Consider the following 115,343-nt stretch of genomic DNA (forward strand, 5'->3'; position numbering starts at 1 on the left):
GCAGCACTAGTGGCCGGCCCGTTTGCTGCCGGATTTCCAGGGCCGCCAGCCAGGTTGGCCAATCGGCAGCGTAAATCACGGCAAAATCTTCCAGTAAGGCCCGACGAGTGGCAAAGCGGGCGTATTGAATCACCTGAAAATTAAGGTCGGCATCCGGGGCCAGATCGACACCCAGCGCGGCCAACGCCTCCACCAGGTTGGTGCGGGCCGGAGCCGGCTGATCGGCGGGTGTCAGCTCTGCAACGGTCTGCCCGGGTGCTTCTGCCACTTCTCTTTCTTCCGGTATAAACCCGCTCACTGGCTGCTCCTGCAGCGTTTCTTCTTCTAACTCTCCGGCTGTGGCGATGGATGCTTCCACCGCCCGGCGCGTGGCCCGTTGGTCAACTACTGCGGGGCGCTCCTCCAGGTGGGACAGGTTCAGGGCATTGGGCAGGGCCACGTTGGGGGCGGCTCCGGCCAGATCCGGTGTAGCGCCCTGATACGGCGCGGCCGGTACGCCCCAACCGCCGCTGGCTCCGTTGGCCGTTTGCTCGTTGCCGGACCCGACGTAGGGCGCGGCGGGCTGCTGCCAGGCTGCTGGCCCGTCGGGGCGGGTGGTGCGGGCTTCGGCCGGGGTGAGGTCGGTGAGGGAGGTAACGCGCGTGGTGGCGGTACTACTGATGGCAGGCTGGGGCTGGTGCGGCACCATCACCGAGAGGGCCGCGTGAGGGGCCAGGATATCAACCAACGGACGGATGGCGGGTACGGGCTGTTCCCCGGCGCGGGGCGCATCGTTCCAGCCGAGCAGGAGCACGTGAAGAGGAGCGGGGGTCATACTAGAGGATAATCAGACAGCAGAAGCGTATACCGGCGTACGGCAAGGTAGAGAAAAAAGGTGCCCGTAGTGCGAAATGCGCGTTCAGTCGAAAACCCAGCCGCCAGGGGCTGCGCCGTACCCGGTTGCTTTTTTACCTTTGCTGTTCGCCGTAGCCGCCGCCTGGCCGCGCCGCGCCTTTTATCCCCAGTTTCTCCCTGACGCACCTGTTCGCATGGCCGAAAATTTCGATAGTAACTACATGGTCAATGACCTGGCCGCGCAGGCGCGCCAGGAGCTCCGCCCCGGGCGGGTAGTGGCGGGCGAGCGACAGGGCACAGACTTCATCTTCCGCTGCGACAACGGCGTGCAGCTCAGTCTGCAGGTAATCACCGACAAGGTGCTACGCTTCCGGTATAGCCCGGAGGGGCCTTTTCCGAAGGATTTCAGCTATGCCTTTGCCGAGGGCGTGCCCGTGCGCCAGGAGCTGGAGTTTCTGGAGTTTCGGGAGAAGCCCGACCACTACCGCATCACCACCGACCGCCTGATTTGTGTGGTGGACAAGGAAAGCCTGCGCACCCGCGTGCTCAACCGCTCCGGCCTGGTGCTCACCGAAGACGAGAAAGGCTTCCACTGGGAGTACGACTATGACTCGGGCAACGACCTGGTGAAGATGAGCAAGCAGGTGCAGAGCGGGGCCCACTACTACGGCCTCGGCGACAAGCCCGACAACATGAACCTGCGTGGCAAGCAGTTCACCAACTGGGGCACCGATACCTACGGCTATCAGAAAGGCTCCGACCCGCTCTACAAAAACATTCCTTTCTTTCTGGGCCTGCACCAGAAGGTGGCCCACGGTATCTTCTTCGACAACACGTTCAAGGCCTCCTTCGACTTCGCGGCCGAGCGCGCCGATGTGGCCTCGTTCTGGGCCCAGGGCGGCGAGATGAACTACTACTTCATCTACGGCCCTTCGCTCGTGGAAGTCACCCAGGAGTATACCCGCCTCACCAGCCCGCCCGAGCTGCCGCCGCTGTGGGCGCTGGGCTACCACCAGTGCAAGTGGAGCTACTTCCCCGAGAGCAACGTGAAGGCCATTGCCCAGGGCTTCCGCGACCGGAAAATCCCCTGCGACGCGCTGTACCTGGATATTGACTATATGGATGGCTACCGGTGCTTTACCTGGAGCCCCACGCACTTCCCCGAGCCCCAGCGCATGGTGCGGGAGTTGGCCGAGGACGGCTTCAAAACCATCGTCATCATCGACCCCGGCATCAAGATTGACCCCGACTACGCGGTGCACCGGGAGGCACTCAAGAATGACTACTTCTGCCGCCGCGCCGACGGCCCCCTGATGAAGGGCTCAGTGTGGCCCGGCCTCTGCCACTTCCCCGACTACACCCGCCCCGAGGTGCGCGAGTGGTGGGCTGGCCTGTTCAAGGGCCTGATTCAGGAAACCGGCGTGAAGGGCGTCTGGAACGACATGAACGAGCCCGCCGTGTTCGAGAAAGGCACTTTCCCCGACGATGTGCGCTTTGGCTACGACGGCCTGGGCGCTTCGCACCGCAAGGCCCACAATATCTACGGCATGCAGATGGCCCGCGCCACCAACGAAGGCGTGAAGCAGTTCAGCTACCCCAACCGGCCCTTTACCATCACGCGCAGCACCTACGCCGGCGGCCAGCGCTACTCCTCCGGCTGGACCGGCGACAATATTGCTTCCTGGGAGCACCTGTGGCTGGCTAACATCCAGTGCCAGCGGCTGAGCATCTCGGGCTTCTCGTTCGTAGGCTCCGATATCGGAGGCTTTATTGACACGCCAGACGGCGAACTGTACGCCCGCTGGGTGGCGCTGGGCGCGTTCCACCCGTTCTTCCGCACCCACAGCTCCGGTGACCACGGCGACCAGGAGCCCTGGTCGTTCGGGGAGTACTACATGGAAGTGGCCCGCAGCTTCATTGAGCTGCGCTACCGTTTGCTGCCCTACATGTACACCGCCTTCTGGCAGTACGCCACGGCCGGCACGCCCATCCTGCGCCCCCTGGCTTTCCTTGATCAGGCCGATACCGATACCTACCTGCGCATGGCCGAGTTCAGCCTCGGCGACCACCTGCTGGTGTGCCCCATCACCACGGCCGGTGCCGACGGCCGCTGGATGTACCTGCCCCGCGGCGACTGGTTCTACTACTACACCGACGAGGCCAAGGCCGGCGGCCAGGAAGTGTGGGCCGCCGCCGACCTCACCCGCATTCCGATCTTCATCAAGGCCGGGGCCGTGGTGCCTATGTACCCGCTCATGCAGTACGTGGGCGAGAAAGTGGTGGAAGAAGTGACCCTGCACGTGTATTTCAAGCAGGGGGAAGAAACCAGCGTGCTCTACGAAGACGGCGGCGAAGGCTACGGCTACGAGCAGGGCCAGCGCACCACCCGCCGCTTCCGTGTGACGGGCACCACCCAGGGCCTGTTGCTCCAGCAGGAAACCGAAGGCGACTACCAGCCCACCTGGGCCACCTACCGCGTGGTGCTGCACGGCCTGCCGTTCCAGCCCACCGCCTTCAGCACCGACGGCCAGCCCGCCACCGCCACCGAAGCCACCCTCGAAACCGGCCTCACCCTGCCCGCCGTGGTAGTTGGAGCTGGTTTCACGGAGCTGGTGATTGGGTAGTTTGGGGGTGGGAGGGTAGGAGTTGTCATTGCAAGCAGCGCGAAGCACCCGAAAGACAGCGCAGCTAAGCCTTCCTTCACACGGAGCAAAACCCTGAAATGTAGAAAGCCCCTGACGTCCGTGCTGGCGTCAGGGGCTTTCTGCGTATCTACGGTCAGCTCTTCGGAAAGTAAGGATTGGCACTACTTGATGCGCGGAACGTTGTGCCTCCTTGCAACGACAACTCCTACCCTCAAGCCCTCTTACCCTCACGCCCCAAAAGCCTCACTCCCCAATCCGCTCCCGCAGGTACTGGTATACTTCGGGGCTGCTGAGCAGGGTTCCGTGGTGGAGCTTGGAGTAGATGTGGGTGCTGATGAGCAGCTCGGGCGGGGCAGCCGGGTCCTGGAAGATGCGGCCACGGGCACTGCCCGCGCCCACCAGCCCGTCGCCGAAGTAGTCGTGCAGGGCGGAATTGGCCGATTTCAGCAACGAGCCCACCAGAATGTGGTAGCGCACCCCGGGCAGCGGCGGCACCACCGTACGGGGCGGAAACAGGTCGTCGGCGTGCTCATTCTGCCAGTCCTCGTCGGTGAGGCGGGCGTGGCGCAGGTCCTTGATACCGTTGCTGCGCTGGTCAATGAGCCCGCTGATAGCCCGGGTGGGCCACAGGTTGATTTTGCGCAGAATCAGGCTGGTCAGGTGGCTGTTCTGCTCCAGAAACGAGCCGTCATTCGGCACGCCCAGCAGAAACACGTCCCGCAGGTGCTCCAGCCAGGATGGAGGCTCGTTTTTGGTCGTTGGTTTTTGGTTTTTGGTCGTTGGATGGGCAGTACCCTCGTCGGTAGAATGAGCCGAATCTGTCCCGTTTTTACTTTTTACTCCTTCATTCTTAATTCCTCCGTAATGTCCGGCCGAGCGAATGATCAGGCCGCCCATGCTGTGGCCCACGAGCACCAGCTCGCCCACCGCACCAGGGTAGGTGGTGACCAGCTCCGTGAGCAGGGCATGCAGCTGGCGGCCGTTGTCGGAAATGTGCAGGCCGGAGTTGTAGCGTAGATAGAGGCAGCACACGTCCAGCTCCCGCTGCAGGCGTGGCCCGAAGCGCAGGTCATCGGGGCCATTGCCAGTCTGCCAGATCACCTCGTCGCCCATCAGCCCATGCAGAAACACCACCGTTTTGCGCGGCCGGCCGCTGTCCGTGGGCAGTAAACCTAGATCCGCTACCGGCACATCGGCCCCGTAGCGGCGGAAGCTCATGTGAATAGCGCGCCGGTCCTGGCGGGCCGCCAGCTGGTCACCAAAGGCACCATTGAGCACCGGCAGCGTGAAATGCAGGTTGTCCTGGCCCACGCGGTAGAGCACGCCGGCCCCGTTGAACGGGGCCTGGGCCGCCCGGCCCACGGCCGCTACGGCTCGTCGCCACCGCGAGGGACGGGGCGGGTCGGCATCGGATGGAAAATCGGGAATGGTAGGGTCTTCGGGTTCGGTCACGGAATGAGGAGTTTGCGCGTCAGCGGCCCTTCCGGCGTGCTGAGTCGCAAAAGATACACTCCGGCCGGTTGTCCGTGCAACTCTACGCGCCGGCCGCTGGCCTGGTTGAGTGGGGCTGCCGCCTGCCGGGCTACGAGCCGGCCGGCCGCGTCGGTTACCTCGTAGGGGGCCGTGGCCACAGCAGGCTCGCTCAGGGAAGCCAGTTGAAACCAGCCGTCGGCACTTGGGTTGGGGTAGATACTCAGGGCCTGTTGCAGGCGGGGCGGGGCCGTGGCGGTAGCCGTGCCCTGCAATGATATTTCATCGACGTAGAGCGTGGAAACGCCGATGCTCTGACCGTTTCCGGCCACAAAAAACAGCCGCAGCGTATCCGGAGTCAGGCCCGATACGTAGCCTAACGGCACCGAAATCCGGCCGTACGTGGTGCGGGCGGGGAGTACATCGGCGTAGCCCGCCACCGCCTGAATGGCATTACCGCCGCCGCGCGTCAGCACGATGTACACGCCGGCCGTGTCGTTGGTGGCCGTGCTCAGCTTGTACCAGAACTGCAGGCTGCCCGGCCGGCCCGTGTAGGGCACTCCGCTAATGCCAAACCCGGACGGCCGAAACCGGTCACCCAGCATCAGGAGGCCCGGAAATGGTGCCCCGAAAAAAGCCTTACTCTCGATTTTGGCCGCGAAGCTGCCCGCCTGCCGGTCCGTAGATTTCGTGACGGTGCCTAGGGCCAGCGGAATGCCTTGGCCGCTGTACAACTCATCGGAGGAATACCAGCCCTGCGGGCTTTCGGTTGCGCCGCGCGCAGCCCAGGTTTCCAGGCCGCCATTCACAATTCCCTGCGCCTGCACTGGCAGCAAGCCACTGCCCATCCAACTCATTACCAGTAAGTAAAACAGCTTTTTCATTGCCTTCCGCACGTAAAATGACTGCCGGACTCCGCCTGAGTCTGCTATACTGTAAATATACTATATATTGTAATTTGCTTTATATCACATCATTGGGTGATGAAGCGGTGAAGCTAGGATGGAGATGGGGTAGGCGGGGGTAGCGCAGCTCCCAGCACGGCCCCGGTCAGCAGGCCACCGACGTGGGCGGCGTTGTCGGTGGTATGAGCCTGCAGGCCGCCCGTGAGGCTGCTGATCATCAGATAAAACACGAACAGCAGCACGGTGTACCGCTCCGAGCGGGAAAAGGCTGCCGGCCGCCGCACCAGCGTAGCCAGCAGTAGCCCGTACAGCCCGAAAATGGCCCCCGAAGCCCCCACCGAATTTACGCCCGCCGTGTGCCACCACAGACTGGCCAGACTTCCACCCACCCCGCATAGAAGATACACCAGCAACATTCGGCGGGAACCCGTCAGCCGCTCCGTCAGCAGCCCCAGCAGCACCAACGACGACATGTTCAGCAGCAAATGGGCCACGCCGCCGTGCAGAAACGTACTGCTCAACAGTCGCCACGGCTCGGCGGGCAGCGTAAGAAGCGAAAAGTTGGAGCCCCACCGAATCAGGTCGGCACCGGTGGGCTGCCAGAAGCTGCTGCCGCTCAGGCCCAGTGCCGCGTAGGCCAGCAGGTTCAGCCACAGCAGCAACGGCGTGACGCGGTAGCCTGCCCGGAACCCGAAAATGCCCCGGATGGCTCCCCAGGTCACGCCCCCAGCCGTGGGCTCAGGAGCGGAAGGCGGGGGCGGTACTGCCGCCGTCGGCTGTACGTCCGGCACGAGGCCGCGCCGCTGCAGCTCCCGCACGGCCGCCTGACCGACGGCCGCCGGGTACTGCTGCGCGTGCTGGGCCAGATATAGCAGCTCGGCGTCGGTTTTCCGGGCAAACAGCTCGGCGGGAGTGGGGGAATCGGACATAAGCAACAAGAAGCCGCCCCCAAAACAACCGGCGCGGTGTAGTGGGGGCGGCGTCATAAATCCTGCCAGGGCTGACTACCTGACAGGATTACCATTGCTGCTTACAGGGAGGTGCCGGTACTGCGGTTAGCGGCGGCTTTCGTCACCACGAGTACGGCCCCGTCGTGGGCGCGGGGGCCGAAGGCTTTGACTGCCGTCTGCCGCTTCACCACCACAATGCGGGCAAAGGCCGACGCGGGCAGATTGCGGATACCGGCCGGCGCTTCACCGGTCGAAGGGTCGCTGGGCAGAGCTTCGCCGTCGATGATATAAAGCGGATTCTGGTTCTGACGCGGGGCAGGCAGGGTTTTTACTTCGGTGTAGCCTTCTTTCGCCGGCGCGGTTTTGGGTGCCCTACCCAACGTAGCTAAGTTGCCGGCAATGGGAGCTTTCTGTGAAGGCAGGCCCTGCACTACCCGGCTGATATCGGCGGCTTCGGCGGCCTCAGTGAAAGCAGCTTCGGCATTGGTTAGTTCAGCTCCCAATTCATACTGGGATTTGATGGTTTGGAGCGAGGAACGGCGCAGCGTGAGGCCCTGCTGCATTTCATTGAGGCGTTCCTCCATAATTGGGTGCAGATGCTGGTCGTAGGCGCGCGCCTTCATAAACCACGTAATGCGCTCCAGCGTCAGGTCAATCTGGCCCGTAAAGACGGAGGAAGCCGAGTCGCCCTGGGCTTGGGCCGTGAGGTAGGTGGCGGCGTTTTCGGCCAGCCAATAGCGCCGGGCCGTGCGGGCAAAACGGCCGGTGGCAGTAGTATCAGCACGGTCGGCAGCCGGCAGCTGGCGACGGGTAGCGGCCACCTGGCGGGCCGCTTCGACCTCGAAGGCAGGCAGTTGCTTTGCCTGCACGGCTTCCAGCACAATGGGTTTCGCCTCGGCAGGCTTGGCTTTGGTTGCCGCCCCCCCCGACGAATCGCGCAGACCCCACCAGCCCAGTCCCAGCACGGCTGCGCCAATAGCCGCTGCCGGCCACCAGCGCATCACGGAGGAAGCCGCTGGCTGCTCATACTCATTGAGTTCGGGGGCGGCTTCCGTGTGGGCCGGCCGTGGCACTGTTGCTCCGCGCCGACGCAGTTCCCGGCCGGCTTCGGCAAGCAGCTCGGGGTGATATAGCTCCGGGTGTTGCACCAGATAAAGCAGCTCTTCGGTGGTTTTTTGCAGAAAGGAATCAGAGGGAACAGACATAATGGATAGCGAAGAAAAAAAGCAGAGAAAAGCGGCTCTAAATTCGGCAGAAACCCTCGTATTTCCAGTACTGATTTACCAACAACGTCCACCAAAGCGCGTATAGCCTGGCTACGTGCCGCATAACGGTTACCGGCTCCAACAGCACCAGCCGTGGCACCCGCCTATCGGGCAACACAGGTGGCCCGGTAGCCTTCTACTCATTCCTCATTCCCCCACTTTAGCATCATGGCTCAGAAAACCCAACAGCCCGAAAACGACCCGCAAGCCCCAAAAACGCCCGAAACCACCCAGAAGGACCTTGCTCAGGATAGCGGCGACGGTATCCGGGGTGGCTATGGCAACAGTGACCAGACCAACGGCCTTGAGGGCGGCGGCCAGACTGATGAGTCAGAAGAAAAGACAACGCCCGAAGAGCCGGCCAAGTAGGTTGCCAGCTGTTTGCCTCGTGTTTCCCCGCTTCGGGCTGGTTGTACCCGGCTCGGAGCGGGGTGTTTTTTTGTAGGAAAAAGAACGTTGTGCAGAAGCGCAGCCGAAGTAACTGGCGGGCTGCAGTTGCAAGGGTAATTAAATTGCAAATTATCAATTTATAAGAATGACATTTCAAGCTTGCCGAGGAATCTCGCGTGCTGATGTTGTGGTGGTAATCATACGTCAGCACGCGAGATTCCTCGCCTTCGCTCGGCATGACGTTCTCGCGGCATGATGAACTTCTCTTTTACCACCTGCCCGGTATCTTGCGGGGTATGAAGAAACTTGTTTGCGCGGGCCTGTTGGTGTGGGCTGGGCTGGGGGCTCAGCCGGGTGCAGGCCAGCCTTCCTTGCGCCACCTGCTCCGCACCGATTCGGTGCTGGCTCCGGTGGCACGGCAGGGCCGACGCTACCGCTTGCAGATTCTCTACACCCGCATCCGGCGCGACAGGCAGGGAGGGGTGCATTTTCGCCACTATGCCTACCGGCTGCGGCCCCGGGAGTACTTCTATCCGGCCAGCGCCATTAAGCTGCCCGCGGCCGTGCTGGCCCTGGAAAAGCTGCACGACCTGCGCCGCCAGATTCCGGACCTCAGCAGCCACTCGCCCCTGCGCATCGACTCGGCAGGCTGGGGCCAGAGGGCCGTTTGGCGCGATACCAGCAGCCAGAACGGCCGGGCCAGCTTGGCTCAGTACGTGCGCAAAATTCTGCTGGTGAGTGATAATGATGCCTACAACCGCCTGTATGAGTTTGTGGGCCCGGCCGGTTTGCAACGGGGCCTGCGGAGCCACGGCCTGTACGCCACCGTGCTGCGGCACCGTCTCTCGGTAGGCGACGAGGACTCGACCGCGCGGCGCACCAATCCGCTGGCGTTGTTTGCCGATTCCAGCCTTACCCGGCCGCTATACGTGCAGCCGGCGGCCACTTTTGCCGGCGCCTGGCCCCGGCGGCGGCAACGGCGGCAGTCCGTTGGCGAAGCCTACCTGCGAGGCAGCCAGCGTATTGATCAGCCGCTCGATTTTAGCTTTAAAAACACTACCACCCTACATGACTTGCAGCGCACCCTACGGGCCGTGCTGTTTCCGGCGGCGGTGCCGGCGCGGCATCAGTTCCGGCTCGATTCCCTGGACCGGCGTCTGGTGCTCGATAACCTGCATCAGCTGCCGCGCCAGAGCCGCTGGCCCCGCTACGACGCCGTTCATTTCTCCGATAACTACGCCAAGTTTCTGCTGGCTGGCGGCGCGCCAGGGCCGTTACCTGAGGGCGTGCGCATCTACAATAAAATCGGACAAGCCTACGGCTTTCTCATTGATAACGCCTACATCACCAACCCGGCTCAGGGCGTGGAGTTTCTGCTGAGCGTGGTGGTGTACGTGAATCAGGACGAGGTACTCAACGACGATCAATATGAGTACGATACGGTGGGGCTGCCTTTTTTGCGTCAACTAGGCAACGTGCTGTACCAGAGTGAGCTGCGTCGGTGCGGCCGGTAGCTGCGTAGCCTGCCGATAACAGTATGGAAATAACGGGCGTATGCGGTTCTGACTTTCTTCCGCGTTCTATGTCCTCCAACCCCTTTGGCCTCACGGTAATTTCTTCGATTCGGGACTACCGCCGCCGAGTGGCGGCCCGGCCGGAGCGCCGCTTGGTGGATCTGGCGGCCCTGATTCCGGGGCTGGTGCTGGATATTCGGTATGCCACCGCCCGCAACCTGCTGGGCCGGCCGGTGTACTCGCAGGCACGGGCGCTGCTGCGGCAGCCAGTAGCCGAGGCCCTGGCCCGGGTACAGGCCGCTCTGAGCCGCCTGGGCCTGGGCCTGTGCGTGTACGATGCCTACCGGCCCTACAGTGTAACGGTGAGCTTCTACGAGCACGTCCGCGACGAGAATTTTGCAGCCCCGCCCTGGCGCGGCTCCCGCCACAACCGGGGCTGCTCCGTAGATGTGGGCCTAGTGGAGCACGCTAGCGGCCGGCCCCTGCCATTGCCCACCGATTTCGACGAGCTGACGCCAGCCGCGCACTCCCGGTATGGCAATCTGTCCCCGCACGTACTCTTCAACCGCAGTATTCTGCTGGCCGCCATGAAGCGGCAGGGCTTCGTGAATTACCCCGGCGAGTGGTGGCACTTCGACCACCAGTGCTGGACCGAATTCGATCTGCTGGATTTGCCGTTTGAGGAATTAGGGAGAGAGTGAGGGAATGCCATATCATGGCGAGCAGCGCGAAGCACCCGAAGGACAGCGCAGCTACTCCTTATATGAACTCGGAACGCAGGCATTTTCCAAAGCCTCTGCCGCCGGAAACAGCGTCAGAGGCTTTCTGCCTCATAAGTACTCAGAACTTGGAAAAGGACGGATTACGTTGTTGTGCCTCCTCGCCATGACAAATCCTCCGTCAGTTCACCGGCGCACTCCCTAACTTTACGAGGATGTTTCAATTAATTGCCGCCGGCCGCTTCCTGCTTTTTCTGTTCCTGAGTTTTTTCCTGTTGCTGCCCACCCCGGGCCGGGCGGCCGATGTGCCGCCCAAACGGGAGCTGCGCGGAGTCTGGATTGCTACCGTCGAGAATATCGACTGGCCCAGTAGCCGGGGCCTCACGCCCGAGCAGCAGCGCCGCGAGTACCGCCGCATGCTCGATGAGCACCAGCAGAACGGCATCAACGCTGTATTTGTGCAGGTGCGGCCCGCTTCCGATGCTTTCTACCAGAGCAGCCTGGAACCCTGGAGCAAGTGGCTGACCGGCACGCAAGGCAAGGCTCCGGCCCCCTTCTACGACCCGCTGCCCTTTCTCATCGAAGAGGCCCACAACCGAGGCATGGAGTTTCACGCATGGTTCAACCCCTACCGGGCTACCATGGACACCGTGACGCGCCGCCTAGCCGCCAACCACCCCTACCGCAAGCACCCCGAGTGGTTTATCCGCTTCGCGGGCAAGTTGCTCTACAACCCCGGCCTGCCGGAAGTGCGCGCCTACATCAACCAGGTAATTCTGGATGTGGTGCGCCGCTACGACATCGACGGGGTGCATTTCGACGACTACTTCTACCCGTATCCGGAGGCCAACCAGGTTATTCACGATGAGGACGCCTTTGCCCGCTTCAACCCCGATAACCTGCCGGTGGCGGCGTGGCGGCGGCAGAATGTGAACCTGCTCATCCGGGATTTGCACGACTCCATCCAGCACACCAAGCGGTGGGTGAAGTTTGGGATTTCGCCCTTTGGTGTGTGGCGCAATCAGACCTCCGACCCCAACGGCTCGGCCACTAAAGCCTTCCAGGGCTATGATGGCTTGTACGCCGACGCGCTGGAATGGACACGCCAGGGCTGGGTAGATTACCTGTTGCCGCAGCTGTATTGGAGTACTGGTTTTCGAGTGGCGCAGTACCCGGTGCTGGTGGAGTGGTGGGCGCGCAATGCCAACGGCCGCCACATGTACATCGGGCACGGCGCGTACCGCATGCTGGAAAGTACCCGCGCCGACACCGTGTGGCGCAACCCGCGCGAGTTACCCCGGCAGGTGCGCTTCAACCGTACGTTCCCGGCCGAAGTCAATGGCAGCGTGTTTTTCAGCTCCCGCTCTCTGATGGCAAATGCTCTGCACACCACCGATTCGTTGCGGCTACACGAGTTCCGCTACCCAGCTTTGGTGCCCACCATGCCCTGGCTTGATGCCGTGCCGCCTCGCCCGGCCCAGCAGCTCACCGTGGCTACCCAACTCACCGTAAACACGCTCACGTGGCAGTCCGGTCCCGCCGCTGCCGACGGCGACGAGGCCCGTTACTATGCCCTCTACCGCTTCGAAGAGGACCAGACGCCCAGCCCCGACGACCCGCGTAATCTGCTGGCTATTGTGCGGCCCCAGGCCGGCCGCAAACTGCAGTTTCAGGATACCACGGCCCGTTTCGGCCGAAGCTACGCCTACTACCTCACCGCCTTTGACCGCCTGCACAATGAGAGCCGGCCCATTTCGGTGCGCACCAACGGCCGCCCCGCCGAAGTAATTGTGGCGCAGCAGGCCCCACCAGAGCCAACTCCCGCGCCGGTACCGGTGCCACAGCCCGCGCCAACTCCGGTGCCGCCAGTTGCCACCGCACCGGTGCCGTCAGCCCCGTCTCGCCCGGTGATTACGCGGCCGGCTGGTACGCCTACCAAAGTGAAGGTAAAAACCAAAACCAAGCGGCGCGGCGGCTTCTTCGAGCGGCTGTTTGGCGGCCGGTAGTTGTCGGGTTGGGGCCTGAACTCCCAACAAAAAAGGCCGCTCCATGAGCGGCCTTTTTTGTTGGGACGAAGAGGTGAGCTACAACGTGCGGTATTCGAACTTAACGCGGCCGGTGGAACCGGCAGTGCTGGGTTTCACGCCGGTGATGCGCAGGAGCATCATCTCGCCGGTACCGCGTACCCGCACGGCGTACACGTCGTTCAGGGCCACGGCGCCTAGGTCGGCAGAGGTAGTGTTCTGGAACAGCAGGGTGCCTACCGCGTTGGCCGTGGCCGTGTTATAGTAGCCGGTAGCCACGGTGGCGGCCGGCAACTTGTAGTAGCGGGTGGTATTGGCCGCGCTCAGCGAAACCGCTCCGCCCGAAATATTACTTATCAGCAAATCCTTGGCCGTGACTGGGTTGGCGGCGGGCTCGTTGAGGCCGGTTTTTAGGTTGAAGGCCAGCGAATCGGGGGAGGAGTTGGGGCCGAAGCTGACGCGGCCGGTTTTCAGGCCCGTGAAGCTGGTGGGGGCAGCTACGGCCAGTGGGGCGGAAGTTAGGGCCGTTACCTGCGTCTGGGAGTAGGCATAAAATACGAAGCGGATGGTTTTACCGGCCTGTCCGGCTGGCACGCGTACATCAACGGTGCGGTTAGTAGCAATGCCGTTAGACGGGGCCGCTACCACGCCCAACCGGAACGATTTGCCCGCGTCATCCACGTAGCCGTAGGCCAGGCTGTCCACGTTTTTGTACAGCGTAGAAGTGGTAGTGGCCGGCGGCGTAGGCAACACACCTACGCCGCCCTCGTTGATAACCAGTGCGTAGCCGATAATATCTCCGGCGGCCTGGGCAGTGGCGCTGAGGCCGTTGCGGTAGGTAGCCGGCGTAGCGCCGAATTTGAGTGTAACCGGCGCGGCCACGTTGTAGGTGAAGCGGCGCAGGCTACGGCTGCCGTTGGCGAAGGTGAGCGTCACATCCACCCGCACCGGGGTTTTATTGGCCAGATTCGCCGGGACGGTGTACGCCAGCTGCTGCACCAGCGTCTGGGAAGGCGCATTGTACACGCCCGCTGCCGGGAAGGTACCCACTACGGCCGAGTCCTGCCGGTTAATTACCTGAAAAATGCTGATCTCCTGCAGGTTGTCGTTGGCGTTGTAGGGCACCGCCAGCAGTACCCGCTCCCCGGCGGCGTACTTGGTGGCGCCGGTGGTAACAATGGTGGTGAAACCGGTTTCACCTACCACGTTGTAAGTGTCATCGAAGGGTTCTTTCTCGCAGCCGGTGGAAACTAGGCCCACCAGGGCCAGCAGAACTGCCGGCAGCACACGCTGCCAGCGGGATAAAGCAGAAATTATCGTCATGGGTCAGAAGAGCTAAAGCAGAGAGGATACAATCAGGGCCGGTCCCACCACAGGGGCTTGCCCACGTAGTCATCATTGGACGTGGCCCCGGCTTCGCTGAACAGCTTGGCAATGGCCTGCGGGTTGTAGAGCACTTCTGTTGCGCCGGGCAACATGCGGCGCGGCCACCGGTCTTTCAGGTCGGGCTTGGCGGCCAGGGTGCTGTTGGCGTTGTTCGGGTACTTCAGGTTGGGATAAATGGTCTGGTCGAAATCGAAGCGGCGCAGGTCCGACCACGACTCCGGATTGAGGAACATGGCAATGTATTTCTGCTCCATAATGCGCTTGAGCGACAGTTCGCCCTCGTTCTGGGCCACTGCCGCGCTGGCCAGGTAGCTGTCAATCTGGGCCTGCGAAATGAGCGGAAACGTAACCGGCGGCAGCGCATTGGAGCCGCCCCCGCCTATCTTCTGCATGTGGGCCCGAATGCCGGCCCGATAGGCCGTAAGGGCACGCCCCAGGTTGCCGGCCCGGAAGGCCGCCTCCGCCTCAATGAACTTCAGCTCGTGGAAGGTGAGTACCTCAAAATAGCCCAGGTCGCGGGCGTACCAGGAGCTGTAGAAGTCGGTGTAGCCGTTCACGATGTTGGCAGTGCTGGCCTGCGCTACACCGGGGTCGTTGCCGGTGCTGGTGGCCGTGGCCATTACCGTCAGGCGCGGGTCAGCCACGCCGGGGTAGGCGGCACTGCCCACGTTGCCATTCAGGTACCGGATGATGTTGCCGGAAAAGGTAGCCGTGGCGTAGTTGTTGCGCGTGGTCCCGAAGATGTTGGTGGTACTGGCCAGTGGGGCTACCGCCGTCTGGTACTGCAACTGTGCGTCGTCGGCCGAGCCGGTCATGCTCTGGTCGATAAGCGTCAGAATCTGCTGCGGATTGTAGGTGCTTTTTTTGGTGAGGTGGTTGAGTTGCCGGGCCTTGAGGCCGTTGGCAAACCGGATCCACTTCTGCACATCCCCCCGGAACAGAATGTCGCCCGAAATACTGGGCGAGGTAATATACAGCGGCCGGAAGTTTTCGGCGGCCGGCTTCTGCATCAGCGCAATACCTTCGTCACACAGCGTCAGAATAGTCTGGTAAATGCTTTCCTGCGAGTCATACTGCGGGGTGTAGTTCTGCGCGCCCTTAAAGGCATCGGTGTACGGAATGTCGCCCAGCATATCCGTGGCATGCGCCAGGTCCATGGCCATCAGAATTTTACCGGCCCCCACGTAATGCGGCGAGCCTTCCTGCTCCGCTGCCGCCGACATGGTGGGAATATTGCCGGCGGAGTAGAAGTAGGTATAGTTGAAGGTATTGGTGCTGTTTCCGTTGGTCAGGTTGTACTGGTCGGTGCTGCTGGCCGGGGTTTTGCGCACCGTGTACTGGCTCAGGTAGGTGGTAGTAAGGGCCGTAAACATCTGCGTCTGGATGCCCTGCGAAATAATGCCGGGCAGCAGGAAGTTCGGGGTGGAGGTAATGGGGTTGTTGGGGTCGGTATTCACGTCCAGGAAACTTTCACAGGAGCTGAGTACCGCCCCTCCTCCCAGCGTAAGACCCAGTAGGAGAAGGTATTTTTTCATTGATTGAAATGCTTGACTATTAATTTATTGGATGGTACAATGGCTGTTCGGCAGGGCGCGAAACAGTGTTCCTGTCCGCCCCGCTGTTGAAGCAGAGCAGCCATCCAATTAGAAATTCACGCGCAGGCTCATATCCATGCCCCGGGTGCCGGGGATGCTGCCGTAATCGAAGCCGCCGGAGCCACCGCCGCGTACCCCCGCGCCGGCCGCGGCCGTTTCGGGGTCTACGCCGCTGTATTTGGTGAACAGCAGCAGGTTACGGCCCGTTACCGCTACCTCCACTCCGCGCACGGAAGTGGAGTTCACAAACAGCTTGCCGGGCAGGCGGTAGGTGAGGGTAGCATAGCGCAGGCGCGACCAGGACCCATCCTCAATGTAGGGCGTGCCAATCACGCCCAGAATGTTCTGGTAGTAGGTCTGGTTGAGTTCTACCTGCCGGGTGTTGGGCACAAAGGAGCCATCGGCCTGCCGTACTACCCCCTCAAACACTACCTGCTTGTAGCGGTCCAGCGTCCGTTCGCTCAGGCCGGTGCGGGTAGCCAGCCAGTCGTTGCCATTGACCACCATTCCACCTTTGCGGAAGTCCCAGAGGAAATTCAGCGAAAGGCCTTTATAAGTGAGGGTATTGGTTACCTGCACCGTGTAGTCGGGGGCGCGGTTGCCGGCGTAGATAAAGGTGCTGGTGTTCACTAGCGGGTAGCCGGTGGTGGGGCTGATAAGAATCTGGCCATCAGGGCTGCGCTGGTAGTCCAGGGCACTGATGGAGGAAATCGGCTTACCGGGAAATGCGCCGCCCCGGGCCACGTCAATCACCCAGGCATCCGACTGATACACTTCCGTCAGGAACCCGGGGAGCTTGGTGGCCTTGTTGCGGTTGGCGTAGAAGTTGGCCACCACATCCCAGGTAAACCCGTTGCTGTTTTGCACCGGAGTGCCGCGCAGCGCTATTTCCAGCCCTTTGTTCTCTACCGAGCCGCCGTTGATGTACTGCAGAATAAAGCCGGTTGCCTGGCTCACGCGGGGCGCAATCAGCTGGTCGCGGGTAACCTGCTGGTACACGTTGGCCTCGAGTCCCAGGCGGTTGCGCAGAAACTGCAGATCAACGCCCACCTCATAGGCGCGGGTGCGCTCAGGCACCAGCAAACGGTTCGAGCCGAAGAAGCCGTTGCGGAAGCCGCCCCCGATGTACGTGGCCTGGGCCAGCGGCGAATCGACGCGGTACGGGCCGGTATCCTTGCCCACTTCGGAAATCGAGCCCCGGATTTTCCCGTAGTTCAGCCACGGGTTCTGGTCGAGGCCCAGCAGTTTGGTAAACTGCCAGCCCGCCGAGGCGGAGCCGTAGGCAAAGGCCTTTCCGAAGTTCTTGTTTTCATCGGGCCGGGGCAGGGTAGAGGACTGGTCGAGGCGGCCGTTCAGCTCCAGGTTCACCTGGCCCAGCAGGTTCACCCCAATCCGGGCAAAGTTGCCAATCAGCCGCCGCTCAGTATTGGTGATGAGTGTGTTACGGTTGACGGTGTTGTTGATGGATGGTACGGCCGGGTTGGGATTCTGAAAAATCAGTCCGATGTTATCGGTTACCTCGCTGCGACTCATTTCAATGGTGTTGCCCAGCACCACAAAGCCGCCCAGATTCTCGTTGAAATCGTGCTTGAGCGTCAGCAGGAAGTTGGAATTGAGCAGACGGTTGAGGCTGACGGTTTCGGCTAGGCCGCCATCCTGGTTGGCCGTGAGCGAAGTGCCGACTGCTCGTACGGAGCGGTCCTTCTGCACGTAGAAATCGGTGCCCAGGTTGTAGCTGACCGCCAGCCACTTGTAGAGGTCCAGCGTCGTCTGCACGTTGCCGATGAAGCGGTTGGTACGCGTCGTCTGGGGGTTGCGGTACACCGTGAAGTACGGGTTGTCGGCGTCGGTGGCGGCGGTGGCAGCCCCCAGCAGGCGGCGGCGGGTGCCATCGGGGTTCAGGTACACGCGAGCGTCATCGTTCTGGGGCCAGCTCAGCAGGCTCACCAAATAGCCGCCGCTGCCCCCAAACAGGCCGGGGCCCTGCAGTGGGTTGCGGCCGCCGGTATTCATGTACTGCGCCGAACCCGTTACCGAGAGCTTCTCCGTCATTCTGGAAGTGCCGGCCAGCCGCAGCGTGGTCTTGTCATACAGGCTGGTAGGAGCCACGCCGCTCACATCATTGCGCGAGCCGGTAAACAGGAAGGTATTGCGCTCAGAACCACCCGAAATGGTGAGGTAATGCTGCCAGGCGCTGCCCGCCTGAAAGAAATTGCCCAGGTTGTCGTACACCGTTTCGCCATCCTGAAAGCGCGGCCCCCAGGAGTTGCGCGTGCCCGCATCAAACAGGCCCAGGTTGCCCTGCTTGTACTGGTCCTGCACTTTGGGCAGGCGGCTCACCTCATCCACCGAAAACTGCGTGCGGTAGTTGATGGTAGCCCGGCCGGCCGCGCCTTTTTTCGTGGTGATGATAACGGCACCATTGGCAGCCTGCAGACCGTAAATAGCTGCTGCTGCGGGGCCTTTCAGCACCGTCATGCTTTCAATATCCTCGGGGTTCAGGTCGCCGGCGCGGTTCTGGTTGGCGGTGGAGCGCCCCAGCAACCCGTTGAAGCCGGAGCCGCCGCCGGGCGCCGTACTCTCCACAAAGGAGTTGTTGCTCATGATGATACCATCAATCACAAACAGCGGCTGGTTGTTGCCATCGAGCGAGTTGCCGCCCCGGATTACGATGGACGCGCCCTCGCCGGGAGCCCCACCCGAAGACGTAATGCTGACCCCCGCAACTTTGCCCTGCAAGGCATTCACAATATTGGTCTGGCGAGTTTCGACCAGTTCCGAGCCCTTCACTTGGGGGGCGCTATAGTTCAGCTCCTGTCGCTCCTGCTTAATGCCATAGCCGGTTACAACTACTTCATTCAGGCTTTTGGCATCGGGCGCCAGACTGATGTTGGCCGTAGTGGCGCTGCCCACGCGGTACTCCTGCGTGTTATAGCCAATGAAGCTGAATACCAGGGTGCTGCCGAAAGGCACGTTGGGCAGGGTGTAGCTGCCATCCACGCCGGTTTGGGTACCGATAGTGGTACCTTTCACCAGCACGTTCACGCCGGGTATCGGCTGCTGGTCGTTAGTGCCGGTTACCACGCCCTGCATGGTACTGGCAGTTTGCTGGGCCCACACGGAGGGCGTAGCCAGCATCAGCCCCAGAGCCAATGGGGATGACCATAAACGTTTTTTCATACGCAATAGAGAGTGAGAGAGGAAGAAAGGAAAACGAGGGCCGGGCGACAGCTGAGAGAGTGCGCACCAGTTGGACTATGGCAGGATATCGGGAACCGGGCGGGAGCTGGCCGGACAAGAAGGCTACCCGGCCAGGTAGCAGCCGGGGGAGCAGGGCAGGAGGTGGGAACGGGTAAGGGAAGAGCGGAACGGGCGGAAAAGAGAGGCGAATCGGGACAATTCAGCTAAAACTACCATTTCAAACCTAGCGAAACAACTATATATGGTATTTTTTGAAGGTAAGATTAGGTTTTGTATCTGATGCTCCACTGGTTGTTTTCGGTGGCTCCGCGCCAGTGCGTAGTGAAATGCGAGGAGTAATGCATCTTGCCAATTGCATCTATCCACTTTGCCCCGCTCTGTATGCAAACCACTATCCAGGCCGCCCAGAACACCACCGGAGCCACGCCGCTGGCCGAAGCCTCGCAGCCCGGCCGCCTTCAGTCACTCGACGTATTTCGGGGCCTTACCGTCATGGCCATGATTCTGGTGAACAACCCCGGCGACTGGGGCCACATCTACGCGCCGCTGGAGCACGCGCACTGGCACGGCTGTACGCCCACCGACCTGATCTTTCCCTTCTTCCTGTTCATTGTAGGCGTGAGCATCACGTATGCGCTGGATGGCACCCGGCAGCAGCCCGCTACGCACAGGCGTACCATGCTGCGGGTGCTGAAACGGGCGGCCATTCTGTTCGGGTTGGGGTTATTCTCGGCCCTGTTTCCGAAGTTTGATTTCAGCACGGTACGGATTCCGGGCGTGCTGGCGCGTATTGCGGTGGTGTTTCTGGTGTGCGGCATTGTATTCCTGAAAACCAGCCGCCGCCAGCAGGTGGGGCTGCTGGCCTTCGTGCTGATTTTCTACAACGTGCTGCTGCAGCTGGTACCGGTGCCCGGCTACGGCCCCGCCAACTTGGAAGCCGGCACCAACCTCGGGGCTTGGCTCGACCGCACGGTGCTCGGCGAAGCCCACCTCTGGAAGCAAAGCCGCACCTGGGACCCCGAGGGCCTGCTCAGCACGCTACCGGCCATTGGTACCGGGCTGCTGGGGCTGCTGGCGGGCCAGTGGCTGCGTCGCCGGGAAGTGGAGCCGGCCACGCGGGTGGCCTGGCTGTTTGTAGGCGCCGTGGGCTGCGTGCTGGCGGGCCTGGTCTGGAACGGGTGGTTTTCCATCAATAAGGCTCTTTGGACCAGTTCCTACGTGCTGTATACCGGCGGCCTGGCCCTGGCCACGCTGGCGGGGCTATACTGGCTGGTAGATGTGCAGCACTACCGGCGCTGGACGCTGGTCCCGCTGGTGTTCGGGGTGAATGCCATTACCGCCTTTTTCCTCTCCGGGCTCATTCCGCGCTTGCTGAACATGGTGCAGGTGCCTGGGATTACCGGTGAGAAAGTGGGCCTGCGCACCTGGCTCTATGACACGCTGTTTGTGCCGTATTTCAGCCCGGTAAACGCTTCCCTGGCCGGGGCTGTTACGTGCGTCCTCATCTGGCTGGCAGTGCTCTGGCTAATGTACCGCCGTAACATCATCATCAAGGTCTGACCGTTCCCGTGGCGCTGTATTGTCCATCGATTACTCTGCCTTGTGGCTGCACTTCCGGCTGAAAAGCCCGTCCGTCTTCTGTCCCTGGATATTTTTCGGGGGCTTACCGTGGTCCTGATGTTGCTGGTAAACAACGCCGGCGACTACCGGCAATACTACTGGCCCCTGTCGCACGCACCCTGGCACGGCTGCACCCCCGCCGACCTGGTTTTTCCCTCATTTGTGTTCATTATGGGCGTGGCGCTAGTGTACGGGCTGGCTGCGGCGCACGAGCAGCCGGCTCTGCACCGCGCTACGCTGTGGCGGGTAGCCCGCCGCGTGCTGGTACTGCTGGTGTTGGGCCTGCTCATTGGGCTGGTTCCGTACTTCTACTTCACTTCCTTCCGGATTCCAGGAGTGCTGCAGCGCATTGCGCTGGTGTATGGGGCATGTGGCGTACTCTTCCTGAAAACTACCTGGCGGCAACAGTTGTGGCTACTTGTGGGGCTGCTGGTGTTGTACAGCGTGCTACTGCAGCTGGTGCCGGTGCCCGACTACGGCCCGGCCAACCTGGAACCCGCCACCAACCTCGGGGCTTGGCTCGATAAGCGGCTGTTTACCGTGAACCACATCTACCTGAAAGACAAAGGCTGGGACCCGGAATCATTGCTGGGGACGCTGCCCGCCATTGCCACCGGGCTACTGGGGCTACTGGCGGGCCAGTGGCTACGCCGCCCGGAGCCCGGGCACGCCACCAAGGCCACGTGGCTGTTTGTGGCCGGGGCCGGGCTGCTACTGCTGGGGCTCGTCTGGAACGGGTGGTTCCCCATCAACAAGGCTCTCTGGACCAGCTCCTACGTGCTGTACGCCGGCGGCATCAGTGTGCTGACCTTGGCTACGTTGTATTTCCTGGTGGATGTGCAGGGCTGGCGCGGGGCCTGGACCCGGCCGCTGGTGGCCTGCGGAAGCAACGCGCTGCTGGTGTTTTTTCTGCCCGAGGTGCTGGAACGACTCCTTACCCGCCTGAAGCTGCACCACGCTGACGGCAGCCTGTTCTACGCCCGCGACTGGCTGTACCACACCTTGTTTACGGCGCACATTACCAATCCCTACCATGCCTCCCTGGCGTATGCGCTGGCATATACAAGCGGGTGGATAGCTATTCTGTGGCTGCTGTACCGCCGCCGGCTCTTCTTTACGGTGTGAGCAGGTGCCGCTTTACGCAAACAATTTTCCGTACTTCGTAGCATGAAATATTTCTGGATTCTGACCGTAGGTCTGGCACTAACGGCTCCGTTGGCGCAAGCGCAATCAACAACGCCCGCTACCGGCGGTGCCCCGGCCCCGGCCGTTCCTATTTCGGCCGGCCAGCGCAAAGCGGCTGAGGAACTGCTAACGGCTGCCAACTCGGAGCAAAACCTGGCGGTTACCATTGACCGGATGCTGGCTTCTCAGATTGAGCAAAACCCGGGTATGAAGGCCGTAGAGCCTGAAATGCGCGCTTACATCACCAAATACATGAGCTGGAGCGCTATGAAAGAAGACATGGTGCAGCTCTACGCCCGCGAGTTCACCGAGAAGGAGCTCAAGGAGTTGGCCAAATTCTACCAGACGCCCATCGGCCGCAAAACCATCGAAAAAATGCCTCAGCTGATGGGCGCCAGCATGGAAATCGGGCAGCGGCGCATGCAGGAACACCTGCCCGAGCTGCAGCAGGCCATTGCTGAAAAGATGAAAACTCAGGCTCCGACGGATGTGAAGTAACCCGTCATTGCGAGGCGGAGCCGAACCACCCGAAGGACAGCACAGCTAATCCGTCCTTTCAGGGGGATAAGCCTTCTAACGTGAAAAGCCCCTGATGTCCGTGCTGGCGTCAGGGGCTTTCTGCATTTCAGGGCTTGGCGCTGCATCAAGTACGGATTAGCTGTGCTGTCCTTCGGGTGCTTCGTCCTCGCAACGATAGTTACCACTGGTACCCGTCGAAATCCTTACGAATCTGGGTTTTGAGCAGCTTGCCAGTGGCCGTGTGCGGGAGCTGGGTCACAAACTCCACGGCTTCGGGCACCCACCAGCGGGCCACTTTGCCGTCGTAGAACGCCAGTAATTCCTCGGGGGTGAGGTCGTGGTCGGGCTTGCATACAACAACCAGTAGCGGCCTTTCGCTCCATTTGGGGTGGGGCACCCCGATGACGGCGGCTTCGGCCACGCTGGGGTGGCCGATGGCCAAGTTTTCCAGCTCGATGCTCGAAATCCACTCCCCGCCTGATTTGATGACGTCCTTGCTGCGGTCGGTTATCTGCATGAAGCCGGCCGGGTCGATGGTGGCCACGTCGCCGGTGCGGAACCAGCCGCTGGGGGTGAGCTGGCCGGGCTCGGTGCCGAAGTAGTCGGCCACGATGAAGGGGCCGCGCACCAGCAGGTCGCCGAAGGCCACGCCGTCGTGGGGCAGCTCCCGACCTTCGTCGTCCACAATCTGCATATCCACCCCAAAAATTACGCGGCCCTGCTTGGTCTGGATGGCAAACTGCTCGTCGGGGCTGAGGCTGAGCTGCTGAGGCTTGAGGGTGCACACAGTGCCCAGGGGCGAGGTTTCCGTCATGCCCCAGGCGTGACGGATGGTCACGCCCAGCTCCTCGTCGAAGGCCCGCAGCAGCGCCGGCGGGCAGGAAGCCCCGCCCACAATCATCTGGCGTAGCGTGGAAAACCGCAGCTGCTTTTCCCGCATAAACGTGAGCAGCCCAAACCAGATGGTGGGCACCCCGGCCGTGAACGTGACGCCCTCCGTCTCGAACAGTTCATAGAGGCTGGCCGCATCTAGGCCCGGGCCGGGCAGCACCAGCTTGCAGCCCACCATGGGTGCCAGGTACGGAATGCCCCAGGCGTTGACGTGAAACATGGGCACCACCGGCAGAATCACGTCGCGGGCCGAGCAGTTGAAGCAGTCGGGCAGAGCGGCGGCGTAGCTGTGCAGCAACGTGGAGCGGTGGGAGTAAAGCACGCCCTTGGGCTGGTCGGTGGTGCCGGAGGTATAGCACAGGGAAGAGGCGGTATTCTCGTCGAACACCGGCCACTCGAACTCGTCGCTTTCGGCGGCCAACAGGTCCTCGTAGCAGCGCAGGTTGGGTAGGGTAGTGGTTTCGGGCATGTGGGCCCGGTCAGTCATCAGCACCCAGGCCTCCACGGTAGGGCAGCTGGGGGCCAGCTTTTCTACCAGCGGCAGAAACGTGAGGTCGAAGAACAGCAGCCGGTCCTCGGCGTGGTTGATGATGTACACCAGCTGCTCCGGAAACAGACGCGGGTTGCTGGTGTGGCACACCGCCCCCGAGCCCGACACGGCGTAGTACAGCTCCAGGTGGCGATGCGTATTCCAGGCCAGCGTGCCCACCCGGTCGCCGCTCCGGATGCCCAGCCGTTGCAGGGCGTTGGCCAGCTGGCGGCTGCGGCGGCCCAGGCCGGCGTAGGTGGTGCGGTGCAGGCCACCTTCGGGCAGGCGGCTCACAATTTCCGTGTCGGCGTGCCATTTCTCGGCGTGTTCCAGCAGCCCCGCAATGCGCAGGGGCGTGTTCATCATGAGGCCTTGTAGCATGGTCTGGTGGGGTTTCGCGCAGTGGCTTGGGGGGGGGAGAAGCAGGGTTTTGCAGGGCAAGTAAGCTAGTTAGAAAATCAGTAGGTTTGGCCCATTACTCCGCTATTCCTTCTGTTATTCTGATGCGTATCTCTTCCTTGTTTGGGTCGGCTCTGCTGATGGCCGCGCCCCTAGTTACCCTGCAGGCTCAGGGGCTGCACGAAGGCGACCAGGTGCCCGCGTTTACGCTGGCTACACTCAACAGCCCGCGGCCCACGTTTACTTCCTCGGAAGCAGCCGGCAAGCTGCTGCTAGTGGAATTCTGGGGGACGTGGTGCGGGCCCTGCATTCCGGCACTGTTGCATCTTGATTCCCTGCAGCAGGCGTTTCCCACGCAGCTGCTGGTGGTGGGCGTGGCGGCCGATTCGGAAGCGCGGGTGCGCACGTTTCTGCAGCGCCGGTCGGTGCATATTCCATTGGCCCCGCTTCCCGACGAACAGGCGCCGCTGTACCGGTACTTCCCGCACCGGACGGTGCCGCACACGGTCGTTATCGGACCCACCGGGAAAGTGCTGGCCATCACCGAGCCCAGACAGATTACGCCGGCCGTGGTGCGGCAGTGGCTGGCGGGCCAACGCGCGGCAGTGGTGGTCAAGCACGACGAGCTGCGCAACCCGTTGAGCTTCTTCCCGGCCGATACCAGTACCCGCGCTGCCCTGCATGTGCTGCCTTACCTGACGGGTGTAGGCTCCCAAATGCGCCGCGACCAGACGCCGGGCCTGCGGGGGCGCCGGGTAACATTCATCAATACCACGCTGCAAAATCTGGTGCAGCAGGCGTATCACGTGTCGCATCTGCGGGTGCAAAACCAGCTGCCCGCCAGCCGGAATAAATTCGAGCCCGCCAACCTGTTTTGTGTGGATGTAATTGTGCCCCGCGCGCAGGCTGGGCAGCTGTTGGAGCGGTTGCGGCCGGAGTTGGGGCCGCGGTTTGGGGTGCGGGTGTCGGTGCGGCCCGAAAGCCGGCCGGTGTACGTGCTGCGCCGCCTGCCCAACGCCGCTGCGTGGTCCCCATCCAGCAAAGCCGAACAGGCTTCATGGTCGGGTAGAGGATTCGAGGCGGAAGGGGGACGCGTGGAAATGCTGCGGGAGTTTCTGGAAAATATGGCGAGCAAGCCCGTAGTGGACGAAACGGGGCTGACGGGGCGCTACGACATCCGGCTGGAACTGCAGCCGGAAGACAAAATGCCCGAGGTGAAACAGCACCTGCAAAAGCTGGGACTTACTTTGGAAGAAGCCACCCGACCAATTGACGTGGTGTACATGGCCGAGGCGAAAACGCCATAAACCAACAGCGCCCCGACCATCTGGCCGGGGCGCGGTGCTTAGTCCTCCTTCGGAACGGTGCTTTCGACTTCCTGCTTCTGTGGTTGCCGGACGCTTTGCAGGGCAATCTGTAGAATGCCGCTGCGCACACTCAGCTCCGTAATTTTGTTGTTGCGGCGGGTGGGATTTACGCGGTTGGTGAGCACCACGCAGGTAATTTCCTCCTTGGGGTCGACCCAGAAATAGGTGCCCGTGAAGCCGGTGTGGCCGTAGCTCTGGGGCGAGGCCAGCGGGGCCGAATTCACGGCCGGATTGGCGGCGGGCCGATCAAAGCCCAGGGCGCGGCGGTTGTCGGGGCAGAACTGGCAGCGGGTGTACTCCTGCACGGTTTCGGCTTTGAGAAGTTGCTGCCCACCGTAGCGGCCGTTCCAGGCGTAGAGCTGCACCAGCTTGGCAAGGTCATTGGCCGAGCCGAACAGGCCGGCGTGGCCGGAGAGGCCGCCCAGCAGGGCCGCGCCTTCGTCGTGGACCGTGCCGTGCAGCTGGCCGTGGCGGAACAGCGAGTCGTACTCGGTGGGGGCAATGCGGCTGAGCGGGAAGCGGCGGGTGGGGTTGTAGCCCAGCGTGGTGGCCCCCAGCGGCCGGTAGACCTCATCTGTCACAAACTGGCCCAGCGGCTTGCCCGATATCCGCTGCACAAAGCGCGGATACAGGATAAACGACAAATCGGAATACACATAGCCCGGCTTCTCATTCAGCGGCGACTCGCCAATGGCCTTTACAATGCGCTCCGGGAAGTCCTTCCTGGCCCACAGGCGCGGCCCGGCCGGCAGCGGAAACCTCGCCGATGAGTCGGGGCGGAAGTAGCGGCGGTTCAACTCCGCAGGTTTGGTGCTGGATACATCCTTGGCCGCGGGGCTCTTGCCCAGCAGGCCGTTGAAGAAACCGCGCGGTTTGGTGTAATCCTTCCAGAAGGGAATCCAGGCTTTCAGGCGGGCCTGGTGGGTGAGCACGTCGCGCAGCTTCAGATCCTGCTTGTTGGTGCCCACCAGTTCCGGAAACAGCTGGCCCATCGTCATATCCGGGTTGAACTTGCCCTCGTCCTGCAGCTTCATCAGGGCCGGCAGGGCGGCCGATACTTTGGTGAGCGAGGCCAGGTCGTAGAGGTCGGTGCTGCGCACGGGGCGGGCAGCTTGGCCGGCGGTGGGGTAGGTGTGGGTGCCGTAGCTTTTCTGCAGCACCACCGTGCCGCGCCGGGCAATGACCACCTGCGCCCCCGGGAAGGCCCGGGCCGCAATGGCTACGTTCATCAATGAATCGACGCGGCTTTCGAGGTTGTTGTTCAGGCCCACGGCCTCGGGCTGGCTGTAGCGCAGCCGGATGCCGCCCTGGGTAGCCAGGCCAAATCCGTAGGGGTATCGGTCGGAGATGGTAACGGGCAGCTTGCCGCTGGCCGAGATGCCGCCGAAAATTACCTCGGCAGTTACGTCCTGGGCGTTTTTGCTTTCTTGGTAGGCCAGCACCACGGCGTCGGCGCGGTCCAGGTCCCGGACTTTCGCCACGGCGTAGGCATTGCCGAACACCGCCACCACCAGCCGCTGTTGTGGCCTGCCCAACTCGCGCAGTAGCACGTTGGTTTCGGGCGTCACGCCGAAGTTGGTGGCCGGCAGCCGGCCCAGGTTGTTGAGGCCCACCAGCACCAGGTTGTAGGGTTTCAGCGTTTCGCGCATGCGGGCCAGCTCATTCAGCGAAGCCGTAGCCGACAGCCAGAAATGGCGCACCGGGGCGTAATCGGCCACCATGCGCTGGAAATCGGTGGTGTCTCGGGTGCCGATGGTGAGGGTGGCCAGGCGCAAGGTATCGAGGTGCTGCAACGGTAGCAGGCTGCGCTGGTTGCGCAGCACCGTCACGCTCAGTTCCGAGAGCTGGCGGCTCAGGTACTGGGAGTGGGGCGTGTTCAGGTCGACGGTGATGTTGCGCAGCTCAATCGGGCGGTACTTATCGAGGCCCGACCATTGTTTCAGGGCCAGCACCTTGCGGCAGCGGCGGTCAATTTCTTCCTGCGAAATCTCGCCCCGGTTGATAGCCTCCCGGATCATGCGCAGGGCCAGCGGAATGTTCTTCGAGAACTCCAGCACATCGTTGCCGGCCAGCAAAGCCCGCAGGTCGGCGTCGCCGGGCGGGTATTTGCTGATGACGCCCTTCATGTTCATGGCATCCGTAAACACCACACCCTCAAACCCCAGCTTGCGCCGCAGCAACCCCTGAATAATGGGTTTGGATAGCGTGGACGGCATGCCCGTGGTATCGAGGGCCGGGATATTGAGGTGGGCCACCATCACACCCCCGATGCCGCGCTGAATCAGGCTTTTGAACGGAAACAGCTCCAGCGTATCAATCCGCTTTTTATCAATACGCAGCAGGGGCAAGGCCAAGTGGGAGTCAGTGTCGGTGTCGCCGTGGCCGGGGAAGTGCTTGGCCACGGCCAGCACGCCCGCGTCCTGCATACCCTTCATGTAGAGGTAGCTCTTTTCGGTGACGTCCTCGCGGTTTTCGCCCCAGCTCCGGAAGCCGATGACGGGGTTGGCGGCGTTGTTGTTTACATCAATCACTGGGGCGAAGTTGACGTGCATGCCCAGGCGCTTGAACTGGGCGGCTACCTCTGTGCCCATGTCGTACACCAGCTGCGTCTGGCGGACGCCGCCCATGCTCATCTGGTACGGGAAGCGCACCACACTGTCGAGGCGCATGCCCACGCCCCACTCAGCGTCCATGGCCACCAGCAGCGGCACTTTGGCTTGGCTCTGGTAGCGGTTTAGCAGCCGGCTCTGGCGCACGGGGCCCCCTTGGAAGAAAATCAGCCCTCCAATGCCGTACTGCTGAATCAGGGTTGAAACCGAGTCCTCATCAATGCGCTTCCGGTTGGAGTAGGCTGCCACCATGAACAGCTGCGCCACCCGCTGGTCGGGCGTGAGTGTCTTCATCACCGAATCAACCCAGCGCGACTGACTGAGCTGCCCGGCGAAGGGTACCGGTTGATTGCGGCTTTTAGCCGCCGTCGGCGTTTTGCTGGGGCCTGGTTTCGGGCCCGGGGCAGTCAGGGCGGCTTTGCGCACCGGCTTTACTGGCTTTACCGGAGCTCGGCGGGCAACGGTACGGGCTACTAGTTTGCGGGTTGATTTCTTGCGGCGGCGCTGGGCCGAGCCGGACTCGGGGCTGAGCAGCACCAGGGCCAGCAGCAGCAGGGACAGGAAACGGGACAAGACGGCGGAGAGCAAAAGGTGAGGTTGCGAAGTTAGGCGAAGTAGGGCAGGAATTGACAGCAGGAATCTGGTACAGGCCTTTCCGCACCCGGTAACCTGCTGGGGTCGATGACTTGCGTCTGCCGCGCCCAACAGGAGTTGCGCTGAAAGCTAATAGGATAGAAGTAGTAATGATTTGTGTTGATAGTCAGATGGTAACGTTCCCGGCATCGTTTGCATAGATAAATCTTTCCGGATACTTTGACCGGGGCATTCTGCCGCCAAGATTTGCCTCCGAACCCGAAGCGCAACTGCTTAAGGGTTCTGCCCCACCCACACCTATCGGCCCTCGTAAACCGCCGCCCGCGTAGAGGACCGCCCCGGGGCTAGTGGCTTGCCTGCTCCCATCCGTCGCCGGACCGCGCTGTTGCTGAACAGCCGGCGTTTCCGGTCCACACCTGGTTTTCATTCCCTTACTCGGAGCTGCTGCGGTGGCCCGGGTTCCGGGATGTTTCCGCGCTGTTTTGTTGCCGTCCGGGCTGCGTTTTTACGTGGCGGGCACCTCGTGCCGCTGCCGGTCAGGCCTTTCCTTGCTGCCAAGAGTACCCAAAAACCCACGTTCCATTCTTTCTACCCATGAAAACCAAAACACTCTCCGTCAACCCCTTCGCAGCCGGCGCGCTGCTTGCCTTCTCCAGCCTGCTGCTGGGCTGCGAGGCCACGAGCCCTTCGCCCGCTGCCACGGCTACCGCTTCGGCCCAACCGGCGGATGCCACTACGGCCACCTGCGGAGCCCAAGGCTGGGCTTCCCAGAACGGCGGCACCCTCGGCGGAGGCACGGCCACGCCCACGGTGGTCACCACCTACGCCCAGCTGAAAGCGGCCATTACCAACGCCAGCGTGAAGGTGGTGCAGGTCAACGGCACCATCACCATCCCCTCGGGCGGGCGAATTTCCTTCCAGGACCAAACCGGTAAAACCATCTTCGGCTCGGCCGGGGCCAAACTCGTGTCGGCCGATCAGACCAAGGATAACTCGGGCATTATGTACATGAAGCGCTGCAAGAACGTGCTGCTGCGTAACCTCGTGTTTGAGGGCCCCGGGGCCTACGATACCGACGGCTGGGACAATGTGACCGTGGACGCTTCCACCAACGTGTGGGTAGACCACTGCGAGTTCCGCGACGGGGTGGACGGCAACTTCGACATCAAGAACGCCTCCGACTACATCACCGTGTCGTGGACCAAGTTTGCCTACCTGAAGCCCCCGAAGGCCGGCGGCTCGGGCGGCTCCAACGACCACCGCTACTCCAACCTCATCGGCTCTTCGGATGGGGCCACCGGCGACCGGGGCAAACTGCGCATCACGTTTGCCCGCTGCTGGTGGGCGCAGGGCTGCGTGGAGCGCATGCCGCGCGTGCGGTTCGGCAAAGTGCACTTGGTAAACAACCTCTACAACAGCAGCAACAGCAAGTCGTGCGTGCAGGGCGGTTTCGAGGCCGACGTTCGTATTCAGGCCAACGTGTTTGAAAACGTGGGTAACGCCATCAACCTAATGGACAACAAATCGACGGCGGTGCAGGAAATCAGCAACCTGTTCAGCAACGTAAGCGGCACCAAAGTCGGCAACGGCAAAACGGCCTTCACGCCGCCCTATACGGTGTCGGTGCTGGCGGCCACCAGCGTGAAAGCGGCCGTCACGGCTGCTAACGGTGCGGGGGCCACCGTGGGTGGTAACGTGTGCTCGAATAGCGGTATTTAAAGAATAAATACGTTATATGACTGATAATGAGAAGGTAGGCGGTGGAGTGTTATCCATTGCGTACCTTCTCTTTTCGTTTCTGTCCACTTCTCTTACCACAACCACAACACTATGAAACCAACATCCCAATTCCCAATCCCCCGCTGGTTCATCCGGAGTAGCGGCGCGCTCCTGGCCCTAGTGGGCCTGCTGGCTGGCCCGGCGCAGGCCCAGACGCTGACGCCCGTGCAGCAGTACGGCCTGCTGAAGGTGGCCGGCAACAAAATCGTGGACAAGAACAACCAGCCCGTGAGCTTGGCCGGCAATAGCCTGTTCTGGAGCAACGACGGCTGGGGCGGCGAGAAGTACTACACGGCCAACACCGTAAGCTGGCTTAAAACCAATTGGAACAGCAAAGTTATCCGGGTGGCCATGGGCGTGGAGGACGGCGGCGGCTACATCGGCAACCCCGCCGGCAACCGCCAGAAGGTGAAAACGGTGGTGGATGCGGCCCTGGCTCAGGGCCTGTACGTCATCATCGACTGGCACTCGCACCACGCCGAGAGCTACCAGCCGCAAGCCATTGCCTTTTTCCAGGACATGGCCCGCACCTACGGCTCCTCGCCTAACGTCATCTATGAGGTGTATAATGAGCCCTTGCAGGTGTCGTGGAGCGGTACCATCAAGCCCTATGCCGAGGCCGTGGCCGGGGCCATCCGCGCCATCGACCCCGACAACCTCATCATCGTGGGCACCTCCACCTGGTCGCAGGACGTGGACGCGGCCGCCGCCGACCCCATCACGCGCTTTCCCAACATTGCCTACACGCTGCACTTCTACGCCGCCACCCACAAGCAAAGCCTGCGCGACAAGGCCCAGACGGCCCTCAACCGGGGCGTGGCCCTGTTCGTGACCGAGTACGGCACCACCGAGGCCTCAGGTAACGGCTACATCGACGCAGCCTCTACCCAGGAATGGATGACGTTTATGCGCCAGAACGGCATCAGCCACGCCAACTGGGCCTTCAATGATAAGGGCGAATCTGCCTCGGCCCTGAAGCCCGGCACCAGTCCCACGGCCGCCTGGTCGGATAACTTCCTGACTACCTCGGGCGCGCTGGTGAAAGGCTACATCCAGAACTGGAACGGCACGGTGACCACCACCCCTCCGCCGACTACGCCTCCCACCACGCCGCCCGCCACGGGTACTGGCACCATTGTGCAGGCGGAAAGCTACCACACCATGAGCGGAGTGCAGACGGAAGGAACCACCGATACCGGCGGTGGCCTGAACGTGGGCTGGCTGGATGCCGGCGACTGGATGGCCTACACTGTGGACATCCCCACGGCCGGCAGTTACCTGATTCAGTACCGCGTGGCCAGCCTTAACGGTGGCGGCCGGATCAGTCTAGAGCAGAATGCGGGTACCACGCTGCGCGGCACTGTGAACGTGCCCGCCACAGGCGGCTGGCAGACATGGACCACCGTTTCGCACACCGTAACGCTGCCGGCGGGCCGCCAGGACATTGCCATTGGGGTGCCGGCCGGGGGCTACAATATCAACTGGTGGAGCTTCAGCAAGGTGACTTCCGGTAGCCGCCTAGCGTCGTCGGAGCCCTCGGACGCTGCTGTGGCCCTGTACCCCAACCCAGCCCAGGACCAGTTGACGGTGACGCTGCCAGCCGGTTCCGGCCGGGCCGAAGTAGCCATATTCAACGCCCGGGGCTGGCAGGTACTCACGCGCAGCGTGGCGGCCGGCGGCCAGTCGGCACGCCTAGCCGTGGCCGGCCTGGAGCCGGGCCTCTACTCGGTGCGGGTCACGCGGCAGGGCCGTACCACCACCCACCGCCTCGTGAAGCAGTAAGCTGCTCCGGAACCGTTAAGTGAACGGTCATGCTGAGCAAAGTCGAAGCATCTCTACCAAGTTGTACTCAATACCGATTTAGCAAAGCGGTAGAGATGCTTCGACTTCGCTCAGCATGATTTTTTCATCTAGAAAAGCGCCCACTTCGAAGCTTCGGGGTGGGCGCTTTTCTGGATGATGGACTACCGGTTCAGCTTGATTTTCTCCGTGTAAAACACCTTGCCATCGTCACCACGTAGGGAGGCGGTAACAGCCAGCCGGCGGCCCCGGGGCCGGAATCGGAACAGGGCGTAATGCTTTTCGTTCACCAGCGGGCCCACCCGGTAGTGGTTTGTCTCGCTGGTGTTTTGGGTGGCCGGGTGAGTGAGGCCGCTGGACGTTACTTCGTATACCGGCTGCTTCAGGCCCGGTACCGATACTTTGGACATCTCCCCGATATGCCGGTCGCCGCTGACGAGCAGCAGGCCCTTGGGTTGGGTTTCGGCAAACAGCCTGAGCAGCCGCTGCCGGGCCGCCGGAAAGTTGGCCCACTTCTCGAAGCGGTGCTCCTGAGGCAGAAACTGAATGCCCGAGCCAATGATGTGCGCGTCGGCGTCGGAGTTTTGTAGCTGCTGGCGCAGCCACTGCCACTGGGCTTCGCCCAGCACGTCGCCGGTGGGGTTGGGGCGGTACACCAGAGCCGAGTCGCGGAACAGCGGGTCCTGAAAATACCGGTCGTCCAGCAGAATCACCTTCACCTTCCTGCGGCCCACGGCATACTCATACGAGGCGTAAATGCCCGCCTGCTGCCGGCGCGGACTATCGGCGGGCTCCTGCAGAAAGTCGAGGGCCAGCTGCTGGTTCTGGGCCTTAAAGGGGTAGTTTTTGTCGCCGTCGTTGCGGCCGTAGTCGTGGTCGTCCCAGGTTCCGATTATCCTGGTGCCCTGCTCGCGCAACTGGCGGTAGCCGGGCTGGTCGAACTGGGCTTGGTACTTGGCCCGCAGCACGGCGGGGTCGTCGGAGTCGCCGTAGATGTTGTCGCCCAGCCAGATCCATACCTGGGGCTGGTTGTGGGCAATATCGTCCCAGAGCGGCTGGGGCAAATCGTGCCGGTTACAGGAGCCGAAGGCCAAGCGTAGCTCGGCGGCAGGGGTAGGAGCAGGGGCGGTAGACTGGGCCCGAGCAACCGGCTGCCCCAGCAGGAGCAAACCGGCCGCCAATAGGCCGCGCGCAGTTGTTTTCATACCGTAAAGATGCAGCCCCGGGCCCCGGCGCTGCGCCTGTAGCCCGGAAAAGCCAACGAATAACGCCCTGCGCCGCACTTTTTCAGGCTCTGCCGGTTATCTACTCATGCCCGTACGCCGCCCCCACGACAAGCCCAACCATTTTACCTCCGACGACGCCCGTCTGCTCAAGGCCATCGGTATTGGTATTGGCAGTTCCTTTCTGCTGGGGCTGCTGCTCATGCTGCTCGTGGCGTTTCTGGGCTAGCAGCAAGGAAACAGCGGCGCGCCGCGCGTCACCCTCAGCATGTCCCGCTTTTGTTTCCTTACCAATTAGGACTAGCGTCTGATGGGGGCTTTGGGAGCGGGTTTCTTCACCATCGAGCCGAACGCGCCCTTCTTCTCGAAGGCGCTGACCACCTCTTCCTCGGCGGGGGTGCGCTTCACCACGGGGTTGTTGGCCCAGAACTCTGGGTCATAGGGCTTGGCCTTGATGGCATCCAGGTCCCGGTCAGTGAGGGTGGCGCGGGCGTACGGCAGGCCGGTTGCCTTGGTGGCCTGATCGAAGAAATACGTAAATGACGACACGTTAATAGCCAGAGGCTGTTTGCCGGGCTCGGCCAGATTTGTGGTCAAATCCATCTTCATTAGCTCCAGCGGGGCCACGCTGGCTTTCCCGCCGGGCCGGAAAGCCATTTCAATAGTCAGTTTGGCATCCGTAAATTTCTGGCGCAGGTTGTTAGTGCTGCCCGTAAAGCTGGGCTGTACCATGCGGTAGCGCACTACCTGGTTGGTTTCAATGTCAATCCAGATGGTACCCTGAGCGCGGTATTTCACCTCGGGGCGGGTTTCGAAACTGATTTCGGCCACGCCGCCCGTCGAGTCTTCGCCCACAATGCCCTTTAGTTCCAGCAGGTAGTTCTTCTCCACGTTCGGACTCAGCAAGGCTAGGGAAGTTGTGCTGTCCTGCTGGGCATCAAAAAGCCCGAATTTGCGGGTGTATACCGAGAAATTACTCAGGTTGATGGGCGCCTGCACCGCCGCGTAACGGCCCTGGGCCAGGGTGGTACCCTCGATGCGCGCCGGGTTCGACTTCACGTTCCAGACCACCTCCTGCAACTCGGTAGGCTTATCGTCGATGCGGGTAATCTGGCGGTAGAAGGCTTTGCCGTAGTACGCGCGGCGGTAGTTCCGCTGTAGGTTACGGAAGGCCCGGTCCACCATCTGAAACGGAAAGCTGGCCACCTTCACCTCCGGCAGCACAATGGTAGCCGGGGCCAGGGCCACGTCCAGCGCGGCGGCTCCGGAAGTAACCCGGAGTGTATCCTTCACGTGGCCCAGCTCCGAAATCTGCAACGTGATGGGCAACTGGCTTACTACCAACGTAAACTCGCCTTCCATATTCGTGGAAGTGCCGTTGCTGGTACCGGGTACGGCCACGCTGGCGAAAGGCAATACTTCCCGGGTTTCCTTGTCGCGCACCACACCGCGTAGTTGTACCTGGGCCAGGCTCAGGTGCGCGCCGCTGAGCAGCAGCAGCAATGCAGTCAGGAAACGAAGCGGCGCGGCCACTTTTTGGAAGGGAGCAGAAGACAGACGAGCAGACAGCATACAGAAACAGGCAGGTGAAACAGCGCAGACGCTGAGAGATGAACGCAGGCCCGACCCAAAACCGTGCCCGCATGCACAAAAGTAGCCGCTAAATGCAACAGCCGGGCCTCATTTCAGGTAAGTAGTTCTACCTTGGGCGCAACTGGCCGGCTCTGGTCGGCCACTGCGTCCTTCCACTGTTTCCTTGTCTCTACAATCATGCTGAAGCGAGATTTCCTGAAAAACGGCCTGCTCACACTAGTGGGCGCTATGGTGAGCCCGGCGTTGCTGGCGGCCGCCCACGAAGAAAAGCTCCTGCGCGAAGCCCGAGCCACTCCTATGGCCGATGGGCCCTTCACGCTGCCCGCTTTGCCCTACGCTTTCAATGCGCTGGAACCGCACATCGATGCCAAAACGATGGAAATCCACCACGATGCGCACCACAAGACTTACGTTTCCAAACTCAACGAAGCCGTAGCCGGCAAGCCCGAGGAAAAGCTGAGCCTGGCCCAGCTGCTGGCTTCCGCCAGTAAGCAGCCCGATGCCATCCGTAACAACGCCGGGGGCCACTGGAACCACTCCTTCTTCTGGCAGATTCTCTCGCCTAAAGGGGGCGGACAGCCTACGGCCGGCCTGGCCGCCGCCATCAACAAGGACTTCGGTTCCTACGAGAAGTTCACCGAAGAATTCACCAAGGCTGCTACCGGCCGCTTCGGTTCCGGCTGGGCCTGGCTGATTTACGACAAGAAGGCGGGCAAACTGATGATTACCTCTACCGCCAACCAGGATAACCCCCTGATGGACATTGCCGGCATCCAGCGCGGCACGCCCATCCTGGGCCTTGATGTGTGGGAGCACGCCTATTACCTCAAGCACCAGAACAAGCGTCCCGACTACATCAAGACGTTCTGGAACGTGGTGAACTGGCAGGAAGTGGGCAGCCGCTACGACGAAGCCCGCAAGGGCTAAGGTATAATCACCTACACGAAGAAGCCCCTTTCTCCGGCCGGAGGAAGGGGCTTCTTCGTGTAGTTTCAGAGAGAAGGACTATTTCTCCGCCGATACACCCAGGGCTTTTTCAACCTGCGCGTTAATCAGGGTAAACAGCTTCTGCAGTTCCGCTGGCACGTTATCCTCGGCCCGTACCGATTTCCTGGTGCCATCGGGGTACGTGATGGTGAGGGCAGTGGACGGCATATCGGAGGCACCGCTGCCGTAGGTAGTTGATAACTGACGGAAGCCGATCTGGTCGGCGGCCTGCAGCAGGTTGCGCACGGTTTCCGGACTCAGCCGTACCTCCCGCTGGCCCTCTACCGGCGCGTAGCGGAATCCTTCGTACTGCACCCGTCCATCGGCAAAAATCCGGGCCGTAAAATGCGGACATCTACCCAGACAGGGCGTGCGGCCGAATACCATAGCTGGTTCCGTCGTGGCGGCCTGAACTTCCTTGCCGGACTTGATGCCACCCATTTCCGCGGGTGTTTCCGTAACCGCTACCTGGGTTGGGCCATTCACGCTTTCTTTACTGGGCTTGATGCCGCCAGTTTCAAACGGTATTTCCGCGCCAGTAGCCGGCACCGGGTCGCCTGATTCCTTCTGCGGTTTCACTCCGCCATGTCCCAGTGCCGGGCTGGCCGGCGGTGCCAGTTCCTTACTCGGCTTTATACCGCCCGTTTGGTAAGGCAAGGTGGGAGCAGGAGCTGGCGTTGAAGCCGGAGCCGGCATTGCCGTTTCCTTGACCGGTTTCACGCCGCCAGTAGGATAGGGGTAAGTGGGGACAGGGGCCGGATTGTGAGTTGGGGCAGGAACTGGAGGCGGCGTAGCTGGTTGTTTAATAGGCTTCACCCCACCAGTAGGGTAGGCCGGAGGAGAAGCTGGCGTGGGCGTCTGGCGTACCGGTCCGGGGGCTGGCGCTGGGCTTGATGGAGCCGGGTAGGAAGGGCCCGGGGCCTGGGCTACCGGCGGGTACTGCCGGGGCGGATACGAAGTGCGCGGGCGCGGAGCGGGCTCCCAACGGCCCCGGGGAGGCATGCGCCGGGGCGGGTTGCTGGCCATGGGCGCATCAGTGGCAGCCGGCACGTAATAGTTCACGGTGCAGGCCGACAGAGTACCCAGCCCCAACAGTACAACAAACGAAGCACGTAAAGAGGAACGCATAAGAAAGGGAGGAAAAGAGAGTAAGCAATATAGCTAAACTGCTATAGCCAAACTTGGTGCCAGAACAACAAAAAGCCCCGCCGCCAGAACGGCAGCGGGGCTTCCAGCTAAGTGAATCAGCGGGTTGTGTTACGAGCGGCGCGTTTTGCGCGGCTGCTTCGGCGATACGTCTGAAGCACCAGTGCCGGGCTCCACGTCGGTATCGTCGTCAGTATTTTTGGCTACCCGACCCGTTTGCTTGGTCTGGGCTTCTTTTTCCTGAGCGGCTTTCATGGCATCCTGCAGGCGGGCGGCAAAGCCGGTGGGCTTCTTGTCCTTGTTCTTCACCTTGTTGGCTTCCAGCTTGGCGCGCAGCTTGGTGTCATCCACGAAGCGGCGGGTAATGGCCTGCTGGGCCATCGTCACCAAGTTCGAAACCAAGTAGTACCACGTCAGACCAGCTGCGAAGCTGTTCAGCACGAAGAAGAACACCAGCGGCATGAGGTAGCTGTAGAACTTCATGGGCCCCTGCATGGCGGCGGGGTTGCTCTGGTTGCTCTGGTAGGTCATAGCCAGCGTCGAGAGCGTCATCAGCAGCGTGAACAAGCTGATGTGGCTGCCCAAAAACGGCAGCTCGAACGGCAGCCGGATGGGGCTGTCGTAGGTGCTCAGGTCGTGGGCCCACAGGAAGGATTGCTGCCGTAGTTCAATGGCGTTCGGGAAGAACTGGAACATAGCGAACAGAATGGGGATGGTGAGCAGCGTGGGAATGCAGCCGCTGAGCGGACTCACGCCCATGCTCTGGTGCAGCTTCATGGTTTCCTGCTGCTGCTTCACCTGGTCGTCGGGGAACTTCTCCTTAATGGCATCCAGTTCCGGCTTGAGCACCTTCATCTTGGCCTGACTCTCGTAGGTTTTGTACGTCAGCGGCCAGGTCACCAGCTTGATGAGCACTACCAGCAGCGCGATGATGATGCCGTAAGAACCGATAAACTGCTCCAAGAAGTGGAACACGGGCAGAATCACGAAGCGGTTTACCCAGCGGAACAGACCCCAGCCCAGGTACACGTTCCGGTCGAAATCGGGGGCCACGCCCTTCAGGGTGCTGAAGGAGTTGGGCCCGAAGTAGAAGCGGAAGTTGGCTTTGCCCTGCTGCACATCGGTCACCGGAATAGCCAGCGTGCTGCTCAGGGTTTTGATGGTCGTCGTGTCGTTGAGGTCAACCGTAGAGTTAAGTTGGCCCGAGCTGAACTGGTTGTCGGCGATGATGCCGGCCACGAAGAAATCGTGCTTGTGCGCTACCCATTTCAGCGGCTCCGTCACCTTGATTTCTTCGGGGTTTTCGGATGCTTCGGCTAGGGCCGTGTGGTCGCCCGAAACCAAGTAGCGGTTGATGGTGCTGTGGTTGCGATTCTGCTTACGGTCCTGCTCCGTCTGGCGCACGTTGTCCACGAAGGTGAACGTCAGCGCCTCCTGAGCCAGCGTCGAAGCCAGGCCATTGAAGCGCAGGTTATAGCTCAGCTCGTAGCTGTTGGCGGGCAGCGTGTACAACTGCTCAATCTGGCCGCCGGCCACGTCGGCCACGAAGCGTAGCGCATTGGTGCCCTGCGGCTCGGCCCGGAAATACAGGTCCGAAAGCTTGATCTGGCGGCCGTCGGTAGTGCGGAAGCGGGTATCAATCTGGGCGCTTTGGGCATCAAAGATATCCAGCGGCTTACCAAAGAACGTTTTGTAGTCGGCGAGGCGTACGGCCTGCACACGGCCCCCTTTCGAGGAAAACGTTACAGTCAGCCGGTCGTTTTTCAGCTCCGTCGTTTGGGCCGAACCCGAGGCAGCGGCGGCAAACGTGCCCAACTGCCGAACCAGCGCGGCCGAATCAGGTACAACGGGAGCAGTTCCGGGCGTGGCGGCAGCGGCAGTTTTGGCGGGGGCGGCTGGCTCCGGTTGCGGCTTAGTAGGCGCAAACTGGAGGTAAATCAGAAGCAAGGCCGCAATCAGAAACAGGCCAATTGCTGAATTTCTGTCCATTCAGGTAATGGTGAAGACAAATGAAAGTAAGAAGCAGCGCCCCCAGCAAAAATCCGGCAACGCTACCGCAAAGGTCGGACTTGTCAGGGGAATATTTGCCGGTTGCCATTATTGGCAGTAGAAATGAGTGAAAAAGAACGTCATACTGCGCTTACCGAAGCATCTCAACCGGGGCTAATTCACAGTTAGCATTGCGGTAGAGACGCTTTGGCAAGCGCAGCATGACGTTCTTTCAACTTTGCGTTTTACCCTTTCCGGTACTGGATGGCAGCTCGCACAAAGCGCACAAATAGCGGGTGCGGGTTCTGCACGGTGCTTTTCAACTCGGGGTGAAACTGTCCGGCCACAAACCACGGGTGGTTAGCCAGCTCTATGACTTCTACCAGCCCGGTTTCGGGGTTGCGGCCCGAGGCCAGCATCCCGGCCTCCTCGTACTGCTTCAGGTACTCGTTGTTGAATTCATAGCGGTGGCGGTGCCGTTCACTGATATGGTTGCGGCCGTACGCCTTGGCTGCTTTGGAACCCCGGCGCAGCTCACAGTCGTAGGCTCCGAGGCGCATGGTACCGCCCTTTAGGGTCACGTTCTTCTGCTCCTCCATCATGGCAATAACGGGGTTAGGCGTCTGCGCGTCCATTTCGGTCGAGGAGGCATCTTTCAGACCCAGCACGTTGCGGCCGAATTCTACTACCGCTACCTGCATGCCCAAACAGATGCCGAAGAACGGGATGTTGTTTTCGCGCACGTACTGCACGGCGGCAATTTTGCCCTCGAAACCCCGCTCCCCGAAGCCGGGCGCCACCAGCACGCCATCCACGCCGTGCAGCTGTTGGGCTACATTTTCGGCATTCAAGTGGTCCGATTGGATGCTGCGAACCGTCACCTTGCACTCGTTCTGAGCGCCGGCGTGTACGAAGGATTCGATGATGGACTTGTAGGCGTCGGGCAACTCTACGTACTTGCCCACCAGCGCAATGGTCACCTCCTCAGTGGGGTTTTTCAGGCGGCCCAGGAATTCTTTCCAGACGTCCAGATCGGGCTGGGCCGCGCCGCCCTGCAGCTTTAGCTTCTTGATAACCCGCTCATCCAGGTGTTCCTTCAGCATCAGCAGCGGCACCGAGTAGATGCTGTCAGCATCCAGGCTCTCGATAACGGAGTTGATGTTAACGTTGCAGAACAGGGCAATCTTGCGGCGCATTTCGGCCGGAATTTGGTACTCAGAGCGGCACACCAGAATATCGGGCTGCAGGCCGGCGCTGCGCAGGTCGCGCACCGAGTGCTGGGTGGGCTTGGTTTTCAGCTCGCCGGCCGCCTTCAGGTAGGGCAGCAGCGTGAGGTGAATGACGAGGGAGCTGTTCTCGGGCAGTTCCCAGCGCAGCTGCCGCACCGATTCCACAAAGGGCAGGCTCTCAATGTCGCCAATCGAGCCCCCGATTTCGGTAATCACCACGTCGAACTGGCCGGTCTGGCCCAGCAGCAGCATGCGCCGCTTAATTTCATCGGTAATGTGGGGTACTACCTGCACGGTTTTACCTAGGTACGCACCTTCCCGCTCCTTGGTGATGACGTGGTCGTAGATGCGGCCGGTCGTCACGTTGTTGGCCTGGGAAGTAGGCACGTTCAGGAACCGCTCGTAGTGGCCCAGGTCGAGGTCAGTTTCGGCCCCGTCGTCGGTTACATAACATTCGCCGTGCTCGTACGGGTTGAGCGTACCGGGGTCGATGTTGATGTAGGGGTCGAACTTCTGGATGGTGACCCGGAAGCCCCGGGCCTGCAGCAGCTTGGCCAGCGAGGCCGAGATGATGCCTTTGCCCAGCGAGGAAGTCACTCCACCGGTGACGAAAATGTACTTGGCCGTTGCAGCCGTGGGGGTAAGGGTTCGGTCTGGCATAACGGGAAACAAAGTTAGCAGATTCAGCCGGGCCGGCGGGGTTGCAGGTTGTTTATTTTGGGGTAAGACGAGCGAGCAGGAAGTCAGACAAAGAAAAAAGGCAACGCGCCGACGGCTCGTTCTGAAGCCGTTGGCGCGTTGCCTTTTTTCTTTGTCTGACTTCCGCTCCTGCTACTTCACCTCCGCCGAGCCGATAATTTCCTGCACCGGGCCGGTACCTACCAATTGCTGACGGAGCGTATCAGAATCGGCATCCAGCTTGGGGCGAATCTGGTCGAGGGCCATACGCAGGCCCTGCACATCGGACAGGCGCGCCGCTTTCGACTGGCTGTAGCCGTGGTACATGGCTACGCGTACTTTGCTGCGGCCGGTGCCGGAGTACGTGCCAATGACTTCGCCATGAGCATCGATGATCTGGATTTCGGCTTGTACCTCGGTCCGGTACCATTCCAGGGGAATCCCGAGCAGACTGGGTGTCATCAGTGTGAGCATCTGAAAAGCCTGCAACACGCGGCCGGTACGCTGCTGCTCAGCGCGTGTTACCAGCAGCTTGGCGTAACCGTAGCGCAGGCTGTCATCCACTGCTTCCGCCAGATGGTAGGCCAGTTCCTGCCGGAATACCTTGCTGGCGTCGTCCGGGTGAGCATCGTCGGCCACTACCAGCGGCCCGGGCTCCACTACGGCTTCCAGTTTGGGCAGGCGGCCCAGCGCCACCGAGTTGTTGGAGCGGATAGTGCGGTAAACTGCCTTTTCCGTCGACTTGCAGCTGCCCAGGCCTAAGCTGCCCAGCAAACAGAGAATGATGATGTAGCGGTGCCCCATAAAAGGATAGTTTCAGTGCCGTCGTCAGGAAGAAGTACAAAAATAGCCAACTAGTTCCCGCAAAGAAACTATGCTTGCCAGATTTCCGGAGAAACTCGGTGAACAGCCCGAAAACTACTCAGACGCAACAAATTACCAGCCATGCTAAACGACACCTTCCCCTGCTGCCGGGGGCAACAAGGGAAGGTGTCGTAAGTCCATTCGAAAGTCGGGTTAGCCTAATGCGCGTGTTCCGCCAGGGCGCTATCGGCCACGGCCAGTTCCTGCACTGGCTCGGGGGCCACGTAGTTATCAATGAATTCGCCTTCCCAGCGGGCCACTACCGCTGTAGCCAGGCAGTTGCCGATAACGTTTACCGCCGTCCGGGCCATGTCCATCAGCGCATCGATACCCAGAATGATAAATACCGGCCAAGAAGGCAGGTTGAACGAGGCTACCGTAGCCAGCAGAATTACCAGCGAAGCGCGGGGTACGCCAGCCACGCCTTTCGAGGTCAGCATCAGCGTAAATACCATTACCAGCTGTTGGCCAAACGACAGATCAACACCCGCCGCCTGCGCCACGAAAATGGCCGCCAGAGAGAGATACAGCGTGGTGCCATCGAGGTTGAAGGAGTAGCCCGTAGGCATTACGAAGGCCACAATGCGGCGCGGGACGCCGAGGCCTTCCATGGCCTCCATGGCCCGGGGCAGGGCGGCCTCTGAGGATGTGGTGGCAAAGGCAATGCTCACCGGCTCGGCAATGGCCTGTACAAACCGCTTGAGCGGAATGCGCGCCAGCAGCGCAATGGGCACCAGCACCAGTAGCAGGAAGGCCGCCAGCGCGCCGTACAGGGTCAGCAGCAGCTTAAACGCATTGAGCAGCGGCGCGAAGCCCATTTTGCCCACGGTGTAGGCCAAAGCGCCACCCACACCCAACGGCGCAAAGAACATTACTACGTTGGTGAACTTGAACATCACCTCTGAGAGACTTTCCGTCCATTGCAGCATAGGCTGACGGTGCTTCTGGTGCACCATGGCCAGACCAATAGCGAAGATGATGGCAAATACCACTACCTGCAGCACTTGGCCCTCGGCAATAGATTTGGCAATATTTTCGGGGAAGATGTGCAGAATGATATCGGCCGTAGACTGCTTCACGGTGGCCAGCTGTTCGGTATCGGCGGCAATGCCGCTACGGTCCACGCCCTCGCCGGCTTTGGTAAGGTTGATGGCGGCCAAGCCGATAAATAGGGCGAAGGTGGTCACGACTTCAAAGTACACCAACGCCTTCAGACCCATCTTGCCCACTTGTTTCAGGTCGGCGTGGCCAGCAATGCCCACCACCAGCGTGGCAAATACCAACGGTGCAATAATGGTTTTTACCAGCCGCAGGAATACGTCACTGAGCACTTTCAGCTCCACGGCTTGCCGGGGAAAATCGTGGCCGATTTCGGCTCCTACCAGCATGCTCACCACAATCCAGAACGTGATGGAGCGGCGCTGCCAGGCCAGAGCCAGCACAGCGGCCAGGAACAGCCACCGGGCCACCAGGGCTACCGTGGGGTCGAAGACGGGCGGGGTCTGGGCGGTAAGTACCGTCAGGATGGCGGCAACCAGCAACAGCAGAATAACAAGGAGCGAGAGTCGCGAGAACTTCATGCGCGGCAATTCAGGAGGAAAAAGAATCAGTGGGAATCCGACAAAGATAGGCTTCTCGTGACTGTGAAATGTGGCCTATGCTTTAGCTTGGCCCGTAGATTGGACAAAACCCCTGGTCCGGCCCTGTTTCCTTCTTTTCCCGGCGGCCGATACTCCCGCACTGCTGCTATTCCCTCCCATGCTCACCTGGACGCTCACCCCGCTACATCTGCCCCTGCGCTACACCTGGAAAATCTCGCGCAACGCCTCCACTTTCAAAACCAATCTGCTGGTGCAGGTAGCGGGTGGCGGCTACCAGGGACGGGGCGAGGCTGCGCCTAACGTCCGCTACGGCGAAACCCCCGACGACCTCACGGCGCAGTTCGAGCAGCTGCAGGCAGCCGGTCTGGGCCAGTGCGAAACCCTAGAAGACCTAACTGCTTTTCTCACCCGGTACCAGCCCGCTCATGCGCTGCGGTTTGCGCTAGAATCAGCCTTTGTGCACCGGGCGGCTGCCCGGAGCGGGCAGCGGGTGGGGGAGTGGCTGGGCGTGCTTGCCCCGGCCGGCCCAGTGCCCACGGCGGCATCCATCCCGATTATGGCCCCAGACGAGGTGGCAGCTTTTGCGCAGCAGCAGCAGTTGGGACGCTTTCCACTGCTCAAAATCAAGGTGAACCGGGAAGGTGCAGTAGAGTTGCTGCGCGAAGTGACGCGCCTGTTTCCGGGGCGGCCACTCATCATTGATGGCAACGAAGCCTGGACTAATGCCGATAGCCTCTGCCAAAGCTGGGAGCAAATCAGGCAGTTTCCGGGCCTCAATGTGCGCCTGCTGGAGCAGCCCCTGCCCGCTAGCTGTTGCGCTGATTATCGGTCCCTGAAAGGCACGCTCGGCTGCCCGGTATTTGCCGATGAGTCGGTGACCGACGAAGCGGATTTCGCCGACATTGCTCGCCAGTTCGATGGCGTGAACATGAAGTTGATGAAGGCCGGCGGCTACCTCAACGGCCTGAGGATTCTGCGTGAAACCCGTGTCCACGGCCTGCAGACGATGCTCGGCTGCATGGTAGAAACCTCCCTGGGCATCTGGTCGGCGCTGCAGATCAGTAGCTTGGCCGATGTGTGTGACCTGGATGGCTTCCTCATCCTCCGCGACGAGCCATTCGGGCTGGTGCGGGAGCAGGAGGGAATGTTAAGGAATGCGGAGGAATGATGAACGCATCATTCCTCCGCATTCCTTATTTCAGCTTCGTGTCAATGGCCTGAATTTTCTGGTCCAGGGCGGCCGTGTCGGTGGGGCGCTGAGCGTTGGTGCTCAGCAGGGTTATCTTCTGGTTCAGTAGCTGGATTTTTTCCGCCATCAGACTGATTTTGGTGTTCATTTCCCCTAAGCGGGTTTCCATGGCAGCGGGCGTGGCCGGCGCGGGACGTGGGTCGACATACGTATTGAACGTAGCCGTAGCAGGTACCGAGTTGTCGCCACGGGCCTGCGCGGCGCTGGCTGGCGTGGCAAAAACCACGTCGCCGTTGGGCCGCACATAGTCACCTTCCTTCAGCGTGGTGATTTTGCCGCCCGGAAACTCAACAATTCCACTTTTATAGTTGATTTTAGTGCCATTGGAGAGCAACACGTTCTTGTTAAGCGCCGTGGGGCGCTTGCCCTGCATCAATATCACCTCACCGCCTTGCATCTGAAAACGGTCGGAAGGAGCGGTAGCAACAGGGCCGGCTACGGTGGCCGGAGCAGTTTGAGCCTGAGCGGCCGAAGTTACCCCCAACGCCAGGGTAACCAGTGGAAGCAGTAGTTTCTTCATGACATATGCAGAGTAGAGGCAACGAATGGAGTTGCTTACGGCAGTAGCCTCCAGACGTTTCCCTTGGGCACTATAATTGCCCACGCCGCCAGTAGTTGTGCTGGCTTCTTCTAAGTTTGTAGAAATTATCGGAACGGTGTTGTGACATTAAATGTATGTACATATATTTGCAACGCCTTTCGCTCTTATCCTGTGTACAATGAAAATTGAGGACGAAATCAAGCAGTCAACTTTCAAAGACGAATACCAGAAAGCTCATATCAACCTGGTATTCACTACGGGCTGGCTGCAGCAGCAGCAAAGCGGCCAGTTCAAGGAATTTGGCCTGACGCTGCCTCAGTTCAATATTCTGCGCATTCTGCGCGGTCAGCATCCAAAGCCGGCTACGGTAAACCTGCTGATTGAGCGGATGTTGGATAAAACCAGCAATGCTTCCCGGATTGTGGATAAGCTGGAGGTTAAACACCTGGTTACGCGCACCGTGTGCCCCAGTAACCGCCGGGCTGTGGATATCCGCATTACCGAAGCGGGCCTAGAGCTGCTGCGGCAGTTGGATGCCGTGATGCAAAATCAGCAGCTCGGGCTGCAAAATCTGACCCTGGACGAAGCTGCTCAACTCAGCAGCCTGCTCGATAAAATCCGCGACTGACGGTTTCAGTCATGTTCGCTTGCCCTTTTCACCCCTTTTTGTTTTTCTCTGTCATGAAAAAAATGTTCCTGCCAGCACTGCTGGTTGCTGCCCTGTTCGCCGCTGCTCCGGCTTCTGCCCAGAAAAAAGTAACGCCCGGCACCGAAAAGGCCGCTTCTGCGTCGTACAAGCTGCAGCCGCAGTTGAGCACGCTGGGCTGGTTGGGCAAGAAAGTAACCGGCCAGCACAACGGCTCGGTGCAGTTCAAGGAAGGTGATGTACTGGTGCGCGGCAGCCAGATTGTAGGTGGTACGTTCGTGGTAGATATGAACTCGCTGAAAGTAGAGGATATCAAGGAGCAGGAGTACAACGCCAAACTGGTAGGGCACCTGCGTTCCGAGGACTTCTTCAGCATCGATAAGAACCCAACCTCGACCTTCAAAATCACCAGCGTAACCCCGCTGAAAGGCGACGCCAACGGTAACAACGCCACCGTAGCAGGCGACCTGACCATTAAAGGCATCACCCAGAAAATCACCTTCCCTGCCAAAGTAGGTGTGAAAGGCGGCGTAGCCTCGGCCAGCGGCACGGCTACCATCGACCGGACCAAGTTCGAAATTAAGTACGGCTCGAAATCGTTCTTCGAAAGCATTGGCGACAAAGCCATCATGGATGATTTCACCATGAGCTTCAACGTAATTGCCAAGAAGTAAGGATTGTTATCGATTGCCAAAAAGCCCCGCTGACAGTTGTCAGCGGGGCTTTTTTGTGCAGTTTTTTACTCCGGCAACTCCAGCTCCCGGGGTAGTACAAATTTGAGGCTGCGGCTTTTGGCGCGGCTATGCAGCTGCTGCAGAAAATCATCCAACTCGGGCTTGTACTCCAGCCACAGGTCCTCGTGCAGGTTTTGGAGAACAAGCTGTGCCGTACGGGCTGCCAGGCGGGCAGTGCCGGTGTAAAAACCAGCGTACACGCTTTCAAACTGCCCGGTATAGTTCTCAAAGATGTGGCGCAGCGTGTACAGGTTCAGATCTATTTCCAAGCGCTTGTCTTTGGTAATGCGGCGGGCACGGGCTACTTCCTTGGTGGCTTTGCCAAGGGCTTTGGTAAGGCTGCGGTTGAGCAGGCGGCCGGTAGCGCCCACGGCAAACAGTTCATGGATCTGGTCGGAGGAGTGCTCAAACACCGTTTCCGTGGTTGTATCAGGCAGCAGCTCAAAGCAGAGCGTATCGTACAGCTCGGCGTCGCGGCGGGCGGCTCGCAGCAGCAGCGTTTCTTTCTCCTTATCAGTGAGACGCTTGAGGGCGCGCTTAAAATCGGCAGACGGAACGGGCATGAGGGAGAGTAGTGAATTCGGGCGGCAGAATCCGGCGGAGGAAAGCCACTGGGGCTGTTTATGGGCCGCCAGCCTGGGACAAGCCTACGGAAGAAAGGCGAAAGTGACGGTCAAAAAATACGACGTATCTGCGGAAGTGCCACTGGGGGCGGGCGGCTGCGCAGCCGGGGTGCTGCCGGTAGCGGCTTCGGTGAAAAACCGGCAACAATTCAAGCAGTCAGTTAGTTGTAGAGGTTCACGGCATAAGGAATGCTTCGCCTTTTTACCTGTTTTTCCGTATTTTTGCCCCATGAACAGCAAACCGCAAATCGAGTACGACGAGGACGTTCTGCTCCTGGAGGAAACTACCGACGTGCGCGACCTGGTGGTGTATAATGACGACATCAACACGTTCGACCACGTAATAAAGACCCTGATGGACGTGTGCGGGCACCTGCCCGAACAGGCAGAGCAATGCACGCTCCTGATCCATTACAAGGGCCAATGCACCGTAAAGCACGGCGTGTACGACGAGTTGGCCGGCATGTGCACCGCCATCCATGACCGGGGCATCTCGGCCGACGTGGTATAGCGTCACTGACCTGAAAAAAATCTGTCATCCTACGCTTGCGAAGGACCTATCGGGGGGCAGCTGGTGTTAGTAGCCGGACCCCGTTAGCATCCCCGGCAAGCGCGGGATGACAGTTCTTTTTATCCCTTTCTGACCTGCATGGAATTCCCCTCCAAACTGATTGAAAATGCCGTTGGCGAGTTGTCGAAGCTGCCGGGCGTGGGCAAGAAAACTGCCTTGCGGCTAGCTCTGCACCTGCTGAAAGCCGAAGCGGATACCACCGCTTCGCTGGCGGAGGCGCTGGCCAAGATGCGCTTCGAAATTCGTTACTGCGACACCTGTCATAACATTTCCGATACCCCGGAGTGCGGTATCTGCGCCAATCACCTGCGCGACCAGAGCACGGTGTGCGTGGTGTCGGATATTCGCGACGTAATTGCTATTGAGAATACGGCCCAGTACCAAGGTATGTACCACGTGCTGGGCGGTGTTATTTCACCCATCGAAGGCATTGGCCCTTCCGACCTGACCATTGACTCCTTAGTGGAGCGCGTAACCAAGGACGGCTCCGAAATCCGGGAAGTCATTCTCGCCATTAGTCCTACCATGGAGGGCGACACCACGGCCTTTTACCTCTCGCGCAAACTGCGCGACCTGCCGGAACTCAACGTCAGCAGTATTGCCCGGGGTATTCCAATGGGCGGCGAGCTGGAGTATGCCGATGAAATTACGCTGGGCCGCTCTATTGTGGAACGCCAGCGGCAAAGCCGGTAACGTGCCGCTTCTATAGAAAGCCAAGCGCGAAGAAACAATATTGCTCAGCCCAGAGCCCCACACGCCAGTTTGGCCGTGTGGGGCTCTGGGCTTTTTGCGGCATAAGAAGCGAAAAGAACAGAATGCCGGAACTAGGACGCGCAATGACAACCGGGCTATGTAACTTTCGCGGCCTTTCCTGATCTTCCTCCGTGCCGCCTGCCTGCAAGCTTTCCGTCGTCATCGTCAACTACAACGTGTGCTACTTTCTGGAGCAGGCGCTGCTGTCGGTGCGGCGGGCGGTGGAGAAGCTGGGCGAGCCGGTGGAAGTGTTCGTGGTAGATAACAATTCTGTGGACGGCTCGGTGGCCATGGTAAAAGCCCGATTCCCGGAGGTTATCCTACTTGCCAACAAGGATAATCCGGGCTTCAGTAAGGCCAACAACCAGGCCCTGCGGCGCGCTACCGGGGAGTACCAGTTGCTGCTCAACCCCGATACAGTGGTGGAAGAGGATACTTTCCGACTGTGTTGCGGCTTCATGGACCAGCACCCGCGCTGCGGTGGGCTGGGCGTAAAAATGCTGGACGGTCAGGGCCAGTTCCTGCCCGAAAGCAAGCGGGGCCTTCCTACACCCTGGGTAGCGTTTTACAAGATTTTCGGGCTGGCCCGGCTGTTTCCGAAGTCGCGGCGGTTTGGTCGCTACCACCTGGGCTTTCTGAGCCCCGAGCAAACGCACGAAGTGCAGGTACTCAGTGGTGCGTTCATGCTCATGCGCAAAACCGCTCTGGACCAGGTAGGGCTGCTGGACGAAGATTATTTCATGTACGGGGAGGATATTGACCTCTCGTACCGGCTTACGCAGGGCGGCTGGCAGAACTACTATTTCGCCGATACCCGCATCATTCATTATAAGGGTGAAAGTACCAAGCGCACGAGCGTAAACTATGTGTTCGTGTTTTACCGGGCCATGGTGATTTTTGCCCGCAAGCACTTTGCGCCGGGGCGAGCGGGTACGTTCAGTCTGCTGATTAATCTGGCTATCTGGCTGCGGGCTGGGGCGGCCGTGGTGCAGCGGGCCATTACGCAGGCTGCGCCGGTGCTACTGGATGCCGGCCTGATGTATGCCGGCATGTACTTTCTGAAAAACTACTGGGAAGACAACCATAAGTACGTACCCACGGCATACCCGCCGCAGTTTATGCTGGTAGCCGTGCCCGCCTACATTGCGGTGTGGTTGCTGGCAGCCTTTTTCAGCGGCGCTTACGACAAGCCTTTTCGGGCCAGCCGGCTGGTGCGCGGCATCTTTCTGGGTACCGTACTGATTTCGGCATCGAGCAACTTCCTGGACGCCTGGCGCTTTTCCAAGGCCCTGATTGTGCTGGGAGGGGTGTGGGCTGTGGCGGCCCTGGTACTGCGGCGAATGGCCGGTAATTTTCTGCGCTACCGTACGCTTGGTCTGGCCGAGCAGCAGCAAAAAAACGTGGGTATTGTGGGCTCGTGGGAGGAAAGCCGCCGGGTGCGCCACCTGCTGGAGCAGGCCGCTGTGCCGGCCCGCGTTATCGGGTACGTGGAGCCGGATGCCACCACGCAGCCGGCCGGGGCCGCCCCCGAGGATTTGCTGGGCGAAGTGCGTCAGCTGGATGATATTATCCGCATTTATGGCCTTAACGAGTTAGTATTTTGTGGCCGAGACCTGCCCGCCAGCCAGATCATCGGGCTGATGGTAGGCCTCACGTACAATCCGCCGATAGCCTACAAAATCCTGCCGCAGGACAGTGAGTACATCATCGGCAGCTCGGGCAAAGACTCGCCCGGCGACTATTACGCCCTTGATATTACCTTGAACCTGTACCGGCCCCAGCAGGTGCGCAACAAGCGCCTGCTGGATGTCCTGACGGCGTTGGGGTTGCTGGTGCTCAGCCCGCTGGTACTGGGGGCACAGCGGCACAAAGGGGGGTTCCTGCGTAACTGTTTGCGGGTGCTCAGTGGCTCCGGCACCTGGGTGGGCCTGCGCTACGCTGCCGCGCCGCGCCGCCAAGCCCGCGCCGTCCTGTCGCCGGCCGATGCTGTGCATGCCGCTACGCCCCTCACCGAGGCTACCCGCCGCCGGCTGGAACTGCTCTACGCCAAAGATTACGAGCCTTCTACCGATTTGCGGCTGTTGTGGCAGTGCTTCCGGGAACTGGGCCGGGAAGAATAGTAAGTTTGACATTCTGTGGGCGCGGCCTGAATGCCAAACTCAGTACGTCACCAACTTACCACCAGTGGGCGGCACTGCGTACATTCCACTACTTTTGTCTTCCCACTCATAGTACCCCCTAAAGCCTTCTTCGCATGCCTGCTGACGCTACTACTTTCGCGCCCCTTGTTCTTTCTGACCGCATTAATGCCATGCAGGAGTCGCAGACCATTGCCATGGCCAAAAAAGCCCGGGCTTTAGCGGCGGAAGGGGTGGACGTAATCAGCCTGAGCTTTGGGGAACCGGATTTTCAGACGCCGCAATACATCAAGGATGCCGCCAAAAAAGCCCTTGATGAAGGCTACACGTTTTACACGCCTGTCCCCGGCTATCCGGAGTTGCGGCAGGCCATCTGCGACAAATTTGAGCGGGATAACCAGCTCAGCTACGCCCCCGAAAATATTGTAGTAAGCACCGGAGCCAAGCAGGCGTTGGCCAATGCTGTGCTGAGTCTGGTGAACCCCGGCGACGAAGTAATTGTGTTTGCGCCCTATTGGGTAAGCTACGAGGAGATGGTAAAGCTGGCCGAAGGCACTACCATCACGCTCATGGGGACGCTGGAAAACGACTTCAAGGTAACGGCCCAGGAACTGGAAGCCGCCATTACGCCCCGCACCAGACTCATCATGTACTCCTCGCCCTGCAACCCTACCGGCTCGGTATTCAGCCGCGCGGAGCTGGGGGCTATTGCGGAAGTAGTAGCCCGCCACCCGCAGGTGCATGTGCTGGCCGACGAGATTTACGAGTATATCAACTTTGTAGGCGAGCACGCCAGTCTAGCCCAGTTTGCAGCCGTTAAGGACCGGGTAATTACCGTTAATGGCTTCTCGAAGGGCTATGCCATGACGGGCTGGCGGGTGGGCTACCTCGCGGCCCGTAAGGAAATTGCTGCCGCCTGTGAGAAAATGCAGAGCCAGATAACCTCTGCCACCTGCTCCATTGCTCAGCGGGCTGCCCTGGCCGCTCTGCAGGGCGGGCGTAGTTCTGCCGATGAAATGGTGGCCGCCTACCGTCGGCGGCGGGATTTGGTGCTGGAGTTAGTGAAAGATATTCCTGGCTTCCGGACGCCTACCCCCAGCGGGGCGTTCTACATTTTTCCGGACGTAACCGGGTATTTTGGTAAGGCCACGCCTACCGGTGAAGTCATCAGCAGTGCGGCCGACCTGGCGTTGTTTATGCTGAACGATGCCCACGTAGCCGCCGTGGATGGCGGGGCTTTCGGGGCGCCCAACTGCATCCGTTTCAGCACCGCCGCCGCCGATGAAAAGCTGCGTGAAGCCTTTATCCGCATCAAAAACAGCCTGACCAAGCTGCAGTAAGGCTATACAGACCGTCATTCCTTGGATACTGGCTTGATGCGCCACCTGCTCGGAATGACGGTCCATGAAGAACTGGTTGAGCTAATCTGCCCGGTCGGCCTTAATTTCCCCCGGCAGGTTACCTTTGCGGCCTCTTATCCTGAATCTGCTGTAATGCCCGCTGCCGTTCCTGCTTCGTTGCCCGAGTTGTTTGCCGCTTTCAACCACCTCACCGTGCTTATTGTGGGGGATGTGATGATGGATGCGTACGTATGGGGCAAAGCGGCCCGCCTTTCACCCGAAGCTCCGGTACCGGTAGTAACGGTGAGTCGGCAGGAACAGCGCCTGGGCGGGGCCGCCAACGTGGCCCTGAATGTGCAGGCCCTGGGCGCCACGCCTCTGCTGTGCGCGGTGATAGGGGAGGACCAAGGCGGCGACCAGCTGCTGGAGGTGTTGCAGGCCAGCGGGCTTTCCGCCGAAGGTATCGTGCGTTCCTCGTACCGGCCTACTACCGTGAAGCAGCGGATTCTGGCGCATGGCCAGCAGCTACTGCGCATTGATTCGGAAGTGGAAACCACCCTTAATGCCACCGAAAATACCAACCTCACGGCCCGCTTCGAGCAGTTGCTCGGCCGGGCCGATGTGGTCATTTTTGAGGATTACGACAAGGGCGTGCTGCAGGAAAGCAGTATTCAGCACTTCATTGGGCTGGCGCGGCAGCGAGGTGTACCCACCGTAGTTGACCCCAAGAAAAAAAACTTTCTGGCCTACCAATACTGCACGCTGTTCAAGCCTAATCTGAAAGAGCTGCGCGAAGGATTGAAGCTGGAATTCGGCGACTCTGAGGCTGACCGTCCGCATTTTGAAGCGGCCGTAGCCCGGCTGCGCGAAGTGCTGACCCCCGAAATTGTGCTGGTGACTCTCTCGGAGCGGGGCGTGTTTGTGGAAAACGACCAGCTTACCCGTACCTATATTCCCGCTCACCTGCGTACCATTTCTGATGTATCGGGGGCCGGCGACACGGTTATCAGTATTGCTGCGCTGTGCGTGGCGCTGGGGTTATCGGCTCCGGCTACGGCGGCCCTGGCCAACCTGGGTGGCGGTCTGGTTTGTGAGCAGATAGGCGTAGTACCTATTGAGAAAAGCCTGCTGCTGAAAGAAGCCGAGCGGGTTGGGTTATTGCCCGTGGCGTAGTGTCTGAGAAATACGAAAAAGAAAAAGGCCCTGCCGGGTTACGGCAGGGCCTTTTTCATACAATCTAAGCTCTAAGCGTAGCACTGTACTCCTTCACCGTCTCAATGAACACCTTCACGTTGTCGGGATTGGTATCGGGGTATACACCGTGTCCGAGGTTGGCAATGTGCCGATACGGGCCGAACTGGTCGAGCATCGCGATGGTAGCGGCGCGTACCTGCTCGGGCGTGCCGTAGAGGGCGCAGGGGTCAAGGTTGCCCTGCAGGGTTTTGTCGCCTACCAATGGGCGTACGGCGCGCGGGTCCTGGTTCCAGTCGAGGCCGATGGTGCGGCAGGGCAGCTGGGCAAATTCCTCCACCGCCCAGAAGGCGCCTTTGGCAAACACCGTAACGGGAATATCAGCCGGCATGGCGCGGCAGATTTCGGCAATGTAGCGGCTGCTGAACTCCTGGTAATGCGCGGGGGGCAAAATCCCGGCCCAGGAGTCGAATACCTGCACAATGTTCGCCCCGGCTTCTACCTGCGCCTTTAGGTAGGCAATGGTCGTGGCCGTGATTTTGCGGAGCAACTCGTGGGCCAGTTCGGGCTCAGCGTACAGCATGCGGCGGGCCTTGCTGAAGGTTTTGGAGCCGTGGCCCTCTACCATGTACGCCAGAATCGTCCAGGGTGCGCCGGCAAACCCGATGAGCGGCACTCGGCCGTTGAGGGCGCGCTTGGTTACCCGGATTGCTTCCAACACGTAGCCCAGATGCTCCTCAGGGTCGGCCACGCGCATGCGGGCTACGTCCTGCGCGGTTTTAATGGTTTCAGGGAACAGCGGGCCGCGGGCTTCTACCATCTCGTAGGTGAGGCCCATCGCCTCGGGAACCACCAAGATATCAGAAAAGATGATGGCCGCGTCCACGTCCAGCGCGTCAATGGGCTGAATGGTGACTTCGGCGGCGAGGTCGGGGGTTTCTACCAGCTCTTTGAAGCCGCTGAGGCGGGCGCGCAGGGCGCGGTATTCGGGCAGAATGCGGCCGGCCTGGCGCATGAGCCACACGGGGGTGCGCTCGGTTTCTTCGCCACGGGCGGCACGGAGGAGGAGGTCGTTCTTCAGCATAGGAGGCGCAAAGGTACGAATGGTGAAATTGTGAGGTGGTGAAATGGTGAGTTTGATGTTCTGACTGCGCAAATGGCGCCAGCCGAACGTCAAACTCACCATTTCACCACCTCACAATTTTACCTCTACCGGCTCAAACCCGGAAACAGCGCCACAATAGCCGTAGCCAGAAAATTCACCCCAATGGCCAGCGTCAGGAAACCCATGATGCGGGCCAGGGCCGCCATACCAGGCCGCCCCAGAAACCGCGTCAGGCGCAAGGACGACATTAGGATAATGTAGGCCGCCAGCGCCACAAGGCAGAACCCCAGCACAATCAGGCCCATATCCGGTACGCTCAGTTTCCCGGTAAACAGGCCGATGCATACGGCCATGGAGCCTGGCCCCGAGAGCATGGGCATGGCTAGGGGGGTAAAGCTGATATCGTTTTTGTGCATACTCTCCTCCAGCGTGGCTTCCGATACCTTAGCCCGGTTGCCCCCCGGCGTCAGCAGATCAAAGGCGGAGCGCATGAGCAGAATGCCGCCCGCAATGCGCAGATGGTGAATATTGATGCCGAAGAAGTTGAGCACGTACTGCCCCGCGAAGAACGAAACCGTGAGTACCCCCACCATGTACAGGCACGCCTTCAGGCCAATATTGGCGCGCTCAGCGGGGGTGTCCTCCTCCGTAAGCGTCAGGAATACCGGCATGGCCCCGAAGGGGTTGACCACGGAAAACAAGGTGGTGAAAGTGGCAAGCAGAATTTCCATCGGCGGGGCAGTAGGGCGCAGGTAAAGGTACGAGCCTTTGAGAATCAGCAAGCAGGGAAAATGCTATGTTAGCACCTCAACCATGCCCGGAGTGGTGCGTAGAAGCTACTCCCGGCCGGATACTACCCGGTTTCTCCCCCTCCTGTACCAGTTATGACCACCGCTGCTCCCGCGCCCAACTCCGAAACCGTACCCACCGACACGCCCCTGGTTGGCATTATCATGGGCTCCCAGTCCGATCTGAAGATTATGACGGCGGCGGCCGAGCTGTTGCGGCAATTCGGTGTGCCCTTTGAGCTCACGCTGGTGTCGGCTCACCGCACCCCGCATCGGCTGGTGGAGTACGCAGAAAACGCCCGCAAGCGCGGCCTGCGCGTGCTCATTGCCGGCGGGGGTGGGGCGGCTCACCTGCCCGGTATGGTAGCTTCTTTCACCACCCTGCCCGTTATTGGGGTGCCCATCAACTCCGCCACATCCATTCATGGCCTCGATTCGATTCTGTCGATGCTGCAAATGCCGGCGGGCGTACCGGTAGCCACCGTGGCGCTGGACGGGGCCGCCAATGCCGCTGTGCTGGCTACCCAAATACTGGCCCTGAACAACGCCCGCCTCCAGGACGCGCTGGAAAAATACCGTACTTCGCTCAAAGACAAAGTAATGCGCACCATTGAGGAACTGCGTAAAGGCGGCCTCAATGATGATTAACGGCCTATTTGCTCATTTCTGCTCTGTCCTCTTTCTCTCCCCGTTTCCTTCCGCCCCTTGCCCGACTTCGACTCTCTCCCTCTCTGGCTCACCCTGTTGCACGGGTTCATGGCACTACTGGCCGTGGCCGCGCTGATTGCCACGCTGCTGCCGCTCCTACGCCAAACGGCGTGGTGGATCCGGGTATTTGATTTCCCGCGTCTGCAGATTGTGGGCGTTATGCTGGTAGTTATACTGGCGGGTCTGGCATTGGGCTGGGCGCAGCTGCCGGGCTACTACGGTCCCGGGCTGCTGGTGGCACTGGGCGTGGCTGTCGGGTACCAGTTCTTCCGGATTGTGCCTTACACGCGCCTGGTTGGAAAGCAGGTGGGCGACAGTACGCTGCAGGATGGTCAGCGCCACCTGAGCCTGGTGATGATGAACGTGCTGCAGTTCAACAAACAAGGCAAAAAAGCTCTGCAGGTATTGCAGGAAACCGACCCTGATATCATTATGGCGGTGGAAACTGACGAGTGGTGGTATCAGCAGCTCAAGCCGCTGGAAGAAACCCATCCTTACACCTGCCACGAACCGCTGGATAACACCTACGGTCTGCTGTTCTTCTCGCGGCTGAAGCTGGAAAGCTGCGAAATCAAGTACCTGCTCGATGACGACGTGCCCAGCCTGCACGCCCGCGTGCAGCTGGCCGATAACCGTACCTGGGTGCAGGTGTATGGCCTGCACCCCAAGCCGCCAGCACCAGCCGAGTCTAAAACCAGTACCAAGCGTGACGCTGAGCTGTTGCTGGTGGGCAAAACCATCGATAAGAAGGACGAGCCCACCATCGTGTTCGGGGATATGAACGACGTGGCCTGGTCGCACACTTCGGAGCTGTTCCGGCGCATCAGCGGCCTCATGGATCCGCGCGTAGGCCGGGGCCTGCTGCCCACTTTTCACGCCGATTACTCGCTGCTACGCTGGCCCCTCGACCACGTATTTGTGTCGGCCGATTTCAAAGTGGACGATATGGAGCGCCTGCCCTACGTCGGCTCCGACCACTTTCCCATCTATATTAAGCTCAGCTACGAGCCCCACGACAAAGAAGAACAGGAGGAAAACTGCGAGCAAGCCGACGCCGACGACCATGAGGAAGCCACCGAGAAGATAAAGGAGGGATTTGAAGAAGAGGACGAGGAAGAAGCCGAAGAAGCCGCCAATCCCAACGAGAAGAAAGAGCTGACGACCTGAGTCGATACCTACAATTTCTGGTACAGCCACGCCATCTGCCGTCGGGCTACTCCTTCGGGCAACAGCCGCATGATGCGGTTGCGCAGGCCTACCAGCCATGGTTTCTCCAGTTGCCCAAAGCGGCCCAGTTGCCAGGAGGTACGCACAATGCGGGTGGTGCGGGCGCGCCGCTGCTGCTCAAAGGCCTGGAAAGCAGCAGGTACGTCGGGGGCTTTGCGGAGGCAGCGGGCCAGCACGGCGGCATCTTCTACGGCCATGCCTGCGCCCTGGCCCATGTTAGGCGTGGTGGCGTGGGCCGCGTCACCGAGCAGCAGCACGCGGCCCCGCGCGAAATGGGAGAGAGGCGACAGATCCAGGATATCGTTCCAGAGCAGTTCGTCGTTACGGGTGAGGCGCAGGAGCTGGGACACCGGAGCCGGGAATCCGGCAAACTCCCGCTGCAAATCGGCTACGCGGTATTCCTGGAAGTGTGAGTTCCGGGGCTGGGTGCTGTTGAGGCAGGCAAACCAGTACACCTGCCCGTTGCCCACCGGCACATACCCAAACCGCCGCCCGGCATCCCCCCATACCTCCGCTGACTCGCCCGGCGGCAGGTCCAGCTGACCGGCATCCACCACCGCCCGCCAGCAGGTATAGCCCGCGTAGCGTGGCTCGGTGGCGGGCCACAACTGCCGCCGCACCGGGGAGTGAATTCCATCAGCCCCGATAAGGGCATGCGCGGAAGCAGTGCGGCCATCTGCGAAATGAGCCGTAATTCCACCCGAAGTTTCCTCAAACCGCTCAAACGCAGAGCCCAAGTGCAGAGCACCCGCCGGAATTCCTGTCAACAATGCCCGTTGCAGCGCTGCCCGATGAATGCCTAGATTATCGAAGCCGACTGCGCGGGTGAAGTACGTGGTATCAGCCCTTTGAAGCACAAGTCCCTGCTGGTTGAGCAGGTTGAGCAGCGTAACCGGGGTGCCGTGGGGCCGCACCGCGTCGTGCAGACCAATTTCCTGCAAAGCGCGCATGGCATTGGCACCCAGTACCAGACCCGAGCCAACCTCCCGTATTGCCGGGGCAGCTTCATATACTTTCACTGTGTGGCCTTGCCGCAGCAGCGCATGAGCCGTTGCCAGGCCCCCAATACCCGCGCCGATAATTAAGAAATGCGCCATATGCTGCTTGTAGGGCCAGCCTGCGCTAGGTGCGTGTACTGGCCAGTGAGTGAGTCAGGAATAAGATAAAACATTGTTCAGCTGTCGGAACAGAAGGTTTTTTGGTAACTACGCAACCCTTCTGGAATTGCTTACCCACTCTTCTCTCTCATATCCTTCCTGTCTTTTTTATGGCGTTTTCTCCACAACATACACGCCTGTATTTCGAAAATGCGGTTGGCCGCCTGCTCGAAGTTGCAGCCCCCTTCAACTGCGCCATTGTTCAGTACAAGCCCGGTAAACGGAATTTTGAGGAAATGCAGGCTTTCCTGACGCATACCCGCCAATTACTTGTATCCCGCAACTGGTACAAGATACTGAACGACCAGCGCGATATGACGGCCTTTTCGGAGCAGGAGCGTCAGTGGATTGCAGAACACTGGCTGAACGCCAGTCCCAAAGGCACACCGCTTCACCACGTGGCCGTACTCCTTTCCCATGATGTGTTTGCCCGATTATCCATGAACCTGATCATAAATGAAGCGCGGGAATTGGGGTTGGTGTACCGATTGTTTGAGGAAGAGGCTTCGGCTACTGCTTGGCTACAGCAACTAAGGTAACGCAGCATTTGTCTTCCAGCTTTGGCGCAAAAAAAAGGCCCGCAGCAACTTGCTGCGGGCCTTTTTTATCGTGTCATGGAATTTTCGCTATCCGCAGAAGCAGTAGGTTACTTGCCCACTTCTTCGTAGTCCACGTCGGTTACGTTGTCGTGGCCGGCGCCTTGCTGGCCGTTTCCGCCGGGCTGACCAGCACCGCCGAAGGGGTTGCCACCTTCCGCGCCGGGCTGACCCTCGGGGCCGCTCTGAGCATACATTTCCTGCGAAGCAGCCTGCCAGGCGGTGTTGATGGCGGCCATAGCCGTATCAATGGCACCCAGATCTTTGCTTTCGTGGGCTTTCTTGAGGTCGGCCAGCGCCGTTTCCACGGCCGTTTTGTTGCCGCCGCTCAGCTTGTCGCCGTATTCGGTCAGCTGCTTTTCGGTCTGGAAGATCATCGAGTCGGCTGCGTTTAGCTTCGAGATGCGCTCCACTTCGGCTTTATCGGCCTCGGCGTTGGCAGCAGCCTCCTGGCGCATGCGCTCAATGTCAGCATCCGACAGGCCCGAGGAAGCCTCGATGCGGATTTTCTGTTCCTTGCCAGTGCCTTTGTCCTTGGCCGTTACGTGCAGGATACCGTTGGCATCAATGTCGAAGATTACTTCGATCTGCGGAACGCCGCGGGGTGCGGGCGGGATGGAATCGAGGTGGAACTTACCGATGGTGCGGTTCTGCGCGGCCATCGGACGCTCGCCCTGCAATACGTGGATTTCCACGGAAGGCTGGTTGTCGGAGGCGGTCGAGAAGGTTTCCGATTTCTTGGTTGGGATGGTAGTGTTGGCTTCGATGAGCTTGGTCATCACGCCGCCCATCGTCTCAATGCCGAGGCTCAGCGGGGTCACGTCGAGCAGCAGCACGTCCTTCACCTCACCGGTCAGTACCCCGCCCTGAATGGCAGCGCCCACGGCTACTACTTCGTCGGGGTTTACACCCTTGGAAGGCTTGCGGCCGAAGAACTTCTCTACTTCTTCCTGAATGCGCGGAATGCGGGTCGAGCCACCTACCAGAATCACGTCGTTGATATCGGAAGTGCTCAGGCCGGCGTCCTGCAGGGCTTTTTTCACGGGTTCCATCGAACGACGGATCAGCGAATCGGCCAACTGCTCGAACTTGGCGCGGCTCAATTTCACCACTAGGTGCTTGGGTCCCGAAGCAGTAGCCGTCACGTACGGCAGGTTGATTTCGGTTTCCGTCGACGAGGACAGCTCTACTTTGGCTTTCTCAGCGGCTTCTTTCAGGCGCTGCAGAGCCATAGCGTCCTTGCGCAGGTCGAGGCCTTCGTTCTCGCTGGCGAAGGTTTCAGCCAAGAAGTTGATGATTACCTGGTCGAAGTCGTCGCCCCCGAGGTGGGTGTCACCGTTGGTGCTCAGTACTTCGAACACGCCGTTGTCCAGTTCCAGAATCGAAATATCGAACGTACCACCGCCGAGGTCATACACGGCCACTTTGTGGTTCGAGTGGTCTTTGTCGAGGCCGTAGGCCAGGGCAGCGGCGGTAGGCTCGTTGATGATGCGCTTCACATCGAGGCCGGCAATGGCACCGGCTTCTTTGGTGGCTTGGCGCTGAGCGTCGTTGAAGTAAGCGGGCACCGTAATAACGGCTTCGGTTACGGGCTGGCCGAGGTAATCTTCGGCGGTCTGCTTCATCTTCTGCAGAACCATGGCCGAAATCTCCTGGGGCGTGTACTGCCGGTCACCGATTTTCACGCCAACCGTGTTGTTAGAGCCGCTGCCAAGAGCGTAGGACACGTTTTTGGCTTCTTCGGAAACCTCCGAGAAGTTACGGCCCATGAAACGCTTGATCGACTGAATGGTGTTGTGCGGGTTGGTAATGGCCTGACGCTTAGCCGGGTCACCTACCTTCCGCTCGCCTTTACCATTGTCGAGGAACGCGACAATCGAAGGAGTCGTGCGGCGGCCTTCGCTGTTCGGAATTACCACCGGCTCGTTGCCTTCCATTACAGCCACGCAGGAGTTGGTGGTGCCGAGGTCAATACCAATTATTTTTCCCATTGTAAGGAGTATCGTTAGGGTGTTGAAATGTCAGATGCAGTGCCCGCGAAACAGGCACGCCGAGGGAATTACAAGACGCGTACCAGCCCGGCAAAAGCCGTTTTTTCGTGACAGATTGTCATTTTTGGCCGGTTCGCGCACCCAACTTCCGCCGGTCTGGCTTCTACGGGAAAACCCACCCCAGGATTTCCTGCCAGCGGGGCAGAGGCGAAGGACAAAGGCTGCGGCAGATTCAATGTAGGTTGCAGGTAGTCTACTCTGATAACTTCTGAACATGCCTATGGATACGCCTTCACCAGAGACTATTGAGCAACGGATCAGAAATCTGTTAGGATGGTAGCTCATTATAGAGAAGGCGAGATGCCGGGCGTAGTTGAAATCATGTACATGTGGCCGGATTTAGTCTTACATCCTCTACAATCCGAGCTGCATTACCAATTCCGCAAACCTGTTTACACGTTGTCCGAGAGGATGGCATTAGAGACGGTTGACAAAATGTGGGAGAACTTCTGCAATGCTACTCCTGAGGAAATAGAGGACATAAGTGAAGCGGAGGCATTAGCTACTCCAGAGTGGTTTGCACTTGTCGCTGCATCAAAAAACGCTTTAGAAGTCATGTCTAAGCGTGGCAAGCTACCAGAGGACTGACGCGCACTTTATAAGCGGAAAGCCCCTGCACCGGTCGGGCAGAGGCTCTTTAATAGCAGAAAAAATCTACTCCACCGGCAGCGTCTCCGGTGCCGACTCATACAGCCGCGCCTTGCCTGGCAACGTTTTCTCCCGCTCCTTACCCAACGCCGCTGATGGCTCGGGGACCCAGTGGTGCCGGCCGCCGGCGCGCTCATCGTTGAAGGTGACGGGAATATCGTCGGCGGCGGTGCGCTCTTTCCAGGTCTGGTGCTGGGTGCCGTCATCGCGGCGCTCCATGGTGATGCACTGCTCCACGGGACACACCAAGGAACACAGGTTACAGCCTACGCAGTTCTCGTCGATGATTTTCGGGATGCGCGTGTTGGGCTGCAGCCGGATGGCCTGATGAGCCCCATCTTCGCAGGCCGTGTAGCACAACTGGCAGCCGATACACTTGTCGGGGTTGATGCTGGCAGTGACTTTATACTTGAGATTGAGGTCTTCCCAGTGCTTTACGTTAGGCAGGGCGCGGCCTACCATTTCGTCAATGGTATGGAAGCCTTTTTCCGTCATGTACTGCTCTAGGCCGCTGGTCATTTCCCGGATGATGCCGAAGCCGTAGTGCATGGCCGCCGTGCACACCTGCACCGAGCTGGCCCCGAGCAGAATGTGCTCTACCGCGTCGCGCCAGGTTTCGATGCCGCCGATGCCGGAAATGGGCAACTGCACATCGGGGTGTTGAGCGCAGTTTTTTACCATGTTCAGGGCAATGGGCTTTACGGCCGGGCCGCAGTAGCCGCCGTTGCTGCCTTTGCCATCCACAATGGGGTAGGGGGCAAACAGGTCCAGATCCACGCCCACAATGCTCTGGATGGTGTTGATGAGCGAAATGGCGTTGGCACCCCCACGCCGCGCGGCCAGGGCCGGCTCAGTAATGTCCGAGATATTGGGCGTGAGTTTCACGATAACCGGAATGCGCGCCACTTCCATCACCCACTCCACAATGGTTTGCAGCACTGCCGGTTCCTGGCCCACCGCCGAGCCCATGCCCCGCTCGCACATACCGTGGGGACAGCCGAAGTTCAGCTCAATGCCATCGGAGCCGGCGTTGGTCACGTCGCGCACGATGTCGTGCCACTCCTGGCGGCTTTGTACCATGAGGGAAGCAATGACGGCGTGATTCGGGAACCGTTTTTTCACCTCCTCAATCTCGCGCAGATTGTCAGCCAGCGGACGGTCTGAAATCAGCTCGATGTTGTTGAAGCCCATCATGCGCTTATCCCGGTAGTTCACGCTGCCGTAGCGGCTCGATACGTTTACCACGGGTACGCCCAGCGTCTTCCACACGGCCCCGCCCCAGCCGGCGTCAAAGGCCTTCATCACCTGGTACCCCGAGTTGGTAGGTGGCGCCGAAGCCAGCCAGAACGGATTGGGCGACTTAATTCCGGCGAAGTTGATGGAGAGGTCAGGCATGGAGGAGGGGCGTTTCTGGTTGACTGTCATTAATTAGAATGTCATTCCGAGTGCAGCGGATCGGAGGAATCTCGCGTGCTGAGGTTGCAGTGGTAACTAAACGCCAGCACGTCATGGGTAAAGAACGTTATTTCGAGCCTGCGAGGAATTTCGCGTGCTGACGTCAAGATGTTAACCCTGACATCAGTCAAGCCAGGTTCCTCTTCTCATCGGAATGGCAGTTACCACCACAACGTCAGCACGCGAGATTTCTCGGCTGCGGCTCCACACACTTGCTTGATGCGCCACATGCTTGGAATGACGTTCTGATAGCACGGAATGATGTGCTGGTATCTTGAAGCGACGTTCTTACTTCATCAAAAACTGGTGAATGCCGTGGGCGGCGGCTTTACCATCGGCGGCGGCGTTTACCACTTCGGCGCCCCCGTTGGCCGCGTCGCCGGCGGCGAAGTAGCGTGGGTTGGTGGTTTGGCCAGTGTTGGGGGCGAATAGGATGCGGCCTTTGCCATCCACTTGCAGCTCCGGAATGAGGTGGAGGAAGCTGGTTTGCTTGGCCTGGCCGGTAGCTTTTATCACCATGTCGCAAGGCTCCACGAACTCCGAGCCGGGAACGGGTTGCACCTGCCCGTTGCGCGTGGCGGTGCGCACGAATTTCACGCCCTCCACCTTGCCGTTGCCCACAATTTCCAGCGGAGCCACGTTGAACAGGCCCTGTACGCCCACGCCTTTGGCCAGGTCGTACTCAAACGCATACGCGCCCATTTCCTCCTTGCCGCGCCGGTAGGCCAGCACCACCCGCTCCGCGCCCAGCCGTGCCGATTCGGAGGCCGCGTCCATAGCGGTGTTGCCGCCGCCCAGCACAATTACCCGTCGGCCCACGGTGGTGTGCTGCTGCTGAATGCGGAGCTTCTCGATGAACTCCACCGCGCCCACGCAGTTTTCCCGCTCCTCGCCTGGCAAGCCTAGAACCGACGTATGCCCGAGCCCGATGCCCAGGAAGATGGCGGCGTACTCGCTTTCCAGCTTTTCCAAGTCGGCGCGGGAGCTGATGGGGTGGTTGTAGTGCACCCGAAACCCGAACTGCGCTTCCAGGTACGCCATTTCGGCCAGGGTTTCCTCGTTGGTGATTTTATAGGGCGCCACGCCGTACAGCGTCAGGCCGGAGGGCTGACTGCGGGCCTCAAACACCTCCACTTCGTGGCCCAGCTTGCGCAGCTCGCAGGCGCAGGAAATACCCGCCGGTCCGGCCCCAATCACCGCCACCCGAAACCCGGTAGCCGCGCCTGGCTGGAACAGTGCCTTGCCCTGATCCATCACCTTGCGGGTGGCGTGGCTCTGCAGCCGCCCGATTTCAATGGGCTTGGCCCCCGTGGCCGTGTACACGCAGGACCCCTCGCAGAGTACTTCCGTGGGGCACACCTTGCCGCAGGCATTACCGAAGTAATTGGCCTCGTAAATGGTGCGGGCTGCGCCGGTGGCATTGCCGGAGTTGATCTGGCGGATGAACAGTGGAATATCAATACCTGACGGGCAGGCCTTGATGCAGGGCGCATCAAAGCAGAACAGGCAGCGGGAGCTTTCCAGCAGGGCCTCCGAGTTGCTCATCAGCGGCTTGAGCTGCGCGAAATTCCCAGCAAATTCCTGCTCAGTAGTAGGGGTAGCGTATTCGGCCATAAGGTTGATGGGAAGGCAATACGTTTTAGCACGTCATTCCGAGCTTGCCGAGGAATCTCAGAATGACGTGCTGAGTAGGTTCCTCTGTTATTTTACAGCTCCACCAGCTTCTCGTAGGTTTCGGGGCGCCGGTCGCGGAAGAACTGCCAGGTATTGCGCACTTCCTCAATCATATCCAAGTCAAATTCAGTGATGAGCAGCTCGTCGTTTTCCTCCGAGGCCTGGGCCAGAATCTGGCCGCGCGGGTCCACGAAGTAGCTGGTACCGTAGAATTTGCCCAGGTTCCAGGGTTTTTCCTCACCTACACGGTTGATGCAGCCCATGAAGTAGCCGTTGGCCGCCGCGTGGGCCGGCTGCTCCAGCTTCCAGAGGTACTGCGAGAGGCCCGCCACGGTAGCCGAAGGATTATACACGATTTCCGCCCCGTTCAGGCCCAGCACGCGGGCCCCATCGGGGAAGTGCCGGTCGTAACAGATGTACACGCCTACTTTAGCGTATTTGGTCTGGAACACGGGGTAGCCCAGGTTGCCGGGCTTGAAGAAGAACTTCTCCCAGAACCCCGAAGTGTGCGGAATATGATTCTTGCGGTACTTGCCCAGGTAGGTGCCGTCGGCATCAATAACGGCGGCAGTGTTGTACAAGAAGCCCGCCGACTCCCGTTCGTACACGGGCACAATCATCACCATGTTATACTTCCGGGCATACTCGGCCATGCGCTCCGTGGTGGGGCCGGGCACCGATTCGGCGGAAGCGTACCAGGCCTTGTCCTGACCCGGACAGAAGTAGGGTGTGTTGAAGATTTCCTGCAGACACAGAATCTGCACGCCCTGGCGGCCGGCTTCCTCAATCAGCGGCAGGTGCTTCTGTACCATGGCTTCCTTGATTTCCTCGATGCTGCCTTCACCTTCTGTCAGCGGCAGACTCATCTGAATCAGGCCGGATTTAATTATTCTGGGCATGTTGTTCGGGGTTGTTTTTGGATAGGATTTCTCGCTGACGTCAGAACTTTACCGGTCCACGCCGGATAAACTGCCCATAGCCGCGCTCAACCTTGGTTTCGCCAGCGTCCACGGCCACCTGGCCGCGCAGCAGTACGGTGGTGATTTTACCGGTCAGCTCGCGGCCTTCGTAGGCCGAGTAGTCGACGTTCATGTGGTGGGTTTCGGCCGAAATGGTGTGCTTCTTTTTGGGGTCGAATAGCACCAGATCCGCGTCTGCCCCGATGCTGATGGTGCCTTTGCGCGGAAACATGCCGAAGATTTTGGCCGCGTTGGTGCTGGTCACTTCCACGAACTTCTGTGGGCTGATGCGGCCCTGCATCACGCCTTCCGAAAACAGCAGCTCCATGCGGTGCTCAATGGCCGGGTGCCCGTTTGGAATCCGGGAGAAGTCGTCGGCCCCTAGTTGTTTCTGCTCCAACATAAACGGGCAATGGTCGGTGCCTACTACCTGTACCAGGCCTTGGTTGATGCCGGCCCAAAGCGTATCCTGGTCTTTTTTCTCCCGTAACGGCGGCGACATCACCCACTTGGCCCCCTCAAAATCATCCCGGTACACTGAAGCGTCGAGGAGCAGATACTGAATGCAGGTTTCCACCAGCACGCGCTGGTTTCGCTCGGTGGCGCGGCGTACCTGGTTGAGCGCGCCCTCGCAGGTGAGGTGCACGATGTAGGCATGCACGCCCGTGTAGTTGGCAATATCACAGAAGCGGCCGGAAGCTTCGGCTTCGGTTACTTCGGGCTGGGAGAGGTAGTGGTAGCGGGGCGTGAGCTTGCCAGCGGCGCGGTGCTGGGCAATGAGCGTGTCAATCAGGTCGCCGTTGGTGGCGTGAGCCGTCACCAGGCCGCCGTGCTTCTTCACCTCCTGCATCAGGCCCACCATCTGCGCGTCGTCAATCATAAGCGCGCCCTTGTAGGCCATGAAGGTTTTAAAGGACGTAATGCCCTCAACCACCATATCCTTGATTTCCTCCTTGGTGCTCGGGTTGAAATCCGTGACGGCCATGTGGAAGGAGTAGTCGCCCACCGCTGTACCGGTGGCCCGGCCTTGCCATTCGGTAAGCGCCTCCCGCAGGCTGTGGCCCTGCTTCTGCAACACAAAGTCAATAACCGTAGTGGTGCCGCCGTGCAGGGCGGCGCGGGTGCCGGTTTCGTGCGTGTCGGAGCTGAAGGTACCCATGAATGGCATATCCAGGTGTACATGCGGATCGATGCCGCCGGGCATTACCAGCTTGCCGGTAGCATCAATGGTTTCATCGGCCTGCACCGACAGATTTTTGCCGATGGCCACAATGATTTCGCCCTCCACCAGAATGTCGCACACGCTGTCGGAGTCAGCAGTTATTACCCGGCCGTTTTTTACCAGTAGAGTCGCCATCAAAACGTTTGATTATTAGTGTATTGCAAGGAAAAAAGATACGAATTGCCGGGCAAAAACCGCGTTGCAAAAGCAAAAAGAATAGCTGAACTCGCCTGCTGACGAGCCGGAAAACCAGGCAGAAAATAGGAGCAACGCCTAGTAGGTGTGGGCGTCGGCTATGCGCAGGGCTTCGCTGATGATGGCCAGACCTTCATCCAGCTCGTCGCGGGTGATGTTGAGGGGTGGGGCAATGAAAATGTAGTTCCAGCGCACAAAAGTGTACATGCCCAGCTCCCGGATTTTGGCCGCCACCTGGTTCATAACTTCCATTTGTGAGGGAGCGGCGTTCCAGGGGGCCATGGGCTCTCTGGTGTCCCGGTTCTTCACCAGCTCCAGGCAGCCGAAAAGGCCTGTATTGCGCCAGTCGCCGATGCTGGGGTGCTCACCCATCAGGTCGCAGATGCGGGCATCCAGGTAGCGGCCCAGCTCCCGCACATTCTCCAGCATGTTTTCTTCCTCGTAGATATCGAGCACGGCCACGGCGGCGGCGCAGGATACGGGGTGAGCCGAGTAGGTGAGACCCAGCGGTAACGGCCGCTCATCGAAGTAGTGGGCAATCTGCTCATCCACCATCACTGCGCCCAGGGGCAGGTAGCCGGCCGTGATGCCCTTGGCCATGCACATTAGATCCACTTTCACGCCGTGGTGGTCGGAGCCGAACCACTTGCCAGTGCGCCCGAAGCCCGACATTACTTCGTCGGCAATGAGCAGAATGCCGTGTTTGTCGCAGATTTCGCGCACCCGCTGCCAGTAGCTGGGCGGATACTTAATGCAGCCTGAGGTGCCCGATTCTCCCTCTAGGATAACGGCCGCCACGCTGCCTGGATTCTCGTAGCCGATGATGCGTTCCATGGCGGCGGCAGCTCGCTCGGCGCATTCCTCGGGCGTGCTGCTATACCAGGGGCAACGGTAGAAATAGGGGTTTTCAACGTGCACCGTGCCAGGCATAGCCTGCGAGTCGACGGCGAATTTGCGCGGGTCGCCGCCCACGCTGATGGCCCCGTACGACGCGCCGTGAAACGACTGGTACAGCGACACAATCTTGTGGCGGCCGGTGTACACGCGGGCCAGCTTCACGGCATTTTCAATGGCCTCGGCCCCGCCCAGAGTGAAAAAGGCTTTGGTGAGATTGGGCGCGGTGATGTCGGCCAGGCGGCGGCCCAAGTCGCCGCGGGCCTTGGTAATCATGCCGGGGTACACGTAGCTCAGCTCCCGCATTTGGGCGGCCACGGCCTCGGTTACCTTCTGGTTGCCGTGGCCGATGTTCACGTTCATCAGCTGCGAGGAAAAGTCGATGTAGCGCTTGCCGTCCCGGTCCCAGAGGTACACGCCTTCGGCCCGTCCCGCGCTAATTGGGTTCAGCCCCGCCTGCTTCGACCACGAAAACAGCGTGTGGTCGAGGTTGTCCTGCAGAATCTGCTGCTTATCTGTGTCGAAGGTGGTTTCCATAGGGCATGAGGGCGTGGCTAGATTGAGAGTGCTTCCGGAAAAATATGGCTAAATATTCTCAGGGTAATGGGTGCTGAATGTGACTTCTTGTACGCCTAGTTTACTGCACAGCCGGTTGAAGGCTTCCTCCGTCAATGGCCCGTAAACCGGCTGATTTTGGGAGTCGCTTTTCGTTCATTTGATAAGATAGTAGTGCGTTATTGACTCCAGAACTTCACTGTCGAATTCACCGGCTACTGGGTGCTGTTTTGCAAATAGGTATTCTGAATTATAGCCTACGGCAGCCACATAAGCCGGTACTATTTCTTCTGTATTATAAAGGGCACGGTGTGCATGCAAGTCTATCCAAGTAACATCATAGTTATCTACAACATGGTCAGTGCCGTTATCGAACAGGCCAAAGCAACCCGATGAAAGTAAGCAGACCGTAGCAAAAATGCTGGTGTGCCAACGCGTACTATTCATCCTAGCTCATCCAGTTGGTGCGCGACTCGGGGTTCCACTTGGTGGTTACTTTCTTCATCTGGGTCCAGAATTCGATGGAGCTTTTGCCGGTGATGTCGCAGGCCCCGAATTTCGACTCGTTCCAGCCGCCGAAGGAGAATGGCTCCCGGGGCACGGGCACGCCGATATTTACGCCAATCATGCCGGCCGAGGCGTTTTCCATCACGTAGCGGGCCAGACCGCCGCTTTGAGTAAACACAGCGGCGGCGTTACCATAATTGGAGGCGTTTTCAATGCATAGCGCCTCCTCCAGCGTGTTGGTGCGCATAATGGCCAGTACCGGCCCGAAGACTTCCTCACTGGCAATAGCCATATCGGGCGTCACGTAGTCGATGACGGTGGGGCCCACGTAGTAGCCGTTTTCGTGGCCTGCTACGGTGGGGTTGCGGCCATCCAGCAATACGGTGGCGCCGGCCTGCTCGGCTTCGGTGATGTAGCGTTCAATCCGCTCCTTGGCCTGCCGGCTTATAACGGAGCCCAGGTTCTGGCCGGGCACAATCTTGCGGGCTTCTTCCACCAGCTTGCTGATGATGTGGTCTACGGAGCCCACGGCCACCATAGCTGAGCCCGCCATGCACCGCTGCCCCGCGCACCCCGACATGGAGGCGGCCACGTTGGAAGCCGTCATATCCGCGTGGGCATCGGGCAACACCAGCAGGTGATTTTTAGCGCCGCCAAGGGCCACGCACCGCTTCAGGTTGGCGGTGGCCCGGCGGTACACCACCTGGGCAATGCGCGTGGAGCCCACAAACGACACGGCCTGAATAGCGGGATGATCGCAGATGGCTTCCACGATTTCCCTGTCGCCATTCACCACATTGAGCACGCCGTCGGGGAGGCCGGCTTCTTTCAGCAGCTCCGCGATGCGCATAGCACTCAGCGGCACTAATTCCGAAGGCTTTAGGATCATGCAATTGCCTAACACAAGAGCGTTCGGGATGGTCCAGTGCGGCACCATGTTGGGGAAGTTGAACGGGGCAATAGAGGCCACCACGCCCAACGGCCGCTTCTCGATGCGGCATTCTACGCCTTTGCTGACTTCCATTACCTCGCCCGCAACCAGCTGCGGCAGGGAGCAGGCAAATTCGGTTAGCTCAATAGCTTTTTCCACTTCCGCCCGGGCCTCATCCAGCGTCTTGCCGTTTTCCTGGTGCACCAGCTCCGATAGCTCGGCCATGTGCCGCTCCAGCAGGGCTTTGTAGCGGTAAAATACCTGTACCCGCTCCTTAATCGGCGTGGCCGACCAGGCCGGGAATGCCGCTGTGGCCGCCTGGACGGCCGTATCCAGTGCCACCGCGCCCGAAAGTGGCATTTCGGCCAGCACCTCACCCGTCAGGGGGCTCTCCACCGAGAGAGTGTTGGCAGTTTCGGTATCGACAAACTGACCGGCGACGTAGTTGCGGACAACCGGGTATTTTACAGTTTCTGCCTCCATGTTACGGAATTGTTAAGTGTCCGCAAGTAATGGCTTTTTCCAGAACAACCTACGGACCACTGGAATTTTATACTCTTCCAAAAGAAATATACCACTTTATAAGCAGCTGAAAAATAGGCTGCACATAGCGGAGTAGTTTGATAACATACTACGCTGCGCTAAGCAAGCCCGAGCACCCCAACACCACCGACTGGTTGATCGACAAGCTTTAATGCCTGTTGGGGCTGGGCGGAATAGTGCTATTGCAGGTTGGTGGTGCGCGGTAGGAAATTTCGGATGGTTTGTTCCCACAAGGCTCTGTGCCGTCGCCAGTACGGCTCGTGGCCGGAGCGTGCGAAATCCTGCCGCCGTTTAGAGCCGGCCAGGGCCGCGAAAATGGCATCGGTTTCGGCGCGGGTGACGCGTGGGTCAGCCTCACCCCACAGCAGCAGGGTGGGCGTGGTGACGTGGGCGGCATAGCGGGTAGCGTCGAGGTCGAAGGCCCAGAAGTCGTTTTCTATACCGCCCCAGAATACCAGCAGGTTGGCCATCGGGAAGGAAGGCACGTGCATGGAGCGGAAGCGGCTCTGCGCGGTTTCCAGCATGGAGCCGTATGGACATTCCAGCACGTTAGCCGTTGGCCGGACGCCCAACTCGGCCTCGGCCCGCAACGTAGCCACGGCCCCCATGGAGTTGGCGTACACGAACACCGGGCCGCCCCGGCGCTGCAGCCAGCGCACTACCGTGGCTACGTCAGCCGCTTCGTGGTGGCCTACGGTGCACACATTGCCCGCGGAGCCGCCGTTGCCGGCAAAATCGGTGAGCAGTATGCTGTAGCCGAGGCGACGGAAATGCGCGGCTTCCGTCAGGAGCTTGCCTTTAGAGCTGGTGTAGCCATGAAACAGTGCTACCGTGCCGCGCGGGTGCGCTAACGGCCCGTACCAGCACTCCAGACGGCCGTTAGGGCTGTGCAGGTGTAGCGTGGCGTACGGAAACGCGGGCCGCTGCCGGTTGACGGGCTTGGGGTTTTCGATGCCGGTGAGCAGCACCCACAGCTTTTGCCCGGGCGTCAGCTGCTCGGGGTTATCGGTATGCGTCCCGGCCTCCGTGGTGAAATGCGTGAAGCGCCAGGCATGGAAGGCGGCTACCACGTTCAGGCCCGCAAACACCACGGCCGCCAGCACGAGGGTGCGGCGGCCGTAGCGGAAGAGTGGTTGGCTACGCATTAGCCGCGCCCGGGGCGTTTGCCACCCGTCGGGCCGGATTTGCGGCCAGGGCTGCTTGGGCGCCCACCCGGCGCGGCCGGGCCCCGCCCGGCCGGCTTGGCTCCGGGCTTGCGACCCGCGCCACCCGTTGCCGCGGGCCGGCCGCCGCTTTTGCCACCGGCCGGCTTGGGCGTGAAGAAGCCCGTGCCCGCCGTGCGGCCCGCGCCCCGGCTGCCGGCGGCGCGTTTGGTGCCTTCGGGGGCGGGTTTGGCGGAGTTGCTGCGGTTGAAGCCGCCCGTGGGAGCCGGTTTGGCGTTGGCTGGCCGGATGCCGCCGGGCCAGTACTCGGAGCCTTTATTGGGCGTTTTGAAGGTGCCGGCGGCGGCCGTTTGGGCGGCCATGTCCTCGGTGAGGGCGGCTACTTCCTTTTCCGTCAGCTCGCGCCACTGGCCGGGCTGGAGGTCGGCCACTTGCAGGTCGGCCAGCTGCACGCGCACCAGGCGCAAGGTGGGGAAGCCCACGGCCGCCGTCATCTTGCGCACCTGCCGGTTCATGCCCTGCGAAATCCGGATCTGGACCCAACTGGTGGGAATGGCGGCCCGGAAACGCACTGGCTTGCTCCGTTCCCAGAGTTGGGGCGCGTCGGGCAGCAGTTCCACCTCAGCGGGGCTGGTGAAACCGGTTTTCAGGTCCACACCGCGCCGCAGGTTTTCCAGGGCCTCCTCGGTGGGTACGCCTTCTACCTGCACCCAGTAGGTTTTCGGCACTTTGAAGCGGGGCTCCGACAGGCGGTGCTGGAGCTGTTTGTCATCGGTGAGCAGCACCAGGCCTTCGGAGTCGTAATCGAGGCGGCCGACGGGGTAGATGTTTGGAACATCCACGAAATCCTTAAGGGTTTGCCGGCCGGTTTCGTCGGTAAACTGGGTGAGGACTTCGTAGGGTTTGTTGAGCAGAACGTAGCGCATGCGAATCATGAGCGTTGCCGCCCAGCAAAAAAGTAGACGGCAAAGGTACGGTTACTTTGGCAGCCGTTTCAGCCGGATGCTTTCAGCAATGAGCATGCGCACTACGCCGTTGGGGCGCACCACGTATTCGCCGCTGTCCACCACCTTCACGCCGTTGCGCATTTCGTCCCGGTAATCGTGGTACACCAGTGTGCCGATGCGCACCGAATCGGCAGGGGTAGGGGCGGGCGGTGCGGGCTGCCCGTTGATGCGGGCCAGTTGGGCCAGGTACAGCAGCGAGTCGCGGCGGGTGTAGGGCTGGTAGCGGAACTTGCCGGGGAAGTAGTTTTTGGGGTCTGACACCCGGTCGCGCACAAAATCCTGCACCGCCAGCTCCCGCAGCTTCTCCGGTGATTTGGCGCAGCCTAGCAGCAATAGCGTGGCAGTAAGCAGGGGAAAGGAAAAACGCTTCATGGAAGTAAAAGCAAGATGAAATCTGGTTGTTGAGGCCGCTCAGAAAGCAGCAAAAGTATGCTGGCAGCTAAGCTGCACGAGTCGGGTAAGGAGCCAGGGAAACGACAGGCAGAGCGGAATCAGAGCGTGTCTATCATGCTTCGGCTCCGCTCAGCATGACGTTCTTTTTTAATTCATCAGCGCCACACTTGGCAACGTCAGCATGCAAGATTCCTCGCTGCACTCGGAATGACATTTTGTTGTTCGGCTTTACGCCTACACGCCGCCGGAGTACTTGCGGGTGGCCCATTCCACTGTCATCAGCCCCAGCAGCAGGAAAAACAGCCATTTCAGGTTAATAAGGTCTTTCAGATCTTCCTGCTCATAGATGATGGGCTTGTAGTTGGCCTGCTGAATGTCCCGGGCCAGCTGCTCCAGCTGCTGCGGGAAGTACAGCCGCTGCCCGTTGCGGCGCGCCATTTGGAACAGCAGGTTGTGGTCGGCGCGCGACTGGGTGGCTTCCAGCTGCAGCTCCTGCACCAGCACTTCGCCCTGATCCTGCTGGGGCTGGCCGCCCAGGGTGGCGCGGGCCACGTAGCGGTAGAGGCCGGCCGGCAGCGGCCCCAGGTGCAACGGCGCGCCATCCTCGGTGGTGGTATAGGTGAAGGTGCGAGGTTTCTGCTGCTGGTCGGTGAGTGTGAGGGTGAGGGGCTGGCCGTAGGTACGCTCGAAGATGGCGTTGTAGGTTTCGGCCCCGAAGGTCACGTCGTCCTGGGCGTTGAAGGCGTCCTGGGTCGGGTACACGTCAAGGCGCTTGCGGTTGGCGTTCTGGGTGAGCAGCTGCAGGGTCCGCAGCACCAGCCGGTCGTAGGCTTCGGGCCGGTCGTCGTGCTCCACGGCTTCCTGCAGGCGCCACTGCCAGCTGCCTTCGGTGAGCAGCGTGGCCTGCCGCCGGGCGGGCGTGCCCCCGAAGACCAGCAGCGGCTTCTGCGTTTTCAGGCGGCCCACCTGCTGCCACAGCGCGGCTTCGGCCCCGCCGCTGAGGCGCGCCTCCCCGAAGGGTACCGGCGCGGGCGGATAGGCCAGAAACCGCCGCAGCGCATCTTCCTCAAACGAAAACCGGGTGAAAACGGGGTTGGGCACGGGCGTCACGTCGTCGGTCTGGCTGCCCCGGGGCGTCACGGTGAGGCCGGTGCCGAGGGCGTTGTAAGCCCCGAAGTTGGTTTGCGCGCCCAGCACGTACAGCACCGGTACGCGGCGGGCCTGCACCTGGGCCAGCACCTCGGCCCCCATGCCGCCCGCGGCCGGCAGCTGGTGCAGAATGGCCACATCGAAATCCTGACGTTGAAGCGGACTGATGCCGGGCAGGTAGGTGGTGAGGTCAAAGTTACCATTCTGCAGGATGGCAGCGCGCAGGGCTTTCAGGTCGGGGTGCGGAGCCGCGCCGGCCAGCAGCACCCGCAGCTTGCCCTTCACCACGTCGAGGTAAGCGAATTTGCGGTTGTTGAGCAGGGTAAACTCACCCGGGAGCTTGTCTACCGTCACTTCGTAGCGCCGCTTGCCGGGGGCTGGGGCCGTGAGCAGAAAGGTGGTTTTCACCCGGCGCTGACCAGCCGGCAGGCGCACCTGTCGGGTTTGCAGCACCCGGCCGTTTTCGCGCACCTGCACCGTGGCCGTGCTGCCCGCGTACCCATCGTACCCAATTTCAGCCTCAATGGGGAACTGATTGCCGCTGAAGGCCACGCGGTTGTAGGCCAGGGCCGGCAGGCTCACGTCCTTCTTCGGGATGGTGTCGCCCACGCCCACGGCATAAAGCGGGAAGCGGTAATCGGTGAACTGCGGGGCGCGGCCTTGGTTTACCAGCCCGTCGGAGAGCAGCACCACACCCGCCAGGTTGCGGCCCTCGTAGCCTTCCCCGATGCTGCTGAGCAGCCCGTCGAGGTCGGTGGCCGCGGCCCGGAACTGCACCGAGTCGGGCCGCGGGGCTGGGCCCGACGTGAGGGCACGGGTTTCCACCTCGAAGCCCTGGCCGCGCAGGGTTGCGGCTAGCTTCGTGAGGCCCTGAGTGGCCTGGCTGAGCACCGCAGGCGGCGTAAACAGCCCCACCGACTGCGAGTTGTCCACAGCCAGCACGATGGTGGGTTTGCGGGTGGTAGTGGTGGTGGTTTTGAGGAAGGGCGACAGGAGCAGAAAGCACAGGAAGCTCACCACCGCGAAGCGCACGGCCGCCAGCGCGTAGTTCACGCTCCGGCTCCACGGAGCTTTGGCCGAGTACAGCAGGGCCGCGTAGCCCAGCCCTACCAGCAGGCATAGCGCAATAAACCAGGGAGAAGCAGATAACAGCAAAAGCCGACAGAAATCAGTGTGAACCTAAAAACCCCAAATCCGCGCCCATAGTTGCGCCGCGCGCCGGGGCCGGGTAGCGAAGGTAGTAGGTTGCGGGAGGAGGGTGGTTGGGTTTAGAATTATATGTAAGCTTTGTAGATAAACCTATTTATCGTTTCGTCATGAGCACTGCACTAAAAATTCTGATCGGATTCAGCGTGAGTATAGTTATCATATTCGCTGCATGCGTGGGCTATGTTTTTATGATTGCCGACACATTGGGAGGAGCCGATAAGAATCACACTCGTCAGGAGCTGGTAAGCAGCTACGCAAAGTATCGACAGGCCATACAAGGTGTTATTCGTCATTATTCGACTATGGTGCCAGCTGGTAAGCAGGTCGAAGTGGAGTTTGAGTACGGTGATATCCAGCGGATAGTGGTGCAGGAAGGGCCTAAGCAAAACCCCACATATAGTTTGGCTTGGGCCAGCACCTCCAAACTTCAACTCGACAGCTTGGTCGTCAGTCTAGGTTGGAGCGAGGCCGCAATTCAACAGCTTCAGGAAAAGCTGGAGGCTGCTGATTGTATTGCTATTCAGAATGGTGAGCCAGCCGTTTTGGGCTTCAAGAGAAGCGGTATGGGCATGTATTCGTTCAATGTTTTCAGCAAGCCAATTTCGAACAGCCTTCGGGAACAATACGCACGCGGTTGCACGCATATTATCCAGTCCGATGAATTAGTGCTGGAATATGGTGGAGGTGCCATTGGCCCTCAGTGTTTTCCGGCTAACTACTGATCAACTTCCATTTCCGCGCACAGCCGCGCAATTTCCAGCTCCTCGTTGGTGGGCACCACCAGTACCCGCACGCGGCTGCCGGCTGCTGATAAGTCGCGGATACCAGGGGCGCGGCGGGCGTTTTCAGTATCATCGAGCTGGATGCCTAGGAAGTCCAGGTTGGCGCACACCAGCTGGCGCACCAGCGCGTCGTTTTCGCCCACGCCACCCGTAAAGACGATGGCTTCGGCGCCGTTGAGGGCGGCCAGGAAGGCGCCGAGGTACTTCTTGATGCGGTAGGCGTAGAGGTCGTAGGCGAGGCGGGCGCGCGGGTCGCCTTCGTTAAGTTGGCGCGTGATGTCGCGCATGTCGCTGTGGCCGGTGAGGCCGAGCATGCCGCTTTCCTTGTTGAGCAGGTTCTTCACGTCGTCGAGCGAGTAGCCCAGCTGCTCGACCAAGTGGAAAATGATGGCTTGGTCGGTGTCGCCGGCGCGGGTGCCCATCACCAGCCCGTTCATGGGGCCGAAGCCCATGCTGGTATCCACGGCGCGGCCGGCCACGGTGGCGGTCATGCTGCAGCCGTTGCCCAGGTGCACCGTAATCACGCGAGCGTCGGGTTGGCCCAGGTAGCGTAGGGTTTCCTGGCTTACGAACTGATGACTGGTGCCGTGGAAGCCGTAGGCGCGCAGCCCGTGCTTGGTGTACAGCTCCTCGGGCAGCGCGAAGCGGTAGGCGTGGGGCGGCAGCGTGCTATGAAACGCCGTGTCGAACACTGCCACTTGCCGGGCCTGCGGAAACAGCTGCTCGGCCACCTCCATACCCAGCAGATTGGCCGGGTTGTGCAGCGGGGCCAGCGGAAACAGCTCCCGGATGCGGGCCTTCACCTCGGCCGTCACCAGCGTCGGCTCCCGGAATTCCTCACCGCCGTGCACGGCACGGTGGCCCACCAGCTGCACGTCGGCGGGGTCGGGCAGCACACCGGTTTCGGGGTCGGTGAGCAGGCGCATGGCCTGCTCCAGGCCGGTGCGGTGGTCGGGGATGGGCAGGGTGTGGCGCACGGTGTGCTCCTGGCCGTCGGGCAGCAGGGTGGTGTGCGTGAGCTGGCCCTCGGGCAGGCCGATGCGCTCCACCAGCCCGCGGGCCAGCGGCTGCTCCTGCGGCCAGCGAAACAGTTGGTACTTCAGCGAGCTGCTGCCGGAGTTGATGACGAAGATGTGCATGGGGAGTGACAGGGGGGAATCGGAGCTGCAGAACACAGGACTGTCGTACTTCGGTAAGCTCAGCGAAGTGGTCTGGTTAACCTAAGTTGTGGAAAACAAGGATTAAAGCTAAAAAACTAGTTCCCCTCCTTGGAAAGGAGGGGTTAGGGGTGGTTGACCTTGCGTTAGAACAGTTTTTAGAACTAGCTATATAATTCGTTCTACCAGCATCAACCACCCCTAACCCCTCCTTTCCAAGGAGGGGAACTAGCTTCTAGCCCTAAATCTAGTGTGCCGCCGACTCCTTCTTGGCGGGCATCAGCTTCTTCACCAGTCGTACTATCTGGTCAACCACGAAGCCAACCACCAGACCGCCCAGGCCGCAGGCCACTACTTTAGCCAGCCAGGCCAGGGCCGGCGTGGAAGCCAGGGCCAGTTCCAGTTCGTGCAGCAGGTGCGCGGTGAACGGGATGCCGTGGGCAATGATTTCAAAGCCCACCCACAGCATGGCGGCGGTGCCCACGTAGCTCAGGATGCTGAGAAACTTCGGCATGAACTTCACGAGGCCGCGGCCGAAGCTCTTGGTGGCCGCGCTGTTGTCGCCCTCGGCCAGGTGCAGGCCGATGTCGTCGGCCTTTACAATCAACCCCACGAAGCCGTACACGGCCACCGTGATAAACACCGCCACGGCCAGCATCACTACAATTTGGTTCACGATGGGCTGGTCGGTTACCTGGCTGTAGGCAATGGCCATGATTTCGGCCGACAGAATGATGTCGGTGCGGACGGCACCGGCCACGCGCTGCTGCTCCAGCTCCTCCGGCGTAATGGTTTCCAGCTGCTCGGTTTCCGCGTGGGCCTCGGGGTGCTTGCTGAACAGGGAATGCACCTTTTCGTAGCCTTCATAGCACAGATAGGCCCCGCCTAGCATCAGAATAGGCGTGATGGCCCAGGGCGCAAAGTAGCCCAGCACCAGCGCCGCCGGCGTCAGAATCAACAGCTTGTTGAACAGCGACTTTTTGGCAATCTGGTAGATGATAGACAGCTCCCGGCTGGGGTCGAGGCCGACCACATACTTGGGGGTCACGGCCGTATCGTCAATCACGATGCCCGACACCTTGCCGGTAGTTTTGGCTACCTGCGCCGGCACATCGTCCAAGCTGGCGGCACTGACTTTCACTAAAGCCGAAATATCATCTAGTAAGGCAAAAAGTCCGGAGGCCATGTAGGTTGGTTGGGTGAAAAAAGCAGTGTTGCAAGTGTGCAGCCGGCCCGGGTTATCGGGCAGCAGGCTGCTGCAAAGGTATCCGGAGCAGCTGTACGTTGGCTACAGGCCCAGAGCCGAAGCTCAATAGGCCAGCCGGTACGTTACGGCTGTGCAGGTATGCCGTGCTACTACGGTTTTGCTGCAAAAAAGACGTGGGGCGCACCTGCTTATCTCCTCGATAGCCTCGGGTTGTAAGGAATAGGTTTCGTCAATAAGGACAACGTCAGTGCTATTGCCGAAAGACTATTGCGTCCAGAACGTATATTGCCGAAACTCAACCCCCCTCCCTCGCGACCTTTGGCAATAAGGATGTATGTAGCAATTTGCTGATATCTTAAAAGTAAAACCAAAATGATAAATCTTCAAACTGCATTACTTACACTTGTTTTCTGTAACGTTACTGCAATTGCCATTGGGCAAGAAACCAGTATTAAAATTCCGACTGATGATGACAAGTATTCAAAATATGTCAAACAGCTTGAGGGGAGTAATATTAATATCGATTATACAGACTTCAGAAATAGCTTTTTAGACAGCAAGCAGTTTAGTCGCAAGGGGAAAAATTACGACACCCTTAAGAAGCAAGTGTATGCTGAAACAAAGAACAAGAACTACCAGGCAGTTGTAAGCCTAACGCAAGAAATGCTGAGTATTGACTATACAAGTATGTTTGCGCACAAGTATTTACAACAGACTTATAAAATACTGGGCGATACCGTAAACCAGAAAAAGTATCACGATATAGAATTTGGTCTATTGTATTCCATCACAAGAAGCGGAGACGGCAAAACTTGTGAAACTGGGTGGCATGTCACACAGATAGAGGAAGAATATTTTATTCTCAACATGATAGGCGCTCAACTGCAAACACAAAGCACAAGCAGCGGAGGTAAAAATGCTTGTGACAAAATGGTTGTTAAGACTGAAGGCGGTGAAATCAAAACTTACTACTTTGAAGCGAACAAGGTATTTGAACAAGAGCGGAAACTCTTAGAAAAATGAACTGTCACCAACAAAGTATTGCTAAAAGCAAGGTTGAAGTAATGCTATCAAGCAGACGAACAAGGTGTAAAAAATAATTTTTCTCAACTTCAGTATCTGCCTTCTGCAATACACGTTCCGTTAGCTCCAAAATCAGAGGCCCCGCTGCTTCACTTGAAGCAACGGGGCCTTTTTGCGGCTGCCGAAACTAGCCCTGCGCCTGAATAGCCGTCAACAGCACCGTGTTGTAGATGTCATCGACGGTACAGCCGCGGCTCAGGTCGTTGACGGGCTTGTTCAGGCCCTGCAGCATCGGGCCGATGGCCAGGGCGCCGGTTTCGCGCTGCACGGCTTTGTAGGTATTGTTGCCGGTGTTCAGGTCGGGGAAGATGAGCACGCTGGCCTGGCCGGCTACCGGCGAGCCGGGCAGCTTCTGCTGGCCCACGGCGGGGTCCACGGCGGCATCGTACTGGATGGGGCCTTCCACCAGCAAATCGGGGCGGAGCTGGCGCACGAGCTGGGTGGCCTGGCGTACCTTATCCACGTCGGCGCCCTCGCCGGAGGTGCCGGAGGAGTAGGACAGCATGGCCACCCGCGGCTCGATGCCGAAGCGCCGGGAGCTGTCGGCCGAGGAAATGGCAATTTCGGCCAGTTGCTCGGCGGTGGGGTTGGGGTTCACGGCACAGTCGCCGAACACTGCCACCCGATCCGGCAGGCACATAAAGAACACCGACGACACCACCGACACGCCCGGCCGCGTCTTGATAAACTGCAGCGCCGGCCGAATGGTGTGCTGCGTGGTGTGCACCGCCCCCGACACCATGCCGTCGGCCAGGCCCTTGTACACCATCATCGAGCCGAAATACGACACGTCAGTCATCAGGTCGCGGGCCATTTCCAGGGTCACGCCCTTGCTGCGGCGCAGCTCAAACAGGGTTTCGGCGAAGTCCTGGAACAGCGCGGAGCGGGCCGGGTCCAGCAGCTGCACGCGCTGCGGGTCCAGGGGGCGGCCGAGGCGCTTGGCGGCGGCCAGAATCTGGGTTGGGTCGCCGAGGATGGTGAGGCTCACCACGTCCTGCTCCAATAGGCGGGCCGCCGCGCGCAGCACCCGGTCGTCGTTGCCCTCGGGCAGCACAATGTGCTTGCGCTGGCTGCGCGCCCACTGCAGCAGCTGGTACTGGAACATGTGGGGCGTGAGGCCACGCGGCGCAAACGTGCTGAGCTGCTCCAGCAGGCGCGGCGCATCGAGGTGGCGCTCAAACGTCTGGATGGCCAGCCGGATTTTCTTGGTCTGTTGCGGTCCGATGCGCGCCTGAATGCTGCCAATGCGGGTAGTGGTCTGAAACGTGCCCGATTCAACCAGCAGCATGGGCACGGCCACGGGCAGGCCCTCAATCAGGCGCAGCACCGAGTCCTCGGGCCGGTAGCCGCTGGTGAGCACCAGCCCCGCTACGCGCGGGTAGCTGGCCGACATATTGGCCTGCAGGGCACTCAGAATAAGGTCGGCCCGGTCGCCGGGCGTGATGATGAGCACGTTTTCCTCCAGGCGCAGCAAAAAGTTGGGCACCTGCATCGAGCCGTTGATGAAGTGGTCGACGGGGTTGGTGAGCTGGTCGGCCCCGAACAGCAGCTCCCCGCCCAGCTGGTCGTGGATTTCCTGCATAGTGGGGCTGCGCAGGGCCTGGTTTTCCGGTATCACGGCCAGCTGCGTGTCGGGCGGGAGCTGGTCGCGGAGGCGGGCACGCACTTCGTCGGCCTGCTCGGGGGCCACGCGGTTGAGCACCAGGGCCAGCACCTGTACCTCGCTGTCGAGGGCGTCGCGGCGGATGGAAAGGGCCATGTTCACGAGCTGCTCCACGGTTTTGCCGAGGCCCGAAATCAGCAGAATGGCGGGAATGCTGAGGTTGCGGGCCACCTGCCAGTTCAGGTCCAGCTCCAGGGCCAGGCCGGTGCCTACGAAGTCGGTGCCCTCCACCACCACAAAGTCGTGGGCGGCTTCGAGCTGCTTGAAGCGGTGGATGATGGTATCAAGCAGTTCCCCGACGCGGCCGGTTTCGGTGAGGTGCAGGGCCTCCTGACCGGTGGTGGCGTAGGTATCGGGGTAGGCCAGCGGCAGCTGGAAGTGTTGCAGCACGGTTTCAATGTGGGCATCGGGCTGGCTGGCACTGAGCGGGGTGATGATAGGCTTGAAGTAGCCCACCTTCTGGGCCTGGCTCAGCAGCAGGTGCACCAGCCCCAGCGTCACAACGGATTTGCCGCTGTACGGCTCGGCAGTGGCAATGAAAACGGCTTTGCTCATAGGTAGTCGAGAGTAGTCAGAAGCCCTTACGAATGCGGGGCAAGATAGTGCTGAAGTGGTCGGCCGCGTTACTTGCCCTATCAATGCTCAGCGTGGCCCGCTGCGCTCTGCACGACGGTCTTTTTGAATTCTCAACGCGTTAAGAATGCCAGCCTCACCGCTGCAACACCTTCACCAACTCCGGACTGTCAAACATGGCAACGGGGGAAATAACCGGCTCGTTCAGCGGCAGGTGGTTGCCGTACCGCTCCCGCAGCTTCTGCTGCACGGTGGGGTGGGAGAGGTCGAACTCGCGTAGCCGTTGGAGCTTCCCGATTTTGCGGCCGGTGGCTTGCTGATAGGTTTTCCAGAGCAGCTCGGAGCAGTACAGCCGCTCGTCGCTCCAGCCGAAATACAGGTCGTAGGCGCGGCCCTGGTAGTGCAGGCCGGTGCGCCGGAGTTGGCGCCGGGTGGCGGGGGTAAGCACCTGGTCCGCATCGCGCAGGCGCTTCACCACAAAGTGGCTACCCCGGCCGCGCCCAATCCACTGCTCCAGCGGAGTAAGGCGCACCGGCTGCACGGCCTCCAGTACCTGCCACTCGCCGCCCTGCCGCAACAGCATGCCGCAGTGGCTGTAGGGCGAGTGGGTAGCCAGCTGAATGGCCTGGCTTTGGGCCGAGCGGGAGGTGTGAAAAATCAAGTCTCCTTCACGTAGCTGCAGTGAAATGGACAAAATCGTCAGCTCGCCCCGGTGCCGCCGCTGAAACCGGCTAAACCGGTGCTGCAGGTATGTAGCGGACATGGCGGCGACAATCAACAGCAGGGCCAGCGCAATGGATAAAGGGCGACGCATACAAGTGGGGAAGGTGATAAAGCAGGAACGCCTTTTGTCGCCGCAAACGGGTTACGGTCCGGGTCTAGTTACTTGCCGGTTTGTAGGTCCTTCGGTGTAGCGTTGCTATACAAAAAAACGTCATGCTGAGCTTGCTGAAGCATCTCTACCGTAGTGCTATTCTATCTGATTAGCTTCGGTAAAGATGCTTCGGCAAGCTCAGCATGACGTTCAGTGAAGTGTTTTTTAGACTTAGGTCAGCATGCCGCCATCCACCTGCAGCACCTGGCCGGTGATGTACGACGAATCATCGGAGGCCAGGAAGGCGGTGGCTTTGGCAATATCCTCGGGTTTGCCGCCGCGCTTCAGCGGAATAGCCTTGCGCCACTCATCCACCTGCTTGGGGTCGAGGGCGTCGGTCATTTCCGTCTCGATAAAGCCAGGGGCAATGGCGTTGCAGCGGATGTTGCGTGAGCCCAGCTCCAGCGCCACCGATTTGGTGAAGCCGATGATGCCGGCCTTGGAAGCGGCGTAGTTGGTTTGCCCGGCGTTGCCCTTGATGCCTACCACCGAGGTCATGTTGATGATGCTGCCGGCTTTGGCGCGCATCATGGGTTTGGTGGCGGCTTTGGTGAGGTTGAATACTGATTTCAGGTTCACCGCAATAACCTGGTCCCACTGCTGCTCGCTCATGCGCATGAGCAGGCCGTCCTGGGTGATGCCGGCGTTATTCACCAGAATATCCAGCTTGCCGAATTCGGCCACCACGTCGTCCACCAGCTTCTCGGCTTCGGCGTAGATGGATGCGTCGGAGCGGAAGCCTTTCACCTTGGAGCCGTGGGCCGCCAGCTCGGTTTCCAGCTGCTGGCCTTTCTCCACGCTGGAAAGGTAGGTGAAGGCCACCTGAGCGCCCTGTTGGGCGAAATACACCGCAATGGCGCGGCCAATTCCTTTGGAAGCGCCCGTAATCAGGGCCACTTTTCCGTCGAGCAGTTGAGTCATGTTATGTAAGAGTGGAGCTACAAGCTTTATGCTGCAAGCTACAAGCTTTTTTTAGCTGCACGCCTGAGGTAGCTGCACGCCGCAGGGGCCAGGCTATTGGGTAAATAGTGGTTTTCAACTCACCGCTTATGGCTTGTTGCGCACTATTTGCAGCGTATAGCGCGTAGCTTGCAGCTTCAATGAAAACTGATATCTGCATCCTTGGGGCGGGGCCGGGCGGGGCTACGGCGGCCCTGCACTTGGCCAATGGTGGCCACCGCTGCCTGCTACTCGACCGCGCCACGTTTCCCCGCGACAAAGTGTGCGGCGACGCGCTCAGCGGCAAAGTTCTCAGCGAGTTGCGCCGGATAGGGGAGGAGTTACCCGCCCGGCTGGCCGCCGAGCCCATCCAGCTGCCTAGCTGGGGCATCGACTTCTACGCCCCCAACGGCCGCCGGCTGGCCGTACCGTTCAAGCCACGCTACAATCCCACCCACGACCGGGCCGCTGGCCACATCAGCAAGCGAATCGATTTTGATAACTTCCTCATCGAAGAAGTGCGTCGCCGCCCCGAAATCGACTTCCGCGAAAACACCGATGTGGCCCGCCACGAGCCGCTACCCGGCGGAGGCTGGCGCCTGCTGGCGGCCGATGACCAGGAAATAGCCACTTGTAAGCTGCTGCTGGTCGCCAACGGGGCGCAGTCGCAGTTTGCGCGGGTGGTGGGCGGCCACGAACTGGAGCCGGCTCACCACTGCGCCGGTTTACGGGCCTACTACCGGGGCGTGCAGGGCCTGCACCCCGATAATTTCATCGAGCTGCACTTCATCAAGGAGTTTCTGCCGGGCTACCTCTGGGTATTTCCACTGCCCAACGGCGAGGCCAACGTGGGCGTGGGCATGCTCACGGAAGCCGTGGCCAAAAAGAAGGTGAAGCTGCGGGAACGGCTGGAGGAAATCCTGCACACCCACCCGGCCCTGAAGGACCGGTTTGCCACAGCCGAGCGCCTGGGGCCGGTGCGGGGCTTCGGGCTGCCGCTGGGTTCGAAGCGCCGGCCGCTTTCGGGCTCGGGCTACCTGCTGCTCGGCGACGCGGGCTCCCTCATCGACCCGTTTTCGGGGGAAGGCATCAGCCACGCCATGGTATCGGGGCGTCACGCCGCCGACTGGGCCGCCCGCGCCTTAGTGGCGGCGGATGTTTCTGCCGGCTTCCTGAAAGGTTACGATAACGCCGTGTACAACCGCCTCTGGCAGGAACTGCGCCTGAGCCGGGGTATGCAGCGGTTGCTGGGCTACCCCGCGCTATTCAACTTCATTGCCAACCGCGCCGCCAACAACCCCACCCTAGCCGAAACCATCAGCAACATGTTCCTCGACCTCGACCTGCGCGAGCGGCTACGCCAGCCCAGCTTCTACCTGAAGCTGCTGCTGGGCAAATAGCCAGTGTCATTGCGAGCAGCGCGAAGCAATCCGTCCTTTTTCAAAGCAGAAACCTCCAAACACGAAAAGCCCCTGATGCCTGGGTTCGGGCGTCAGGGGCTTTTAAACAAGTCCGAGTGCTTAGTGAAGAGAGAAATGCTTCGCGCTACTCACAACAACACTGGCTACTTTCCCGTGTACCGGCGCAGGCTCTTAACGGCTTCGGGGTTCAGCTGCGCAGCTTTTTCGAGGTCGGTTTTGGCCTCGGCGGGCTTGTTGATGGAGGCATAGCTAATACCCCGGTACTCGTAGGCGTCGGCGTAAGCGGGGTCGATGCTGATGGCTTTGGCGAAATCCGGAATGGCACCTTTAAAGTTGAACAGCTGCATCTTGGCCGCCCCGCGCCCGAAATAAGCTTCTTTATCCGTAGGGTTATATTTCACGGCCTTGCTGAAATCAATGATGGCGGCGTTGTACTCTTTCAGCTTCAGGCGGTTGAGGCCCCGGTTGTAGTAGGCTTCGGCGTTGGTGGGCTTGAGGCGCAGGGCTGCGTTGTAATCCACCACAGCTTCCTTATAATCCTTGAGGTGGCTTTTGGCCTTGGCTCGGGTCAGCAGGGCATCGAAGTCGCGGGGCTTGCTTTTGAGGGCTGCATCGGCTACCCGAACTTCGTCGCGGTAGTCGGCATTGGTCTTGCGGGCGGCGGGCTCCACAGGCAGCGGTGTGGCCGGAGCTACCGAAGCCGTAGCTGAGGCATCGAGGGAAGCTGCACGCGCTACCGTATCGGCGCGGCGGGCAATGTTGGTTTCGCGGGCCACGTTGCGGGCGGCTGAGGTGGGGCGCTCTACATCGGCGGTGGTGGCCCGAGCGCAGGCGCCGGCCAGTAGCAGGGTGACACTGGCAAGCAAGGAAAGTATAGGTGCTTTCATGGAAATGAGCAGAAGAAAACGGGGGGTGAATACTACCCCAAAATCGTACAACGGCTCTTGTACGCACCGCACCCGGCAAAGGCTGGGCCGAAAGCACAAAATTTTGTCGGGGCCGGGGGAAGAGCCTGCGCAAACGGCAGGGTGGCGGAGTAGCGCGGCCTGCCTATCTTTGCCCGGCCTCCCGGCAGCCAGTTATCGGCGGGTGGCCCTTTTTTCAACCCCTTCAACCGAACACAATATGGCATTGCAATACGACCTGGTCGTTATCGGCAGCGGCCCCGGTGGCTACGTAGCCGCCATCCGGGCTTCGCAGCTGGGCTTGAAAGTAGGCGTGGTGGAGCGCGAGTCGCTCGGCGGAATCTGCCTCAACTGGGGCTGTATCCCCACCAAAGCCCTGCTCAAGAGCGCCCAGGTATTCGAGTACCTCAACCACGCCAAAGACTACGGTCTGTCAGCGGAAGGTGTGGGGTACGACTTCGGCGCGGTGATTCAGCGCAGCCGGGGCGTGGCCGACGGCATGAGCAAGGGCATCAACTTCCTGTTTAAAAAGAATAAGATTGACGCCATCATGGGCACCGGCAAGCTGCTGGCTCCCGGTAAAATTGAACTCACCAAGGCCGATGGCGGCAAAGACACCATCGAGGCCAAGCACATCATCCTCGCTACCGGGGCCCGCGCCCGTGAGCTGCCGGCCCTGCCCATCGACGGCAAGAAAATCATCGGCTACCGCCAGGCTATGGTGCTGCCCGAGCTGCCCAAGCGCTTGGTAGTGGTTGGCTCCGGCGCTATCGGCGTGGAGTTTGCCTATTTCTACCGCACCATGGGCTCGGAAGTGACGGTGGTGGAGTACCTGCCCCGCATCGTGCCCGTGGAGGACGAGGAAATCTCGCGCCAGATGGAGAAATCCTTCAAGAAAATCGGCGTGAACGTGCTGACTTCGGCCGAGGTAACCAAGGTGGATACCAGCGGGGAAGGCTGCAACGTGACCATCAAAACGGCCAAAGGTGACCAGCAGATTGCCTGCGACGTGGTGTTGAGCGCCGCCGGCGTGGTGACCAACCTCGAAAACCTGGGCCTGGAAGAACTGGGCATTAAGGTGGAGAAGGGCCGCGTTATCGTCGACGACTTTTACCAGACCAACGTGCCCGGCATCTTCGCCATCGGCGACATCGTGCCTGGCCCCGCGCTGGCCCACGTCGCTTCGGCCGAGGGCATTATCTGCGTGGAGAAAATTGCCGGTCACCATCCCGAGCCGCTCAACTACCAGAATATCCCTGGCTGCACCTATGCCTCGCCGGAAATTGCCTCAGTAGGCCTCACCGAAGCCGAAGCTAAAAACCAAGGCTACGATATTCTGGTGGGTAAATTCCCGTTCTCAGCCTCCGGCAAAGCCTCGGCAGCCGGCGTAAAAGACGGCTTCGTGAAAGTCATCTTCGATAAGAAGTACGGCGAATGGCTGGGTGCTCACATGATTGGTGCCAACGTAACCGAAATGATTGCCGAAGTGGTAGTAGCCCGCAAGCTGGAAACCACCGGCCATGAAATCATCAAGGCCGTGCACCCGCACCCCACTATGAGCGAGGCCATCATGGAAGCCGCCGCCGCGGCCTACGGCGAAGTGATTCACCTGTAGGAAGAACAGCGAGTTCTGGTATTGACCATAAAGCAAGACGCCTTGGCCGAGAAATCGGCCAAGGCGTCTTGCTTTATGGTCAGCTTTATTGGTTACTGTGTAACTGTTATTTCCGCAACAAACGAAATGTAAGCTGGTGATTCGTTGCCAGTGTAGGGCTCATTGCCGTATTGGCACAACGCTTCTTTCTGAAGAAGTCGGCCCTACTGTTGCGCGTACTTGCCCTTGATGAAGTCCAGCATTTCACGGCCGTGCTCCTCGGTTTTGGTGGCTTCCATTTTCCAAAGGGCTTCTACCAGCAGCAGCAGCAACTCGGTTTCCTTGTCCGGGTCGGCGTAGGCGAGTTTCTTAAAGGCTTCGCGTAGCAGGGAGGGCACGGGTTTCATAAACCGCTCGTGCTGCTGCCGGGCCATTTCCGAATCGGCTAGGCGGTACTGCAGCTTCCAGAAGTGGGGCTCAGCCTGCACTAGTTTATACGGCAGCTCAATCACGCTGTAGATGAACGCCAGCGGATCTGCCTCAGCCAGACCGCCACGATTATCCTCGATGATGCGTTTGTAGCCGTTACGAATCACGAATTCAAGCAGCTGGTCTTTGGAGCCGAAATGCTTGAAAATCAGGGCTTCCGATACGCCGGCTGCTTTTGCAATCAGCTGCGTAGAAGTGTTTTCGAAGCCTTTGTCCCCAAAGAGCTGCAGTGCTACGTCGGCAATGTGCTGTTTGCGGTTTGTCATATAGCGGTTGGTTTAGCGCGGCGAAGGGAGAGGCAGCCAGCAAGGGCACAGCGTACCGTTGAGCCTGCAAGATCGGGCTGTATTCGCTAAAAACGCGTTTTTTTTCAAAAAACCCGCATCAGCGTTTCAAATAGTAACAGTATGGGCAAACAGAAGCCGGCCGACTCGGGGTTTCCGAATCGGCCGGCTACATGTTTTTCGAAGACCTGCTGGCGAGGAAGCCGGGGGCAAAATCGCGCGATTTTCGAAAGGGCCGGCTGAGGGTGGGAGTACAGCCGGATAATAGAGCGTGGGAATTGCTGGGCGGTAACTAGTGGGAGTCGTTACCGTCAGTGGGACAATATTACGCAAGGATTTCGAAACAAGTAAGTATTAGCTTACTTTTTTTCGTGAGTAATCACTCACCATTGCAATGTTATTATTTAATATCCTGATAATGAATAATTTGAGTTTAATGTATAGAATTTTGTCATTTATGCAATAAACAAGCTATACACTCGGAATATGCTGGACGACAGCACCAGATAGTGTCGTAAACTCTTAAAAAATGCCGCGCCAGATTGAAGCCCGGTGCGGCATTCTCGTTCATAAAACTCAAGTGCTACTCAGGTTTTGTCAGGTTGCTCCCCACCCGGAACCGCGCCACCTTCGCCCGGATTTCGTCCAACCCCAAGTTGTGTACGCTGCCTAGGTGGGTGGTTTGGAACTCCTTGTGTGGCACGTACGAGCCATCTTCTACGGCCAGGCCCACTTGCTTGTAGGCTGTGCGGAAGGGCGTGCCGGTCTGAATAAGTTGGTTGATGTTCTCCACCGTAAACACGGCGTCGTACTTGGACTGGTTGAGCAGATCGGGCTTGATGCGTAGCTGGGGCAGGGCGAACAGCACGATGTCGAGGATATCGAGGAATTGCGTCATTGGCTCGAACAGGATTTCCTTGAGAATCTGGAAGTCCCGGTGGTAGCCGCTGGGTAGGTTGCTGGTGCTCAGTATCAGCGTGTTGGGCAGGGCCTGCAGGGCATTGCAGCGGGCCCGGATCAGCTCAAACACGTCGGGGTTTTTCTTGTGGGGCATGATGCTGGAGCCGGTGGTAAATTCTTTGGGCAGCTCCACAAAGGCCATGTCCTGCCCGTTATAGAGCACCAAGTCGTAGCTCATCTTGGCCAGGGTGGCGGCCATACCGGCCAGGGCAAAGGCCACGGTTTTCTCGGTTTTGCCGCGCAGCATCTGCGCCCCCACGCTGCTTACGGCCAAGTTGCCGAAGCCCATTTCCTGGGTGGTCTGCAGCCGGTCGATGGGGAAGGAGCTGCCGAAGCCCGCGCCCGAGCCCAGCGGGTTCTGGTCGGCCACGGTGTGGGCCGCCTCGAACAGGGCCAGGTCCAGCAGCAGGTGCTCGGCGTAGGCCGAAAACCACAGCCCGAACGAGCTGGGCATGGCCGCCTGAAAGTGGGTATAGCCGGGCATCAGGTCGGTTTTGTGCGTTTCTGCCTTTTGCAGCAGCACCTCCACCAGCTCCAGGGTTTTGGCGGCCGCGCGTCGGGTGTAGTCTTTCAGGAACAGCTGAATGGCGGTCAGCACCTGATCGTTGCGGGAGCGGGCGGTGTGGATTTTCTTGCCCGCGTCGCCGTAGTGCTCGGTCAGGTACGCTTCGATTTTGGAGTGTACATCCTCGAAGTCCTTGCCGATGGTGAACGTGCCGGCTTCCAGCTGCACGGCCAACTCCTGCAGGCCCTGCTGCAGCTGCTGGTTTTCCGCTGCGGAAATCAGGCCCGCCCCGGCCAGCATGTTGGCCTGGGCCCGGGAGGCCTGCACGTCGAACTGCGCCAGGTACATATCCAGCTCCCGGTCGCGCCCGACAGTGAACTGCTCGATTTTCTTGTCAACGGCAATGCCTTTATCCCAGATTTTCATGGTGCGGTGGAGTTAAAAGCTAGTTCCCCTCCTTGGAAAGGAGGGGCTAGGGGTGGTTGATACGGGTTGAACGATTACTAAAAGCTAGTTTATAGATTTCTAGAGCTGTTCAACAATTGTCAACCACCCCTAGCCCCTCCTTTCCAAGGAGGGGAACTAGCTTAGTTACAGCTCCAGCCCGTCCAGCAGCTCCACGTAGCCCTTCACCCCGGCGCGGATTTCGCTGAGCAGGATGTACTCGTCAGGGGTGTGGGAGCGGGCCGAGTCGCCGGGGCCGATTTTGACGGTGGTGAACGGCATCATCGACTGGTCGGAGAGGGTGACGGAGCCGAAGGTACGGCGGCCCAGCGCCACGCCGCGCTGCACCAGCGGGTGCGTGAGCGAGATGCGCGAGGAGTTGAGGTGGGTGGAGCGGGGCGTCACCTCGGCCCCAATGAGGCCGCGCACGAGCTCCACCACTTCTGGGTTGGTGTACAGCTCGTTGGTGCGCACGTCAGCCACGAAGGTGCACCGGTCGGGTACCACGTTGTGCTGGGTGCCGGCCTGCAGTTGCGTTACGGTCAGCTTCACCGGTCCCAGCAGCTCTGATACCCGCTCGAACCGGTAGTCACGCAGGCGCTGCACGTCATCGAGGGCTTTGTAGAGGGCATTTTCGCCTTCCTCGCGGGCCGCGTGCCCGGTGCGGCCCTGGGCCACGCAGTCAAGTACCACCAGGCCCTTTTCGGCCACGGCTAAGTCCATCTGCGTTGGTTCGCCCACGATGCCCAGGTCAATTCGTGGCAGCAGCGGCAGCAGCCTTCGGATGCCGTTCGCGCCTGATACTTCTTCCTCGGCCGTAATGGCGCAGATGAGGTTGTAGGGCAGATTCTCCCGTTCGTGGAAGTAGAGGAACGTGGCCAGCAGACTCCCCGCCGAAGCCCCCGCGTCGTTGCTACCCAGGCCGATCAGCCGGTCGCCCTCTACCGCGGCCCCGAACGGGTCAGCGGTCCAGGACGCGCCGGGCTTCACCGTGTCGTGGTGGGAGTTGAGCAGGATGGTGGGCCGGTTCGGGTCGAAGTGCTTCGAAACGGCCCACACGTTGTTGGCGTCACGCTGGGGGCGGGCCCCCCGGAACGCCAGAAACCGGAAAATCAGCTCGGCCGTCTGGTCCTCTTTCCGCGAGAAGGAGGGCGTCTGCACCAGCTGAATCAGCAGCTCAATAGCGTCGTCGGTGAGGGCGGTTAGCTCCGGCATAGCACGGTTTTTACGGGCTCGTTGATGCGCAGCGCGTGCTCAATAACCACCCGCTCCACGCCGGCTTCGAGAGCGGCAAAGGCGTTATCCAGCTTGGGCACCATGCCGGCTGCAATGATGCCCGCGGCCTTCAGATGCTGATACTCGGCGGCTGTTATCTGCGGAATCACGGAGGCGTCATCATCCACGTCGCGCAGCACGCCGTCCTTCTCGAAGCAGTAGTGCAGCTCCACGGCGTAGTGCGGGGCCAGGGCGCAGGCCAGCACGCTGGCAATGGTATCGGCGTTGGTGTTGAGCAGCTGGCCCGTGCCGTCGTGGGTGATGGCGCAGAACACGGGCAGCAGGCCGGTTTCCAGCAGCTGGCGCAGCAGGGGTACGTTCACGGCGTCGGCCGGCAGGTCGCCCACGAAGCCGTAGTCGATGTCGCGCACCGGCCGCCGCACGGCCCGGATGGCGTTGCCATCGGCTCCCGACAGGCCCAGCGCATTCACGCCCGCGGCCTGCAGGCCGGCCACCACCTGCTTGTTGGTTTTGCCGGCGTAGAACATAGTCACGATGTTGAGGGTGGCCGCGTCGGTGATGCGGCGGCCCTGCACCATCTGGGGTTCCTGGCCCAGGTCGCGCAGCATCTGGCTGGCACCTTTGCCGCCGCCGTGCACCAGCAGCTTGCGGCCCGGAACCCGCGCCAGCTCTCGCAGAAACCGCTGCAGCTGGGCGTCATCATCAATAATGCCGCCCCCGATTTTAAAAATTTTCAGGCCTTCACTCATAGGATGCAAGTAGGGGAAAATGCGGCACTGCGCGCCGTACGCTGCCAAAACGAGGCTTGTTAGTCCCCGGCCTCAACCGGCTTGCCTTATTGTTAAGAAATTTATTTTGCTCCCGGAGCGGCAAAGTTTCCGAAAAAAATCCTCTAGTTTTGCAACGATTTAGCGGTTTAAACGATTTAAACCGTGAAAACACGCCTTCGCTGTTCTGCGGCAACCGTCATGATTCAACTCTCTTCTATTGCGCTTCTGCGACGACCTCGACTGGTCGTGCGAATCATGCCAGCTTAACCGCTGGCTGCAATAGTACGTCCGGGTTCCGCCTCTACCGCGAACCGACGCCGGGTCCTCCTACCGGAGCCCACCCCAAGAGACCTTTTACGAATCAACCGACCTTAGTCCGAGTGTAACTTTCAGTGTGACTTCTTCCGGCCCTCGGTCGGAATGCCCCGCTCCCCGGCCCAACGGGCCCACCTCGCTTTCGGGTTTTTGATGCTTCCGGCCCCGCCGCCGGAGCCCGCGCAGCCTCGCCTGCTCCCTTCCTTTTTTGTCTTTCCGAGTCTGTAGCCGTATACCATCGGCCACTAACCGAGTCCTGACCATGATTCTACGAGTCGCCAATGCTGCCGATGCGCAGTATGTGGAAACCCTTTGCCAGTGGTATGCCGAATCCGCCAGAACGCGGGGCGTCGGCATTGCCAAGCGTGATCCTAACTATCTGCTAAAGAAGATGGAAAAGGGTGACTCTGTCATCGCCTTCATCGATGACCAACTAGCCGGTTTCTGCTATATCGAAACCTTCGAGGACGCGAAATTCGTGGTGAACTCGGGGCTGATTGTGAACACCGAGCTACGCAAGGAGGGCCTGGGCCGTGCCATCAAGCACCGAGTGTTTGAGCTGTCGCGCACCAAGTATCCGGCGGCCAAGATTTTCGGTATCACCACCTCGGCGGCCGTAATGAAGATCAACAACGAGTTGGGCTACCGCCCCGTGACCTTCCCCGAACTGACCCAGTCGGACGACTTCTGGAAGGGCTGCTCCAGCTGCAAAAACTACGGCATCCTGATGGAAAACGAGCGGAAAATGTGCCTCTGCACCGGCATGGTGTACGACACGCTGAACGACAAATTCAGTCAACAAACCATCGAAATACTGGCGCAGGAGCAATAATCGGTAGCCACCAGAACGTCATGCTTCGACACTGGCTTGACGCGCCACATGCTCAGCATGACGTGTTATTGAAATGACGACCTAACCACGACGGCCTAATAACACCACACAGCACCCCATGAAAAAAGTAGTTCTCGCCTACAGTGGCGGCTTGGATACGTCTTATTGCGTTGTGTACCTGACCCGGGAGTTGGGTTTGGAAGTTCACACGGTGATTGTCAACTCAGGCGGTTTCTCCCAGGAGGAGCTGGCTGGCATCGAGCAGCGCGCCTACGAAATGGGCTCCACCCGCCACGAGGTGATTGACGTGACCGAGCGGTTCTACCAGCAGTGCCTGCGCTACCTGCTGGCCGGCAACGTGCTCAAAAACGACACCTACCCGCTGAGCGTGAGTGCCGAGCGCATGTTCCAGAGCCTGGCGCTGGCCGAGTATGCCCGCGAGAACAAGGCCGACTACATTGCTCACGGCAGCACCGGCGCCGGCAACGACCAGGTACGCTTCGACGTGGCCTTCTCGGTGATTTCGCCCGACACCGAAATCATCACGCCCATCCGCGACCTGGGCCTCTCGCGCCAGCAGGAAATCGAGTATCTGCAGGCCAATGGCGTGGAGATGAGCTGGGAAAAAGCCAAATACTCCATCAACAAGGGCATCTGGGGTACCAGCGTGGGCGGCGTGGAAACCCTGACCTCGCGCCAGGGCCTGCCTGAGTCGGCCTGGCCGACGCAGCTGAGCAAGCACGAGCCGCAGGAAATCAGCATCACCTTCGAGAAAGGGGAGCCGGTGGCCCTGAACGGTAAGGCCATGAAGCCGGTGGACCTGATTGTGGCCCTCAACGAACTGGCCGGCCAGTACGCCATCGGCCGCGACACCCACGTGGGCGACACGATTCTGGGTATCAAGGGCCGCGTAGGCTTCGAGGCGCCCGCGCCGCTGATCCTCATCAAAGGCCACCACTTGCTGGAAAAGCACACCTCCAGCCGCTGGCAGCTGCTGCACAAGGACTACATCGCCAACTGGTACGGCACGCTGCTGCACGAGGCCCAGTACCTCGACCCGGTGATGCGCGACATGGAGGCGTTCCTGGAATCGTCGCAGGAGCGGGTGTCGGGCACGGTATACGTGACGCTGAAGCCCTACCAGTTTGAGCTGCTGGGCGTGGAGTCGCCGTTTGATATGATGCAGTCGAAGGTGGCCACCTACGGCGAGGAAAACAACGCTTGGGACTCGCGCGACGCGAAAGGCTTCATCAAAATCTTCAGCAACCAGTTGCGGATTCACGGCTCGTTCAACGATGAAAATTAAGGCTGGTATCGTCGGCGGGGCCGGCTACACGGCGGGGGAGTTGCTGCGGATTCTGTTGCACCACGAGTTTGTGGAGCTGGGCGGCATCGTGAGTTCCTCCAAAGCCGGCAACCCTATCTACCAGGTGCACGACGACCTGGTGGGCGACACGGAGCTGCGCTTTGCGGCCGCGCTGCAGGGCGACGAGGACGTGGTGTTCCTGTGCCTGGGCCACGGCAACTCCAAGGCCTGGCTGACCCAGAACCCGCTACCCGAAACCACCCACGTCATCGACCTGAGCAACGACTTCCGCCTGGAAGCCGACGCCGAGTTTGGAGGCCGGGAGTTTGTGTACGGGCTGCCGGAGCTGAACAAAAGCCAAATCCAGCAGGCCCAGAGCATTGCCAACCCCGGCTGCTTCGCCACGGCCATTCAGCTGGCGCTGCTGCCGCTGGCCCAGGCCGGCAAGCTCCAGGACGACGTGCACGCATCGGCCATTACGGGCAGCACGGGCGCGGGGCAGAGCCTCTCGGAAACCGTGCATTTCTCGTGGCGTACCAACAACGTGTCCATCTACAAGCCTTTCACGCACCAGCATTTGGGTGAGATAGGGGAGAGCTTGGCGCAGCTGCAGCACGAGTTGGACGTGGACATCCACTTTGTCCCGTACCGCGGCAACTTCACCCGGGGCATCTTCGCCAGCGTCTACACGCCGTCGGAGTTGACCCAGGACGAGGCCCGCGCACTGTACCAGCAGTTCTACCAGGACGCCCCGTTCACCACGGTGTCGGACACGGAAATCCACCTCAAGCAGGTTGTCAACACCAACAAGTGCCTGCTGCACGTGCAGAAACTCGGCAAGCAGCTGCTCATCACTTCGGTTATCGACAACCTGGTGAAAGGCGCTTCCGGCCAGGCCGTGCAGAACATGAACCTCATCTTCGGTCTGCCCGAAACGACGGGGCTGGGGTTGAAGGCCGGGCTGTTCTAGTTCAGAACGTCATGCTGAGCTTGCCGAAGCATCTCTACCGCTTCGCAAGACCATTGATTACCCTCGGTAGAGATGCTTCGGCAAGCTCAGCATGACGTTCTGTTAGGATGTTCTGTAGGCTTGCTTCTAAGTTCTAACCTCTCAGCTCTCACATCTATATCATGGAGCTTTTCAACGTGTATCCGCTCGTCAACATTACGCCCGTGAAGGCGCTGGGGGCGAAAATCTGGGACGACAAAGGCCAGGAGTACCTGGATTTTTACGGCGGCCACGCCGTTATCAGCATCGGGCACTCGCACCCACACTACGTGCAGCGCCTCACCGAGCAACTCGGCAACATCGGCTTTTACTCCAACTCGGTGCAGATTCCGATTCAGCGGGAGCTGGCCGAGAAGCTGGGCCGGGTGTCGGGCTACGAGGACTACACGCTGTTTCTGTGCAACTCCGGGGCCGAGGCCAACGAGAATGCGCTGAAGCTGGCTTCCTTCCACACCGGCAAAAAGCGCGTCATTGCCTTCAAAGGCGCGTTCCACGGCCGTACCTCGGGCGCGGTAGCCGCTACGGATAACGCCAAAATCGTGGCGCCTTTCAACGCCGACCACCACATCAGCTTCCTGGAGTACGATCTGGCGGCAGTGGAGCAGGTGCTGCAGGGTGGCGACGTGTGCGGGGTCATCATCGAGCCCATCCAGGGCGTGGGCGGTATCATCATGCCCTCCGATGAGTTTCTGCAGGGGCTGGCGGCGCTGTGCCAGCAGTACGGCGCGTTGCTGCTGGCCGACGAGGTGCAAAGCGGTTACGGCCGCAGCGGTAAGTTCTTCGCCCACCAGCACGCCGGTATCCGGCCCGACGTTATTTCGGTGGCCAAGGGCATGGGCAACGGCTTCCCCATCGGCGGTATTCTGATTGCGCCCGAGTTGAAGGCCTCCTACGGGTTGCTGGGTACCACGTTTGGCGGCAACCACCTGGCCTGCGCCGCCGCGCTGGCCGTGCTGGAAGTCATTGAGCAGGAAAACCTGGTGCAGCACGCCGCCGAGCTGGGCGACTACCTGCACACGGAGCTGGAAGCCCACGCCGGGGCCGAGGAAATCCGCGGCCGGGGCCTGATGGTGGGCATCAAGTACGACTTTCCCATCAAGGACCTGCGCGACCAGCTGCTCTCGGAGCACCATATCTTCGTGGGCAATGCCTCCGACCCCACGGTGCTGCGCCTGCTGCCCCCGCTCAATATTACCAAAGCCGAGGTAGACCGGTTTTTGCAGGCGCTGTACGCATTAATTCCGGCCGAAGTGAAAAAGTAAACGACCTGTGGCCTAACTTGCAGCCCCAATGAGTAGCACCCTGAAGTTACCGAGCCACGCTCCCCTTCTGATAAGCTGCCCGCTGCCATTGGTGACTCCTGCGCAGCAACCGGCCGGTTCTTTCCCTGAAAGAACAGCCTCCCCCTTTTCCTTCCAGCAGTTGTGCCCGCCCGACTTTCCGATGCCTGACATTTGGAAGTGGCAGGGTGCGGGACCGATTGATTTAGTTTCTTTCTCTCCCGTTTGGCTTACCTCATTGTTCGGCTGGAATAGACCCTCGGTATTCGGTTCTGTTCCAGCCGAAATTGTATCCGGACGGTTCCAAATCCGGCCCGCAGCCCCGTTGCGCTCCACTACACGTCTGGCCCCATGCCTCGCTGATAATCCGTTTCCGACCCGCGTTGCGCGGGCGACCAGGCGCAACTGCCGCCTCCGGAAACGTGCCCGGCAGCTGCATGCTCGCCTTACCGCAGAAAATCAATCATCAGAGTAAACCCTTTTTCGCATAACAGAGTGGAAAACGCTAAATCGGTAAAACTCGTCCTCGAAGACGGTACTGAAATCCAGGGCCAGTCGTTCGGCGCCTTCACCTCCGCCGCGGGCGAGGTGGTATTCAGCACGGCCATGACCGGCTACCCCGAAAACCTCACCGACCCGTCCTTTGCCGGGCAGATTCTGGTGCTGACCTACCCCATGGTGGGCAACTACGGGGTGCCGGGTGAGGAGCTGTACGAGTCGATTTCAAAGATTTTCGAGTCGGACAAGATTCACATTGCCGGTTTGGTGGTGAACTACTACTCCGAGGAGCACAGCCACTGGAACGCCGCCAAAAGCCTCGGCGACTGGCTGGCGGAGTACAACATCCCCGGCATCTTTGGGGTGGATACCCGCATGCTCACCAAGAAGCTGCGCGAGAAGGGGGCCATGCTCGGCAAAATTGTGGCCGAGCAGGACGTGCCCCTGCACGACCCCAACCTGGAAAACCTGGTGGCCCAGGTGAGCCCCCAGGGCGTGCAGCACTACGGCTCGGGCCAGCACAAGATTGTGCTGGTGGACTGCGGCACCAAAACCAACATCATCCGCTGCTTCCTGGAGCGCGACGTGGAGCTGATTCGGGTGCCCTGGGACTATGACTTCACCCAGCTCGACTACGACGGCCTGTTCCTGAGCAACGGCCCCGGCGACCCGAAAATATGCACGGCCACCATCGGCCACCTGCAAACTGCTCTGACGCAGGACAAGCCCATCTTCGGCATCTGCCTGGGCTCCCAGCTCATGGGCCTGGCCGCGGGCGGCGACACCTTCAAGCTGAAATACGGCCACCGCAGCCACAACCAGCCCGTGAAGCTCACCGGCACCCAGCGCAGCTACATCACCAGCCAGAACCACGGCTTCGCGGTAGACACCGCCACGCTGCCCGCCGAGTGGGATATGCTGTTCGAGAACCTCAACGACGGCACCTGCGAAGGCATCAAGCACAAAACCAAGCCGTTCTTCTCCACCCAGTTCCACCCCGAAGCCGCCGGCGGCCCCCAGGATACGGAGTTTCTGTTCGATGACTTTTTGAAAGCGGTGGCGGAGTATAAGAAGGGTAAGTAGAACGAGCCAAAAAGAACGTCATGCTGAGCGGAGCGCAGCGAAGTCGAAGCATCTCTACCGCTTCGTTGCCAAAGTAAAATCACAATTCCAGTAATTACCCCTGAACCACTTATGGTATCCTCATTTGAAGATTTACACGATGCCACTTTGGTCATGGTAAATTTCGTTTGGAAGGCCGGAGAAATTGACATGCATTTACGGACTGCGTCAAATCCAGACATTCACTTGAATGTGTCTAGTGTTATGGCTTTTCACGCGACTAGAAATTTTGAATGGGGTCCAAGCGAACAGGTAAATTCTGTCACAGTTTCTGAAGAGTTGGTGATTATTGAAATGCAAAGTGGTGATACCATTAAAGTTATCGGCCGCATAAAATACTAGCTGCAACGAAGCGGTAGAGATGCTTCGGCAAGCTCAACATGACGTTCTGAAATACACACACACACATACTAGTCAACCGCAAGTTCTCAACGCCCTACACCGATGCAAGCGAAAAGCCGACGTTTTCAATACTGGGGGTATTTGCTGGCGGGTGCATTGGCGTTTGCCGGGTTCTATTTCGTCAAGACAATGGGCCAGAAGATGATTTTAAAATCGGTGATAGGTGAGCCGGCTGAGGTGATTGATAGGGCCATGAATTCGGCCCGAGTCTCGCCCAGAATAACCAGTCGCATTGGCGAGGTAAGCTCCCGAAACTTCCAGCTGAATCAAATCGGTAACCGTAAAGACACGCTCGTCTTTCGGGTGTCGCTGAAAGGCGAACGGGCCGATGCCGCCCTCAAACTCTGGATGGTGAAGCGGCCTTCCGGCGAATGGAACATCGTGAAGAGCGACACCTTGTTTTTAAACTAAAAAACTGCCTTTGAACACGGCTGCCTGGGTAGCCTGTATCCAACCTTTCGAATGAACAAACCCAACAAAGTCCTCATCCTTGGTTCCGGCGCGCTGAAAATTGGCGAGGCCGGGGAGTTCGATTATTCCGGTTCGCAGGCCCTTAAGGCGCTGAAGGAGGAAGGCATCCGCACCATCCTCATTAACCCCAACATTGCCACCGTGCAGACGTCGGACAACATCGCCGACGACGTGTACTTCCTGCCCGTGACGCCCTTCTTCGTGGAGGAAGTTATCAAGAAGGAGCAGCCCGACGGGATTCTGGTGGCCTTTGGCGGCCAGACGGCCCTGAACTGCGCCGTGGCCCTGTACCGCGCCGGGGTGTTTGAGAAATACAACGTGCAGGTGCTGGGTACGCCCGTGCAGGCCATCATCGACACCGAGGACCGGGACATCTTCAAGGAGAAGCTCGACCAGATTGGCGTGCTCTCGGCCCGCAGCGTGGCCGTAACCAACATGGACGACGCGCTGGCGGCGGCCGAGAAAATCGGTTTCCCCATCATCGTGCGGGCGGCGTTTGCGCTGGGCGGCCTCGGCAGCGGCTTCGCCAATAACATGGACGAGCTGCGCGCTCTGGCCCAGAAATCCTTCACCACCTCCGACCAGATACTGGTGGAGGAATCCTTGAAGGGGTGGAAGGAAGTGGAGTACGAAGTGGTGCGGGATGCCTACGATAACTGCATCACCGTCTGCAACATGGAGAACTTCGACCCCATCGGTATCCACACCGGGGAGAGCATCGTGGTGGCCCCGTCGCAGACCTTGAGCAACCGGGAGTACCACAAGCTGCGTAGCATCGGCATCAAAACCATCCGCCACCTGGGCATCGTGGGCGAGTGCAACATCCAGTACGCCCTCGACCCCGTGTCGGAGGATTACCGCGTGATTGAGGTGAATGCCCGTTTGTCGCGCTCCTCGGCGCTGGCTTCCAAAGCCACGGGCTACCCGCTGGCCTTCGTGGCCGCCAAGCTAAGCCTGGGCTACTCGCTGGCCGAGTTGAAAAACAGCGTGACGCAGACGACTTCGGCATTTTTTGAGCCGGCTTTGGACTACGTGGTGGTGAAGCTGCCCCGCTGGGATTTGGGCAAGTTCGAGGGCGTGAACCGGCACATTGGCTCGGCCATGAAGAGCGTGGGCGAGGTGATGGCCATCGGCAAATCGTTCGAAGAAGCCATTCAGAAGGGCCTGCGGATGCTGGATACCGGCAAGCGCGGCTTCGTGGCCAACCGGCCCGAGGCCGACCTGGACAACGCCGCCATCGACCAGCTCCTAAGCGAGCCGAACGAGGAGCGCATCTTCGCCATCAACAGCGCGTTTGAGGCCGGCTACACCATCCAGCAGGTGCACGAGCTGACCAAAATTGACCTGTGGTTTTTGCAGCGCCTGCTCACCATTTTCGAGCTGGGTAACCAACTGACCGCCGGCCGCGCCAACGGCCTCGACGGGCTGGAAACCAAGCTACTGCGCGACGTGAAACGCGCTGGTTTCTCCGACCAGCAGATTGCCGTGAAGCTGCTGGGCGAGGGCGACGTGAAAGCCGACGAGTTGCTGGTGCGCGCCCGCCGCAAGGCCCTGGGCGTGCTGCCCGTCATCAAGCAGATTGACACGCTGGCGGCCGAATTCCCGGCCAAAACCAACTACCTCTACAGCACCTACCACGGCACCGAAAACGACCTGGAGCCCGAAGCCGACAAGTCGGTGGTAGTGCTGGGCTCGGGCGTGTACCGTATCGGCTCGTCGGTGGAGTTCGACTGGTGCGGGGTGAATGCCGTGCAGACTGCCGCCGAGGAAGGCTACAAAACCATCATCATCAACTACAACCCCGAAACCGTTTCGACCGACTACGACGTGTCGGACCGGCTGTACTTCGAGGAGCTGAGCTTCGAGCGGGTGATGGACATTCTGGAGTTCGAGCAGCCCGAGGGCGTGATTCTGAGCACCGGCGGCCAGATTCCGAACAACCTTGCCACCCGCCTGGCCGACGCCAACGCGCCCATCCTGGGCACCGCGCCGGCCCGCATCGACGAGGCCGAAAACCGCCACAAGTTCAGCAGCATCATGGATGAGCTGGGCATTGCCCAGCCGCGCTGGAAGGAGCTGACTTCGCTCGACGCCATGTTTGAGTTCGTGGGCGAAGTGGGCTACCCCGTGCTGATCCGGCCGAGCTACGTGCTGTCGGGCGCGGCCATGAACGTGGTGTCCAACGCGTTTGAGATGGAAGCTTTCTTGCGCGCCGCCGCCGAGGTAAGCGCCGAGTACCCGGTGGTGGTGTCGGAGTTTATGCAGGAGGCCAAGGAAATTGAGCTGGACGCGGTGGCCGACAAGGGCGAAATCGTGAGCTATGCCATTTCCGAGCACGTGGAGTTTGCCGGCGTGCACTCCGGAGACGCCACCATGTACTACCCACCCCAGCGCGTGTACGTGGGCACGGTGCGCAAGCTCAAAATCATTGCCGAGAAGATTGCCAAGCGCTTCCAGATCAGCGGGCCGTTCAACATCCAGTTCCTGGAGAAAAACCGCGAAATCCGGGTAATTGAGTGCAATATCCGCGCCTCGCGCTCCTTCCCGTTCGTGAGCAAAGTGTCGGGTAATAACCTGATCAAAAAGGCCACCCAGGTGCTGCTGGGCAAGGACGTAACGCGCGACGAGAGCGAGCGGGTCTACGATCTGCCCTTCGTGGGCGTGAAGGCCCCGCAGTTCTCCTTCACCCGCCTGCCCGGCGCCGATCCGGTGCTGCGCGTGGACATGGTGAGCACCGGCGAAGTAGGCTGCCTGGGCGACACCGCCGAGGAGGCTTTGCTGAAGTCGATGCTGAGCGTGGGCTACAAGATTCCGCAGAAAACCGTGCTGATTTCCGGCGGCCCCATCAAGTCGAAAGTCACGCTGCTTTCGGCCGTGGAGCTGCTGGTGCAGAAGGGCTACCAGATCTACGCCACCCAAGGCACCCACCGCTTCTTCGCCGAAAACAACGTGCCTAGCAGCCTGCTCTTCTGGCCCGACGACCACCAGGAGCCCAACGTGCTGACCTACCTGAAGGAGAAGAAAATCGACTTGGTCATCAACATCCCTAAGAACCTCTCGAAAGGCGAGCTGGATAACGACTACAAAATCCGCCGCACGGCCGTGGACTTTGGCATTCCGCTGCTCACGAATGCCCGCCTGGCCAAAGCCTTTATTCAGGCCTTCTGCAGGCTGGAAATGAAGGATCTGAAGATCAAGAGCTGGAACGAGTATAAGGCGATGTAAGCAACAGAGCGAAGAACCCAGACCGTCATGCTGAGACAGACTCAGCGTGACGGTCTTTCTACTTTCTTATGTATGGAGTGGATAGTTGAAAAAAACAAAGCCGCGCAAGGACAGAGCTATGTGCTAAAGACCTCAGAGCTGCAACAGGTCCTAGCCGACGCAGGTATACATTGTGCCATTCAGCTTACTTATCGTTCATCTCATCAGCCTCAGAGTGTGACTCTGCTGGACTGCCGTTATTGGTTACCCAATGCCAGAGTTCCGTACGAGCGTTTTTACATCTCTACTACCAGTGTTGCTTTCGAAAACAGAAAGTTGGCAAGCGAACTGTTGAAGATTCAGGTGATTCCTGCACTAGTTAAATGGATGCAGAAGATAGTAAAGCAACCTGAAAATTCAACATTCATTCGCCATGACATGGAATTCAGAGCTTCGTTAGTTCACGACCAGCTGTCGATTACGCTTCTCTGAACCACTTGCTCGAATTTCTTAATAGACCTGTTTCTTCAGGCATCTCACACACCTCCTCAAATGAAAAACTTCACCTCCTTCGCCGACGCGGGCGACTATAAAGCTCTGTTGCAGCAAGCCCTGGAAATCAAGGCCAACCCGTACGGCTACCAGCACGTCGGGCGCAACAAAACCGTCGGCCTTATCTTCTTCAACCCCAGTCTGCGTACCCGGCTCAGCTCGGTGAAGGCGGCATATAATCTCGGCGCGCAGGCCTGGGTGCTCAACGCCGGGGCCGACTCCTGGACGCTGGAAATGGCCGATGGTGCGGTGATGAACGGCGGCACCCAGGAGCACATCAAGGACGCCATTGCGGTGATGAGCCAGTACTGCGACGTGCTGGGCGTGCGCACCTTCCCCACGCTCAAGGACCGTGAGGCCGACTACAGCGAGGAAGTGTTCCGGAAGATCATGCAATACGCCACGGTGCCCATCATCAGCCTGGAAAGCGCCACGCTACACCCGCTGCAAAGCTTCGCCGACCTGCTTACGGTGGCCGAAACCAAGCGGAAGGAGCGGGTGAAAGTGGTGCTGACCTGGGCCCCGCACGTGCGCGCCCTGCCCCAGTGTGTGCCCAACTCGTTCTGCGACTGGTTCTCGGAAATCGACTGGGTGGATTTCGTCATCACCCACCCCGAAGGCTACGAGTTGGACCCCAAGTTCACAAAAGGCGCCCGCATCGAGTACGACCAGCAGAAGGCGCTGGAAGGCGCCGACTACGTGCAGGCTAAGAACTGGAGCAGCTACCAGCAGTACGGCCAGGTGCTCCAGAACGACCCCGCCTGGATGCTCACCCCAGAGCACATGGCCCTGACTGACGGCGCGAAGTTCCTGCACTGCCTGCCCGTGCGCCGCAACGTGGAAGTTTCGGATGCGGTGCTGGATGCGCCCGGCTCGCTCATCATTCAGGAGGCCGGCAACCGCACTATTTCCATGCAGACGGTGCTGCACGAAATGCTGAAATAAGCGGCCGGGTAGGCTGGTTTTATTGAGTGAGTCGGGGGCAGGCTACAGGGGAGATATCGGAAATGTTGAACCCTAACGGTCAGTGTCCCGTTAAAGGCCTACTCACGGACAATCCGAATGGCCTGTCTGTCTGAGGCTTCACCCTTTCCACTGCTCTGATTATGAAAAAGTTTCTTGCCCTCGCCGCTGTCCTCGTAGCTGGTATCTCGGCCGCTAACGCCCAGACCAATACCACTACCACCAACACCACGACGACCCAGCCGGCTACTACTGTACCGATGCAGGGCCAGCCGACCCCGACCCAGGGTACCATCAACCAGTCGACCACTACGACTACCCCCATGTCAACCACGCCGGTACCGGCTACTACCACTACGGTAGAAACCCAGTCGACTACCAGCGGTACGTACAGCCCAACCACCACAACGGGTGCTGACGTAAAGGCCAAAGACAAAAAGAAAAAGTCGAAAATGAAGGCTAACAACTAAGCCGGATCGACTCTCGATTCCCTGTGAGAAGCTCCCGGCGTCAAACGCCGGGAGCTTTTTTGTGCCCGTTTACAGCAACAGTGCCAGTTGCTTGCCCACTGCGTCTTCCGGGGTTTCGAGCGAGGATAGGGCCACGCCCAGTAGCCGGACACCTTTAGGTAGCGGCCCCAGTCCCAGCAGCAGTTCCTGCGCCACCTGCGCCAGTACCTCTGGTCCGGATACCAGCCCAATCAGCGTGCGGCTGCGAGTGATTTGCTGAAAATCGGCGTATTTCACCTTGAGCGTGAGAGTGCGACCCCGCAGACCCAGCCGTTGGCAATGCCCCCAGACGGCCTCCAGGCAGGGCTGCAAACCGGCCTCCAACTCTCCCGATGTCAGCAAATCATGCTCGAAGGTGGTTTCTGAGCCGATAGATTTGCGTAGGCGGTTAGGCTGTACGGGGCGGTGGTCCTGGGCGCGGGAAATGAGATAATAATGCGTGCCGGCCTTGCCGAAATGCTGACGCAGAAATGCCTCCGTCTGCTGCCGCAGATCCAGACCGGTGAAGATGCCCAGTCGGTTGAGCCGGGCCGCCGTAGCCGGCCCGATGCCGTGAAACTGCCCCACCGCCAGCTCCGCCACAAATGCCTCGCCCTGTCCGGGCCGAATAACGAACTGCCCGTTGGGTTTACGGTAGTCGGAAGCCAGCTTCGCCAGAAACTTGTTGTAGCTGATGCCAGCCGAAGCGGTCAGCTGCGTCTGGCGCAGGATTTCGGCCCGAATCTCACGGGCCACCTGAGTTGCCAGCGCAATGCCTTTCTGGTTTTCCGTGACATCAAGGTAGGCTTCATCCAGGGAAAGCGGCTCGATGAGCGGTGTATATTCGGCGAAGATGGTCCGGATCTGTCGGGAAATTCCCTTGTACACCTCGAAGCGGGGCTTCACGAATACCAGTTCCGGACACTTGCGCAGCGCGGTGCTGGAGGGCATGGCCGAGCGCACCCCAAACTGCCGGGCCTCGTAGCTGGCCGCTGCCACCACGCCCCGTGCCCGGGAGCCACCCACTGCCACCGGCCGGCCACGCAGGTCGGGGTTGTCGCGCTGCTCCACGGAAGCGTAGAACGCGTCCATGTCGAGGTGAATGATTTTACGTATTTCGGCGGAGTTCACGGTAGGGGAGGAGGAGCCCTCAAAGTTCGGCAGACTGGCCCGGAAAACCGTGTTTCAGGGCTGCAGTTCTGCCGCACTCCATTATTGCCTCTAATCCTGTACCGGCTCCAGGGGCACCGGTTCCGGCTGCCGGGGCTTGCGGCTCACCAGAAATACGCCAGCAAAAATGAGCAGTGCCTGAAGTGCTTTGGTCAGGGTGAGGGTGTCTTTACCCAGCGCCACGGCAATCAATACGGCCAGGGCCGGCTGCAGGTAAATGTATGCTCCCAGCAACGAGGGCGAGGCGTACTTGAGGGCCCAGTTGTTGAGCAGATAGGCTAGGATAGTCAGGCATATGACCATATACGCAATAGCAGCCCAGATGCTGGCCGGAAAGCTGGCATAATCGGGCTGCTGCACCTGCTGCCAGCCGGCCGGTACCGCCAGCACCGCGCCCACCAGAAAGATGCGGGCTAGCACCGTAAACGGGTGATATTTGCGCATTAGGGGCATCACCAGCACCAGGTAGATACCGAATGCCGTGGCATTCAGCAGAATAAACACGTTGCCCAGCAGCCCGTCCTGCCCGCCGGCCGCCACCGGCCCCCTACTCAGAATAATAGTGGCCGCGCCAATACCTGCCAGGGCAATGCCCGCCAGCCGGGGCAACGTTAGCCGCTCGTTCAACAGTACCACCGAGGCCAGTACCGTGACTACCGGCGCAATGGTCTGAATAAGAGAAGCGTTGATGGGCGAGGTCAGGTTGAGGCCCGAGAAGAACAGCAGCTGATTCAGCCCGATACCCAGAATGCCGCAGGCTACGGCCCGCAGGTTATCGGCCCGCCCAATGATGCGGTCCTGCGGGGCCACTAGCCGGCTCAGCAACCCAAAAAATACCGTGGCCCCCACAATACGCAGCAGCACCAGCCCGAACGGCCCCATGTAGCGCGGCATCACGTCCTTCGAGATGCTATAGTTGGCGGCGTAGATAAGCGCCACCACAAACAGCGCCGCGTGGACCTTCAGGGAATTCTTCATTGGAAACGAAGGTAGCAGCCCGAACTTTGTGGCGCGCGTATAGCGAAGGCCGGCGGCAAAATATCTGACCCGGGCCACTCATCCGCGAACTGCCTGTTCGCGCCACTTCTGCTTTTCCATGTCTACCGGTTCCCTTTTCGATTCAGAACCTACTTCCGCGCCGCAACCGCAGGGTGCCCGCCCCGGGGCCCCGCTGGCGGAGCGCATGCGTCCCCGCACCCTGGAGGAATACGCCGGCCAGCAGCACCTCATCGGGCCAGAGGGCGTGCTGCGCCGCTACCTCAGCGCCGGCCGCCTGCCCAGCCTGATTTTGTGGGGGCCGCCCGGCGTGGGCAAAACTACCCTAGCCAACCTGCTGGCCCAGGAGCTGGGTAAGCCCTTCGCCTCGCTCAGTGCCGTGAATGCCGGCGTGAAGGACGTGCGCGAAGTTATTGAGCGCGCCAAAAAGCAGCGGGGCACCGTACTATTCATTGACGAGATTCATCGGTTCAGCAAAAGCCAACAGGATGCGTTACTGGGAGCGGTGGAGCAGGGCATCGTCACGCTCATCGGGGCCACTACTGAAAACCCCTCGTTTGAGGTGATTCCGGCCGTGCTAAGCCGGGCGCAGGTGTACGTGCTGGAATCGTTGGGCAAGGACATTCTCACCAGCATCGTGGATAACGCACTGGCCCACGACGAGCAGCTGCGGCAGAAAAACGTGCGAATGGAGGAATACGGCGCGCTGCTGACCATTTCGGGCGGCGACGCACGCAAGCTGCTCAACCTGCTCGAAATTGTGGTGGAAGCCAGCCGGCCCGACCCCAAAACCGGCGCAATCGTCATTACCGATGCGGTGGTTCAGCAGCTGGCCCAGCAGCACTTGGCACGCTACGACAAAGGCGGCGAAATGCACTACGATGTTATTTCGGCCTTCATCAAAAGCATCCGGGGCTCCGACCCCAACGCGGCCCTCTACTATCTGGCCGTGATGCTGGAAGGCGGCGAGGATGCCAAATTCATTGCCCGCCGCCTGCTCATTCTGGCTTCCGAAGACGTGGGCCTGGCCAATCCTAATGCCCTTATTCTGGCCCAGAGCTGCTTTCAGGCTGTTACGGTTATCGGCATGCCGGAGTCGGATATTATTCTGGGCCAGACGGTGGTGTACCTGGCCACTTCGCCCAAGAGTAACGCCAGCTACAAGGCCATTCGGGAGGCGCGGGCTTTGGTGCGCCAGCAGGGTGTGCAGCCGGTGCCCATTCCGTTGCGTAACGCGCCCACCCAACTCATGAAGGAGCTGGGTTACGGTAATCAGTACCAATACTCCCACGACTACCCCGGCAGCTTCGCCTACCAAGAATTTATGCCCGAGCCGCTCAGCGGCACCGTGTTCTACCACCCCGGCCAGAACCCCGCCGAAGCCAAGTCCCAGGAGCGCCTGCGCCAGCTCTGGGGCGAGAAGTACGGGTATTAGGGGGAGAGGGTAGGAGGGGGTGGGGGTAGGAGTTGTCATTGCTTCGGCTACGCCTACCCTCACACCATCATGCCCTCACACCCTAATCTGCCTCCCGTTGCGGCCCCAAACCGGTCTGTTGGTTGAATACCCGGCGGTAGGGCCGGAAAGCGGCTACTTTTGTTTGCAAGAACTAATCTGATACTTCGATGAGACAATTTTTCAAGTACGTGCTGGCTAGTTTCACCGGCCTCGTGCTATTTGCCCTAATAGGGGTGGTGTTGCTGATAGCCATCATTGCCGCTGCCGCTTCCTCCGATAAAGAGGTAACCGTGGCTAGTAATTCAGTATTGGAGCTGACGCTCGATAAACCCATTGGGGAGCGAGAATTCAACAATCCGCTGTCGGGCTTTACGGGTGGGCAGAGTAGCAGCATCGGGCTGGATGAACTGAAAGCCGCTATCCGCCGGGCCAAAGAGGACGACGACATCAAGGGTGTTTTCCTGAATCTGGAGCTGGTGCAGGGCGGTATGGCTTCGCTGGAAGAGGTGCGCCAGGAGCTGGTGCAGTTCAAGAAAACCGGCAAGTTCATCGTGAGCTACACTGATGCGCAGTCGGAGAAAAGCTACTACCTGGCTTCGGTGGCCGATAAGCTGTACCTGAACCCGCAGGGTACGCTGGAATTCAACGGTCTGTCGTCGGAAACGATGTACTACAAAAACCTGTTCGATAAGCTCGGCGTGCAGGCCCAGATTTTCCGCGTGGGCTCGTTCAAGAGTGCCGTGGAGCCCTACTTCCGCACCAGCATGTCCGACTCGGCGCGCCTGCAGACGTCCTCGTTCCTGAACTCGCTCAACAACTCGATGCTGGCCGAAGTGGCCACCGCCCGCAAAATCACGCCCGCCCGCCTCAAAGTCATTTCCGACTCGATGCTGGTACATAACGCCGATGATGCCAAGCGCCTCGGCCTGGTAACCGACCTGGGCTATTACGACCAGGCCACCGACTACATGAAGGGTAAGCTGGGCCTAGAAAAGGATGCCAAGCTGAGTCTCATTGACCTATCGGATTATAGCAAGTCAGATGACGAGGAGGGCAGCACCAGCGGCAACCGCATTGCCGTGGTGTACGCCGATGGCGATATCGTGACGGGTAAGGGCGGCAACGAGAGCATCGGTAGCACCCGCTTCGCCGAAGCCATCCGCAAGGCCCGCCTCGATAAAAATGTGAAGGCCGTGGTGCTACGCATCAACTCACCCGGCGGCTCCTCGCTGGCTTCCGATATCATTTACCGCGAGGTGATGCTCACCAAAAAGGTGAAGCCCATCATCGCCAGCATGTCGGACGTGGCGGCTTCGGGCGGCTATTTCATTGCTATGGGCTGCGACACGATTGTGGCGCACCCGACCACCATCACGGGCTCTATCGGCGTTTTCGGCGTGTTGCCGAACATCGAGCCTTTCCTGCGCGACAAAATTGGGATTACCACGGACCGGGTGACCACCGGCAAATTCTCCGACTTCCCCACCATCACCCGCGCCCTCTCGCCCTTCGAGCAGCAGCAGTTCCAGAACGAAATCAACCGCATCTACGCCGATTTTACCACCAAAGCTGCCCAGGGCCGCCGGATGCCGGTAGAGCGCCTGCGCCGCCTGGCTTCGGGCCGGGTGTGGTCGGGCACCGAAGCCAAAGCCCGCGGCCTCGTGGACGTGCTCGGCTCGATGGATGACGCGCTGCGCATTGCCGCCCGCCGCGCCAACCTCAAGGAAGGCGACTACCGCATCCAGAAGCTGCCGCGCCAGAAGTCCTTCGCCGAAAGTCTATTCAGCTCCTTCAATGAGGAAGCCAAACTGCGGATGGTACGCGAGGAAATGGGCCCGATGTACCCCATGTACCAGCAGTACAAGAAGCTTTCGGAAATGAAAGGTGCCCAGATGCGGCTGCCCTTCGAGGTGAACGTACAGTAAGCTCAGCAATAAGTAGCTATTTGTATAATCTGATGAAGAGGCTGTTTAAGTAGCCCGGAAAAACAACATAACGCTTCGGCTTCACCTGTCGCCCACCTAATCACAGCCGCCCTGGTGCTTCGTTCGTCTATCGACAATGAGGTACCAGGGCGGCTGTGATTAGGTGGGCAAAGTAGGAATACGATAAACTCCTAACTTTCCAAACAACGGCTGGATAACACTAATCTATTTCAGGATCAGGTAAAGGTCTTCATCTTGGGATTAGGTATCTGGTAAGGCAATACACGCCAGGCAAAAATTTATGCGCAAATACGGGATTGATAGGTTACTGCTTTTAGTAGTTCTGCTATGCGGCTGCCAGCGGGAGCAACGGCAGCCAAAAGAGTATGACTACTACATTCTAGCCGATGTAGAAGGATGTGCTGAGTGCCAGGTGCGGCTGGCCTTCAATGATTTTACCACTATTAAGATACTTGACAGTACAGTATACAAAAACGGCCGTTTTGCATTGCAGGGAAAAATTACTCAGCCCGGCTTCTATTATGTTTGGTACAATAGTAGAACTGACAAAACGGTATCTGGTGCTGTACAGGTGTATCTGCCTGCCGATTCTATCCATATAGAGGCTGCAAAAAATAACGTCCGTAACAAGTTCTATCGGCGGCCCGATATGGGTTCTTACCTAAAAAATACGGTTGTGTTTTCGGACGCCCCTCAGCAAAAGGAGTTAGAGCAGTACTTGTTGATGCAGGATAGCCTTTGGCATCAGTTTTTCACGGACAAGGCCTTGGTAACCGCCAAGTTCACCCAGACCTTTGGCTCCGGCAACCAAGCCTTAACAGAGCAGTGGGCGGACTCGGTTCGCAACTTTGATTACCGGGTTGCCGGCTACTGGTCCTCAGCAGCGGATCTGTTCATCCAGCAACACCCAGCCTCCGAGGTGTCGCTTTACGCCCTGCTGGAAAACCGCAATGATAGAGCAGCGGTGGAGCGTTTTCGCCGCTACTACCAAGCCATGCCCGCACCCGTGCAAGCAAGCTTCTACGGTCGGATCCTAGATAAGCAACTAGCCCGAAGCGAAAGCCGCAACCAGAACAACCAACGGTTTATGGGTAGCTACGTAGGTAGTCTGGCCGGTAAGTCGCCGGTGGGCGAGGCACTGAATGCGGGGCAGTTGTTCAAGCGCAACAAGCTGACGTTGGTCACGTTTTGGGCCAGCTGGTGCGGGCCCTGTCGCATGGAAATGCCCAAGTATCGTCGCCTTTATCAGCAATATAACCGTCAGGGCTTCGGTATGATTGGCGTATCGCTGGACACCAACCACAACAACTGGTTGAAGGCCATTGCCCAGGACAGCCTACAGATGCCGCATGTTTCGGAGCTAAAAGGTATAAATGGGGAAGACATCAGGCGGTTTGAGATTACGGGTATTCCGGCGAATCTGCTGGTGGATGACACAGGCAAAATTGTAGCCGTCGATATCTCGTTCCCAAAGTTGCAAAAGCAACTGCAACAGGCTTTTTGATAGTAGCCTCTGCATAAGGTCAGTAAGAACACAACAACTGGAGTTGGACAAACGCGAAGCAGCCGTTGCCGACAGTTATACGTTTGTCAGCTGCTGACGAGTCTGCAACCTCCGGCCAGCAATCAGAACCTAACACTCGACAAACAACCGAAAACTGACCACGCATGATGCACCAACTTCAGGAAGCCGCTACTTACCTCCGTCATACCCTGCAGGGGTTTCAGCCCCAGGCGGGCATCATCCTAGGCACTGGCCTGGGGGCTTTGGTGAACGACGTAGAGGTATTACACCGCTTCAGCTACGCCGATATTCCGCACTTTCCGATATCCACGGTGGAAAGCCACGCCGGCGAACTGCTGGCCGGGACGCTGGCCGGCAAGCGGGTGCTGGTGATGCGCGGGCGCTTCCACTACTATGAGGGCTACACCATGGAGCAGGTGGTGTTTCCGGTGCGCGTGATGAAGCTGTTGGGTATTGAGCGCCTGTTCGTGAGCAACGCCAGCGGCGGCCTCAACCCCGATTATGACTACTCCGACCTGATGCTGCTGGAAGACCACATTAACCTGCAGCCCACCAACCCGCTCATCGGCAAAAACCTCGACGAGCTAGGCCTGCGCTTCCCAGACATGATGGAGCCCTACAACCAAAATCTGTTGCGGCTGGCCGAAGAAGCCGCGCAGGAACTGGGCCTTGGGCAGTACCTGCGCCGGGGCGTGTATGCCTCCCTGCCCGGCCCCATGCTCGAAACGCCCGCTGAGTACCGCTACCTGCGCACCATCGGGGCCGATGCCGTGGGCATGAGCACTGTGCCTGAGGTTATTGCGGCCGTGCACATGGGCCTGCCGGTGCTGGCCGTATCTGTCATCACCGACCTTTGCGCCCCCGGCAAGCTCAAGAAAGTAGACATTGCCGACATCCTGCGCACCGCCGCCGTGGCCGAGCCCCGCCTGACCGCCTTGCTGCGCCGGGTGCTGGAGAAGCTGTAACGCCAACTTCAGACTGCATAAAAAAGGCTCCCTGCCAAGCGGTAGGGAGCCTTTTTTGTGTTCGTATGGGTACCAATTATTTCCGGGTAGCCCCGAAGCTGAAGATATCTGACTGGTTGTTTTTACCGGCCCGACGATACACTAGCTTGTCGGCGTTAACCCCATCGACATTGTATTCCTGGGCCGCTCCTTTATGGTCGGTAAGGTGTAGGATGCGGTTGTCGGTGCCCATCAGCATCCAGGCGCCAGCGTAAGTGGTGCCATCGGCTAGCATAGTCTGGGTATAGGTGCCGTCCGGTTTGAACTGCATGCTGTACCTGTCCTTGATGGCATCGGTGCTGGTCGTCTGGCCGGCGTTGCTAGCTTCGTTCAGCCACCAAGTAGCTATCCGGGTGAGGGCGGCCGAGGTAACCGGCTCTACCGGGGGCGGGGTGCAGCCGCAGTCAATGGGGTCCTGACAGCTGGTGAGGGCTGCTGGAGTTGCCAGGAATAGTGCGAACAGAACAGTTCGGGTAAAAAGATTCCGCATGTGTATAGCGTGGAATAAGTGGACGTCCCGAAGATACCCATCCATCTGCACGCGTTGCACCGGCCCGGAACATTATTTTAGAATAACGCGGTAGCGCTGTTTGTTTTGATGCGCAGGTGCATAAAATTAGGGTTGCGGAATGATGAGCTGCTTTCGGTCGTAGCTGAGCACGGTGAACACGCCCACGCCGCCTTCCACCGTGCTTTTGATGCTGGAGGGTTGCGAAAACGGGTTACCGTTGGCGTTGCGCGCATCCTGCACCGACTGCCGAAACAGGAAGAATGGCCGGTCGAGGTGATAGAGCGTGACCAGCAGCGTGTCGCCGGGGTCGAAGCGGAAGCTGGTGCCCAGCGCAAAGCGGGTGCCGTCGTTGAGGCGGTCTTCCACGTCGTAGTCTATTTCCGCCTCATCCGAAATACTGTCGCGGTGGATTTGTAGGTAGTAGCTGTTGCCCACGCCCACCGGGTCCTGGAAGCGGGTAAGCACGTAAGCTTCGCGCCGCTCAGGTGGCAGGTCATTGAACTTGTATTCGAGTGTATCGATGGGCACGCGGGCGGGCATAGTGGCCGTACCCGTTACGCGGCGGCCTTTGGTATCGGTTACTTCCAGCCGGAACGTGTCGCCGGGGCGGGCCACCAGGCGGCGCGTGCCGGTGTGGGTGTAGGCCTTGCGGGTAACGGGGTTGATGCCGGGGAAAAACCGCAGCGTTTCTGTCTGGCCGTTGGCTAGGGTCAAACGCACGGTTACGTCGGTGGGTACCACGGGCTCGGGAGAGGCCAGGTAGGGCACGGTTTCGGTGACGGTCAGGCGCGGAATCTCTCCGTTTTCGAGGTAGCACTCTACGGCCAACTGGGCCGGCAGCGCCGGCAGATCCACGTCGATGTCCTGCTCCAGGTCGCAGCTTGCCAGCGGGGCCAGCAGCAGCAGCCAGCGCAAGCGGCGGAAAAAAGAAAGCCAGTTCGCAGCCATCAGCGTTAAAATTTGAAGTTGTAGGTAACGGACGGAATCACCGGAAACAGGGAAACCTGCCGGGCCCGGAAGCTCGTCACGGGCGTATCCTCGCCGCCGGCCCGCACCTGGTCGAAGTACACGAAATAGGGGTTGCGGCGGTTGTAGGCGTTGTATACGCTAAAGGTCAGATCCGACTCCGGAAACCACTTGGTCGGCTTCATCTTCCAGACCAGGCCCAGATCGAGGCGGTTGTAGGGGGCCAAGCGGTAGGAGTTACGGTCGGGATAAATGGGCACGGCCGTTAGGTTTTCGCCGTAGATGTCCTGTACCGCAAAGCGGCCAGCGGGCAGGGTGGTGGCGTTGCCGGTGGTGTACACGAACGAGCCCGTCAGGTTCAGGCGCTCCGTGAGCTGGTGCAGCACCACCACCGTCAGGTTGTGGCGCCGGTCGTAGTTGGGGTAGAACACGCGGCCGTTGTTGATGCCGCTGGTACCGCGCTGGGGCAGAAACTGCCGCTTGCTCCAGCTCAGGGTGTAGCCGATCCAGCCGGTGGTGCGGCCGGTTTTCTTCTCCAGGTACACCTCACTGCCGTACGCCCAGCCCTTGCCAAACAGGAATTCTGAGTCGAGGTCAGGATTCACAAATAGCTGCGCGCCATCCTTGAAATCGACCTGGTTCTGGGACCATTTGTAGTACAGTTCGTTGCTGAGCAGGTACTTGCCCTCGCCCAGCAGAAAGCTCACGCCCGTGGCCACCTGCTGTGAGCGTTGCGGCTTCACCGACAGCCGCGACGGATACCAGATATCCGTGGGCAAGGTGGCTCCCGAGTTCGTGACCAAGTGCACGTACTGGTACATCAATGCGTAGCTGGCCTTCAAAGAGGTTACCGGCGAGAGAGAATAGCGGGCGGCGCCCCGGGGCTCTAGGCCCACGTAGCCGTTGCTGCCGCTACGGAAACCCGTCAGGCGCAGGCCGTATTCCAGCTGCCACTTCTCGGAGGGCCGGAAGTTGTCGGAGGCGTACAAAGCGCCTTCTATGCCGGTGTAGCCTACCGT

Annotated in this window: 90 protein-coding genes (2 of these 90 running past the window's edge); 42 read left to right on the forward strand and 48 right to left on the reverse strand. The window is 60.0% G+C overall.

Translation table 11 applies throughout. From position 1 onward, the window contains the following. Positions 1-814 carry the 5' portion of a glycosyltransferase family 4 protein gene (locus HSW_RS06425; RefSeq protein ID WP_155832854.1) on the reverse strand. Its footprint begins 272 nt before the window's first position, so only the first 814 of its 1,086 coding nucleotides appear in the window; it begins with the start codon at positions 812-814; its stop codon lies off the left edge, out of view. A gap of 139 nt (positions 815-953) precedes the next feature. Between HSW_RS06425 and HSW_RS06430 the strand changes: the two genes are divergently transcribed. Continuing rightward, positions 954-3,458, forward strand: a complete 2,505-nt coding sequence (locus HSW_RS06430) for a glycoside hydrolase family 31 protein (protein WP_197031953.1) — start codon at positions 954-956, stop codon at positions 3,456-3,458. Between the two features lie 264 nt (positions 3,459-3,722). Here the strand turns inward: HSW_RS06430 and HSW_RS22605 are convergent, their stop codons facing one another. The 4 genes from HSW_RS22605 to HSW_RS06450 all read right to left on the reverse strand — a co-directional run bounded on the left by HSW_RS22605 (position 3,723) and on the right by HSW_RS06450 (position 8,009). Then, positions 3,723-4,931, reverse strand: a complete 1,209-nt coding sequence (locus HSW_RS22605) for an alpha/beta hydrolase (RefSeq protein ID WP_052346188.1) — start codon at positions 4,929-4,931, stop codon at positions 3,723-3,725. Beyond that, positions 4,928-5,833 carry a T9SS type A sorting domain-containing protein gene (locus HSW_RS06440; RefSeq protein WP_044001280.1) on the reverse strand — a complete coding sequence of 302 codons (906 nt, stop codon included), beginning with the start codon at positions 5,831-5,833 and terminating at the stop codon, positions 4,928-4,930. Before HSW_RS06440 ends, HSW_RS22605 begins: the two co-directional genes overlap by 4 nt. Before the next feature lie 113 nt (positions 5,834-5,946). Next, entirely contained in the window at positions 5,947-6,783 is an 837-nt protein-coding gene (locus tag HSW_RS06445) for a rhomboid family intramembrane serine protease (protein ID WP_052346189.1), read from the reverse strand. Positions 6,784-6,884: 101 nt separating this feature from the next. Beyond that, entirely contained in the window at positions 6,885-8,009 is a 1,125-nt protein-coding gene (locus tag HSW_RS06450) for a hypothetical protein (RefSeq protein ID WP_044001281.1), read from the reverse strand. 228 nt (positions 8,010-8,237) lie between these two features. Between HSW_RS06450 and HSW_RS06455 the strand changes: the two genes are divergently transcribed. From HSW_RS06455 to HSW_RS06470, 4 genes are all read left to right on the forward strand, one after another. Continuing rightward, the gene (locus HSW_RS06455) at positions 8,238-8,438 is read left to right on the forward strand and encodes a hypothetical protein (RefSeq protein ID WP_044001282.1); all 201 of its coding nucleotides are present in this window, start codon (positions 8,238-8,240) and stop codon (positions 8,436-8,438) included. Positions 8,439-8,755: 317 nt separating this feature from the next. Further along, on the forward strand, positions 8,756-9,973 hold the full coding sequence (locus HSW_RS06460) for a serine hydrolase (protein ID WP_197031954.1): 1,218 nt from the start codon (positions 8,756-8,758) through the stop codon (positions 9,971-9,973). 68 nt (positions 9,974-10,041) lie between these two features. Then, positions 10,042-10,674, forward strand: coding sequence for a M15 family metallopeptidase (locus HSW_RS06465; protein WP_052346190.1), 633 nt, complete (start codon positions 10,042-10,044; stop codon positions 10,672-10,674). Between the two features lie 233 nt (positions 10,675-10,907). After that, positions 10,908-12,698, forward strand: a complete 1,791-nt coding sequence (locus HSW_RS06470) for a glycoside hydrolase family 10 protein (protein ID WP_044001283.1) — start codon at positions 10,908-10,910, stop codon at positions 12,696-12,698. Positions 12,699-12,776: 78 nt separating this feature from the next. Here HSW_RS06470 and HSW_RS06475 read toward each other — a convergent pair whose 3' ends face one another. The 3 genes from HSW_RS06475 to HSW_RS06485 all read right to left on the reverse strand — a co-directional run bounded on the left by HSW_RS06475 (position 12,777) and on the right by HSW_RS06485 (position 18,877). After that, the gene (locus HSW_RS06475) at positions 12,777-14,039 is read right to left on the reverse strand and encodes a hypothetical protein (protein ID WP_044001284.1); all 1,263 of its coding nucleotides are present in this window, start codon (positions 14,037-14,039) and stop codon (positions 12,777-12,779) included. Between the two features lie 32 nt (positions 14,040-14,071). Then, positions 14,072-15,637: a SusD/RagB family nutrient-binding outer membrane lipoprotein gene (locus HSW_RS06480; RefSeq protein WP_044001285.1), complete on the reverse strand. Its 1,566-nt coding sequence runs from the start codon at positions 15,635-15,637 to the stop codon at positions 14,072-14,074. Positions 15,638-15,745: 108 nt separating this feature from the next. Next, complete coding sequence (locus HSW_RS06485) at positions 15,746-18,877, reverse strand: SusC/RagA family TonB-linked outer membrane protein (RefSeq protein ID WP_044001286.1); 3,132 nt, start codon at positions 18,875-18,877, stop codon at positions 15,746-15,748. 402 nt (positions 18,878-19,279) lie between these two features. On the opposite strand from HSW_RS06485, the gene HSW_RS06490 reads away from it, so the two are divergent. The 3 genes from HSW_RS06490 to HSW_RS06500 are packed head-to-tail and all read left to right on the forward strand — an operon-like array spanning position 19,280 to position 22,201. Next, positions 19,280-20,458 carry an acyltransferase family protein gene (locus tag HSW_RS06490; RefSeq protein ID WP_052346191.1) on the forward strand — a complete coding sequence of 393 codons (1,179 nt, stop codon included), beginning with the start codon at positions 19,280-19,282 and terminating at the stop codon, positions 20,456-20,458. Between the two features lie 42 nt (positions 20,459-20,500). Continuing rightward, positions 20,501-21,643, forward strand: coding sequence for an acyltransferase family protein (locus HSW_RS06495; protein ID WP_044001287.1), 1,143 nt, complete (start codon positions 20,501-20,503; stop codon positions 21,641-21,643). Positions 21,644-21,685: 42 nt separating this feature from the next. Continuing rightward, the gene (locus HSW_RS06500; RefSeq protein WP_052346193.1) at positions 21,686-22,201 is read left to right on the forward strand and encodes a DUF2059 domain-containing protein; all 516 of its coding nucleotides are present in this window, start codon (positions 21,686-21,688) and stop codon (positions 22,199-22,201) included. A gap of 199 nt (positions 22,202-22,400) precedes the next feature. Here the strand turns inward: HSW_RS06500 and HSW_RS06505 are convergent, their stop codons facing one another. Beyond that, positions 22,401-24,023, reverse strand: a complete 1,623-nt coding sequence (locus HSW_RS06505) for a 3-(methylthio)propionyl-CoA ligase (protein ID WP_081768283.1) — start codon at positions 24,021-24,023, stop codon at positions 22,401-22,403. 122 nt (positions 24,024-24,145) lie between these two features. Here HSW_RS06505 and HSW_RS06510 point away from each other — a divergent pair, with 122 nt between their 5' ends. After that, entirely contained in the window at positions 24,146-25,348 is a 1,203-nt protein-coding gene (locus HSW_RS06510; RefSeq protein ID WP_155832855.1) for a TIGR03435 family protein, read from the forward strand. Positions 25,349-25,386: 38 nt separating this feature from the next. Here HSW_RS06510 and HSW_RS06515 read toward each other — a convergent pair whose 3' ends face one another. Next, positions 25,387-28,590, reverse strand: a complete 3,204-nt coding sequence (locus HSW_RS06515) for a glycoside hydrolase family 3 N-terminal domain-containing protein (RefSeq protein ID WP_231501362.1) — start codon at positions 28,588-28,590, stop codon at positions 25,387-25,389. Between the two features lie 615 nt (positions 28,591-29,205). Between HSW_RS06515 and HSW_RS06520 the strand changes: the two genes are divergently transcribed. Both HSW_RS06520 and HSW_RS23430 read left to right on the forward strand, forming a co-directional pair. Next, positions 29,206-30,330 carry a pectate lyase family protein gene (locus HSW_RS06520; protein ID WP_044001290.1) on the forward strand — a complete coding sequence of 375 codons (1,125 nt, stop codon included), beginning with the start codon at positions 29,206-29,208 and terminating at the stop codon, positions 30,328-30,330. 111 nt (positions 30,331-30,441) lie between these two features. Continuing rightward, positions 30,442-32,172: a cellulase family glycosylhydrolase gene (locus HSW_RS23430; RefSeq protein ID WP_081768285.1), complete on the forward strand. Its 1,731-nt coding sequence runs from the start codon at positions 30,442-30,444 to the stop codon at positions 32,170-32,172. Between the two features lie 182 nt (positions 32,173-32,354). Here the strand turns inward: HSW_RS23430 and HSW_RS06530 are convergent, their stop codons facing one another. Continuing rightward, positions 32,355-33,395: an alkaline phosphatase D family protein gene (locus tag HSW_RS06530; protein ID WP_044001291.1), complete on the reverse strand. Its 1,041-nt coding sequence runs from the start codon at positions 33,393-33,395 to the stop codon at positions 32,355-32,357. 106 nt (positions 33,396-33,501) lie between these two features. On the opposite strand from HSW_RS06530, the gene HSW_RS24120 reads away from it, so the two are divergent. Further along, on the forward strand, positions 33,502-33,642 hold the full coding sequence (locus tag HSW_RS24120) for a hypothetical protein (protein WP_155832856.1): 141 nt from the start codon (positions 33,502-33,504) through the stop codon (positions 33,640-33,642). A gap of 71 nt (positions 33,643-33,713) precedes the next feature. Here HSW_RS24120 and HSW_RS06535 read toward each other — a convergent pair whose 3' ends face one another. Continuing rightward, on the reverse strand, positions 33,714-34,985 hold the full coding sequence (locus HSW_RS06535) for a carboxypeptidase-like regulatory domain-containing protein (protein ID WP_081768286.1): 1,272 nt from the start codon (positions 34,983-34,985) through the stop codon (positions 33,714-33,716). Between the two features lie 198 nt (positions 34,986-35,183). Between HSW_RS06535 and HSW_RS06540 the strand changes: the two genes are divergently transcribed. Further along, complete coding sequence (locus HSW_RS06540) at positions 35,184-35,933, forward strand: superoxide dismutase (protein ID WP_081768287.1); 750 nt, start codon at positions 35,184-35,186, stop codon at positions 35,931-35,933. A gap of 78 nt (positions 35,934-36,011) precedes the next feature. Here the strand turns inward: HSW_RS06540 and HSW_RS24125 are convergent, their stop codons facing one another. The 5 genes from HSW_RS24125 to HSW_RS06565 all read right to left on the reverse strand — a co-directional run bounded on the left by HSW_RS24125 (position 36,012) and on the right by HSW_RS06565 (position 43,479). Next, positions 36,012-37,121 (reverse strand): DUF6438 domain-containing protein, encoded by a 1,110-nt coding sequence (locus HSW_RS24125; RefSeq protein WP_155832857.1) that lies wholly within the window; start codon positions 37,119-37,121, stop codon positions 36,012-36,014. A gap of 129 nt (positions 37,122-37,250) precedes the next feature. Continuing rightward, on the reverse strand, positions 37,251-39,128 hold the full coding sequence (gene yidC, locus HSW_RS06550) for a membrane protein insertase YidC (RefSeq protein WP_071883071.1): 1,878 nt from the start codon (positions 39,126-39,128) through the stop codon (positions 37,251-37,253). 245 nt (positions 39,129-39,373) lie between these two features. Then, positions 39,374-41,017, reverse strand: coding sequence for a CTP synthase (locus tag HSW_RS06555; RefSeq protein ID WP_052346194.1), 1,644 nt, complete (start codon positions 41,015-41,017; stop codon positions 39,374-39,376). A 171-nt stretch (positions 41,018-41,188) separates the two neighbouring features. After that, positions 41,189-41,839, reverse strand: a complete 651-nt coding sequence (locus HSW_RS06560; RefSeq protein ID WP_044001294.1) for a hypothetical protein — start codon at positions 41,837-41,839, stop codon at positions 41,189-41,191. A 218-nt stretch (positions 41,840-42,057) separates the two neighbouring features. Beyond that, a complete protein-coding gene (locus tag HSW_RS06565) occupies positions 42,058-43,479 on the reverse strand; it encodes a dicarboxylate/amino acid:cation symporter (RefSeq protein WP_044001295.1) in 1,422 nt (473 codons plus the stop codon). 178 nt (positions 43,480-43,657) lie between these two features. Here HSW_RS06565 and HSW_RS06570 point away from each other — a divergent pair, with 178 nt between their 5' ends. Then, positions 43,658-44,668: a dipeptide epimerase gene (locus tag HSW_RS06570; protein ID WP_044001296.1), complete on the forward strand. Its 1,011-nt coding sequence runs from the start codon at positions 43,658-43,660 to the stop codon at positions 44,666-44,668. A gap of 25 nt (positions 44,669-44,693) precedes the next feature. Here HSW_RS06570 and HSW_RS06575 read toward each other — a convergent pair whose 3' ends face one another. Further along, positions 44,694-45,269, reverse strand: coding sequence for a DUF6799 domain-containing protein (locus tag HSW_RS06575; protein ID WP_044001297.1), 576 nt, complete (start codon positions 45,267-45,269; stop codon positions 44,694-44,696). 199 nt (positions 45,270-45,468) lie between these two features. Between HSW_RS06575 and HSW_RS06580 the strand changes: the two genes are divergently transcribed. Both HSW_RS06580 and HSW_RS06585 read left to right on the forward strand, forming a co-directional pair. Beyond that, positions 45,469-45,918: a MarR family winged helix-turn-helix transcriptional regulator gene (locus HSW_RS06580; protein WP_044001298.1), complete on the forward strand. Its 450-nt coding sequence runs from the start codon at positions 45,469-45,471 to the stop codon at positions 45,916-45,918. Between the two features lie 53 nt (positions 45,919-45,971). Further along, positions 45,972-46,610, forward strand: coding sequence for a YceI family protein (locus HSW_RS06585; protein ID WP_044001299.1), 639 nt, complete (start codon positions 45,972-45,974; stop codon positions 46,608-46,610). A gap of 65 nt (positions 46,611-46,675) precedes the next feature. Here HSW_RS06585 and HSW_RS06590 read toward each other — a convergent pair whose 3' ends face one another. Further along, positions 46,676-47,233 carry a hypothetical protein gene (locus HSW_RS06590; protein ID WP_044001300.1) on the reverse strand — a complete coding sequence of 186 codons (558 nt, stop codon included), beginning with the start codon at positions 47,231-47,233 and terminating at the stop codon, positions 46,676-46,678. A 289-nt stretch (positions 47,234-47,522) separates the two neighbouring features. Between HSW_RS06590 and HSW_RS06595 the strand changes: the two genes are divergently transcribed. The 5 genes from HSW_RS06595 (at position 47,523) to HSW_RS06615 (ending at position 53,268) form a co-directional block, all read left to right on the forward strand. Then, the gene (locus HSW_RS06595; protein ID WP_044001301.1) at positions 47,523-47,804 is read left to right on the forward strand and encodes an ATP-dependent Clp protease adaptor ClpS; all 282 of its coding nucleotides are present in this window, start codon (positions 47,523-47,525) and stop codon (positions 47,802-47,804) included. A 138-nt stretch (positions 47,805-47,942) separates the two neighbouring features. Next, positions 47,943-48,557 (forward strand): recombination mediator RecR, encoded by a 615-nt coding sequence (gene recR / locus HSW_RS06600; protein WP_044001302.1) that lies wholly within the window; start codon positions 47,943-47,945, stop codon positions 48,555-48,557. A gap of 191 nt (positions 48,558-48,748) precedes the next feature. After that, positions 48,749-50,737 carry a glycosyltransferase family 2 protein gene (locus HSW_RS06605; protein WP_044001303.1) on the forward strand — a complete coding sequence of 663 codons (1,989 nt, stop codon included), beginning with the start codon at positions 48,749-48,751 and terminating at the stop codon, positions 50,735-50,737. Between the two features lie 134 nt (positions 50,738-50,871). Beyond that, entirely contained in the window at positions 50,872-52,095 is a 1,224-nt protein-coding gene (locus tag HSW_RS06610; protein WP_044001304.1) for a pyridoxal phosphate-dependent aminotransferase, read from the forward strand. Positions 52,096-52,248: 153 nt separating this feature from the next. Further along, positions 52,249-53,268, forward strand: a complete 1,020-nt coding sequence (locus HSW_RS06615) for a bifunctional heptose 7-phosphate kinase/heptose 1-phosphate adenyltransferase (protein WP_044001305.1) — start codon at positions 52,249-52,251, stop codon at positions 53,266-53,268. 64 nt (positions 53,269-53,332) lie between these two features. Here the strand turns inward: HSW_RS06615 and hemE are convergent, their stop codons facing one another. Both hemE and HSW_RS06625 read right to left on the reverse strand, forming a co-directional pair. After that, positions 53,333-54,370 carry a uroporphyrinogen decarboxylase gene (gene hemE, locus HSW_RS06620; protein WP_044001306.1) on the reverse strand — a complete coding sequence of 346 codons (1,038 nt, stop codon included), beginning with the start codon at positions 54,368-54,370 and terminating at the stop codon, positions 53,333-53,335. A gap of 125 nt (positions 54,371-54,495) precedes the next feature. Beyond that, entirely contained in the window at positions 54,496-55,122 is a 627-nt protein-coding gene (locus HSW_RS06625) for a MarC family protein (RefSeq protein ID WP_044004221.1), read from the reverse strand. 153 nt (positions 55,123-55,275) lie between these two features. Here HSW_RS06625 and purE point away from each other — a divergent pair, with 153 nt between their 5' ends. After that, positions 55,276-55,827: a 5-(carboxyamino)imidazole ribonucleotide mutase gene (gene purE, locus HSW_RS06630; RefSeq protein ID WP_052346195.1), complete on the forward strand. Its 552-nt coding sequence runs from the start codon at positions 55,276-55,278 to the stop codon at positions 55,825-55,827. 57 nt (positions 55,828-55,884) lie between these two features. After that, positions 55,885-57,054 carry an endonuclease/exonuclease/phosphatase family protein gene (locus HSW_RS06635; protein WP_197031955.1) on the forward strand — a complete coding sequence of 390 codons (1,170 nt, stop codon included), beginning with the start codon at positions 55,885-55,887 and terminating at the stop codon, positions 57,052-57,054. 8 nt (positions 57,055-57,062) lie between these two features. On the opposite strand, the gene HSW_RS06640 is transcribed toward HSW_RS06635, so the two are convergent. Then, complete coding sequence (locus HSW_RS06640; RefSeq protein WP_044001307.1) at positions 57,063-58,211, reverse strand: FAD-dependent monooxygenase; 1,149 nt, start codon at positions 58,209-58,211, stop codon at positions 57,063-57,065. A gap of 170 nt (positions 58,212-58,381) precedes the next feature. Between HSW_RS06640 and HSW_RS06645 the strand changes: the two genes are divergently transcribed. Next, complete coding sequence (locus tag HSW_RS06645) at positions 58,382-58,810, forward strand: hypothetical protein (protein ID WP_044001308.1); 429 nt, start codon at positions 58,382-58,384, stop codon at positions 58,808-58,810. A 107-nt stretch (positions 58,811-58,917) separates the two neighbouring features. Here HSW_RS06645 and dnaK read toward each other — a convergent pair whose 3' ends face one another. The 11 genes from dnaK to HSW_RS06705 all read right to left on the reverse strand — a co-directional run bounded on the left by dnaK (position 58,918) and on the right by HSW_RS06705 (position 75,368). Then, positions 58,918-60,858 carry a molecular chaperone DnaK gene (gene dnaK, locus HSW_RS06650; RefSeq protein ID WP_044001309.1) on the reverse strand — a complete coding sequence of 647 codons (1,941 nt, stop codon included), beginning with the start codon at positions 60,856-60,858 and terminating at the stop codon, positions 58,918-58,920. Between the two features lie 714 nt (positions 60,859-61,572). Beyond that, on the reverse strand, positions 61,573-62,961 hold the full coding sequence (gene preA / locus HSW_RS06660; RefSeq protein ID WP_081768572.1) for an NAD-dependent dihydropyrimidine dehydrogenase subunit PreA: 1,389 nt from the start codon (positions 62,959-62,961) through the stop codon (positions 61,573-61,575). 348 nt (positions 62,962-63,309) lie between these two features. Next, complete coding sequence (locus HSW_RS06665; protein WP_044001311.1) at positions 63,310-64,635, reverse strand: FAD-dependent oxidoreductase; 1,326 nt, start codon at positions 64,633-64,635, stop codon at positions 63,310-63,312. Between the two features lie 92 nt (positions 64,636-64,727). Further along, on the reverse strand, positions 64,728-65,594 hold the full coding sequence (locus HSW_RS06670) for a nitrilase-related carbon-nitrogen hydrolase (RefSeq protein ID WP_231501363.1): 867 nt from the start codon (positions 65,592-65,594) through the stop codon (positions 64,728-64,730). 40 nt (positions 65,595-65,634) lie between these two features. After that, on the reverse strand, positions 65,635-67,011 hold the full coding sequence (hydA, locus tag HSW_RS06675; protein ID WP_044001313.1) for a dihydropyrimidinase: 1,377 nt from the start codon (positions 67,009-67,011) through the stop codon (positions 65,635-65,637). Between the two features lie 138 nt (positions 67,012-67,149). Next, positions 67,150-68,502 (reverse strand): aminotransferase class III-fold pyridoxal phosphate-dependent enzyme, encoded by a 1,353-nt coding sequence (locus HSW_RS06680; RefSeq protein WP_044001314.1) that lies wholly within the window; start codon positions 68,500-68,502, stop codon positions 67,150-67,152. A 466-nt stretch (positions 68,503-68,968) separates the two neighbouring features. Beyond that, positions 68,969-70,441: a CoA-acylating methylmalonate-semialdehyde dehydrogenase gene (locus tag HSW_RS06685; protein ID WP_044001315.1), complete on the reverse strand. Its 1,473-nt coding sequence runs from the start codon at positions 70,439-70,441 to the stop codon at positions 68,969-68,971. 239 nt (positions 70,442-70,680) lie between these two features. Next, a complete protein-coding gene (locus HSW_RS06690) occupies positions 70,681-71,646 on the reverse strand; it encodes an alpha/beta hydrolase (RefSeq protein WP_044001316.1) in 966 nt (321 codons plus the stop codon). Further along, positions 71,646-72,590, reverse strand: coding sequence for a pseudouridine synthase (locus HSW_RS23745; protein ID WP_081768573.1), 945 nt, complete (start codon positions 72,588-72,590; stop codon positions 71,646-71,648). The genes HSW_RS06690 and HSW_RS23745 overlap by 1 nt, the downstream gene beginning before the upstream one ends. 51 nt (positions 72,591-72,641) lie before the next feature. Then, the gene (locus tag HSW_RS06700) at positions 72,642-73,043 is read right to left on the reverse strand and encodes a hypothetical protein (protein WP_044001317.1); all 402 of its coding nucleotides are present in this window, start codon (positions 73,041-73,043) and stop codon (positions 72,642-72,644) included. Between the two features lie 255 nt (positions 73,044-73,298). After that, complete coding sequence (locus HSW_RS06705) at positions 73,299-75,368, reverse strand: hypothetical protein (RefSeq protein ID WP_044001318.1); 2,070 nt, start codon at positions 75,366-75,368, stop codon at positions 73,299-73,301. A 161-nt stretch (positions 75,369-75,529) separates the two neighbouring features. Between HSW_RS06705 and HSW_RS06710 the strand changes: the two genes are divergently transcribed. Beyond that, entirely contained in the window at positions 75,530-76,144 is a 615-nt protein-coding gene (locus tag HSW_RS06710; RefSeq protein ID WP_044001319.1) for a hypothetical protein, read from the forward strand. Here the strand turns inward: HSW_RS06710 and HSW_RS06715 are convergent. Together HSW_RS06715 and HSW_RS06720 are read right to left on the reverse strand one after the other, a co-directional pair. After that, the gene (locus HSW_RS06715; RefSeq protein WP_044001320.1) at positions 76,138-77,343 is read right to left on the reverse strand and encodes an acetate/propionate family kinase; all 1,206 of its coding nucleotides are present in this window, start codon (positions 77,341-77,343) and stop codon (positions 76,138-76,140) included. The two genes, HSW_RS06710 and HSW_RS06715, sit on opposite strands and share 7 nt — an antisense overlap. Positions 77,344-77,608: 265 nt before the next feature. Continuing rightward, positions 77,609-78,547: a DUF808 domain-containing protein gene (locus HSW_RS06720; RefSeq protein WP_044001321.1), complete on the reverse strand. Its 939-nt coding sequence runs from the start codon at positions 78,545-78,547 to the stop codon at positions 77,609-77,611. Between the two features lie 393 nt (positions 78,548-78,940). On the opposite strand from HSW_RS06720, the gene HSW_RS06725 reads away from it, so the two are divergent. After that, positions 78,941-79,591 carry a DUF4919 domain-containing protein gene (locus HSW_RS06725; RefSeq protein WP_044001322.1) on the forward strand — a complete coding sequence of 217 codons (651 nt, stop codon included), beginning with the start codon at positions 78,941-78,943 and terminating at the stop codon, positions 79,589-79,591. A gap of 187 nt (positions 79,592-79,778) precedes the next feature. On the opposite strand, the gene pta is transcribed toward HSW_RS06725, so the two are convergent. From pta to fabG, 3 genes are all read right to left on the reverse strand, one after another. Beyond that, positions 79,779-81,869: a phosphate acetyltransferase gene (gene pta / locus HSW_RS06730; RefSeq protein ID WP_044001323.1), complete on the reverse strand. Its 2,091-nt coding sequence runs from the start codon at positions 81,867-81,869 to the stop codon at positions 79,779-79,781. Positions 81,870-82,023: 154 nt separating this feature from the next. Further along, the gene (locus HSW_RS06735; RefSeq protein WP_071883073.1) at positions 82,024-82,701 is read right to left on the reverse strand and encodes a YiiX family permuted papain-like enzyme; all 678 of its coding nucleotides are present in this window, start codon (positions 82,699-82,701) and stop codon (positions 82,024-82,026) included. A 231-nt stretch (positions 82,702-82,932) separates the two neighbouring features. Continuing rightward, on the reverse strand, positions 82,933-83,682 hold the full coding sequence (gene fabG / locus HSW_RS06740) for a 3-oxoacyl-[acyl-carrier-protein] reductase (protein WP_044001324.1): 750 nt from the start codon (positions 83,680-83,682) through the stop codon (positions 82,933-82,935). Positions 83,683-83,861: 179 nt separating this feature from the next. On the opposite strand from fabG, the gene HSW_RS06745 reads away from it, so the two are divergent. Continuing rightward, complete coding sequence (locus HSW_RS06745; protein WP_044001325.1) at positions 83,862-85,100, forward strand: NAD(P)/FAD-dependent oxidoreductase; 1,239 nt, start codon at positions 83,862-83,864, stop codon at positions 85,098-85,100. Between the two features lie 164 nt (positions 85,101-85,264). Here the strand turns inward: HSW_RS06745 and HSW_RS22610 are convergent, their stop codons facing one another. After that, the gene (locus HSW_RS22610; RefSeq protein ID WP_155832859.1) at positions 85,265-86,008 is read right to left on the reverse strand and encodes a tetratricopeptide repeat protein; all 744 of its coding nucleotides are present in this window, start codon (positions 86,006-86,008) and stop codon (positions 85,265-85,267) included. A gap of 238 nt (positions 86,009-86,246) precedes the next feature. Between HSW_RS22610 and lpdA the strand changes: the two genes are divergently transcribed. Continuing rightward, a complete protein-coding gene (lpdA, locus tag HSW_RS06755) occupies positions 86,247-87,641 on the forward strand; it encodes a dihydrolipoyl dehydrogenase (RefSeq protein WP_044001326.1) in 1,395 nt (464 codons plus the stop codon). Between the two features lie 203 nt (positions 87,642-87,844). Here the strand turns inward: lpdA and HSW_RS06760 are convergent, their stop codons facing one another. From HSW_RS06760 to argB, 4 genes are all read right to left on the reverse strand, one after another. Next, positions 87,845-88,375, reverse strand: coding sequence for a TetR/AcrR family transcriptional regulator (locus HSW_RS06760; protein ID WP_044001327.1), 531 nt, complete (start codon positions 88,373-88,375; stop codon positions 87,845-87,847). A 601-nt stretch (positions 88,376-88,976) separates the two neighbouring features. After that, entirely contained in the window at positions 88,977-90,284 is a 1,308-nt protein-coding gene (argH, locus tag HSW_RS06765; RefSeq protein ID WP_044001328.1) for an argininosuccinate lyase, read from the reverse strand. Between the two features lie 165 nt (positions 90,285-90,449). Continuing rightward, entirely contained in the window at positions 90,450-91,517 is a 1,068-nt protein-coding gene (locus tag HSW_RS06770; protein WP_044001329.1) for a M20 family metallo-hydrolase, read from the reverse strand. Beyond that, positions 91,505-92,287, reverse strand: coding sequence for an acetylglutamate kinase (argB, locus tag HSW_RS06775; protein WP_044001330.1), 783 nt, complete (start codon positions 92,285-92,287; stop codon positions 91,505-91,507). The genes HSW_RS06770 and argB overlap by 13 nt, the downstream gene beginning before the upstream one ends. Positions 92,288-92,885: 598 nt before the next feature. On the opposite strand from argB, the gene HSW_RS06780 reads away from it, so the two are divergent. The 10 genes from HSW_RS06780 (at position 92,886) to HSW_RS22615 (ending at position 104,732) form a co-directional block, all read left to right on the forward strand. Beyond that, positions 92,886-93,455 (forward strand): N-acetyltransferase, encoded by a 570-nt coding sequence (locus tag HSW_RS06780; RefSeq protein ID WP_044001331.1) that lies wholly within the window; start codon positions 92,886-92,888, stop codon positions 93,453-93,455. Between the two features lie 118 nt (positions 93,456-93,573). Next, positions 93,574-94,761, forward strand: a complete 1,188-nt coding sequence (gene argG, locus HSW_RS06785; RefSeq protein WP_044001332.1) for an argininosuccinate synthase — start codon at positions 93,574-93,576, stop codon at positions 94,759-94,761. Beyond that, on the forward strand, positions 94,751-95,731 hold the full coding sequence (gene argC / locus HSW_RS06790; RefSeq protein ID WP_044001333.1) for an N-acetyl-gamma-glutamyl-phosphate reductase: 981 nt from the start codon (positions 94,751-94,753) through the stop codon (positions 95,729-95,731). The genes argG and argC overlap by 11 nt, the downstream gene beginning before the upstream one ends. Positions 95,732-95,892: 161 nt before the next feature. Continuing rightward, positions 95,893-97,032 (forward strand): aspartate aminotransferase family protein, encoded by a 1,140-nt coding sequence (locus HSW_RS06795; RefSeq protein ID WP_044001334.1) that lies wholly within the window; start codon positions 95,893-95,895, stop codon positions 97,030-97,032. Positions 97,033-97,545: 513 nt separating this feature from the next. After that, entirely contained in the window at positions 97,546-98,631 is a 1,086-nt protein-coding gene (gene carA, locus HSW_RS06800; protein WP_044001335.1) for a glutamine-hydrolyzing carbamoyl-phosphate synthase small subunit, read from the forward strand. 483 nt (positions 98,632-99,114) lie between these two features. After that, positions 99,115-99,483 carry a hypothetical protein gene (locus tag HSW_RS06805; protein ID WP_155832860.1) on the forward strand — a complete coding sequence of 123 codons (369 nt, stop codon included), beginning with the start codon at positions 99,115-99,117 and terminating at the stop codon, positions 99,481-99,483. A gap of 51 nt (positions 99,484-99,534) precedes the next feature. After that, complete coding sequence (carB, locus tag HSW_RS06810; protein WP_044001337.1) at positions 99,535-102,768, forward strand: carbamoyl-phosphate synthase (glutamine-hydrolyzing) large subunit; 3,234 nt, start codon at positions 99,535-99,537, stop codon at positions 102,766-102,768. Between the two features lie 72 nt (positions 102,769-102,840). After that, positions 102,841-103,239: a hypothetical protein gene (locus HSW_RS06815; RefSeq protein WP_044001338.1), complete on the forward strand. Its 399-nt coding sequence runs from the start codon at positions 102,841-102,843 to the stop codon at positions 103,237-103,239. 60 nt (positions 103,240-103,299) lie between these two features. After that, positions 103,300-104,244, forward strand: coding sequence for a Rossmann-fold NAD(P)-binding domain-containing protein (locus HSW_RS06820; protein WP_044001339.1), 945 nt, complete (start codon positions 103,300-103,302; stop codon positions 104,242-104,244). 161 nt (positions 104,245-104,405) lie between these two features. Further along, complete coding sequence (locus HSW_RS22615; RefSeq protein ID WP_052346198.1) at positions 104,406-104,732, forward strand: hypothetical protein; 327 nt, start codon at positions 104,406-104,408, stop codon at positions 104,730-104,732. 69 nt (positions 104,733-104,801) lie between these two features. On the opposite strand, the gene dinB is transcribed toward HSW_RS22615, so the two are convergent. Both dinB and HSW_RS06835 read right to left on the reverse strand, forming a co-directional pair. Next, positions 104,802-105,881 (reverse strand): DNA polymerase IV, encoded by a 1,080-nt coding sequence (gene dinB / locus HSW_RS06830; protein WP_044001340.1) that lies wholly within the window; start codon positions 105,879-105,881, stop codon positions 104,802-104,804. A gap of 90 nt (positions 105,882-105,971) precedes the next feature. After that, positions 105,972-106,898: a DMT family transporter gene (locus tag HSW_RS06835; protein WP_044001341.1), complete on the reverse strand. Its 927-nt coding sequence runs from the start codon at positions 106,896-106,898 to the stop codon at positions 105,972-105,974. Between the two features lie 205 nt (positions 106,899-107,103). On the opposite strand from HSW_RS06835, the gene HSW_RS06840 reads away from it, so the two are divergent. From HSW_RS06840 to HSW_RS06855, 4 genes are all read left to right on the forward strand, one after another. Then, entirely contained in the window at positions 107,104-108,351 is a 1,248-nt protein-coding gene (locus HSW_RS06840; RefSeq protein ID WP_044004230.1) for a replication-associated recombination protein A, read from the forward strand. A 188-nt stretch (positions 108,352-108,539) separates the two neighbouring features. Then, positions 108,540-110,297, forward strand: coding sequence for a signal peptide peptidase SppA (gene sppA, locus HSW_RS06845; protein ID WP_044001342.1), 1,758 nt, complete (start codon positions 108,540-108,542; stop codon positions 110,295-110,297). 301 nt (positions 110,298-110,598) lie between these two features. Further along, a complete protein-coding gene (locus HSW_RS22620; protein ID WP_081768289.1) occupies positions 110,599-111,822 on the forward strand; it encodes a TlpA disulfide reductase family protein in 1,224 nt (407 codons plus the stop codon). Between the two features lie 164 nt (positions 111,823-111,986). Next, positions 111,987-112,808 (forward strand): purine-nucleoside phosphorylase, encoded by an 822-nt coding sequence (locus HSW_RS06855; RefSeq protein ID WP_044001343.1) that lies wholly within the window; start codon positions 111,987-111,989, stop codon positions 112,806-112,808. Positions 112,809-112,884: 76 nt separating this feature from the next. On the opposite strand, the gene HSW_RS06860 is transcribed toward HSW_RS06855, so the two are convergent. From HSW_RS06860 to HSW_RS06870, 3 genes are all read right to left on the reverse strand, one after another. Next, the gene (locus HSW_RS06860) at positions 112,885-113,337 is read right to left on the reverse strand and encodes a hypothetical protein (protein ID WP_044001344.1); all 453 of its coding nucleotides are present in this window, start codon (positions 113,335-113,337) and stop codon (positions 112,885-112,887) included. Positions 113,338-113,463: 126 nt separating this feature from the next. Beyond that, a complete protein-coding gene (locus HSW_RS06865) occupies positions 113,464-114,306 on the reverse strand; it encodes a DUF4249 domain-containing protein (RefSeq protein WP_044001345.1) in 843 nt (280 codons plus the stop codon). A 5-nt stretch (positions 114,307-114,311) separates the two neighbouring features. Next, positions 114,312-115,343, reverse strand: the 3' portion of a protein-coding gene (locus tag HSW_RS06870) for a TonB-dependent receptor (RefSeq protein WP_044001346.1). It continues 1,335 nt past the right edge of the window; 1,032 of the gene's 2,367 nt are visible here — the last part of the coding sequence; the start codon falls outside the window, past its right edge; it ends in the stop codon at positions 114,312-114,314.

It is taken from the genome of Hymenobacter swuensis DY53 (genome assembly GCF_000576555.1).
Taxonomy (GTDB): Bacteria; Bacteroidota; Bacteroidia; order Cytophagales; family Hymenobacteraceae; genus Hymenobacter; species Hymenobacter swuensis.

Coding starts and splice junctions, on each gene's coding strand:
- HSW_RS06770 (WP_044001329.1), bottom strand. CDS start 91,517: ATGCCGGAGCTAACCGCCCTCACCGACGACGCTATTGAGCTGCTGATT.
- HSW_RS06690 (WP_044001316.1), bottom strand. CDS start 71,646: ATGCGTAGCCAACCACTCTTCCGCTACGGCCGCCGCACCCTCGTGCTG.
- HSW_RS23745 (WP_081768573.1), bottom strand. CDS start 72,590: ATGCGCTACGTTCTGCTCAACAAACCCTACGAAGTCCTCACCCAGTTT.
- HSW_RS06665 (WP_044001311.1), bottom strand. CDS start 64,635: ATGGCCGAATACGCTACCCCTACTACTGAGCAGGAATTTGCTGGGAAT.
- argH (WP_044001328.1), bottom strand. CDS start 90,284: ATGAAAATCTGGGATAAAGGCATTGCCGTTGACAAGAAAATCGAGCAG.
- HSW_RS24125 (WP_155832857.1), bottom strand. CDS start 37,121: ATGCGTTCCTCTTTACGTGCTTCGTTTGTTGTACTGTTGGGGCTGGGT.
- HSW_RS06485 (WP_044001286.1), bottom strand. CDS start 18,877: ATGAAAAAACGTTTATGGTCATCCCCATTGGCTCTGGGGCTGATGCTG.
- HSW_RS06555 (WP_052346194.1), bottom strand. CDS start 41,017: ATGCCAGACCGAACCCTTACCCCCACGGCTGCAACGGCCAAGTACATT.
- HSW_RS06570 (WP_044001296.1), top strand. CDS start 43,658: ATGCTCACCTGGACGCTCACCCCGCTACATCTGCCCCTGCGCTACACC.
- HSW_RS06480 (WP_044001285.1), bottom strand. CDS start 15,637: ATGAAAAAATACCTTCTCCTACTGGGTCTTACGCTGGGAGGAGGGGCG.
- purE (WP_052346195.1), top strand. CDS start 55,276: ATGACCACCGCTGCTCCCGCGCCCAACTCCGAAACCGTACCCACCGAC.
- HSW_RS06445 (WP_052346189.1), bottom strand. CDS start 6,783: ATGTCCGATTCCCCCACTCCCGCCGAGCTGTTTGCCCGGAAAACCGAC.
- HSW_RS06865 (WP_044001345.1), bottom strand. CDS start 114,306: ATGGCTGCGAACTGGCTTTCTTTTTTCCGCCGCTTGCGCTGGCTGCTG.
- HSW_RS06725 (WP_044001322.1), top strand. CDS start 78,941: ATGATAAATCTTCAAACTGCATTACTTACACTTGTTTTCTGTAACGTT.
- HSW_RS06470 (WP_044001283.1), top strand. CDS start 10,908: ATGTTTCAATTAATTGCCGCCGGCCGCTTCCTGCTTTTTCTGTTCCTG.
- recR (WP_044001302.1), top strand. CDS start 47,943: ATGGAATTCCCCTCCAAACTGATTGAAAATGCCGTTGGCGAGTTGTCG.
- HSW_RS06805 (WP_155832860.1), top strand. CDS start 99,115: ATGCAAGCGAAAAGCCGACGTTTTCAATACTGGGGGTATTTGCTGGCG.
- HSW_RS06455 (WP_044001282.1), top strand. CDS start 8,238: ATGGCTCAGAAAACCCAACAGCCCGAAAACGACCCGCAAGCCCCAAAA.
- preA (WP_081768572.1), bottom strand. CDS start 62,961: ATGCCTGACCTCTCCATCAACTTCGCCGGAATTAAGTCGCCCAATCCG.
- HSW_RS06625 (WP_044004221.1), bottom strand. CDS start 55,122: ATGGAAATTCTGCTTGCCACTTTCACCACCTTGTTTTCCGTGGTCAAC.
- HSW_RS06760 (WP_044001327.1), bottom strand. CDS start 88,375: ATGACAAACCGCAAACAGCACATTGCCGACGTAGCACTGCAGCTCTTT.
- HSW_RS06680 (WP_044001314.1), bottom strand. CDS start 68,502: ATGGAAACCACCTTCGACACAGATAAGCAGCAGATTCTGCAGGACAAC.
- HSW_RS06560 (WP_044001294.1), bottom strand. CDS start 41,839: ATGGGGCACCGCTACATCATCATTCTCTGTTTGCTGGGCAGCTTAGGC.
- HSW_RS06460 (WP_197031954.1), top strand. CDS start 8,756: ATGAAGAAACTTGTTTGCGCGGGCCTGTTGGTGTGGGCTGGGCTGGGG.
- HSW_RS06505 (WP_081768283.1), bottom strand. CDS start 24,023: ATGCTACAAGGCCTCATGATGAACACGCCCCTGCGCATTGCGGGGCTG.
- HSW_RS06520 (WP_044001290.1), top strand. CDS start 29,206: ATGAAAACCAAAACACTCTCCGTCAACCCCTTCGCAGCCGGCGCGCTG.
- HSW_RS06500 (WP_052346193.1), top strand. CDS start 21,686: ATGAAATATTTCTGGATTCTGACCGTAGGTCTGGCACTAACGGCTCCG.
- HSW_RS06535 (WP_081768286.1), bottom strand. CDS start 34,985: ATGCTGTCTGCTCGTCTGTCTTCTGCTCCCTTCCAAAAAGTGGCCGCG.
- hydA (WP_044001313.1), bottom strand. CDS start 67,011: ATGGCGACTCTACTGGTAAAAAACGGCCGGGTAATAACTGCTGACTCC.
- HSW_RS06595 (WP_044001301.1), top strand. CDS start 47,523: ATGAACAGCAAACCGCAAATCGAGTACGACGAGGACGTTCTGCTCCTG.
- HSW_RS06640 (WP_044001307.1), bottom strand. CDS start 58,211: ATGGCGCATTTCTTAATTATCGGCGCGGGTATTGGGGGCCTGGCAACG.
- HSW_RS06580 (WP_044001298.1), top strand. CDS start 45,469: ATGAAAATTGAGGACGAAATCAAGCAGTCAACTTTCAAAGACGAATAC.
- HSW_RS06540 (WP_081768287.1), top strand. CDS start 35,184: ATGCTGAAGCGAGATTTCCTGAAAAACGGCCTGCTCACACTAGTGGGC.
- HSW_RS06615 (WP_044001305.1), top strand. CDS start 52,249: ATGCCCGCTGCCGTTCCTGCTTCGTTGCCCGAGTTGTTTGCCGCTTTC.
- HSW_RS06610 (WP_044001304.1), top strand. CDS start 50,872: ATGCCTGCTGACGCTACTACTTTCGCGCCCCTTGTTCTTTCTGACCGC.
- argG (WP_044001332.1), top strand. CDS start 93,574: ATGAAAAAAGTAGTTCTCGCCTACAGTGGCGGCTTGGATACGTCTTAT.
- HSW_RS06710 (WP_044001319.1), top strand. CDS start 75,530: ATGAGCACTGCACTAAAAATTCTGATCGGATTCAGCGTGAGTATAGTT.
- HSW_RS06685 (WP_044001315.1), bottom strand. CDS start 70,441: ATGGAGGCAGAAACTGTAAAATACCCGGTTGTCCGCAACTACGTCGCC.
- HSW_RS24120 (WP_155832856.1), top strand. CDS start 33,502: ATGCCCGTACGCCGCCCCCACGACAAGCCCAACCATTTTACCTCCGAC.
- HSW_RS06585 (WP_044001299.1), top strand. CDS start 45,972: ATGAAAAAAATGTTCCTGCCAGCACTGCTGGTTGCTGCCCTGTTCGCC.
- argC (WP_044001333.1), top strand. CDS start 94,751: ATGAAAATTAAGGCTGGTATCGTCGGCGGGGCCGGCTACACGGCGGGG.
- HSW_RS06490 (WP_052346191.1), top strand. CDS start 19,280: ATGCAAACCACTATCCAGGCCGCCCAGAACACCACCGGAGCCACGCCG.
- fabG (WP_044001324.1), bottom strand. CDS start 83,682: ATGACTCAACTGCTCGACGGAAAAGTGGCCCTGATTACGGGCGCTTCC.
- HSW_RS06815 (WP_044001338.1), top strand. CDS start 102,841: ATGGAGTGGATAGTTGAAAAAAACAAAGCCGCGCAAGGACAGAGCTAT.
- HSW_RS22610 (WP_155832859.1), bottom strand. CDS start 86,008: ATGAAAGCACCTATACTTTCCTTGCTTGCCAGTGTCACCCTGCTACTG.
- yidC (WP_071883071.1), bottom strand. CDS start 39,128: ATGGACAGAAATTCAGCAATTGGCCTGTTTCTGATTGCGGCCTTGCTT.
- hemE (WP_044001306.1), bottom strand. CDS start 54,370: ATGCTGAAGAACGACCTCCTCCTCCGTGCCGCCCGTGGCGAAGAAACC.
- HSW_RS06530 (WP_044001291.1), bottom strand. CDS start 33,395: ATGAAAACAACTGCGCGCGGCCTATTGGCGGCCGGTTTGCTCCTGCTG.
- HSW_RS23430 (WP_081768285.1), top strand. CDS start 30,442: ATGAAACCAACATCCCAATTCCCAATCCCCCGCTGGTTCATCCGGAGT.
- argB (WP_044001330.1), bottom strand. CDS start 92,287: ATGAGTGAAGGCCTGAAAATTTTTAAAATCGGGGGCGGCATTATTGAT.
- HSW_RS06840 (WP_044004230.1), top strand. CDS start 107,104: ATGCGTCCCCGCACCCTGGAGGAATACGCCGGCCAGCAGCACCTCATC.
- HSW_RS06715 (WP_044001320.1), bottom strand. CDS start 77,343: ATGCACATCTTCGTCATCAACTCCGGCAGCAGCTCGCTGAAGTACCAA.
- HSW_RS06745 (WP_044001325.1), top strand. CDS start 83,862: ATGAAAACTGATATCTGCATCCTTGGGGCGGGGCCGGGCGGGGCTACG.
- HSW_RS22615 (WP_052346198.1), top strand. CDS start 104,406: ATGAAAAAGTTTCTTGCCCTCGCCGCTGTCCTCGTAGCTGGTATCTCG.
- HSW_RS06735 (WP_071883073.1), bottom strand. CDS start 82,701: ATGCGTCGCCCTTTATCCATTGCGCTGGCCCTGCTGTTGATTGTCGCC.
- HSW_RS06795 (WP_044001334.1), top strand. CDS start 95,893: ATGGAGCTTTTCAACGTGTATCCGCTCGTCAACATTACGCCCGTGAAG.
- HSW_RS06720 (WP_044001321.1), bottom strand. CDS start 78,547: ATGGCCTCCGGACTTTTTGCCTTACTAGATGATATTTCGGCTTTAGTG.
- HSW_RS06780 (WP_044001331.1), top strand. CDS start 92,886: ATGATTCTACGAGTCGCCAATGCTGCCGATGCGCAGTATGTGGAAACC.
- lpdA (WP_044001326.1), top strand. CDS start 86,247: ATGGCATTGCAATACGACCTGGTCGTTATCGGCAGCGGCCCCGGTGGC.
- HSW_RS06590 (WP_044001300.1), bottom strand. CDS start 47,233: ATGCCCGTTCCGTCTGCCGATTTTAAGCGCGCCCTCAAGCGTCTCACT.
- HSW_RS06820 (WP_044001339.1), top strand. CDS start 103,300: ATGAAAAACTTCACCTCCTTCGCCGACGCGGGCGACTATAAAGCTCTG.
- HSW_RS06670 (WP_231501363.1), bottom strand. CDS start 65,594: ATGCCCAGAATAATTAAATCCGGCCTGATTCAGATGAGTCTGCCGCTG.
- sppA (WP_044001342.1), top strand. CDS start 108,540: ATGAGACAATTTTTCAAGTACGTGCTGGCTAGTTTCACCGGCCTCGTG.
- HSW_RS06700 (WP_044001317.1), bottom strand. CDS start 73,043: ATGAAGCGTTTTTCCTTTCCCCTGCTTACTGCCACGCTATTGCTGCTA.
- HSW_RS06450 (WP_044001281.1), bottom strand. CDS start 8,009: ATGTCTGTTCCCTCTGATTCCTTTCTGCAAAAAACCACCGAAGAGCTG.
- HSW_RS06465 (WP_052346190.1), top strand. CDS start 10,042: ATGTCCTCCAACCCCTTTGGCCTCACGGTAATTTCTTCGATTCGGGAC.
- HSW_RS06645 (WP_044001308.1), top strand. CDS start 58,382: ATGGCGTTTTCTCCACAACATACACGCCTGTATTTCGAAAATGCGGTT.
- HSW_RS06475 (WP_044001284.1), bottom strand. CDS start 14,039: ATGACGATAATTTCTGCTTTATCCCGCTGGCAGCGTGTGCTGCCGGCA.
- HSW_RS06510 (WP_155832855.1), top strand. CDS start 24,146: ATGCGTATCTCTTCCTTGTTTGGGTCGGCTCTGCTGATGGCCGCGCCC.
- HSW_RS06440 (WP_044001280.1), bottom strand. CDS start 5,833: ATGAAAAAGCTGTTTTACTTACTGGTAATGAGTTGGATGGGCAGTGGC.
- carB (WP_044001337.1), top strand. CDS start 99,535: ATGAACAAACCCAACAAAGTCCTCATCCTTGGTTCCGGCGCGCTGAAA.
- HSW_RS06575 (WP_044001297.1), bottom strand. CDS start 45,269: ATGAAGAAACTACTGCTTCCACTGGTTACCCTGGCGTTGGGGGTAACT.
- dnaK (WP_044001309.1), bottom strand. CDS start 60,858: ATGGGAAAAATAATTGGTATTGACCTCGGCACCACCAACTCCTGCGTG.
- HSW_RS06860 (WP_044001344.1), bottom strand. CDS start 113,337: ATGCGGAATCTTTTTACCCGAACTGTTCTGTTCGCACTATTCCTGGCA.
- HSW_RS22620 (WP_081768289.1), top strand. CDS start 110,599: ATGCGCAAATACGGGATTGATAGGTTACTGCTTTTAGTAGTTCTGCTA.
- pta (WP_044001323.1), bottom strand. CDS start 81,869: ATGAGCAAAGCCGTTTTCATTGCCACTGCCGAGCCGTACAGCGGCAAA.
- HSW_RS06565 (WP_044001295.1), bottom strand. CDS start 43,479: ATGAAGTTCTCGCGACTCTCGCTCCTTGTTATTCTGCTGTTGCTGGTT.
- HSW_RS06855 (WP_044001343.1), top strand. CDS start 111,987: ATGATGCACCAACTTCAGGAAGCCGCTACTTACCTCCGTCATACCCTG.
- HSW_RS06835 (WP_044001341.1), bottom strand. CDS start 106,898: ATGAAGAATTCCCTGAAGGTCCACGCGGCGCTGTTTGTGGTGGCGCTT.